This window comes from Roseburia faecis (genome assembly GCF_001406815.1).
GTDB lineage: Bacteria > Bacillota > Clostridia > Lachnospirales > Lachnospiraceae > Roseburia > Roseburia faecis.
The window spans coordinates 1-115,343 of the sequence record NZ_CVRR01000033.1; the positions used below are offsets into that span (position 1 = coordinate 1).

Genomic DNA, 115,343 nt, shown 5'->3' on the forward strand with positions numbered 1-115,343 from the left:
GAAAGCCGGGTACAAAATTTGAAGGTCGCTTTCAAAATGTGAAACTCGTTTACAAAACGGGAATCTCGGATGACTATTGAGCAAAATAAGTGGATCTAAAACTATTTAGTGCCGTTTTCTGCAATAAATAGTCCATTTTCTGCAAACTGTCTTGATTTTTTTCACATATGCTTCATACTGAATAACTAAGGAGGCATGTTTATGATAGAGAAGATGGCATTAAAGATAGTCAATCAAATGGAGAAGCAGAAAATAATAAGCAAATCAAATTGCGAATATTACGAATACGCCTTAATAGCTATGGTTGAAAATGCTATAACGGTGGGAACCATGTTGCTTTTAGGGATGCTTTTTGGAAAAATTCTGCAAACGATTTGTTTTCTGCTGTTCTTTCTTTCATTACGGAAACGTACAGGGGGATTTCATGCGGATAAGTTTTGGCAGTGTTATTTAGGTACGGTCATAACGTTTATTGTGGTTATACAGGCTACGCCTAGGTTGTGTGGAACTCCGGCTGTCATGTATGGAATGCTGTTCCTTGCAATAATTTTAATCTATATAATGGGAACAATAAACCATCCCAATATGGATATGGATAAGAGCGAGTTGCAAGAGTCTAAGAAAGCAGCAAGACTGGTGGTTTTAATGGAAGTAATGATAATTGCTGTCTTAGTTTATCTGAAAGCAGATATTTTGTATATTGGCTATATGTCAGTGGCTGTCATATTATGTGCAATCTTGATGTGTCTGGCAAGAATAATAAAACAGGAGGTAAGGGTAAAATGAATGGAAAGGAAAAAATCAGCGTTAAGGCGTTAAGGGTAGTGGAGAGAATTGCCCGTAATGAGGTTGAAAAGGTTAGGTGTGGATGGCCCCCAATTTGCTCTGGAATCGGTCATCAACCGAAAAGACCGAAGCGGAAAGAAAATTAAGATTTGATAAATTAAAAATTGCGTTGAACAAGAAAATTAAGTATAAGAAAAAGCCTTTCAGAAGTGTATGGTGTGTCTGAAAGGCTTTTTTAGTGCCATTTTCTGCAAAAACAGTCCACTTTCTGCAAGGGTAATTGACCTTTAACTATGTTTTGCTATTATGAAACTAGGAAAATTATAATTGTCAATGATATGGTGGAAATGGATTTCAAATTATTTTATCAGGAGGAATAATGTTATGCAGGTAACTAGAGATAATTATTCACAATATGCTCAAATGGTTCAGCAGATGATTGGGAAAAAAGTAAGTTCAAATGATCCGTTAGCACAATGTGATTATGGCAATTTTTCATTAAGGTTTAAGCCTGTGGATATTAACTTTACCAAACCGAACTGGGATACTATCATGACAAAGCGAGATAAACCTGCGATGTCAGAGGAAGAATTTGAAGAAGCAATAAAGGAGCTTGCAAGAAAAGAATTTGCTAATGGAAAAAGGGATGATGATGCTTACCGAAAGTTGTGTATGCAGCATGGAGAAATAGTATCCCCTGATAGAAAAGCTATATATGAAGCAAGCATGAAAAAAACTGGTGGTAAAATGAATGCTGCATGTATGTTTTGGGATTCAAAGGGTAATAAAACGCTTTCTTATAATCCAGAGTCAAGAAACTGGAAAGCTATAAGTACAGATGAAGAATTTGCGAGAGCAAGAGTATTTACGTCAATTTATAATGATGAGTTGGCTCGTTTGAAAGAAGAGTATGGAGAAAAAGCGAAAGGAAATGTTTCTTATAGTAAAATAAAGGCAGATATATCCGCAGAGTTCTCAAAAGGAATGAGTAATAATGAAGGGAATACAATAGATTATTCTATATAAAAAGCTAAAATGTTGAAGATACGAATAGGAGGATGCATATGCGTAAGTTAAAAAGAGTTTTGTCATTTATGTTAGCTGCCATAATGATGATTTCTATGAGTGGAATGAATGTTATGGCGGCAGAACAGCAGGAAACAAGAGAAGGGTATGTTGAAATTGCGCTTGATAATGCAGCAAGCACCTATGCTACAAATTATTATTCAAAAGGGCTTGTTGTATTGAATATTGCAACGGCTGGAGTATCGAACGAATGCAGGATTACTTCAGGAAGTGTTCCTGATGGTGCTACAATCACGAAAGTGGAGTTAAAAGGCACAAAAAGTACAGGCTCAGGAACTGTGTATTGGTATGTGGAACACGAAGCATCTGGCAGAGTTGCAAGTAAAAGATTCGCAAGTCCGGCAACATTTACAGAGTTTAATGGATTGACGGCAGACAGCGCATGGGTTGTGTGGCTTGAAGGTGATCCTTGGTCAACAGTAAGGAATGGCAGCATTAAAGTATACTATAATTACTAATCTGATATTGGCTTTTATATGGAAATTATATTGTATTTAAAGGGTGAGATGTTTTAACATAGCACCCTTTAAAATATATTTTATTATAAATGTCTATTAAGAGGAATTTGCACAAAAAAATTCTATCATTTTTGCGTATAATCTTTTGTATAATGCTTGCGGTGTTAGCATTAGTAGCAGAAGTGGTGTTAAAGGGAAATATTATGAATAAAGAAGAAATCAATACAATATCAAACTCAAGTCCCACTATAGCAAAGCATTGTCGATATTAAGTCGTCAAATGGTACTGCATTAAGAATCGTAACTATCACATTAGATTTCGCTACTTCGCTACTCTCTATATTGTTATGCGTATTTTTTGTATAGATTTTTTCGTTAGTTTCCTGCGGTTTTGTAACAGAGCAATTTGTATTCGATGATATATTTGCAATATGGATTTGTATTTAGTAAATAAGTGATTAAGTAAAAGAAAAAGCCTTTCAGAATGGTATGGTGTCTGAAAGGCTTTTGCCTTTTTCTGCAATACAAAGCCATTTTCTGCAAAGGAAATGATATTGATATGCTTTTCTGCTATGATTAATGTGTATGTAAATAATTTTATGTATATAGGTTTACGCATCGGTTAAATTGTTTGTATAAATTAAGTAAGGGTTAAAAACTTACATTAATGAAAAATGTGGCTTGCACACATTTCTGCATTAGACCAAGGAGAGTGAGAAATGGATAAGTATAAAGAACTGATAAGCCTTTTTTCGGATGTCCTCGAAAAATCGAAGGATTACCATATTGCATATATCTATCAGGTGGGCTATGTGTCTTTGGTTGGCTTGCTGAGCAAAGAGGAAGGACAGAACCGGTCAATGATAGTTGATGAAATATTTTCCTCCCCGGAAGAAATGGCAGAAAGTCTACTGCGTAACTGGCGTTGGCAGTGGTTTTATGAAAATAGGGAATTATTGCCACGAAAAGATTATGATGATATTTGCAGACTCGATGACGAGCTGCCGGACAGCCTGCGGGATCAATATAAGCAGGATATTCTAAGCTGGCAGGAAAAAATACAGGCGGTCTTACAAAAAGAAAGTTAGGCCTGTTTGTATATTAGGCGTCCGATGAGGGAAGTAGCAGATATAAAAACAAATACGATTGCCTGAAGGAACATATACCTTGTGTTTTGGGTAAAGATGAAAAATAAAGCAAGGAAAAAGCTGATGAGCATCGTAAAATAAGTTCTCTTAATGAATGTGCGGTTTTCCTGTGCATCAACTTTCCGATTTGGATGATCAACTGGACCGATGACCAGTATCAGTACGGCGGCAAACAGATACAGTGCAAAAGAGATCGGAATAGATATTGTTAAATATTTTACTGCCAACAGGGAAAATGTGAGTATAAAGCAGGAACCTATAAAACAGGCAAAATATGTTTTCATATGCAAGCCGCCGCCGTAGGAGCGCATAGGAATAAAGAGCAGGAAAAAGAAAAGGCATTCAGGCAGCATACCGAGAAAAAGTGCTATTATAATGCTGCATATGGTACTCACAGACAACTCTAAAAAGCATTGAAAACCGTACTGATAGATTTCAATTAATTCTTCAGTAATTATCTTTTTTTCATATATGTAATTGGTTAATTTCTTCGCTAAATATTCCATGACAGCTCCTTTTCAAAATTCAAAATCGATCTATGCTACTTGGCGTTCTCTGAATATGATCCATACATGACGATGATAACCTGAAATATATTGTCATTGTCCGTTATATCCATTTGACCGTGATAATTTTCGATGGCATGGTTTATGGATGAAAGTCCGAGACCGTGATATATGTTATCGCCCTTTGTAGTTATGTAATGACCAATAATATCTTTTTTGCGCTTTGCCTGATAGTTGTTTTTTATGCATAGCTGAAAGATGTCTTTGGCATAGGAAATATCAAGGCTTATAAATCCTTTTTCGTCTGGAATATTTCGGCAGGCTTCCAGTGCGTTTTCCAGTAAGTTTCCTAAAACTATAGCTAAATGTCCGCTTTCAAATGGAAGGGAAGCGGGTACAAGAACATTGACATTAAACTGTATATTATCCTTTTGTGCTGCAGCATATGCATGATTGATTAAGGAATCAATGACTATGTTACCGCTGTGGGAAATTTCCTCCGGACGATCTCCGGCGCCGACATCTAACATTTGCATTATGTATTTCTCTGCCTCACTGGTCTGTCCTGTCTGAACCATTCCGAGAAGACTGGAGAGATGATTTTTCAAATCATGCCGCAATCTGCGGATTTCAAGGTAGAGACTCTCACGTTCTTCCGCCTGTTGGCTGCAAAGTTCCAGTTGCTGCGCATACAGACGGTTTTGCCCACGCAGTTCAGCGTTCCGGCTGATCCAGTCGTAGACCTCAAAGATAACATAGTTTACAATCAGCAGCAGGAAACTCGCTGTGACGGAGAATATCATATATTCGTTATGGACAGCCGCAATAAGAAATATGTGGTGCATCATATAGATACTGCTGACTGGTATCAGTAAAATGCTCAAAAAGTAAAGCAGGGGAATTTCAGAATAGTGGTTATCCTTGATGCAGTGACTTATGATTACTGATAACAGCAGCATACACATCTTGGATATGAAACTTCCGGCATCCTGAAGCGTTCTGGAATCAAAACCCATAGACATTAGTATCATCATGACAATAACTTCTACTAACATCCATACTGAACATATCAATAAGGAAAATATACAACGCTGTTTGACACTCCTCTTGCGAGTAGCTGAGCTGATCATATATATCAGCAGGACATTCCCGAACAATAGCAGATGTGGCGGGAATATGGAATTGATATTGTTTATGATCAGAAAGACATAATATATGCCCCATTCTATGCAGCTTTTTAAATTTTCATTTGCCGGTCCCAAAAATACTTTCATGTATTTTCGTATAATGAGAAGGTGGAGCAGCGATAGGAGCAGTTCGGGGATTATCGTTAAATATTCCGTCATTCTTCTATGACCGCCTTTCCGCCTGCAATTTTACAAAGTTGTTGGCGCACGTCCTTCTGCCGATCCTCGCTGATTTTCAATTCTATTTCTTTCCCCATGAAACTGATAGTAATATTAGAAAAATTCATTTTCTTAACATAGTCGTAATTTACTAAAAAAGACTGGTGTATACGCAGAAAATATTGCCTGCTTGTCACCAGTTCCTTTTCCACATTATTGAGCTTTCCATAAAAATGTTCATCGGAACCGTCCTTAAGGTGGATATAAACGATTCTGTTATTGCTTTCAAAATAAACAATGTCTCTTACAGGCACTTTCCGAATTTCCTTGTTGAATGTAAATTGATAGAATACTTCTGTCTCATTGATGCGTTTGCAAGATTCCTTAAAATAACGAGCAAACTGGACATGGTCTAAAGGCTTAGAGAGAAAGCGGAATGGCTCTACTTCAAACAGTTCCTTTAAATAGTTGTCATAGCCCGATACATAAATCAGCAGTACGGTCCGGTCTATTTCACGGATGCATCGTGCAGCCGTTATTCCGTCTACCTGCTCCATTTCAATGTCAATAAATATAAGTTGATAATGCTCACCGTTCTGAATGCTATTCAGAAGGGTTTTGCCGTCAGAGAATACTTCGGTTTCCACACGGATACCCAGCTTCCGGCTTTCCTGAAACACCAGAGTTTCAATTTCTCCAGTAAATTTTAAATCATCATCACATATTGCTACTCTTAGCATTTTTCCTCTCTTCCTTTGCAGATCCTTCCCCGCTTTCCTTTTGCGCCTGCTCTAAGCGCTCAAGTATGCAGCGGAGTGTCTTTTGGTTGACTTCGGTCAGGTTCTGATAGCGGATAACAATATCATAACATCTATCCATTTCCTGGTTCATACGGTACTGTCCGTTATAATCACGTTTTACATCTGAAATCCCAAGTATGTAGTCGGTGGTAACATTAAACTGTTTCGATATTTCTATGAGTAAATCAGAAGGAATATCATTAGCGTTGTTTTCCATTCTGCTTACCGCTTGTTGTGTAGTTCCAATTTTTTCGGCAAGGGCTTCTTGGGACAAGGATAAATTCTTTCTTAATTCACGAATGCGATTATTTTCCATATGTACAACTTCCTTTCATGTACCATTCTTACATAAATATCTAAAATATACTAACAAGCTAACAGTGTAAATAAAATACACACATAGCGGTAATTCAGACGGATATGCAATTTTAATATCGGTATGGAAATAATTGGGGAAAAATTACATGCTGTGTCGGAATTTCAACATTGAAGGGGAAAAATCTGCAAAATAAGCTATACTTGCAATTAAAATGAAATGGAGGTGTGTTATATGGCAGGCAGCAAAAAGAAAAATATTGCAGCAACAATTTTGGGAAAAGTGGCACTTAATTCTGCAAAAGCAGCAGCAGACAGCAGATGTATGTATTGTCTGCATCAGCCCAAGCAGCCGGCAGGAATAAAAAAGCTTTCCAGATAAGAAGGCTGGCATACGGAAGAAAATGCTGCCATATGTGTGAGGAAACTCATATATATGGCAATATTTTTAAGAAAAGAGTTTGGTCAATTCATTTTCATTGTAATGAACTTAAAAATATACAGTAGACAATCTGTACGGTAAAACGAAAAAATACACGAATGATATTCAATATTTAAAACTCATGCGCGTGTTTTTATGCGCAAATATAGGACAGAGATATATTGTATATTTTTGTGTTAGTGGCATATGGGATAAGGAGGTATCCCAATTCAATAAAAAATCATACTGGAGAAAGAATACATATGAAAGGGTGCGACCTGACATAATGTATTCTTTTTTATGCTTGTCGAAATATACCGCTTTATGTCTGGGTTTGTATCCGTGGTCCTCCACTTAGTTCTTCATTTCAAAAATAAATTAGAATGGAGAATAGATGAATGAGGGATATAAGATATATTATTGCGGACAATGTGAGATTATGCCGGAAACAAAGGAATTTAACGCAACTCGAACTTGCAGAGAGAGCGGATCTCTCGGTTGACTCTATAAAACGGATTGAGAGTGGAATAAGCACAATGTCATTAGATGATTTTTTAAGGTTATTGGACACTCCACCATCATTCTTGCTATATGAGCAGGTGGATAAGATACCGGAGGTAGAACGGATACAGTGTATTTTAAAAGGAAGGAGCGAATGCCAATTTGTTACATATGCTGAAAGAAATGGCAGGAAGCATGGATAAGCTTTGTTTATGAGATGAAAAGGACACATGTATTATATGCCTTTTTTGATAAGGCAAATTGTGGAGTGATTTAAGAGTAAAGGGAAAATTACAAATTAACTCGTAAAAATTACATGCAGTCGTACAAGACATTAAAAAGGTGATAGAGTCTGATTAACAAAGAAAGATGTATGTTGAGAATATTACTTCTTTTTTTAAAAGGGAGATATATAGAATTAAAAGTGAGGATGTGTAGAATGAAAAGACCTAAATATTTAGAGGAAATTTCCAAGGATTTAACACCAGACAGGTTTGGAATAACATTCAGTACAAATAGTAAAAATTATTTTTATGACAGGGGTACCAATAAAGTTATTGAATGTAAAAAGTGGGAGCAAAATTTTATTTTTGATCTATTACAGGGGCATTCTTTACAAGAAATCGAAGATAAAGTATTGGCTACAGGTATTGAAGACAAGCAGTTGGAGCGTTTTTATTCAGAAATAGAATATGAAAATTTATTGAAAGCTCCAGTATATTCAAAAATTAATAGTTTATCTGTTGAGGAATTAAAGGAGGGAGTAAATGGTTTATCACAATTGATTTTAGAATTGACTGAAAAATGTAATTTGAGATGTAAATATTGTATATATAATGAAGGGTATCAGCAATTTAGAAACTTTGATTATAAAAGTATGTCATGGGATACTGCTAAAAAAAGTATTGACTATGCATGTCTGCATTCAGGAGATGAGGTTTCAATTACCTTTTATGGCGGAGAACCTTTATTGAATTATGATGTATTGAAAAAAAGTATAGAGTATAGCATTTCTAGCATGCCGGATAAAAAACTAAGTTTTTCATTTACAACTAATTTGACATTAATGACTAAAGATAAGGCAGAGTTTTTTGCATCTCAAGATAATATTTATATTTTATGTAGCTTCGATGGACCAAAAGACATACATGATAAATTCCGTATAGGGGTTGATGGACAGGGGAGTTTTGATAAAGCTATAAGTGGCTTAAAGTGTTTGATAGAAGCATTTGGTGATAGAAGTAAAGAGTGTATAGGAATCAATGCTGTAATTTGTCCACCGTTTTGCTTTGAAAAATATGAAAAGGTCATGCGCTTTTTTAGAAATTTAAATTGGTTGTCTGATGAATGCCAAATTAATTATGTATATGTTAGTGGTGGAACCTTGAATTTGACCGATGTCGAAAAAAGGGAAATTGAAAAGGAAAGTGAAAAATATACATATGAATTAATACAAGATTGGCAATTTTCATATAGAAATGATGAGGATATGAGCCAAATGGTTGATCAATATATAAAAACAGATTTACGGAGGATACATGAGAGATTAATTACATCAAAACCAATTGAGGTGTTGCCTTGTAATGGTTGTTGTATACCAGGAAGAAGAAGATTGTATATAACCGTAAGCGGAGAATTTCAAATATGCGAAAAAATGGGGAAATCCATTCCATTGGGTAACATAGAAAACGGTATTAATATTGAGCAGGTATATGAAAAATACATTAAAGAATATGAAGATAAATCACTTCCTGAATGTTCAAAATGCTGGGCATCAGCTTTATGCGGAATGTGTTATATTATGGCATATGATGAGAAGGGGATTAACATGGAAAAGAAAAGAATTTCTTGTTTAGGACAAAAAGCAGCAGCGTTGGATAATTTGAGAAAATATCATATCTTGTTAGAAGAACAACCAGAGAGAATAAGAAGATTATTTGCAAATAAGGAATGAATCAAGTATAAGTTAATCTTATATTTCTTATATTTGAAATATTTGAGAAAGGAGGAAAAAATCATGAGAGTAGTCAATCCAATAGGGAAGAATGTAGTCGATTTTAATTCTGAAGTCAACTACACAGATTTGCTGCGTGCGGGTTGCATTTGCTCCGGTTCAAGTGCAGTTTCTAATAAGGAAGCAAAGTATGACGGAGATCCGTGCAACTGCTATTGCGCTGGCGATGACAAGAACCGTCAGGCAAATGACACAAAGGCGTACGTCCATTAATAGCAAGGAATGTACATCCTAAAGTATCGAAACTGTCATAGATAACATCTGTGGCAGTTTTGACTATTTTAAGATATGCTTATTACGCAATCTGCAAATTTGAATAAGATATAATATAGTATTTGTGACAGTTAATGTTAAACATAGATTGGTTATTATATATATCAGGGCATTTTAAACAGGAGAAATAATATGCTTGCAAAAATAAAAAGGGAGTCTAAAAAAGGTAAAGAGAGTTTATCGAAGCTTATTCACATAATGGTAAAAACATATATACTTATTTGGGATGGTTCAAAAAAATACATGTTTTTATCTTTTGCGTTTACTATTTTTAGCGGAATACTTGTTCCCGTAACTAGTATTATATGGGGAAGGTTTATTAACGCTGTTACAGATGCTTTAGCCAATAATGAAATATCTAATGCAATATATTGGATGATATTATCAGTATCAATTAATATTATAATTGGAACTATTGGTTATATAAAACATTATTTATCTTATATGGAAGCACAATGTATGAATCGCTATATTTCAAAAATTTTATTTGATAAAATGAGAAGGGTAAAAGTATCAGCGTTTGATGATAGCAATTTTTATAATTATGTGCAAAAAATAAATAATGAGTCTGTCACAAGAACATCTTCTATAATGCAAACATCTTTAAAGTGCGTTGAAAGTATCGTATCTATAATTAGCACGCTTGTAATTTTTATCAAATTTGATTTCGGTATTATTATTTATTGTTTTTTATCTTGCCTTCCTGTGTTGTACATTAATATGAAAATTGCAAAGAAACAATATGATGTGTACAATCATCGTTTTGAAAAGCTGAGATACATAATTAATTTAAAAAATATTTTTACAAGATATGAGTGTGTAAAAGAATTGAAAGTATACCGATTACATGAATTTATAAGTAATAAAATATTAAACTATAATGACAAATTCATAAATGAAGATAAAAAAATAAGATCACGATTTACGATAGAGAATGCAATAGCTGATGGTGTAAAAAATGTTTTATCTGGGGCGTTGAAATTTTTGGTTTTAATTAAAACGATAGCAAATAGGCTTCAGATTGGTCAATTTGTTACTTATATTCAATTGCTTGATCAATTACAGGTTGACATATCAATTTTATTTAATGTTGTGCAATCTTTTTTTGAAGATGGATTATATATTGATGATTTATATAGATTTTTGGATGATCTTAATATTGAAGAAAAAAAAGGAGGGATAAATTTAATTGGCGGTATACAAACAATAGAGTTTATAAATGTCAGCTTTAAATATCCGGGATTAGAAAGGTGGGCTCTAAAAAATATAAGTACTAAGTTTTGCCAAGGAGATTTTTATGCTTTAGTTGGAATAAATGGAGCAGGAAAAACAACATTCATAAAGTTAATTCTAGGATTATATGAACCGACAGAGGGAAGGATTCTAGTTAATGGCATAGATTTGAATCAATTAAATAAAGAATCTTATTTTAAAATGTTTGCAACGGTGTTCCAGGACTTTATCAAGTACCCATTTAATGTGTACGAGAATATTGGAATAGGATTGATAGAAAATATTGATAACTGTGAGGAAATAGAACAGGCTGGAATATTGTCAGATATAGATTCGATAATTCAAAGATTACCTTCTAAATACAACACCAAATTACTGAGGGAATGGAACGAAGCGGTTGATTTATCGCATGGTCAATGGCAAAGAATTGCTTTAAGTAGGGCTTTTTTTAATAAAAATGCAAATGTTGTAATTTTGGATGAACCTTCCTCCGCTCTTGATCCGGAAGCAGAATATAACATATTCAGAAAATTTGAAGAAATTTCGGAACACAAGATGAGAATCGTAATTTCGCACAGGTTATCTAATATAAAAAAAGCAACATGTATTATTTTGTTAAAAGATGGAGAAATAGTAGGAAAAGGTGATCATCAGGACTTATATGATAAAAATGAAGATTACCAAAAATTGTATGACATGCAGGCGGAAGGATATGTATAATATTAGCTATTAGATTTCCTAAAACGCATGATATGAGGTTAGGTATGAAAATAGAATATATAGGTATTTCAGATGAGAGAAAAGAAGAAGCACAAATAAGGTTATGTATAAAATCGGGATCTGCAAATGATGTTGCTGGAAAAGAGGGAACGGCACATTTGTTAGAACATATAAATTTGCTGTTTGATAAATTGGGAAAGTATGGAAGTAGGAACGATCTTAAGGCAACAGGTTATACCGATTTTTTTAATACAACATACGTTTTTGATACCGTTGATGATGCAATTCATATTTATCGTGTCTTCGAGATAATAAATCGAATTATTGATGGATGGTTTATAAATCAATATGATATCAATTTAGCTAAGCAGGATATAAAAAAAGAAATTAGTGAAATTGATGTAAACCCAATTGTTAAAAAAATCATAGAAGGTTCTCAATTAGAAAGAAAAGATCCAAGAAATAAACAAGTAAATGTTGACAATATAACAATAGATGATATTTACCAATATCTACATAAAAATTACGAAAAAAATAACTGCTTAATTCTTATAGAGAGTGGTTTGCCTAGACAAGAAATTGAGGAAGGCGCTGAATTACTATTCCCTTGTAGAGAAGATGCAGTAAAAGACAATAGTATATTTTTAAATTGGAATGATTTCAATTATAAAGAAAGTAAAAATGTAAAAGGAATTATTTTTAAACTAAAAAAAACAACGGAACAATATGGGAATGGTTTTTGGGAAGTGAAATGGATTCAATGGATATTAGAACAATGTTTTATAGATATGTGTAAAGGCACGCCAGATGGAGTAGAGATATCTGAGATGTTATTTTCTCCTTATGAATTTCTATTTGGAATTTTTGATGATTCAATTTATTGGAATGAAAATATTAAAGAAAAGATAGGAGGTATGTTAAAAGGATGTTTAGACAAAAAGACAAAAGATAGTTGTTATCAAATACTAATTAGCAGAGCAAAAAGTGATAGAATTTTAAATCAAATATTAGTGCGTGAAAAAGAGTATATATATAATCGAAAATTGATATTGAATGACTGGGATGATGTATTTCAGCAGATAAATGAAATGAATATACATAAAATGATAAAATATTTTGAAGAGATATTATATAATGAAAACATACTGCTGTTAGATTGAATTTTATGTATTTTCAAAAATGTAATTTTTTAGGATATATTTTGACGAGTTTATGAAAAATGCAGGTCGTTTTAAGGAGGTTAAAAGTGACAAACATGATTTTTGCCTTTACTTATTTTGGCATGCAATATAAAGGAAAAGCATATATCGTGTCTTACAAAAAAGCTTCAATATTCTTTACAAAAAGCTTAATATTTCGATTTCTTATAAAAGGCCAGCTTTGAAAGGTAAAAATAATTTACACTAAATTTATTGAGTTTAAAGCTTTTTCCTTTGCGATAAGGTACAATAAAAGAAAAACTTTGTCGCAGAGGAAGAAAAATGAGTAGAAAACAGGAAAGAGCTAAGAAAAAATTGGAAAAGAATCCAATTGCTGAATGTAATAAGATTCAAAACAAGTATTATCCAGAGTTGTTTGCCAAATTTGCTGACGTGAATGATCCTCGAAATCAAAGTTATATTGATTATCCAGTCAGGGTCATGCTTGGAACTATGTACTACAAATGCATAGGTGGAATTTCAAGTATACAGGAAATGACACGGAAATTTAATGATGACGAAGTTGTAGAAAATCTATACTTGTTCATGGGCGAGACAAAGAAGGAGTATCTTCCTCATGGTGTTACAGAGAATGAATTTTTGGCAAGACTGAACCCGGTGGAACTGGAAAAAATGCAGAAAGATATTGCTTATTCTATGATCCGCAGAAAAACATTTGATGGTGCCAGAGTGTTGAAAAAGTGGCAGATCATTATTGATGCCACGGAACTGGATGAGGGATATCAGAAAAAGAACGAATATTACCTGAGCCGCTGTTATAATCGTGGAGAAGCAGATGAATTTACGAGGTATCACAGAAGCGTACTTGAAGTAAAACTTTATCTTGGAAATAACCTTGTATGCAGTATAGCGTCTGAACCAATCCAGAATTCCGAGGAATATATCAATCAGAGTGAAGAAAAAGTAAAACAGGACTGTGAAAGCAAAGCATTTATCAGACTTGCAGAAAAGATAAAGAAACGGTTTCCGAGACTTCCGGTCGTCATAACGGCAGATGGATTGTATGTTAGCCAGAAAGTTATACAGACCTGCACAGATAACGGCTGGGATTATATCGTCCGTTATAAAGAGGGAAGTGCATCATCCATAGCAAAAGAATATCAGTCATTGCCGGAAAAAGAAAAAATAGGTTCAGAAATAGAATATCAGAACCAGATCATATTCCAAAGCTTAGATGTAAATCTGATATATTATACAGAAAAGAAAATCAAGTCAGATGAGAAAGAACAAATAACAGAGTTTGCATGGATTACAAACATTACAATTACAAAAAGCAATGCCAGAAAAATAGTAAGTGCTGGAAGGAGCAGATGGAAAATAGAAAATCAAGGATTTAACAGGCAGAAACATTGGCAGGGAAATATAGAGCATGCATGCAGCTGGAATGAACAGGCACAAAAGAATCATTACCTGATGGAACAGATAGCAGATTTCATAAAGCAGCTGTATGAGTATTATTATTTGGAAAAAAATGAAATAAAAAAACTGCAAAAAAATATATCTCCTGAATTGTTAGCCAGCTTTGGACGGCAACTAACGAAACCAGAAGATATAAAAGCTGAGCTGCATAGCGCAGTTCTAAACTGATTTAATTTTAGCAAAGAAGGTGAGGTCTGCCAAGAGGAAAATACAAATTTATACACATTTTTTTCATAGAGGAATAAGTGTGATCATTCAATGTTGATAACTTCCTTGAATTTATAATAAATGTATAAACATGTGTATCTTCCAAATTGGCAGGCTAAAAATTAAATTTACCTTTCAAAGCTGATAAAAGGCTTAACTAGTAGAAAATTGAAGTGATATATGCTACAATGTATACTAATAGCATGTTATGGAGGATAAAAAGATGTATCGAATTTTTTTTATTTTATTGGATATCATAGTTGTGGCAATTTTTACGGTTCCAATAGGATTTTTTTTCCAACATTTTTTCACTGAGAGAACAAAAAAAAGGAAATTAATTTTTATATTATTTTCATTATATTTGATAGCAGTATTTTCTGCTGTAGGTATTCCTGATATAAGATCGCTAGTATTTGACCCTTCTCTTAACATAATACCGATAATAGATATTACTAATAGTCCTATTTCATATATTAGAAATGAACTTTTAAATATTTTACTTTTTGTACCGTTAGGTATTTTCCTTCCTGTGATTTGGAGTCAAGATTTATTTACATTAAAGCGTACGGTTGTATTTGGGCTGGGATTATCATTTTTGATAGAAGTTTCGCAATTGTTTACTTTCCGACTGACAGATATTGATGATATAATAACAAATGTATTAGGAACAGCATTAGGATATTATTTGCTATTATATTGTAAAAAACATTGTAATATAAAAACAGATATAGTTGATGGGAAAATAAGCGCAAGGGTAGAACTATTTGTTTTGTTTTTTTATACTACACTGATAATGTTCTTTGTGAAACCGTATATTAGATAAAATTATTTTAAATGGATATTTGTAAGAAAGTAGATGCCTCTTTCTATAGCGGTTCTGATTTTGTAAGTGCCATTCCATTCTTCAGTTCCACGAGTGGTTTTGGGATAAGCACGAAGATTCTTTCCCAGATAGACGTAGACCATCCGACCGCATGATGAAGAAGTACAAGGATTTTCACAATAGCAAAGTCTGTGATATTTTTCGGTGGTATCATCCCGAATCCATTTGATTTTTGGACAGACGAATTTGTATGATGCCATTTTGATTTCAGCCGTTGTAGAATTTCCGATATTTTTATTTTTGGCGGTTTACACTTATTGTAGACATCAAGTTGCATAACTATAACCTTATTCCGTGAAACTTACCATAGTGTTACATCCCGTTTTTTCAGCAATAATACCTGCTGGAAACTGATTTTCGCAATACATTTTATTTCACCCACCAGGTTAAACAAAATTTTGTTTTTTTACTGTATCATCATGCATTATCCTGTATAATGAAAGTATCAAAAGACAGGCGGAGGCAGTGCAATGAAGAAAATACACATTGAATTCAGCGATGAGCGGCTCATTACTCCCAGTGGTCTGGTATTCGTAGGGCAAATACTTGGAAAAAGCAGTTTTGTTAAAAAAATCAACCGTGCTCCAATTTCAAAAGATTATCTGCAGAAACAGATAAAAAATGGAGACGTGCTCCTCACCTATATTGGTATGCTCTGTCAGGGAAAACCCCAGTATGAGGCTGTCCGTGATAAGTATAATTTGCTTGGCAAAATGCAATTTTATATAGATAGGTAGTCATTTTGGATATGTGTATTGTGCCGCCTATTTATTTAGAAATACAAAAAATGTAGATGGTGTGAAATAGTAAATATTACCTACAATAAAAACAGCCTGAAATAATTGTAAGAATTTCAGGCTGTTTTTGAGTCTGGTTTCAAGTCAGAGGATTTATTTTCTGGAATAAGCAATGACTCTGTTTTATAAGATGCTATACGTTACTGTTCAGACCACAATGTCATTTAGTTAGTGTTGTGTATCTAAAATGGTTAGATTTCCAATTAGGGTCTAACCATTTTTTATAAAATGGTTGACAAATACACTAAAATGTGCGGCCGCTCTCGTTATTATTTGTTTTTAAGGTAACGAGAGCGGCTCTTGAATTAGTAATATATCACTTTTTCAAGGAGGCACACCATTATGATCCATCAAAAAATCAAAGATCTGTTTCAATCGTCTGTTGAACATATTTGTTCTGATATTTCAGATTATTCCGTTCATCCGGATATTGATTTCCAAAGAAACCAAAAGCTCTCAGCCCAAAAACTTATCTCTTTTCTCGTTTCACAGGGGTCTTCATCCACAAAAGTTGAAATGCTGGACTTTTGGGGACTGGACGATTCTTCCCTGCCCACTTCTTCTGCGCTTAACCAGCAACGTCAAAAGCTAAAACCAGATGCCATGGAAGCTGTGTTCAGACATTTTAATTCATCTGTCATGGCATTGGTTCCCAATACTTTAAGTGATGATAAATACCGTTTTCTCGCTGCTGATGGTTCGACCTGCACTTATTTCAGCACACCATGTTTCTCGTCCGCTGACTATTACTGCTCGCCGGGAAATTCTATCAGAGGGGTCTACAGCATGCATTTGAATGCTTTTTATGACCTTACAACACACACTTATACGGATGCCCTGATTCAACCGGTCCATTGTAAAAATGAATTCAGTGCTTTCTGCGACATGGTTGACCGCCATGAAGTCATCGAAGGAAGAAAAAACATTTATATTGGTGACCGTGGCTATTGTTCTTACAACAATATGGCACATGTGCTGGAACAAAATCAGTTCTTTCTGTTCCGTACCAAAGATATCCACTCCAAAGGTCTGGTTGGTAATTTTGACTTCCCAGAAGAAGAAGCTTTTGATATTGATGTCAAAGTTACCCTGGTCCGAAGCCATTCCAGGAAAATCCCGGTCAATCCTGGCACATACAGACGATTTGTGGATCGGGCGTCTACGTTTGATTATATCGCTTATGGCAGTTCTGACACCTATGAGCTTGCATTTCGGATTATAAGATTTCCTCTCAGCGAGTCAGCCTGTGAATGCATCATTACGAATCTGCCACGTGATGAATTTCCACCGGAACGCATCAAAAAGTTGTATCATGCCAGATGGTCAATTATGCCGATATCTGCATGTCACGCGTCAAATTATAGTTCCCACCTACGGCAAATATACCGCAGAATAAATTCGGTATCCCCTTCATACCGTCTGTCTTAACGTGCTGTTTTCTACGGCACGTTTTTATCTGCCCTTGACCATTCCTTTTCATTTCACTATAGTTTTTTCGTAAACATAAAAAAAGAGAAAGAACACCCCGATCAAAGTTCGTTCTTTCTCTCATACACCACAGGAGCTGCACTACAGGTCCGGTGCAGGATCAGGCCCTAATTAATGGTTGCCTGTATTATGAGCAGTCATCCTGATGACATTTACTATGATAAGAAAAAACTTACTTTTTTGCAAGATAACTCGTATAAAAACTTCATCAAAATCTCTTTTTGACTCTTACATGTCCCGTTTTAAGCCCGGTCAGGAAACCTGTCCCGTCTGTGGCAGCTTGGGGAACTGCCGCATCCATGCTTATTATGGCAGACACCTCATGGACTTTATATCCAGCAAACCTGTGAAATCGGATATTTGTGTCCTCCGGGTTTGCTGCGGCAGCTGCGGGCATACCCATGCCATTCTTCCGGATGTCGTTGTCCCTTACTCCGGTTACAGCCTGTTCTTTCTCCTCCGTCTTCTCGGTGAATACTTCTCGGGTCTTTTTCATGTCGAAGAACTGTGTGAAAGATTTGGGATATCACAAAACCAGCTCTATCAATGGATTTCTCTCTGGCGCATCCATAAGCAGGAATGGCTCGGGGTGCTTGCCGATATGGAAGTCTCTGACTGGCTTTTCCTTAAGGAACTTTTGTCATACAACAGGTATTCCTCTTTCTCCATGGGGTATGCCATTCAGTGTAATAACTCATTTATGCAGTCCCATGCCAATCCGCCACCTTCCGGCTCGAAAACCGCACAATACCATCAGCTTATTTATTCCCCGGATATCTCTGTATTCTGACCACACAACCATGGGATGGCTGTGGAATTCCCCCTGTTTTATGATGGATAAAACGCCATAAGGAGGACTTTTTCATGAGCAAAGAAACCGAAACAATGAAACATAACGCTGAAGTGGCACAGTTCCGCTTCGCCCTGATCGCCCCTGTCATCCAGGGGCTTTTTCCGGATGCCTCAGCTACTGCCTACTACAAACGGGTCAGTGCAGCACCGCTTATGCTTCCAGAAGGAACATCCGTCAAATACAGCTATAAAACCCTGGAAAATGGAAATCCCTGTACAGCACCGGAGGGCTTGATTCACTGATGCCTGTATCCAGGTCTGACAAGGGCACATCCCGTTCACTGAATGATGAGGCAGTTGCAGAAATCTACCGGATCAAAAAAGAGTATCCACGCATGAATGCAACGCAGATCCATGAACGTCTGGTACAGGAATCCTTCATTCCCGCAACGGTCAGTGTTGACTCCGTCCAGCGTTTCATCCGCCACAACGATCTCAAAGCAGCCAGGGATCCAAATCTCCGTGACCGCAAAGCCTACGAAGAGGACGCTTTCGGAAAGATATGGCAGGCAGACACCTGCTATCTGCCATACATCACAGAAAACGGCCATTCCCGGCGGGGCTACTGCATCATGATCATTGACGGCCATTCCCGTCTCCTTGTCGGCGGCGGGCTGTTTTACAATGACAATGCATACAACTTCCAGAAAGTACTTAAAAATGCCATTGCCGCTTATGGGATTCCTGATAAACTCTATGTTGACAATGGCTGCAGCTATTCCAACGAACAGCTTTCCATGATCTGTGTATCCCTTGGGATCCTGCTTCTGCATACCCGCGTCCGTGATGGGGCCAGCAAAGGCAAGGTAGAACGCCATTTCAGGACGCTCAAAGAGCGCTGGCTTTATACCCTTGACATGGATTCCATCACATCGCTTGCACAGTTTGACGCAATGCTGAAGGACTACATGCGTTCCTACAACACCACCTTCCACCGCGGGATCAATGGAATCCCGCCTGACCGTTACCGGGCATCAAAGGATCATCCAAGAAAACCGGCATCCAGGCAATGGCTGGACGACTGTTTTTACAACCGCCTCTCACGTAAAGTCCGCAAAGATTCCACGATCACCATTGACAAAGTCTGCTACGATGTACCGATGCAGTTCATTTCTGCAAAAGTCGATGTACACTTCCTGCCGGATGACATGGATTCTGCATTTATCCTCTTTGAAGGGCAGAAATTCCCGATCCGCCAGACAAACCGCAACGAGAACTGCCACACCAGACGTAACAACCCAGTGATCAATTACGCAAAGATGGGAGGTGCATCCTGATGTTTAATTCTTTTTACGGTCTGTCATTCAACCCTTTTGACAAACAGCAGCTGAAAGAAACGGATCATTTCATTTCCAAAGACTTTACGGAGATGACCAGCCGGCTGGACTATCTCAAGGATATCCGTGGCATCGGCGTGTTTACGGCACGCCCCGGGATGGGAAAATCCTACTGCCTCAGATGTTTTGCCAAAAGCCTGAACCCAAGCCTTTTCCACATGGAATACCTGTGTCTGTCTACAATCAGTGTTGCAGACTTCTACAAACAGCTCTGCGCCATACTTGGGGTTCCCGATAAAGGCGGTAAGACCGTCATGTTCAAAGCCATCCAGGAACAGATCACATACCTCTATAAAGAAAAGCGGCAACCCCTGCTTCTGGCAGTTGATGAAGCGCAGTATCTGAATACCGGGATCCTGAATGATATCAAGATGCTTATGAATTACGGCTATGACTCGGTGAATTATTTCACCCTGATCCTCTGCGGGGAATCCCATCTGAATGATACGCTCCGCAAGCCGGTCCATGAAGCCCTGCGCCAGAGGATCACCGTCCACTACAACTACAGCGGTCTTTCTGATGGGGAAGTATCAAAATACATCCTTCATAAAATCCAGCTTGCCGGTGCTTCCGGCACCATCATTGATCCGTCCGCACTTGCGGCTGCCCACAGTTTTACCCAGGGTAATCCACGTCTCATCGACAATCTCATGACCGATGCACTGACCATAGGTGCCCAGCAGGATAAAAAGGTCATTGATGCTGAGGTGATCCGTGCTGCCGTCGATAACCAGGGGCTTTATTAATGAAGTTTTCAATGTCCTTTTCAAGACCATGGCATGTGTCATGGTCTTATTTCAAAAGCAGAGGATTTGCCTCTGAAATAAGACTACAACAGTGTGCTGTCATTCCGCTTAGAATCTGCGGTAAGTTCCGATCCGGCACAATCGGGTAGGGCGATATACCGAAAATAAAATGCAGTTAGCACCTACCACAATATGCCGTCGGACAATCTGCATAATTGACCAGCGGAGATTGTAACAGTATTTTATATCGTCCGGTGTAAAGTCTTCTTCGGAAAGTGTAGTGATAATATTTTCAAAAACACCATCGGATACTTCAACGCGGACGATTCTTAGTTTCAGCAGATATTCATCGGAAATATCAGCTGGATTAAGATAGTCGAAAGCTATGTTTTTACAAATATAGCGGTATTGTGATTCTTTTTCGGGATGTTTATGTTTTTTTTTAAGATTGTGTTCTGGTCAGAATCAGCTCTATGGTTGTATCCAGTTTGTCAGGAAGAGTCCCGACGCCAAGAAAACGCTGTACATTCAAATCCTTAGCACGAATTAAAAAATCAACATTATTTTCGATTGCATGGGCAAAAACGTTGTAACTGGAAAATCCCCTGTCAGCAATGAAAATGGGGGACCCCCCATAGGCATACCGATCCATAAGATTGCAGATAGCTTGAAACTCATTTTTAAGACGCCCAGGCTGGACTTCTAAATCAAGGTACCGCTTAGAACATACCTCATATAAAGAGATGGTATGAACCATATTAAAACCGGATACCGATTTACCATTTGGTTCGTGGAAAGTATCTGCATCTTTAAGATTTCTGGCAATGTTAAATTCAGAACTATCACACGCAATAAGATAGTATTTTCCGCGAAATTTTTTTAAGGGGAATTTAAGGTTAAATTCCTTGAGAAGGTGACGGAATGCAGAAACGGAAAGTTTGGAACGTTGTTGATAAAAAGCAGAGCCAGTAGGAACTGAGAAATCATACTCAAAAAATTTGAGAAGTTCATGATTTAGGCTTCCGCTTTCCATAGAAATGATCAGATGCATCATTTTCTTAAAATCAAGTTTGCGTTTGCGGATAAAATCCTTATCTGGATTTTTTACAAAAGAAGAAAGTGAGCGGGACATCTCATCAATAATGTCCCAAAGTGTAGTTTTGACAATTTCAGGAAATGTCATAGGTAAACCTCCTTGAATCAGAATGAAATATAGTTCTAATTCAAGGGCCGCTCTCGTTACCTTAAAAATATATCAGCAACGAGAGCGGCCGCACATTTTGATTGATGTGTCAACTATAATTTATAAATTTTTGTTAGAGGTTTGCCTCATAGTGAACCAATAAGCTTAACTAAGTGACATTGGGTCTGAACAGTAACTTATTTCATGCCTTATTTTGTAAAAAAAGTAAATTTTTAATGATAAACAAATGAGGGTGTGATATAATAATATGAATAATCCAATATTATCCGTCAAAAACAGATACAGAAGAAGTTACATATAATCAATATATGGAGATAATATTTATGAATAATACAAAAGAAATTTTTGATTTTTTTATTTCTCATAGTAAAGAAACCAAGCAATTAATAGTCATTCCTCTAGCTCAATGCTTGAAAAGTATTGGCATTGATGTATGGATAGATCGTAAAGAAATATTAGTGGGTAACCATATTTATTCTGAAATCCAAGATGCTATCACACGTTCCAAATTTTGTATTGCAGTAATTGACCAAAGTTTCTTAAAACGCACTTGGCCAATGAAGGAACTAGAACTCTTTAATAAAAAAAATAATACGAGTATCATTCCTATCTTTGTAGATTTAGAAAAAGCAATTGTGTATAACGAAATTCCGTGGTTAGATGGAATTGCATTTGAAAAAATGCATACTGAGCCTTTTGACTTAAATGTTCATATGAGTATCTTTTGTAGAATTATAAGTCGCCTTTTTAAAGATAACAATACTAATAAGAATTCAATTGAAAAAACTTTTGAAAGTATTACGAAATACGATTTTCCTTGTAAAGAAACTTTATCATCACTAATATATTTTTCTAAATATAATTCTTCCAATCTACGATTAGCAAGTATTGATTTATGTAATATTGGTGGAATAATATATGCTATATCAAAAACATACTCTATTCCTAATAATGTTATTACTCAGATGTTTCTATTTAGCAATATTCTTAGAGATTATTGCTTTAATGTGAATTTCATACCAGATTATAATATTTATATAGGAATGTATAATGCTATAGTTGCATCATTAACACAACTAGATTTGCTTATACAAACTATTGTATAATAGCTTTTTAATATTTAGTTTGAATTATATTAACTACAGTTAAAACTGCGTCGATTACTTTATTAGGATTCGTACAATTTTGTAAAATATTCTCCTCCTCTTTTAAATATGGAAAATCGTTAATATGTAAACTTACTTCATCCCATATTTTCTTTGCCATATAACCAGTAGATCCTATAGGAATTATGTAAGCTCCAGATTCTAATGCAATTTTATATTCTTCATATACACCATCTGCCAAAATAGTTCCAGCATCTGACTCTTTGTTTCCAAACATAAAAATTGCTATGCCTGCGTATTTATAAATTCCCTTTCGATACTCCTTTTTTAATTGTATATAATCAAATCTATTTTTATCTTCATAAGGAAAAGCCTTAATCATCAAATGTTTTTCAAGTTTTCCAATATTTGATTGGCATTCCTCAATTACAGAACTAATCACGTAACTTCCGATACCTCTTGCATGACCTGTGATTATTCTGTAATCTTTTTGACATAAACTACTAACTAACTTTTTAATAAATAGTGGTGCTGTTGTTTCCCAATCTTTTCCATATTCATGAGCAGCTCCAGATATAAATATATTTTTACATTTTGATGCTGTTTTTATTTCCTTTAAAATAGCAGGAATTTGATCATAACTATCAATAAGAACTGTTTCAATACCATAACGTTTTAAATCATGTATTTGTAATTCCTGTTTATTTAAATCATAATAATAGTTTTTGGATCTTTTCTTATAATCGTCTTTTTGTATTTTTTTTAAAAATAAATAATGGGTCCTGCGATTTTTATCCAATAAGATTCTTATTCTACTTAGTATATATTTTAAATTTGGGTCTTCAAAGCTAAAACCTATAAATAAAAAAGTTTTTGACACCAAATCTCCTTGCAATGTTGTTGTGAATAATTGTCTTTTGTCATTATAGATTTCATAGTCATCTTTTAATATCACACATGATGAAGGGTCTAAATAATCACCATGCATTTTATATACAACTGCATCATTTCCTGACAAGTTAGTTGCTAAACTTTCAATGGTCATTTTAATATCAATACGTTTTCCGTATTTTTTTAATGTATCTTCAAGTAAGTGGTCATAATTGGTAGTCCAAAATACTCGAATTGGTAAATCCGCTAATATGCGTATACTTTCGCTTTCCTGCGATTCTGTTACAAACCGATTTAAAATCTTTTCATTTATTTCATTTCTACTTCTTTTTTCATTACAATAATATTGTGCTACTTCCACTAAATCTGGCTCTTTTTCTACATCCAACTGAATTTCTTGTGCCAAATCATTTAGTAGTTCTTTCCAATTTACAAATCCAGATGCTTTAGATAATCCTGCACCTGCAAATATTGCAGCATATCCTTCTTGGATTGCTTTCGAATAAGCTTTTTTAAATTCTGATATTGTAATCATTCTTTAGTTTCCTTGTAATTTTAAATGTTTTTCATATATATTTGACGGATAATATTGGATTATCTATTATTTATTAAAGTGGGCAATCCATAAGATTATTGGATTGCCCATAAAATTTATATGTGAAAATCTTTCCGGGGGTGCTTTGTAGCAAGGATGTCTCTTTGTTTAGATACTGTAACGTGTGTATATATTTCTGTAATATTAATGGAACTATGTCCTAGCATCTCCTGAATATAACGAATGTCAACATCAGCTTCTAAAAGGCTTGTTGCAAATGTGTGACGGAACATATGAGGCGTTATGTGCTGATCTATAGAGGCTAGAGAGGTATACTTGTTAATCATTCTGCGTACGGACTGATCGGACAGTGCTTTTCCAGATTGATTTATGAAAAAGTTATTGCAGGCTTGCCGTTCTGTGTCAAAGGCATCGTTATATTCTGTTAAAATATTAATTACTGCTTCATTGCCAATTTGGATGCGTCGTTCCTTGTCTCCTTTCCCATAGATAAGAATTGTTCCGTCGTACAAATTCACATCATTGATTTTTAAAGAACAAAGTTCTGATATTCTCATGCCAGTTGCAAATAATAGTTCCGCAACGGCTGCATCTCTAAGAGCATTTCTTTTCTGGTAAGAAGTCTTGGCATTTTCCCGTTGCTTGTATATTGTAGATAAAAATGTTTCAACCGTATGTAGGGGAATGGTCTTAGGCAGTATTACGGGTTCGCGGAAGTGTATCAGTATTTTGCTGAATGGATTATGGTCAATGATATCCTTGTATTCCAGGTAATGGAATAAGGCTTTTACCGATGCTATTTTGCGTTTTACGGTTTTGGGTTTATATTGTTCATGCAGCCGGGCGATATACTGTTCCAATGTTTTGGAAGTAATTTCTGCAATATTGATGATGGAAATTTGTTCAGAAAACTGCCGCAGATCGATTCGATATGCTTTCAGTGTTTTCTCATCAAGACATTTTTGCGAATTGCAGTATTCCAAATAATTGTTAATGACTGTTTCTAAAGTATCCATAGTTCAAATCTCCTTTGTTTTTATGTTATTTCAAAAATATATCGTACATTGATTTGGGCTTCTCTGCTACAGCGTGATATTTATTTCACAGAATGATAAAAAGTCTATCTTGTATTTATTCGTGGGGGTAAATACGGTTTTCAAACAATATGATTTTGGAGAAAAGGCAATGTGCCATTTTCTGTAAATGAAGGTCGTTTTCTGCAATGGGCATTGATAATTTGTACAGAATTGTTTATATTGAAAGCAAATTTTTAAGTGAGGTAATAGAGATGGATATATCAAATACTATTAGTACGGTAAAAGTATCTGGCAGTTCCAGCATTAGTGTTAAAAAAGCTTCTGAAAAGAACAAGTGGCAATTAACAGATTCGCTAAAAGAAAAAATTGTTGAATTGGCTAAGAAAGATGCGAAAAACAACATATATATGGGAAATGAGTTTATGAACTTGCGGAAAGCAGAGGTCGCTAAAGTGGCACCAAATCGGGCAGCACTGATAGGTAAGTTCAACCAATTAATGAGTTCTGGAAATATGGGCGATATGAAAGAAATACAAGAGGCAGACAAAAGATGGCTGTGTATTTTATTTGGGATACCATATGAGGCTGAATATCAGGGAGAGGGAACTGGTTCTGCGATCCATATATATAATGAGGGAGGGGAAGAAGTTCTTACATACACTCAAGGAGTAGGGTGGCATGAGAAGGAGACAAAAGCAGAAACGGGTGTACATTCAGCGTTAAAATCAGCATATTATGAGGCATACCATGACGCAAGAAAGGCGCTAAACAATGGAACAAATGTGGAAATCACAAATGAAAATGTTGTGGTGCAAAGTAATTTCGATATGAAAGCATAAAGTATGTAATTCATCAAATGTATATAAGGGGAATTTGACAGACAGGAGGAATACGATTATGGTAAAGTCAATGAAGAAAGTAAAGAGAATAATAGCGGTTGCTTTGGTATTCACAATGTTGTTTGCTTCACAGGTAACAGCGTTTGCAGCAGACACGAAAGCAACGAAATCAGCAAATAAAGATATGTCGATTGCATTGATGCCGGGAGTTACAGGGGATTCCAATACAGTTGCTTTTAATTTTAGCGGTCTGCCGGATAATGCGATTGTAAAAGAAGTTACGGTTGATTGCTCCAGTGCATCTGTAATCGGTGGAAAAGGCGCAATATTGGCACAGAGCCTTACAATTACCAGTCCTAGCGGGGAAACGCATACTGTTAGTTGGGGCAGAGGTAATGTGACTACTACCAACTTATTTATAGCGGAAAAAGCTGCCGGAACATGGTCTGTGTATATGACAGGGACAAATATTGCATCTCCGAGTCTTGGCTCTGCATTTATCGGGGGTACAAAATATTCAAGACCTAAAATGACAATAATTTACATTTTAGAAGAGTAAAATTAAATATTCCCTACATACACATTTGTATGAATAACATTAAATAAAATCAGTCTTTGAAATATTTTGTTGCCGTTTCCTGCAAAAATAGGTCATTTTCTGTAAAGGTTCTTGAATATAAGAAGATGTTTGTTAACATTAAACATTATACTTGTTAAAAGTAGATTGGTGAGCGGATTAAGGCAATCAGGCTCCATAATGGAATGACACAAAGCAGACTGGCGGAGAAACTGGACTATACCAGTGAATGTCAGCAGCAGAGGATTGAAAGCAGGGAAACTTCCTGTTCTGTGGATAAACTGATGGAACTGGCACAGATTCTCGGAGTGAGTACGGATTATTTGCTGTTTGGATATGAGAGTGCCTGTAGAGATGACATGGAAAAGTATATGTCAGGAAAATCAGACAGGGAGAAAGAGTACATATGCCGGGTACTGGATGCTGTGGTATCGAATATGGGTGTGTTGTTGAATGGGGAGAGACGAAATTAGTAGAATATGATGATTTTTTGGGGATGTGTGATATAATTTTAAAGAAAATAGTGATATCTACAAGAAGTGTTTTGAACCTATAGATGAACAAGAGAGTTGTACGGATGACAGTATAAAAGAGATAATTAGGAAATATTAGAAAGGTGTGGATATGGAGTATCTGGAAATACATTCAGAAATTTTCGATGATATAGTGGAAGACATCAAACAAAGAAATCTTTCAAGGAATAATATGCCCAAAATTATTGTGGGGACAGGACTTTCTGTGATTTATGGTGTTCCGGGGATGAAGGAATTAGCAGAGCACTTGGCAAAAGAAATTGCACAGTCAAGTGATGAACATTTGAAAGAAATTTGGAAGAATCACTGTGATGAAATAGAAGCAAATGGCTTAGAGGCAGGTTTGGCTAATCTTGCACAAAATGAAAATGAGTTAGTAGATGCGATTAAGCCGATAACAGCAAAGTTTATTTTGGAGAGTGAGGAAAAACTTCACAGAACGATTTATGAAAAAGATACTGGTTTTTGCAGGCTGCTGAACTATTTGAGTGGTACGGTTAGTGTCGATAAAAAGATAATTGATATTATGACACCAAACTATGACCGGATTATAGAGATTATATGTGACAAGTTGGGGATAGGCGTTATCACAGGATTTTACGGGAGCCTGTATGGAAAATTCAGTAGAAATCTGTTAAAACAGCCAACAGAAGTATATAATTGTAAGAATTATTCATGGATCAGGCTTTTTAAACCTCATGGCTCCATAAATTGGATTAGTGAGAATGGAAAAGAATACCTAACAAATGATTATGAAATTCTAAAAGAAAAAGCAGAATATATTGAGATTGTAACACCTGGAAGTTCAAAGTATAAGGTGGGAATGACAAACAATACGTTTCGATGTATGAGAGAAGAATTTAATGAGCTGTTGAATCCGAGGGATAATTATTCGCTTTTAATATATGGATATGGATTTAATGATGATCATTTTGATACTGCACTATTTGACAGTTTTCAGAAGAATGTCCTTATTTTATCAAGGGATGTTAAGCCAGATATAATCAATAAGGCACTGGAGAAAAAGAACATTACTGTATTTTATCATGAGGATGACAGAGAATATATGATTTATAAGTCGAAAAAATACACAATAGACTTGCCAGTGTGGGATATTAATCAATTTGCTGATTTGTTTATAGGATAAAAGGGGTGATTTTATGGCGGGAAATATTAATGATTGCTTGGCAGACACAAATTGCATAGGTATGGTGGAAAATGTAGACACCCGAAAAGTTGTGGTGGGGGTTGAAAATGAAGGAGTACTAAATACATTAAAAATCAACGATATTGTTGTTTTGGGTGGAAGTAATTCTGATGAGAAGCTGATTGGAATTTTGACTAAGGTGACAAAGAAGAAAGTTGAATTTGATGAAACAGAGCAGACCGAAGACCTATCGTATTCAAATAACTGCTGTGTCATTAATTTGGTGGGAAGTTTTTACAATAAATATGGTGCCGGAAGTGAGAATAAATTCAAAAGAGCAATTAATACATATCCAGAAATAAATAGTAAAGTATATCAGGCGAATGAAGCCGCAATGCAGATGATAATGAATGCTGTGAGCGGCAAGGCGGCAGAGAGCAAAAGTTTAGAAATCGGACATTTTGCCAGCAATAAGGATGTGCCAGCAATATTAGATGGCAACCGTTTCTTTCAACGACATGCATGTATTGTTGGCAGTACAGGAAGTGGAAAATCCTATACAGTTGCCAGTGTATTGGAAAAAGCCAATCAATTACCATATGCCAATATGGTCGTTTTCGATTTGCATGGGGAATATAATGAGTTATCTTATGCAGATCAGATTAAGATTTGTGATGAACCAGGTGGTTTACACATTCCATTATGGTTTTTCAATTATGAGGAAATTCATTCATTGTTTGTAGAATCATCAGAAGGGACATCAACTAATCAAAGGGCGGCGGTAATCAATTATATTTTGCAGAAGAAAAAGGAATATATCAAAAATAACATGAGTGCTGTTTCAGAAGAAATAGTCACTGCTGATACACCGGTTCCTTTTTCAGCAAAGGAACTAATAGAATATCTGGAGAATCAGAATATTTTAGAAGTCGATACTGGAGAAGTCTATAAATCAGGCGATAGTAAGGGACAGGCAAAGACGAAGAAAGGGCAGTACTATGACAAATTGACCAACTTGATTACCCGTCTGAGAACAAAGATGGATGATAAAAAGTATGGATTTGTATTTAATGAAGAGGATACAACGCAGGCGGATTATCTAAATCAATTTGCTGCAAGGATTATGGGGAACGATAAATATCGAATTAAGGTTATAGATTTATCAGAGGTTCCATCCGATATGTTAGCAATTATCATTGGTATTGTCACTCGTATAATATATGATATACAGTTTTGGATGACTCCGGCAAAAGATGAGGTACGTCATCCGTTGGTGCTGGTGTGTGATGAGGCTCATATTTATATGTCTAATGACATGTCAAAAATGAAAGCGGTAGAGAAGAAATCCCTTGAAATTTTTGAGAAGATTGCAAAAGAGGGAAGAAAATATGGGATCGGGCTGCTGATAGTATCTCAAAGACCAGCAGAATTAAATACAACAATCATGTCTCAGTGTAATAATATCGTCAGCCTAAAGGTAACTAATGACAGGGACAAATCGGCAGTGGCGGCAATGCTGACAGATTCATTAGTGGGAATTGTGGAAATGCTTCCCAATCTGGATGTTGGTGAATGTGTTGTCGTTGGTGATGCAATTATGTTGCCATCAAAGATTATCCTAGATAAGCCGAAAGAAAAGCCCAAGAGTGCAACTATAGATTTTTGGGATAGATGGTATGACGGAAAGCAGACAGTTTTTGATATTGATGCGGCAACGTTGAATTTAATAAAGCAGTCGAGAGGATAAGGAACTAATAAAAAGTGAAAGATAATCCGGTATTATCCAATAAATTTGACAGAAATAAGGGGCAATTCTAAATTATCTACCATAAGAAGTGATAGGAGAAGGAAATGTATGAGGCGATATTCTAGTGGGAAGTCTCCCAATTTAACATGGCAGATGGAAGCAAATTTGGGACAAAACTTTGAAGATTTTGTTGCAAAAATTATTATGGCACAATTGCGTCAGCTACATCCACAAGTACAAGTATTCCAGACACGGCGCGTAGCAGATGGTGGAAAGGATGTTATTGTTTCCACCAAAATTAACACTGTGAATATTTTAGGTCAGAGTTTTACTTCATTTAACGGTAAAGGAATCCAAATATGTTTTGAGTGCAAAAGTACAGATAATAGCATTTTAAGGTATGATAAAATTTCTTCTAGTAGTTCCAGAATGCAATTTCAAGACACCGAGAAGTATGATTATTATGTTCTGGTAACTAATAGTGAAATTTTGCCGCAAACATACTGGTATTTGACTAAGTCGCTGGAAAGAAGCAACATATCATTCCGATTAATAGATGGGTATTTATTGGGCACGTACCTTTTAAGTCTCGAAGATCCAAAGTTGCAACATGCACTCAATAATCCGTATAGTTTATCAGATCATACGGATTTTTACTATGAGTATCAGGTTGATACTGTAGTTTCACAATTAACTAATCGATATGATTTATATATGCTTTTTCGAAATTACTCCAATAATGAAAAGCATTGTGTTTTACAGCTTAGGACAGATGTGGATTGGAACACTTCCGAAGACAATATATCCTTTGTGATTGCACCCAGTGGTGCAGCCGTCAAAAAAGTAACGGTAGAACAAAAACACTTTGATGGCATCCCAGAGCTCCTATTTCACATTCAAATTAATGGCACAGAATCAGTTGTTATGATTAATGGAATAAATGGCACACAGATTTTTGAACCTCCATTTTTTGGAGAATCAAGAATCCGAATTGTTAACGACCTTGAGGAAAGGCTAAAGTCGACCATGCCACCAAGCATTGTCTGCTTTTGGGGGGATGCCGGAATTGGTAAAACGAGACTTGTGCAAGAATTGTTCTCAAGATTGCAGGGCACGCTATTTGATCTTTATGAATGTAAACTTCAACAGGGTCATACTCCCCAAAAAGAAATTGAAAGATTTCTGCTTAATCATGGATACATACAAGAGGGGCAGTATGTGGATTTTGTTTCTATGATAGAAAACTGTAGGACTCCGTTTGGGAATCAAGCGGTAATATTTTTAGATGATTTTCACAATGCAGACGATAGCTTCCTTTGCGAAATACAAAGGCTAAAGTCTAACCTATCTTCAATCACGTTGCTGATTAGTGGAAGAACCGATTTTACCATCGGGAACATCAATTACTTGTCGTTTGTTCAATGGGCAGATGAAAATTTGCCAGAGTCGTGCTTCAATGTAGAGCCGCTTACTGATGATGAAGCTAAAAATTTAATTAGGGTGTTGATTGACGGTATACCTCCATATGCATTAGACCGTTTATTTAATCTAAGTGCGAAAAACCCACTTTTTATTGTTCAATATGTAGAGTATCTGTTGGATTGTAGTTTGGTAAAGATTCAAAATAGGAATACGGTAGGCATTATAGATATTAACAAATTCCATGTAAAACGTTTTATGCCAACACAGATTGCAGATATCTACTATCAGAGGCTTTCTCATCTACAAAAAGAGAAAGATGGCGAAACCTGTTTGAATCTATTGTACAAAATTGCGTTATGCAATGGTAAAATGAACCTTGCGTTATTTAACATGTTTTTTGAGGATTCATCTGATCAATTGAATGAATTGATGCGACGGCGCCTATTAAAATATGAAGAAAATGAAACGATTGCTTTTGTTCACGAAAGTTTATTTCTATACGTGAGCGAACAGTTGAAAGGTAAAAAAGCAATAAGAACTTTTCTCGCAAAAGAGATTGTATCCATGCCAAACATTGATCATGTTTTAGGTATGTTTCAAACCGGAAGACTCTATTTATACAGCAAAGATTACAAGAAGGCAAGAGAATATCTACACACGATTGAAACATGGCTAATCGCAGTGGATAATATTTCAAATGTCAATGTAAACTTAAATTATTATAAATATTTAGATGATATGTTTGAGTTGCTTCGACATGCTCGCAAAAATTTACCTCTAGCAAAAAAGGCATTGCTGATGCGAGTATATATCACTCTTCATCATTTTGCCCCGATTAAAGCAGTAGATGAATGTGATATTGTGTTAAAAAAACTTAAACAATATAAGATGGTAGATGATAGACCATTTTGTCTTTCCATTATGGAATTAAAAGCTCATGCCTTAATGAACGCAGGCTTGTATCCAGACGGAGAAATCTTACTAAAGGAAATCCAAGCAGATTGGTTGTGCAATAAAGAAATATTATCTGATGAAACTTTGTTCGATCTATATGATAGATTGGCAGCAGTTTATCGGGCATTCAATTTAATAGACTTATCTAAGACATATAATACTCTGTCAATAACCTTAGCTGACAAATTGGATGACAATAGGTTAAGAGCCTTGGCATATAGAACAAAATTTAAAATAACTCTATATCCTAATATGGATCTTTCTAGCGAAAGCTTGCGAAAGTCCATAGAAGCAACTGCACTGATGCCATCCAAAAGGATTGAAACAGATAATTCTCTAGATGTTTGTGCATTAGAAATATTAAGTAATTCTACTGTTCATCAGGACAAGCTGATTTTAAAGCTTAATTCAATGTTACAAGATATTGAAGCAAACAATCTGCATCGCGCTCAAATTCACTGCTTTTTCTTGCTTGCAATATGCAATCTATTGAAAGGCGAAGAAAAGGCAACCCTTCTAGCGAAAGAATATGTAGATAGAGCTATTAATCTCAGCACATCTTATGGAATTGTAGGATATTTGTGGCGTTTATATAACTTGCAAGCAATTATTGGAATACGAATGGGGTTCGACTCTCAACATATTTATAAAATTTTTTTCACAGTATTTGATATACTGAAAAAGCAAGGGCTTCTATATATAGGGAATCGTGATGCATGCGAAGGGAATATTTTGGCGTTAAGCAATATCGGATACTATTTACAAGAACGTAAATTTGAATCACAGTTCTATCAAACGATGTCCCTTGTTACGTTTGCGGGGCAAGAATACTCTGCGTATCCAAACCAAAATCTATCCGATAACCCGGTTAATACCTTTCTAGTACAGCAATATGCAAAGGCGAGAAAAAGAGAGATATTATTTGCACAAAACACCCCACCCAATCTTCTATGGGATACGCAAACACGCTATCTGCTTATCCTCTAAGGCTTAGTTACTACGCAGTTTCCTATTACTAGAACGTCAATGTTAGTTTTCAAAAAAGTGTTTAACGCATCTTGCGGAGATTCGACAATAGGCTCTCCAGCAACATTGAACGACGTATTTAGTACCACGGATACCCCTATAACTTTTTTCAGTTCAAGCAATAGCTGATGTATAAAGGGGTCGCTCTTTTTTGATACCGCCTGAACGCGAGCAGTATTATCTACATGTGTCACGGCTGACAACTTTTCGCGATATTCTTCTCTAACAACTGGCGCAAGTAACATATAGTCTGAGGAAGCCCGTAATGCAAAATATTTGAACTGATCCTCCTTCGCAACCGTAGGTGCAAAAGGACGGAATTCTTCACGATGTTTAACGCGACGATTTAAGATGTCTTTCATGTGTGGATGGGTTGGATTTGCCAAGATACTTCTATGACATAGAGCTCGCGGTCCTAACTCCGTTCTTCCTCTGTGCATGCCAACAATCTTGTTTTGAGATATATATTCTGCTGTTATCTTTGCCAAATCACCATCTGCATACTTTTTGTAGGAAAGATTTTTCAATCGGATTGCATCTTCAATTTCTTGCTCGGTATAATCTAAACCGATGTAGGGTAAATTAATGTGAAAATCGGATTGTGTTCCGAACATTTCCATGTAAGCATAGTATGCACTGCCAAGAGCTTGACCATCGTCTCCAGCCGATGGAATAATAAAAACATTTTTAAAATTACATTCACAAAGTATTTTATGGTTTAATAGGCAGTTTAAAAATAATCCACCTGCAAGACACAAGTTTTCACATGCGTATCGAGTCTGATAGTTCTTCAACAGCGAAATTATTGCACATTCTGTAAACTCTTGAACTGTGGCAGATATATTCGCACGTTCTTTCAAGATAAAATCTCTATGAGACTTTCCTGACATGATATGCAATGCGTAAATTTCTTCTAACATATCCTTATACTTTAAATCAAAATCTAAATCACGAAAATCTAATTGGGAGTAATCAAAATAAGATTTTCCATACGAAGCAAGTCCCATCGTTTTACCACATTCTCCATGTGCAAAGCCAGTCAAATGCGTAATTTGCGCATATTTTCGTGCTATACTAATTTGATGGTTGCGTACATAATCCGGCATAAAAGGATATATAGTATTTACTGGATTTTCCATTTTGCGCACAACCATATCCTGTGTCCGTGCGGCGAGTGGTTGTATTTTTCCGTGACTACCGTAATACAAAGTTTCAGCTTCTTGCTTATCCCCGATATAGTCACCTCCACCATCCGCAACAAATATCAGGCTTTCGGAAAAAGTGGACGAACAAAAGGAAGAATATGCGTGTGCCCAATGATGTGACAGAAAGAAAAAAGGAATTTCGCGACATCTATAGTGAGCGAAAAAGTCATCCTTATAGAACTGTTTTACCTTTTCACTTTCTATTCCTGCGCCGGACATACCAATGCATGAAACCTGTGAAATATCAATATTGCAATGTTTCAAAACAGCATCAACAGCTGTATAGGGGATTTCAGGAGAGTCAGAGTACTTCACTCGGTCTAATCTTTCATTCGCTATATTAACAACAACCCTTCCGTCAATAATGATACATGCACTTCTGTCATGTTTCACATGAACTCCCAACACAATATTCATAGTACCCTCCATTTCCAATTTTTATGGTAGATAATACCGGATTATCTGTCAAAAAGAGACAACTCACTCGGAGTTGTCTCTTAAAAATTATATTTTAAATTTCCTCTTTGATGTTTTGCTGCAAGAATATCTTTTTACTCTGTTTTAATTCATTTATCCATGATATGCCATACATAAACTTACCAGATTACACCATCCTACTCGCCAATCTGTGTCGTAAAAAATCAGGTGTTTTGTTCTATGATTGTTACAGGCTCAAAGGAGCCTTGATCTTTGAAAAACTGAATAGGACACGCATACATCTGATTTTATTTTTGCTTTTATCCGTAAATACTTTGATTTACGGGTAGGGGTGGCAGAAACCCATTTCGTGCGATGAAGCTCCTCGATACGGATTACTGTGCTGACAAGTCTTTGAACTGTTTAGCGGTTGTGGTGGTCTTGTATTGTGCCCGTGAAGGTCCTAAGCAGAGGTTTGTGCCTACCGGACGTGGCAGCCGGAGATAATGAGATAGAACAGTACCGGAATTTCAGCGAAACGCATTTTCCGGGAGTGGCTCCCTGTAGATTCTGTCTGGTTGGGCATGATGGAGGTGCAGTGTGGGATTGCCGTCCCAATGTATGTTGCCCGGCTGGGGGGTGCTGTCAAGTGGCAGCTAGGAGAATAGCGGCTTTTGCCGCTGTTCTCTGACATGATAAAAGCTGCTAAAAAATGGATTATTATGAAGTTATCTTTTGAGATAAGGGAGCGGCAGATTCGTTTCATTATCTCAGGAGATAACAGCCGGCGTATCTTTCTGTAATAATCTAAGAAAGAGCAGGTAAAGAGAATATGTGTAAGATAGGCATTATGTTAGGTACAGCCGGGGAGAATCTTCCTTCGGCTATTTTATTTATGAACTCCAACAAATCGGAGAAGAACATCCGTAAAAAGGTTGCCAAGACCAGAGAGAAGTGTCTTTCGCATGGAATTATCTTGAGACGTGATGTGGTCATTTGCAAAGGACCGGACAGGGATGTTGATCGTGATGCAGTCAATCTTTTGATTTCCTTTTTGATGACCGGACAGTATGACATGGTGGCGTTGGACAAGCTGACAGATTTAACGGAAGATGTATCCGATATGGAGGAGCTTATGAATGATGCCGCTAAGATTGGTGTCGGGTTCCTTGAATTATCCACAATTGCAAGGATCACCGAGGCAGTGCAGGTACAGGTGGGGGTATATGATAAGTATAACGGATAAAAAGAGTAAAGCCGGGCGCAGTGTCCCGGCTTTTTACATACAGAGGTTTGTATGTCATAGGACAATCTGCGAATTGAATAGAATGAAACAAGCAGAAAATAGGAGAGCTAAAGTGTTAGATATATCAGAGGAAAAACTTGATGCAATGGCGGCTGTGGATATTCGGACTGTGGATATAAACACGCTGACAGATATTCGGGATGTCAAAATTGACACAAAACTGCCCGTAGAAGAAAAACTGGCTTCTTTTGCAAGACAGACAAATAATATCTATGTCCATCGTATGGGAGACTATGTGATTAAGGTCAGATTTCAAAAGGAGGGAGCGAGTATTGACGACAAGATGGAGGAATATCTGCGGCATTTAGCAGAAATTCACATATAGCGTATTTTTGATAAAAATCGAAAAAGCCTTGAAAGAATCGAAAAGTTATGTTAACCTAAAATCAGGATAAATCAAGGAAACTCTTGAATTTTAGGTTTATTACGGCTTAATAACTTAAAAGTCAGGAGTGATCAAATGAATAAAAAACATTTTCTAGCAGCCATGTACCTCCGTCTTTCAAGGGATGACAGCGATGTCGGAGATGTGACAGACAAGGATGGTAGACTGAAATCCGAGAGTAACAGTATCGGAAATCAGAGAGAGCTGATCAGAGCCTTTATCCATGAACAGCAGGATATCGAATTGTATGATATTTATGTTGATGATGGGTTTTCGGGCAGTAATTTCGACAGACCAGAATTTAAAAGAATGATAAGCGACATCGAAGCAGGAAAGGTGAACTGTGTCATTGTAAAAGACCTTTCTCGTTTTGGGCGTGACTATATTGAATCCGGGAGATATATACAAAAAATCTTCCCGGCTCTTTCTGTGCGTTTTATTGCGCTGACAGACCATTATGACAGTTTTCATGCGGATGCAGGGGAGAGCGGCATTGTTCTTCCGGTCAAAAACTTCATTAACGATTCCTATTGCAGAGATATTTCCACAAAAGTGAAAAGCCAGTTTGAAGTAAAGAGAAAGAATGGGGAGTGTATTGCTCCGTTTGCCCTTTATGGATACAGAAAGGCAGATAACAACAAAAATCAGCTTGTGGTGGATGATTATGCAGCGGAAATTGTGCGTAAGATTTTTAACTGGAAAATGGAGGGTGTGGCGGTTTCAGCCATAGCGGATAAATTGAATGAACTTGGTATCCTTTCACCCAAAGAGTATAAAAAATCCACAGGCGAAAATTACAGAGGAGGATTTTCCGGTGCAGTAAAATCCATGTGGAGCAGTGCTACGGTAAAGCGAATACTGACAAATGAAATGTATCTCGGTCACATGGTGCAGGGAAAAACAAAAAAGATAAATTATAAGCTGAAGAAAAGTGTGGAAAAACCTGAAAAAGATTGGGTTAAGGTGGAAAATACCCATGAGCCGATCATATCGGAAGATGTTTTTCTGGTTGTCCAAAACTTGTTGAAGGTTGATGGACGGGTGAGTCCTGTATCAGAGAAAAACAGTTTTTTCACAGGAATATTGTTTTGTGGGGATTGTGGAGAGCAGATGATAAGGCGCGTAAACCGCTATAAGAACACACAGAGGGTTTACTATATCTGTTCCACCAAAAACCGGGGTGAGGGCTGTACAAGACACAGCATACCGGAAGATGCATTAAAGCAGCTTGTATTGGAAATGGTAACGAAATTTGCAAACTGTTTTTTGCAGGAAAAGCAGATGTTTGAAAAAGCTCTGGATATGGAAACAAATTTTGAGTCCATAGTCTATTATGATACCGAAATTGCAAGATTAAAGAAAGAACAGGATAAATATTATTCTCTCTGTTCGGGCTTATATGAGGACTTGAAAGAAGGGATTATCACAAAGAGCGAATTTGAACGTTTGCACAGCGAGTTTAAAAGGAAAGCTGGAGAATTTGAGGAAGCACAGAAAAAACAGGAGCTTATGATTAAGGAACTGTTTAAGAATGGTGTCATCTCTGCAGCAAGGCTAAAGACCATGCAGGACTGTTCGGAATTGAGGGAGATAGACCGTTATACTCTTTGCAGTATGGTAAAGAAGATTTCAGTATATGAAAACCACAGAATTGAAATTGAGTTTTATTATACAGATCAGTATCGCATAATGCGGGAAGTCAACAAGAGAATAAAAGACGAACAGAAGAAAAACTGTGTGGCAGAAAGGAGTGCATAAGAATGGGCAGAGTATCCAAAAGAAAAACAGCAGGCATTCATTCAGAACAGAATGTGAAAGTCAGACGATACAGAGCAGGTATCTATGCAAGACTTTCAGCGGATCACGATGAAAGAAAAAATGAATCAGTGGAGGTTCAGATTGAGATTGCAAGGAAATATGTAGAAGAATTTAATCTGAAGAATACGGAAGAAATCATTGATATTATTGATTGTTATACCGATTTAGGAAAGACCGGCAGCAATTTTGAAAGAGAGGGATTTCTTAGGTTATTGCAGGATATAAGGCTTGGCGAGATAAATTGTGTCATAGTAAAAGATTTGTCAAGGTTTGGCAGAAATTACCTGGAGGCGGGCAATTACATTGAGAAGATATTTCCGTTTTTAGGAGTACGCTTCATTGCAGTTGCCGATGGGTTTGATACCGGAAAGGAAGGCAATGAGAATAAGCAGATGGCTTCCGAAATCAAGAACCTTGTAAACGACATGTATGCAAAGGATTTTTCTAAAAAGGCGAAGCTGCACTTAAAACAGAGGAGAGAAGAAGGCTCTTATGTTGGCGGTCCTCCACCTTATGGATATATGGCAGAATGGAGTGGAAAACGGCGCAGATTGATACCGGATGAAAATACGGTGGATATTGTTCGCTTTATATTTGAAAAATTCGCTGAAACGGAAATCTATACTGCGATTGCGGATGAGCTGAACCACAGGCAGATCAATCCACCTTCTCTGTATAAGAAAACAAAAGAAGTTTACTATACACCCGATGCAGGAGCGTATAAAGGTTGGGATAAGAGTTCGGTGGAGCGAATACTGAAAAGTGAAACCTATACAGGAACTTTGGTGCAGGGAAAAACCAGTATAACGGCAAGGGATGAGAAGAACCGTATTCATAAGCCGGAAGATGACTGGGTGATTACAAAGGATGCACATGAGCCATTGATTGACAGGGAGTTATATCAGAAATCGGTAGAAATTAGGAAAAAAATGAAGGAGCGCAAAGCTTCGTATAATCATCCAACGAAGGGTTATCCGCTTGGGGAAAACATTTTTGATGGTGTACTGTATTGTGGAGTATGCGGCAGAAAAATGACAAGAAGCAGCTATGTACAGCACTATGCAGATGGGGAAAAAGCAAGGCTTGACGGATATTTCTGTTTAAACAGCGGACAGACGAAAATTAAAGTATGCCCGGACTCTAACCGTATTTCAAAGAATGAGCTGGTGGATATATTGTTACCTTTTATCCGTATGGAATTTGCAGTTTTCTTAAACAAGCCAAAGCATTACATGGAGTATGGCAAAGAAAGAATTGCAGAGGCGGTTAAGAAGGCTAAAGCAAGACTAAGGGAAACAGAGGCAAAGCTGAGACGTTCTCAGGAGGAAGAAAGCTGTGTATATATGGATTACCGTGCTGGGAAAATTCCACAAAAAGAATATGTGGCTTTCAAGATGAAGCAGGCGGACATACTGGAAGATCTGAGAAAACAGCAGGAAAGTCAGCAGCAGGAAATAAGAGCATTGGATAAACTCTCCGGAAAATATATGGCAGCTATTAAAGCCCTGTTAAAACTGAAAAGTGGCAAAGAGCTTACAAAGGATATGATAGAAGCGTTTATTTCAAAAATATATGTTTATCCGGGCAAACGTATAGAGGTTATATTTACCTTTACAGCAGACTGTATGGAAGGGGTGAAGTAGAATGGAGCGTTTGGCATTATATTTACGTTTATCCTTAGAGGACGAGGGAGAAAAAGACGAGAGCAATAGTATAAGCAATCAGAGAAAGTTAATATATGAGTACATACATCACGATTCCGAATTAAGCGGGTATGAGGCTGTGGAGTTTAGTGATGATGGCTTCTCCGGCACCAATATGAATAGACCGGGGATGCAAAAGTTGTTAAAGGAGGTAAAGGCAAATAATATCAGATGTATCATTGTAAAGGATATGTCCCGTTTTTCAAGAGATTATATTGAGATGGGTACTTATCTGAACCAGATATTCCCTTTTATGGGCATTCGTTTTATCGCTATCAATGACCATTATGACAGCAGGGAACATCACGGAAGTACCATAGAGATTGATACCGCATTTCAGACACTTTTATATGATCTTTACAGCAAGGATGTATCAGTTAAGGTAAAGGCTTCGATTGAAAATAAGTGTGCAAAGGGAGAATATGTTTTCGGACAGGTTCCCTTTGGATATGAAAAAAGCAAAGAAGAAAAAAATGCAGTTATTGTGAATGAACGAGAGGCAGAAATTGTGCGCTATATCTTTTCTCTTGCGGTGCAGGGGAAAACCAGTGTACAGATAGCAAGACAGCTTTTTGAGGAAAATGTACCCACTATCACGCAGATAAGAAAGCCGGAAAAGAAATATACAGATGGTAAAGTACGTTCGTGGAGTGCAACAAGTATCAGAAGGATATTGAATAATCGTTTTTATCTGGGAGAAATGGCATACGGAAAATCTGTCTGCAAGTCCGTAGGAAGTCAAAAGACGAGAGCTTTGCCAAAAGAAGATTGGAAAATAATTCGGAACAATCATGAGGCTCTCATTTCAGAGGAGATATATGATCAGGTATCATCTTTCAGAGCGGATTGTTCCACAAAGAGAAACAGAGAGAAGCATCCGCTTACAGGGAAATTGTATTGCGGTGGATGCGGTTATTCCATGGTTTATAAGCCACTACGCGAAAAGAACCGTTACAGGCGGTTTGAGTGCCGAAAACATGCTCTGTTGCAAATTCCGGATTGTTGCACTTACATGAATGCTGATCTACTCGAAGAAACCGTATTGATGATGCTGAATAAAGAGTTAATGCTTCGTGGAAATGCCATGAAACAGAAGGAAAGCCTGTCTTCATTTCAACGGGCAGGCATCCAGTCATTGAAAAAGAAACTGGAGGAATGCAGACAGAAACAAAAGCAGATTCGGGCAGAAAAGGATAATTTGTATGAACAGTATGCTTTGAAAGCAATCAGTAGTGAGGAGTATCAGAAACGTTCAAACGAGCTGACAGAGCGCTTATCTTCATTATCCGTAAAGGAATCCGATACAGCGGGAAAGCTTTCTGGATTGGAAAGCGAATACCAGAAAGCAGAGGCTGATATGAAGCAGATTATCCGGTATTCGCATATTGAAGAATTGACGCAGGAAGTGGTTGATGCTTTTATTAGAAGAGTTTATGCTTATAAAGACAAAAGGATAGAGATTGCGTGGAATTTCAGTATGGATTGCGGAGTAAGTCAGGCAAATGGAACTTAGCAATAACTATTCATCAATTTTTACAGGACTTAGCAACTATTTCACATTAACCCAACGAAGTTATGCAGGATTGCGAAATTTTTATTTGAAAAAATAAAAAAAGTTCGTAGCAATAACTTGACATCAACGGGCTATGGAAAAATGAATGTTTACGATGCACTGATGAAATTTTATGGGGTATAAAATTTATATACAAAGCGTAAAAAGATATAAAAAATTTATGAAGTGCTTTTTTTTGAGAACCAAGTACGATATAATGAAAGCAATACAGATTGGAGAGTGAAGCATGGAGAAAAAAGATTTATTAGCAAATTACGCAGCATCAAAACAGAATATGTGTATTACGAATGATACGATCTCGGACGGATTGTTTCAGGAGTATGGGGTAAACAGAGGACTTCGCGATGTCAACGGAAAAGGTGTATTGACAGGTCTGACCCGTATTTCAAAGATTGTGTCCTTCAAAGATGAAAATGGAAAACAGGTGCCATGTGACGGTGAGTTATGGTATCGCGGATATAATGTAAAAACACTGATCAAATCCATTGGACCGAACGAATTCGGCTTCGAGAAAGCAGCATATCTGCTGCTGTTTGGAGAACTTCCGGATCAGGCGCAGCTGGATGAATTCTGTGAGGTGCTCGGCAACAGCCGGACACTTCCGACCAATTTTACCAGAGACGTTATTATGAAGGCGCCTTCTAAGGATATCATGAATTCCATGACACGAAGTATTCTGACACTTGCGGCCTATGATCCGTATACGACAGATTCTTCCATTGAGAACAATATCCGTCAGTGTATGCAGTTGATTGCCAATTTCCCGATGATCGCGGTATATGGATATCACGCATATAATCATTATGAAAATGATTCGAGTATGTATATTCACCGACCGGACCCAAAGCTTTCCACGGCAGAGAATTTCCTTCGTATGTTGCGGCCGAATAAGCAGTATACACAGCTGGAGGCACAGGTGCTTGATGTGGCACTGATGCTTCATATGGAGCATGGCGGCGGTAATAACAGTACGTTTACCACCCGTGTGGTTACTTCTGCCGGTACGGATACATATTCTGCCATCGCTGCAGCAATGTCTTCCCTGAAAGGACCAAAGCATGGCGGTGCCAACATCAAAGTTATGCAGATGATGAATGATATCCGGGAAAATGTGCATGACTGGAGCGATCGTGACGAGGTGAAGTCCTATCTTGGAAAGATGCTGGATGGACAGGTCTTTGATAAGAAGGGATTGATCTATGGTATGGGACATGCCGTGTATTCCCTGTCTGATCCGAGAGAGCGTGTGTTCCGCAGCTATGTGGAGCATCTCGCGGAGGCAAAAGGACGCCAGAAAGACATGAACCTTTACAATATGATAGAAGAAGTGGCTCCGGAACTGATCGCAGAAAAGCGTCATATTTTCAAGGGTGTCAGCCCGAATGTGGATTTTTACAGTGGTTTCGTATATGAAATGCTTGGCATTCCGTCGGAATTGTATACACCATTGTTTGCCATTGCAAGAATTGCAGGATGGAGTGCACACCGGCTGGAGGAGCTGGTGGGATGCAACAAAATTATTCGTCCAGCATATAAGAGTGTCATGGAAGAACTGGAATAAGATTATTACAGCGGACAGAATTGCATTTTATTTTGCTCTGTGCTAGTATGGAAACAGAAACTTTCGTGTGTTATAACTATAAAAGGGGAGAGGACTGATTATGAAAATAAAAGAAAAATATTATCGCTTTGCGGAAAAAGGGCAGCAGATACAGAGAGTAAACCGTTTTTTTGTAACAGAATATCTGATTTTTTATGCATTTATTCTGTTTATGCTCTGGGCATCAAGAGCAAAAGGAGTACGTTCTTTGGGCTTTGCGGCATTTGTCAGTGTGATTGCAGTAGTCTCCGGAGGTGCATTGCTCATTGGATGGAAGCGGCGTCCGGAATCGGAGCGGCTGAGATATCTGGCACTGATCGGGTTATATCTCGTATCATTTTTCATGACTTTTGCATATACGGAGAGCTTTATCCGTTTTCTGGGACTGGCTCCTTTTATCGGCTGTATTTTGTTTTTTGATCCGAAATATTCCAGAATCGGCGGCATCGGTTATCTTGTATTGAATGCGCTGACTGTCTTTGGTCAGATCCGTCAGCAGCCGGAAGGCGTAGCCGGGACAACCAATCTTGTACTGGATCTGCTGGCACTGGGGGTACTGGTATTTGCTGTGATCTTTACAACAAATGTGGCACAGAAATTCAACCATGATACCCGGCACAGTGAACAGCAGGAGCAGCGGAAGCAGCAGGTAATTTTAGACGATGTGATCGGTGTGGCGGAAGAAGTGCGTAAGGGTACGGAATCCGTGATGAAGATTGTCAATGATCTGAATGGATCGACAGAGGTGGTCAATGGTGCGATGAAAGATATTTCTTCCAGCACGCATAGCACGGCGGAAAATATCCAGACACAGACAACCATGACACAGGATATCCAGCATTCAATTGAGCAGACACTGGAAAGTTCCGAGAATATGGTAAAAGTGGCAAAGCAGTCCGGGGAACTGAATCAGAAGAGTATGGAGATCATGGAACATCTGAAGAAACAGTCCGCGGTAATCGCAGAGACAAACTCCGGAGTGGCAGATTCCATGAAAGCGTTACAGGAGCGTACCGAGGCAGTAAAGAGTATTGCAGATACCATCTTTTCCATTTCCAGTCAGACCAATCTGCTGGCGCTCAATGCTTCTATTGAGAGTGCCCGTGCAGGGGAAGCCGGAAAAGGGTTTGCTGTAGTGGCTGATGAAATCCGTCAGCTGGCAGAGAAAACCAGAAGTGAGACAGAAAGCATTGCACAGATTCTGGATGAATTGTTTAAAAATGCAGAGGATGCAGCAACGGCGGTGAGCCGTTCGATTGAGGCTACCAATGCGCAGGATTCCATGATTGCGAAAGCGTCTGAGAGTTTTTCGGGAATGAATGAGAATGTCAATACACTGGTTCAGGAGATCGAAGGCATTGACGGCATGTTAAACCGTCTGTCGGATGCAAACAATCAGATTGTAGACAATATCAGTAATCTTTCTGCAACAACGGAAGAAGTGACGGCCTCTTCCGTACAGGTAGCGGATCTGTCAGTTGAGAATTTAAACTATGCCGAGCAGGCAAAACAGAAACTTGACAACGTGCTTGCGGTATCTCATGAACTGGATAAGTACATAAAGTAAACAGATGGAATGAGATAAAGGTGCCTCAGCAGGAGAAATTCTGCTGAGGATTTTTACTACTATAACTTAGAAGGAGATAAAAATTATGAATGTAACAATGAAACAAGTCGAGGGCGGTGTATGTGCGGCTGCAGGATTTTCCGCAAACGGATTAAACTGTGGGTTAAATCCGGATCGGAACAAAAATGATCTGGCATTGATCTGGTCAGAGAAAGAGTGTACGGCAGCGGCTGTCTATACAACGAATAAAGTAAAGGGTGCACCAATCCTTGTGACAAAGAAACATCTGGCAGCAACCGGAAATAAGGCGAGGGCTGTTATTGTCAACAGTAAGAATGCCAATACCTGTAATGCAGACGGAGAAGAAAAGGCACAGATGATGTGTGATCTGGCTGCAGCAGAGCTGGGCATAAAGGCAGACGAGGTGATCGTGGCATCAACCGGTGTCATTGGACAGAAGCTTCCGATTGAACCGATCCGTGATCATGTGCAGGAGCTGGCACGCGGACTTTCTCCACAGAATCATGGAAAAGCAGCAAATGCCATCATGACAACCGATACCTATGCCAAGGAGACCGCGGTTTCTTTTACGCTTGACGGGAAGACCTGTACGGTTGGCGGTATGGCAAAGGGAAGTGGCATGATCCATCCGAATATGGCTACCACGTTAAATTTTGTTACAACCGATGTTGCGATTTCCTCAGAAATGATCCAGAAAGCACTTTCTGAGATTGTAAAGGTGACATACAATTGTCTGAGCATTGATGGAGATACTTCTACCAATGATATGGTCAGTATTCTGGCAAACGGCATGGCAGAAAATACGCCAGTCACAGCAGAGGGAGAGGATTATGATACGTTCCGTCAGGCGCTGTATCAGGTACTCATGACGCTGACCAAGATGCTTGCCAAGGACGGTGAGGGAGCATCGAAGATGCTGGAGTGTACCTGTAGCGGTGCGCCGGATCAGGATACCGCAATCATTATTGCAAAGAGTGTGATCCGTTCCCCACTGTTTAAGTGTGCAATGTTTGGGGAAGATGCCAACTGGGGACGTATTTTATGTGCAATCGGTTATGCGGATGCGGAGTTTGATATCAACAAAGTGGATGTGGATCTGGCATCGTCCAAGGGAACCATTGCCGTATGCAGAAATGCTGCCGGTGTAGATTTCTCTGAGGAGAAAGCAAAAGAAATCTTAGAGGAAGATGAAATTTATATCAATATTGATCTGCATCAGGGAGAGGCATCTGCCAAAGCCTGGGGATGTGATCTGACGTATGATTATGTAAAAATTAATGGAGATTATAGGAGCTAGATAGAACATGGAAAAGAAAATCGGTTTTATCGGCTGTGGAAATATGGGAACAGCCATGATACAGGGAATTTTGGAATCCGGAAAATGCCCTCCGCAGGAGATGATGATTTCCTGTCGTACGAAGAAAACGCTGGAAGAAAAGAAAGCACAGTTCGGAGTGCAGATCAGTACGGACAACCGGGATGTGGCAGCATTTGCAGACATTTTGTTTGTGGCAGTAAAGCCACAGTTTTATGCCGAAGTGTTAGAGGAAATCAAGGATCTTCTTACAGAAGAGCAGATTCTGGTATCCATCGCGCCGGGAAAGACACTGGTATGGTTTGATGAAGTGCTCGGACGAAATTTAAAAGTGATTCGTACGATGCCGAATACCCCATCTATGGTCAAAGAAGGCATGATGGGTATGTGTGCGGGAGCACGTGTGACGGATGAGGATATGGCTCTGGTGCGGGATCTCTGCAGTGGATTTTCACAGACGGAAGTCATTTCGGAGCATCTGATGGATGTGGTTACTGCCGTCAGCGGAAGCTCTCCGGCCTATGTATTTATGTTTATTGAAGCCATGGCAGATGCAGCAGTGGCTGGTGGAATGCCGAGACAGCAGGCGTACAAATTTGCCGCACAGGCGGTACTTGGAAGTGCAAAGATGGTTCTTGAGACGGGAAAACATCCGGGAGAACTTAAAGATATGGTATGCTCTCCGGCAGGAACCACCATTCAGGCAGTGCGTGTGCTGGAGGAAAAAGGCATGCGCAGCAGCGTGATCGAGGCAATGATGAAGTGCCTGGATATCTCCCGCAATATGTAAAACCGTTTACTTGCTTTTTCTGTTGAAAATGTGTAGAATAGAACCATCAACAGATTTAGGAGAGAAGGAAATATGAGTCAGGCAAAGGTAGATAAATATAAGAAAGAAAAAGCCAATCGTAAAAAAGAGATGGCAAAGCAGAAAACGGAAAAAATCATTGGTATCATCTGTGGATGTGCAATTTTAGTTGCCATCGTTGGATGGGCCGGTTATACCGGATACAATTATTATGAGGATAATAAGCCGGCACAGACGTATTATACCAATACTTCTGCAGTGTCCAGCTACGTGAGTGGATTAAACACAGAGGCACAATAAGATCTGCTTATCAGATATTTGCATGTGGGGCATCACCGATCGGGTGATGCCTTTTCCAATGCCTCGGATACTGCACCGATGAGCAGACGACAGGTATACTGGTTGTTTTTGGAATATGTAAGATCCGTAAGGGACTGGCTGGAAATAATCTGTTTTGCCAGTTCATCGAGCGTAGGACGGACCAATGGGTACATGGTTTCTACAGTTTCATCCAGATGAACCATGGTGATTTCGTTGATATGGTCTTCGTCGACAGATACCTGCACATCGAACGGATTTCCGTCAATCATGACAGAAGAGGTATAGACACCCGGAACGTACATGGTTTCTACCGCTTCTTTGTCTGCGGACTGTTTGCGGGAACTGCCGAGCAGGATTCCAAGAAAGATCACAAGCAGGATACCAAGTCCTGTGACAATACCTGCAAACACAAGTTTTTTCATATGAAGAACGACAATTCTGGTTTTTGCACTCATTTGTTACCTCCATTTCCAGCTTTGGTATATTCTATGCAGGGAATATCTATTCATGCGTTTAATTTTAAACTTCCCATTGGTATAAATTTTTCAAAATGTATAAAAAATTCAAAAAGTGGTTGACAGAAGAGCATGTATCTGTTATTATCTTATCTGTGCTCACGAGAGAGCTTACATATGCGATAGTGGCGTAGTTGGTAACGCGCGACCTTGCCAAGGTCGAGACCGCGGGTTCGAGCCCCGTCTATCGCTCTCAAAAGTAAATATTTGCATATGCGATAGTGGCGTAGTTGGTAACGCGCGACCTTGCCAAGGTCGAGACCGCGGGTTCGAGCCCCGTCTATCGCTCTTGAAAAAGCAGCTGGAAACATAGAGGATATGGGTTCGGCTGTTTTTCTTTTATCATTCCGCAGGTTTTGTCTATTGTAAAAAGGACGCGTTTTATTTATAATAAAGGCAGGGGTAAAAGAGGGGCAAAAACAAATGAAAACGAGGTTTGGGAGGTGCATCAGATGAAGAGTGCAAGATCGTTTAAAGAGTTCGAAGCACTGAATGGAATCAGCATGGAGGAGGTACTGACAGTGTTTGAGGCAGTGTCAGAAGCATTTCCGATGATTGTGGCAGCAAATCTTACAAAAAATACATATACCATGATCAAGGATGACGGATTTCTGGCAAATGACATGCCGAGCAGTGGAAAATATGATGATCTGATTGATGTCGGGGTGGAAAACATACACCCGAATTACCAGCGTGCGTTTCTGGACAATTTCTCCAGGGAACGTCTGTTACAGATGCTGGGGCAGGGACGGAAAGAAGTCTGCGTCAAGCTGTATCAGAAGGGACGGGGAGATCGCTATCAGTGGGTATCTACACATGTGATCCGTGTGAGGGACAAAGATGGGGATGTGTGTCACGTCTGCATTAATAAATTTCTGGACGAATGCAGCAGTTGTGGAGAACAGCAGAGAGTCTGCCGTGCTCCGTACTGAATTTATTCCTTGTCGTTCTCGGAACCGCTGCCTGTTTTATTGCGGGAGCGGTAAAAGAAAAATCCGCAGATGGACAGGGCGATCATGACGGCAAACATCAGAATGACAAATGTGTAATCCGCTTTGTTTAATGCGTTGCCGCTTAAGACAGAAAGAAAGATTGCCGGCATACGGCCAACTGCACAGATAATGATCCAGTGGGAAAGCTTTATGTCGGTCAGTCCGACGAGATAAGATAACAGGTCTTTGGGAGTTCCGGGTATGAGGAAGAGCAGAAAAATGATGCTCTCCGAACGCCTGGAACTTTTTAATATTTTTACAGATTCTATTTTTTCACGGCTTACAAACAATTCCACAAACTTCATGCCGAAACGGCGCACAAACAGAAAGATGATGACGCTTGCAGTTGTCATGGCAAAATCACAGATCAGTGTACCACGGATTACCCCGAAAGCGTATCCGGCACCAATTTCAAAAGGACCACCGGGAATTACCGCAAGGAGTACCTGCAGGATGTTCATTCCAATAAAACCAAGGACTCCCCATATTCCTTTGTCATTGACCCAGACACGGAATTGTTTGGGATCCGATACAAAATGAACCAGGGGACGCCCGATAAAATATCCGATCAGGATTACAAAAACAATGGTAATGATAGCCAGTATCCGTTTGATTTGTTTTGTCTTTTTCTCGTTGTGATTATCCAAGTCGAACACCTCCTATTTTAAGTTCGTTCTAACCGTAACTATAGGCTTTGGGTGAAAACTTGTCAATTCTTATCGGAAAATCATTTGCTTTTACCGGTAAAATTCTTATAATAGAAAAATGGAGGGAAAATTATGTTATTTTATCTTGCTCCGATGGAGGGAATTACGGGATATATTGTGCGCAATGCTTATGCACATTATTTTCCATATATAGATAAATATTTTACACCGTTTATCCCGGCAGCAAAAAAAATGAGCAAAAAAATAAAGCGGGATCTGGCAGCGGAAAATAATGAGCAGATCCGGCTGGTGCCGCAGCTGATCGGAAACCGTGCCGATGAATTTCTGATGATGATTCGGCAGCTGGAAGATCTGGGATTTACCAGTGTCAATCTTAATTTTGGCTGTCCGTCCGGAACCGTTGTCTCGAAAAGAAAAGGGGCCGGATTTCTGGCAGATCCGAAAGAACTGGAAATGTTGCTGGAAGAAGTGCTGGAGAAAAGTCCGCTTGCGGTATCGGTAAAGACCAGAGTCGGAATCAAAGACCCGGATGAGTGGGAAGCTCTCTGCGGTGTCTATGTAAAGTTTCCGCTGGAAGAACTGATTATTCATCCGCGCCTGCAGAACGATTATTACAGCGGAACACCGCGGATGGAAACATTTGCCCGTGCTCTGGAGCAGATCCATGTGCCGCTCTGTTACAATGGAGATATATGCAGTGTGGAAGATTATAAGAAAGTGACAGCTGCTTTCCCAGCTATTGATCGCATCATGATCGGCAGGGGATTACTGGAAAATCCCGGACTGGTCGGAGAAATCAAAGGAAACCCACCGGCAGATAAAGCCAGGCTGCGGGCGTTCCATGATGAAATTTTAGAGGGATGTCTGGATACTTTCCGTGCGGAAAAAGATGTCGTTTTTCATTTGAAAGAAATCTGGTTTTATCTGACAAAGTCATTTCCGGACAGAGAGAAATATTTAAAGCTGATCCGGAAATGCCAGTCTCTGCAGGAGTATAAACTGATAGTACAGCAGATTTTCTCATAGACATTTTGATAGAATAAGGTATAATGAAAAGTAAAAGTCCAGGACAAGAGATAGGGGATTAACAATGAGTTTAGCAGATAAAATATTTGTAACTATGTGTCAGGATATTCTGGAGAACGGGACAAGTACCGAGGGCGAAAAGGTACGACCGCACTGGGAGGATGGTACAAGTGCCTATACGATCAAAAAATTCGGTGTGGTGAACCGTTATGATCTGTCGAAAGAGTTTCCGGCAATCACACTGCGCAAGACGGCAATCAAGACATGTACGGAGGAAATGCTGTGGATCTGGCAGCGCAAATCCAACAATATCCATGATTTGAACAGTACCGTCTGGGATGAATGGGCAGATGAAAACGGTTCCATCGGAAAAGCGTACGGCTATCAGCTGGCACAGAAACATCAGTATCGTGAGGGAATGATGGATCAGGTGGACCGGGTAATTTATGATCTGAAGAATAATCCGTTCAGCCGCCGGATTCTGACCAATATTTATGTGCATCAGGATCTGCATGAGATGAATCTGTATCCGTGTGCATACAGTATGACCTTTAATGTGACACAGAAACAGGGAGATGACAAACTGACTTTAAATGCAATTTTGAATCAGCGTTCGCAGGATGTGCTTACTGCAAATAACTGGAATGTATGCCAGTATGCGGTGCTGATGCATATGCTGGCACAGGTGTGTGACATGAAAGTGGGAGAACTGGTACATGTCATTGCGGACGCACATATCTATGACCGGCATGTGGAACTGGTAAAAGAGCTGATCACGCGCCAGCAGCATCCGGCACCGAAATTCTGGCTGAATCCGGAGATTAAAGATTTTTATCAGTTTACACCGGATGATATCAAAGTGACCGATTATGTGACCGGTCCGCAGATCAAAAACATTCCGGTGGCAATATAGCAGTCAGGAGGGAGAAAACCATGAATATCATTGCAGCAGTAGATAAAAATTGGGCAATTGGGAAAAATAATGAGCTTCTGGTACGGATTCCGATGGATCAGAAATTTTTCCGGGAGACAACAACCGGGAAAGTTGTCGTGATGGGACGAAAGACGCTGGAGAGTTTTCCGAATGGTATTCCGTTGAAAAACCGCACCAATATTGTGTTGACACATAATCCGGCGTATCAGGTTAAAGATGCGATTGTCGTGCATTCCATGGAAGAGCTGCACAGGGAACTGGAAAAGTATGATACCAATGACGTCTATGTGATTGGCGGACAGAAAATATATGAGCAGCTTTTGGATGAGTGTGATGTTGCACATATTACAAAAATCGACTATGCATATGACGCGGATGCGTATTTCCCGAACCTTGATGAAAAACCGGAGTGGAAAATTACAGCAGACAGTGAAGAACAGACATATTTTGATCTGGAATTTTATTTCTATAAATATGAAAGAGTGCAGAAGTAATGAGTGATTTTATCTTTAGCGTCAATGTCACATTTCCTATTTTTCTGGTGATGGTTATAGGCTGGGTACTGCATCAGATCGGTATGCTGGATGAGCATTTTGTCACCGTGGCAAACCGTTTCAATTTTAAGGTGACACTGCCGTTTATGCTGTTTCGGGATATTGCTTCCGTAGAAATATCAAAAGTATTTGATCTGAAATTTGTATTGTACTGTGCAATTGTCAGCAGTATCTGTTTCTGGGGCATCTGGGGGATCAGTAAATTTGCGGTCAAAGATGACAGTATCCGTGGTGCGTTTGTACAGTCTTCGTTCCGAAGCAGTGCAGCCGTCATGGGAATGGCATTTATCAACAATATTTACGGATCTTCTGCCATGGGTCCGCTGATGATCGTGGGAGCGGTTCCGCTGTACAATGTGTATTCCGTTATTGTACTGACATTTGAGGCGCAGGACGAGGAAGGAAAACGGGATAAGGGAAAAATTAAGCAGGCATTGGTCAATATTGTGAAAAATCCGATTATTGATTCGATTTTTCTGGGACTTATCGTTTCCCTTCTTGGGATTCATTTTCCGACCATTGTCAATAAGACGATTAACTCTGTCGCACAGCTTGCAACACCGCTGGCACTGATTGTGATCGGTGCGGGATTTGAGGGGCGCAAAGCTATCGCAAAGATCAAACCGACGTGCTGGGCAGCTGCCATCAAACTGGTGATCCAGCCACTGGTCTTTTTACCGGTAGCAGCTTATATGGGATTTTCCGGGGAAAAGATTATTGCAATTTTAATTATGCTGGCATCCCCGACAACGCCAAGCTGTTACATCATGGCAAAGAGTATGAAAAATGATGGGGTTCTGACGGCGAGTGTTATTGTTGCAACGACGTTGTTTGCGGCATTTACGCTGACGTTCTGGATCTTTTTACTTCGCACATTTGGACTGATATAGGAGGATATCATTTTTATGGATATTACAGGAAGAAAATTATTCGTAAAGGCTCTGGAGGAAGAAGGGGTAGACACTATCTTTGGGTACCCGGGTGGAACCGTTACGGATTTATTTGATGAATTATATAAGACTGACAGTATCAACCTGATCCTGCCGAGGCATGAGCAGGGACTGATTCATGAGGCAGAAGGATATGCCAAGTCTACCGGACGGGTGGGCGTATGTCTGGTAACGAGCGGACCGGGAGCGACCAATATCATTACCGGACTGGCAGATGCCCATTATGACAGCATTCCGCTGGTATGTTTTACCGGACAGGTGCCGCTTGGACTGATCGGAAACGATGCATTTCAGGAAGTGGACATTGTTGGTATGACGAGAAGCATTACCAAGTATGGTGTGACGGTGCGAAGACGGGAAGACCTCGGAAAGATTATTAAGATGGCATTTTATATCGCCCAGACCGGGAAACCGGGACCGGTACTGATTGATATTCCAAAGGATATCCAGACGGCATCCGGATCGGCAGAGTACCCTTCCCATGTGGATATCCGTGGATATAAGCCGATTCACGGGGTACATATCGGACAGTTGAAGAAAGCTTATAAAATGCTTAAGTCCGCAAAGAAACCTCTGATTCTTGCCGGCGGAGGTGTCAACATCAGCCATGCGGGAGAGAAGCTGAAGAAATTTATGGAAAAAGAAAATGTTCCGGTTGTCACAACAATCATGGGCAAAGGCGCAGTGCCGACCACACATCCGCTGTATATCGGAAACTGTGGAATGCATGGAAAGTACGCAGCCAATATGGCAGTTATGGAATGTGATCTGCTCTTTTCCATCGGTACCCGTTTCAATGACCGGATTACCGGAGATTTAAATGAATTTGCACCGCATGCACAGATTGTACATATTGATGTGGATACGGCTTCCATCTCGCGTAATGTGGTTGTGGATGTGCCGGTGGTTGCAGATGCAGGTGTGGCGCTTGAAAAGCTGTTAGAGTGGGCAGAGAAAAAGGATACGGCAAAGTGGCAGGAACAGATTCACAGGTGGGAGAAAGAGAATCCGCTTGCAATGCGCAGAGACCATGGGATCAGTCCACAGATGATCATGGAGCACATTAATGCACAGTTTCCACACAGTATTTATGTGACGGATGTCGGGCAGCATCAGATGTGGGCAACCCAGTATCTGGAACTGGACGAGCAGAGTCAGCTCATCACATCCGGCGGACTGGGAACGATGGGATTCGGATTTCCGGCCGCAATCGGAGCAAAAATTGCAAATCCAAAGAAACCGGTCGTGTGTATCACGGGAGATGGCGGATTTCAGATGAATATTCAGGAGATGGCAACGGCGGTAACACAGGGTACCGGAATTACGATCTGTCTGCTGAACAATAATTATCTTGGCATGGTCCGCCAGATGCAGGAATTGTTTTATGGAAAGCGTTACAGTGCGACCTGTCTGCGTCGGCGTCCATCCTGTCCGGGTGGATGCAAGGGACCAAATGATCAGTGTCCGGAATATGTTCCGGATTTCGTGAAACTGGCAGAAAGCTATGGAGCATACGGAATCCGTGTAGAGAAGGAAGAAGACATTGATGCAGCGTTTGCGGAGGCAAAGAAGCATACGGATGCACCGACGATCATTGAATTTATGATTGCCACCGATGAACTGGTACTTCCGATGGTAAAGAGCGGAAATCCGATGAGTGAAATGATTTTAAAATAGGAGGAAAGCAATGTCTGAAATGAAAAAGCGCTGGATTGCATTGTATGTAGAAAATGATGTAGGTGTACTTGCGAAGGTTTCCGGACTGTTTTCCGGAAAATCCTACAATTTACAGTCACTGACGGTTGGTACGACGGAAGATGAGACGGTTTCCCGTATGACGATCAGTGTGGAGAGTGATGATATCACGTTTGAGCAGATCAAAAAGCAGTTAAATCGTATGGTTGAGGTAATCAAGGTGATCGACCTGACAAATGTTCCGCTTCGGTTAAAAGAGCTGATGTTTGTCAAGATTATGGAACTGAATGAGACACAGATGACGGAAGTGTTTCAGATTGCCCAGGCCATGCGTGTGGATGTGGTGGATATCGGAATCGGCAGTGTTATGCTTGAGTGCAGAAGAACAGAGCAGAAACATGACGATCTGATTGCCATCTTAAAGAAAAAGTTTAAGCATATTTCCGTTGTGCGCGGAGGTTCGGTTGCTATCGAATCAATCAGCACAGAGTGCAGATAAAAATGCTGCCCGTGGTGGTCTTTGGCCACTGCGGACAGCGTTTTTAAATGAAAGGACCGTTAAGATTAACGGGCAGTTACTTCGACAATCTCTCCGACATACATCATATGCATATCGTGATCGCTGTACCATTTATCCATCAGTGTGGAATCGGTAAAACTGTCTTCGCTGACCGGTACGGCAGCCATCTTTCTGCATAAAAATACCAGATTGGCTTCATCCGGATAAGGAATGTCATGCCGGAATGCCTTTGTCAGTCCGGCAGCGGCGAATTTGTCTTCTTCTCCGCGGCCACTGTGACTGCCGCAGTAATTTAACGCATCGCGGTAGTCTTCATTCAGGAAAGACAAAGAGAACAGATCTCCGTTGTCTAAAAATTCTTTGGTATAGCGGGAATCACGGATAAAAATAAATACAACGTTTTTTCCCCAGAGGACGCCTACACCTCCCCAGCTGACGGTCATAGTGTTGCATCTGGTTTTGTCTCCGGCGGAAACTAAAGCCCATTCTTTTCCTATTTTGGTAAATGGATTGAATTCCATCTTATCGATTGGATATGGTTGAAATGTGTGCATAACAAGCCTCCTTTTTTATTGTTTTGTATTTAGGCGATTGCGAAACGCTCTTCTGCGCCTGCCGCCGCTTACACGGTCGGACGCGCTTTTTAGACAGAATTGCTGAATTTACAGAAATCCGCTTCTGCCTTAATTTTTGTGTCCGGGCATCGCTTCGACTGTTTCTGCGGTCTGTCGGTCTGCCGGGGACACCGTTCGCGAATTTCTGGTCTGCCTAAGAGGAAACCTTCGAAACGTTTATTACGCCCACTCCCCATTTGTCTTGATATATATTTTGTTTTAAACATTTTACCCTGTGACTGCGCAAATAGAACCGTGGGCGCGCTTATTCGAAGCTTCCCTCTAAGGCAGACACGAACCCGCTCAGACGGTGTCCCCGGCAGACCGACAGACCGCAGAAACTGTTGAACGTTGGACGGACAGCAAATCATCGAAAAAGGCAGAAGCAGATTCCTGTAAATTCGTAATTCTGGATAATTGCGCGTCCGACCGTGTAAGCGGCGGCAGGCGCAGAAGAGCGTTTCGCAATCGCCTGATTTATTTTATGTATCAACAGTATAACAGTGTAACCTTTTTTTTACAAGATGCATACTATGAATCAAATGCAGCTGTCTGGAACTGTTTGATGCCACTGCGAAGAAACGTGGCAGGTTTTCTGGCAGGAAGAGAGGGAGATCATGTATGGATCAGAATAGAGTGGAAAATCAGGTGGATGAGGGAACGCTTCAGATTCACCTGACAAATGCTTCGACGGGAATTCCGGTGAAAGGAGCAAGGATTACCATATCTTATACGGGAGGTCCGCAGCAGGTGCTGGAGGAGGTGGATACCGACGATTCTGGAAACACTGAGAAGATTACGCTTGATGCTCCTCCACTGGAGTACTCCATGGAGCCGGGTGAAAACCAGCCATATGCGGAATATACGATCAAGGTGCAGGCCACAGGCTATCGGGACATTACGGTTTCGGCGATCAATATCCTGTCCGGGGAAGATGCGACGCAGGAAGTGGTAATGGAGGCACAGGATGCGCCGGGCGATCCGATTGATACGATCGTGATTGATGCACATACCCTGTATGGAGAATATCCACCGAAAATTCCGGAGAGTGAGATTAAGACGGTGGAAGAAACCGGAGAAATTGTCTTAAGCCGTGTAGTAATTCCGGAATATGTTGTGGTACATGACGGAGCACCGGGAGATTCCACAGCTCCGAATTATTATGTGCGCTATCGTGATTATATTAAAAATGTAGCTTCCAGTGAAATCTATGCGACCTGGCCGGATGCCACAATCCGTGCCAATGTGCTGGCTATTATGTCATTTACTTTAAACCGGGTTTATACGGAATGGTACCGGGGCAAAGGGTATGTGTTTACCATCACATCTTCCACGGCATACGATCACAAATTTATTTACGGAAGAAATTTCTTCCAGAGTATTTCACAGGTAGTGGATGAAATGTTTGAAAATTATCTGTCCCGGCCAAATGTCCGTCAGCCAATTCTGACACAGTACTGTGACGGACAGAGAGTGACCTGTCCGGACTGGATGTCGCAGTGGGGAAGCAAATATCTGGGTGATCAGGGATATTCTGCCATTGATATTCTGCGCAGTTATTACGGAAATGATATGTATATTAATTCCGCGGAGGGAATTTCCGGGATTCCGGCATCCTGGCCGGGATATGATCTGGGCGTGGGAGCAAGCGGACCAAAGGTACGTCAGCTGCAGGAACAGCTGGCAAGAATTTCGCGTGCTTATCCGGCGATACCGACGATTACGGCGGACGGAGTTTACGGATCAAGGACGAGGGAAGCGGTGGAAAAGTTTCAGTCGGTTTTCGGACTTCCGGTAACCGGTATTGTGGACTATCCGACCTGGTATAAAATTTCAGATATTTATGTTGCGGTTTCCCGTATCGCAGAACTTGTATAAAAGAGAGGAAAAATACGGATGAAAAATTATAAAATTACCGTGTCATATGATGGCACCAGATATAAAGGATGGCAGGTATTAAAAAGCACCGATGCAACCATACAGGGAAAGCTGCAGATGGTGCTTTCGGCGCTTGCCGGGCATCCGGTGGAAGTGATCGGTTCCGGAAGAACCGATGCCGGAGTTCATGCAATCGGGCAGGTGGCTAATTTCCATCTGGACGAACATTTTTCGGCAGAGGAAATTTTTGAAGATCTGAACCGGCACCTTCCGGAAGATATCGCAGTGACAAAAATAAAGGAGGTCGATGACCGGTTTCACAGCAGATATCAGGCTGTGGAAAAGACCTACCGTTACCGGATACGGACAAGTCCGGTGCCGAATGTATTTGAACGAAAATTTTTGTATCAGTATGGACAAACGCTTGATGTGGATAAAATGAAAAAAGCGGCACAGGCACTTGTGGGAACGCATGATTTTGCTTCTTTTTGCGGAAACCGTCATATGAAAAAATCAACGGTCCGTACCATTTTTTCCATTGATCTGGTGGAAAGAGACGGTGAGATTGAGATCCTGTATTGTGGCAATGGATTTTTACAGAACATGGTAAGGATTCTCACGGGAACATTGATTGAAGTGGGAAGAGGCGAACGGGCTCCGGAAAGTATGCCGGCACTTCTTAAGGCAAAGGAACGGAAGCAGGCGGGCTATACGGCACCGCCGCAGGGATTACGATTGGAGAAAGTGACATATGAGACAATGGATGGTCGCTGCTAAAAAAGCGGATTTTTATGCGATTGCAGAGAAATTTCATGTGGATCCGGTTGTGGCAAGGATTATCAGAAACCGCGAGGTAATCGGAGAAAAAAATATCCGGATTTATCTGGGTGGGAACCTTTCGGACCTGTCAGATCCGCATCAGATGAAAGATATGGACCGGCTGGTGGAGATTCTTGCACAAAAGATCCGGAAACAGGCGCATATCCGGATTATCGGCGATTATGATGTGGATGGTGTGACTTCCTCCCATCTGTTTCTGACGGCTTTGCGGCGTGTGGGAGCAAAAGTGGACGTGGTTATTCCACACCGGATACAGGACGGATATGGGCTGAGCCTGCATTTATTACAACAGGCGAAAGAAGATGGTGTGGATACAATTCTGACCTGTGATAACGGTATTGCCGCTATCGATGAGATTGCGTGGGCAAAAGCACAGAAAATGACAGTACTTGTGACCGACCACCATGCAGTCCCGTTTGAAGAACATGAGGGCAGAAGAACAGAGAAAAAGAGTCTGGCAGATGCCGTGGTAAATCCGCATCAGCAGGACTGCAGGTATCCGTATAAAGAGCTGTGCGGCGCCGGTGTGGCATGGAATGTCATCCGTGTATTGTATGAAAATTATGATATGGACAAAAGAGAAGCGGAAGATCTGCTGGATTTTGTTGCTATGGCAACTGTCTGTGATGTCATGTCGCTCACCGGGGAAAACCGTATCCTGGTAAAAGAGGGATTAAAGAGAATCCGTCATACGAAAAACATCGGATTGCAGGCACTTATGCAGGCATGCAATGTACAGCCGGAGAATATCAGTGCATACCATTTTGGTTATGTCTTAGGACCATGTGTCAATGCAACCGGCAGACTTGACACGGCAAGGCATGCCCTTCGGCTGTTTGAGACCGGGCAGGAAACGGAGGCAGAAGAGATTGCCCGGGATCTGGTTGATCTGAATCAGGAACGCAAGGAGTTGACACTGCAGGGCGTGGAAATGGCAAAGAAACTCTGTGAGGAAGGTGGATATGAGAATGATCCGGTACTTGTTCTGTTTCTGCCGGATGTCCACGAAAGCATTGCAGGACTGATTGCCGGAAGAATCCGGGAAATGTATAACCGGCCGGTATTTGTGCTGACGCGGGGAGAAGAGGGAGTCAAAGGCAGCGGAAGATCGACTGAAAATTATTCCATGTATGAAAATATGTGTGGATGTGCGGAACTGTTTACAAAATTTGGCGGACATCCGATGGCGGCAGGGTTATCCCTTCCAGAAGAAAATGTGGAAAAATTCCGCAGAAAAATTAATGAAAACTGTCCGCTTACGGTGGAGGAAGTCTGCCCGGATATTCACATTGACATGGCCATGCCGGTGGGATATGCGAGTACGGAACTGGTCCATCAGTTTGCACTTTTGGAGCCGTTTGGAAAAGACAATCCATCTCCACTGTTTGCAGACCGGAATCTGTCCATCAGCCGCATGTGGGTGATAGGAAAGAACCGGAATGTTCTTCGGATGAGTGTTCTTTCGGAATACGGACAGCCGGTTCCGGTTATTTTCTTTGGGGATGTGGAGACGTTGTTTGCATATTTTACCGAAAAGTTTGGTCAAAAAGAGGTGGAGAATGCGCTGCATGGCAGAAAAAACCGGATTTTATTTTCTATGGTGTATACAGCAAAGATTGATTTTTATCAGGGAAATGAAAATCTGCAGCTTGAGATGAAATATTATCGCTGATTCCATTGAAAAAACGGGAAAGAAATTGTAAAATAAATGCAATGGAGGGCAAGTAATGTTCGGAAAAAAGAAACAAAAACAGGAAACACTGGTACGGATGAGAAACCTGGCACAGCTGGATGAAGGCTTTTTTGCCCATATGAAGGACGGAAAAGATATGTTTGATGCAACCGCAAGGGAAATCAGAGAAACATATCAGCAGCTGGGAGCCGGAATCACCCAGATACAGGAAAATATAAAAGAAGCATCACAAATGGCAGCAGACAACGGAGAAAAGGAGCAGGAGCTGACCGGACAGCTGGCGTCATATCAGGAGCAGGAAGTACAGTCATCGGAAAAAAGAGAGCAGATGCTGCAGAATTTTGCACAGATCGAACAGGAGATGGCACAGCTGGTGGAGGAAAACAAACATTTCACCACGCCATCCAAATTCCTGAACGAATTTCCGGTTGCACTCAAGGCGGAAAATGAAAAGACCCGAGAGGAACTGGAAAAGATGCAGGATTGCGGAAAGCAGATGGGAGTGCTTGCCCTCAATGCGGCGATTGAAGCCGGGCGTATGGGAGAGGGAGGAAAACAGTTTGTTACGGCGGCAGAAACGATCCGTGTATCTGCGGGAACGTATGATGAGCTGATTGATCAGGCACATAAGAGGCTGGCAGATTCGGATGAAAGAATTGCAGAGCTGGAAGAGCAGGTACACCGGATGGTTACATTGCTGAAAGAAAACAATGTGGCAATGACCAAACTGATGAAATCCTGTCAGGAGGCTGCGCGTCAGGCACAGGAATGGAATCGTTTAAAACCATGTCCAAATTTCAAAGAGATGGAAAACCAGATTGTTGTGCTTCGCAATGCAGATGAGGAAATTGCCAAATCCGAGGAACGCAACCGGATGCAGATGGAGGATTTTACAGAAGAAATGGAGAGTCAGAAGAAAAATTTTGATGAACTTCTTCAATCCATGGAAACCGTGTACCGGCATGCGGCAGAACGCAAAAAATAAAAGGAAAAAGAAAAAAGAAAAGGAGCTGACCAGAGAGGCCAGCTCTTTTATTATTCCACAGAAAAATTGTTATCGGTTTTGGATGAGGTGGCGGCAGCTTTAGCACGCGCCCAGTTGTGGCGGTAAACCACATGGTACATGACTGCGGCAAGAACAAATGCACAACATACATCAAAGAAAGAATGCTGTTTGATAAACATCGTTGCCAGAATGATGCTGACCGTCAGAATCAGTGTCAGGAGACAGACCAGCTTGTTTTTGCGCAGCTTTTTATTGTGTGTCACCGCAAGATAAATGCCGAGCGAATTATATACATGGATACTCGGAAACAGATTCGTCGGAGTATCACCGGCATATAGGCGTTCACAGAGCATGGTGCACAGATTGTGGTGTGTGAAATAGGTCGGACGCAGATACTGACCGTTCGGGTATACCGTGGAGATGATTAAAAAGATTGTCATTCCGGTAAACAAAAACGCACACAATTTATAGTAATCTGTTTTATTATGTAATGCCATATAGGCGATGCCCCATCCGACAAAAGGAAACCAGAGCAGATAAGGGATGACAAAGTATTCACAAAACGGAATATAATCATCAATCGGTACATGGATGACATGAAAATGTGTCGTGACGGTTTTTTCTACATAGTTAAACCATGCCATGTACACGAAAAAATATAACAAAATCCATAAATGTTTATATTTTTCATAATATTTTCGGAACACAAACGTCCGCTTACTTTTGGTTTCCGGCAACATAAATACTCCTTTTATATTTGTGTGCAGATCTTTTTTCTTTTGTTCTGAAACTGATTATAGCACGGGGAAAAAAACACGACAATATAAAACCCGCAATGTTCATAAAACTTTAAAAATTTGGCACATTGACAACCTCTTGTGCTTTTGTATAATACAATAGTGACGGAGGATAAGAATTTTGAAAAAAGCACGAATGAAAAGAAAACAGAGAAGAAAACTGATATGGATGGTGGCAGGACTGGCCGTTCTTTTGTATCTGGGACTGGCCGTTTATTTCCACAATCACTTTTTCCCGAAAACGACATTAAATGGAAGAAAAGCGGGAGGGTATACCGCGCAGAAAGTGATGGATGAGATTACGGAAGAAATCCATTCCTACCAGTTAAAGATAGCAACAAGAGACAAGCATACAGAAAAAATTTCCGGACAGGATATTTCGCTGGAACCACAGTGGGGAGACGAAATAACAGAGCTGGTACACGCACAGAATATGTTTGCATGGCCGGTAAAAATTTTCCAGAAACAGACATTGAAAAATACAACACTTGTCGACTATGACAAAGATAAGCTGCAGACACAGATCGATGCATTGGACTGTATGGATGCAGACAAACAGACGGCACCGGAGAATGCTTCGGTTTCTTCTTATGATAAGACGGAAGGATTTACCGTGGTTGGGTGCGTCATGGGAACGACCATTGATGCAGAGAAAATGTATCAGGCAGTGCAGGAGGCGGTGGAAGGATTAAAAGAGAACCTCTCTCTGGAAAAAGCCGGCGTTTATGAAGATCCGACGGTTTTAGATGATGATGAGAATCTGGTAAAAGCCGTAAAGAAAATGAACGGGTATGCAAAGACAAAGATTACATTTACCGTGGGAGATTCCAAAGAGGTACTCGATGCTTCCGTATTTGGTGACTGGTTCCGGTTAAATAAAAAGTTAAAACCGGTACTGGACCAGGAGTGTGTAAAAGCATACGTCAGTGATCTTGCAAAAAAATATAATACCTGTTACAGTGCCAAAACGTTAAAGACTTCTTACGGAAAGACGGTTACGATTCCGGAGAGCCATTATGGATGGAAGATTGATACGGAAAAGGAAATCGCCCAGATTACGAGTGAGATCAAAGCCGGGAAAACAGTGGAAAGAGAACTGAATTATTCCATGACAGCCAATTCCCATGGGAAAAATGATTATGGCGATTCTTACGTTGAGATCAATCTGACGGCACAGCATATGTTCTTATATAAAGATGGAAAACTGGTGATTGATTCGGATTTTGTATCAGGAAATGTATCGAAAAATAATGCGACACCGACCGGTGCATATGGCGTGACATATACCGAGAAAAATGCAACTTTGCGCGGAGAAAACTATGAGACGCCGGTTACATACTGGATGCCTTTTGCGGGAAATGTCGGTATGCATGATGCCTATTGGCGCAGCAAGTTCGGAGGAAGTATTTATAAATATGCAGGATCACATGGCTGCATCAATCTTCCGCCGGAAGTCGCAAAGGTAGTATTTGAAAATGTTAAGAAGAATTATCCGGTGCTGGTGTATGAACTTCCTGGAACGGAAAGTACCGATGCAACAGATAAGGGAGAAGCAAAAAAGGTCGTAAAACTGATTGACGCACTCGGAACCATTACAAAGGATTCCAAAGAAGCGGTGCAAAAGGCAAGGAATGCGTATGATAAACTGACTGCCAATGATAAGGTGTATGTCACAAATTATGATAAATTAAAGAAAGCAGAAGAAAAATTACAAAAATTGCAGAAAAATTCAAAGGAATAGGGGATACTTGACAAAATTGATAAAAAACTGCAAAATGTAACTGCGCAACCGTTTAACATGCAATGGATGCATAGGTGTGCAGTTAGGAGAAGAATATGAAAAAGGGAAATGTAATCACCATTTCGGATGTTGCGGAAGCACTTGGCGTTTCCAAAACGACAGTCAGCCGGGCAATATCCGGAAAGGGAAGAATCGGTGAGGCAACAAGGCAAAAAGTCTTGGCTTATATAGAGGAGCATGATTATAAACCGAATGTAATTGCAAGAGGACTTGCACAGTCAAAAACATTCAATCTCTGCGTGGTTATGCCGGAGGATTATGCACTGGTAGATCTTCCGTTTTTTCAGGAAGTCATTACAGGAATTCAGGAAATTGCAGGAATGAATGAGTACGACATTCTGTTGTGTATCTGTCAGGAAAATGATATTACAGGTCTTGAACGCGTCGTGAGAAACCGCAAGGTGGACGGGATTGTGCTGCTGCGGACATTTTTAAAAGACCCGCAGATTGAACTGCTTCTGGAGAAAAAAATTCCGTTTGTTACAACCGGTAGTACCGCATACCGTAAAGTTAAACAGGTGGACAATGACCAGCAGAGCGCCTGCCGCGAACTGACATCTATTTTACTGATGCGCCAGATGAAGCATATCGCTCTGCTCGGAGGAAGTGAATCTTTCGTAGTCAACCAGAACCGGTATAAAGGATACCAGCAGGCATATCAGGAAGCGGGAAGAGAAGTGGAAGAAACGCTTGTTTACCGGAATTTGGAGAGCTGTGCCTTTATGGATCGTGCAGTGGAAGAAGTGCTGGAAAAAGGGGCGGATTGTATTGTCTGCATGGATGATGCCATCTGCATACAGGTACTTCGCAAGCTGCGGCAGGAACACATAAAAGTGCCGCAGGATATCCGTGTGGCATCGTTTTACAACAGTTCCGTGCTCGAGAACAATATACCATCGATCACTTCGTTGTCTTTCAATGCGAGAGAACTCGGAATGGAAGCCTGTAAGAATCTGCTGGCGCAGATTGAAGGGGAGACGGTACCGGATCGGACACTGTTGTCGTATGAAGTAGTACTTAAAGAATCCACAAAATAAAAATTCAAAGATTGGATGGCGCAAGTGCCAGAACGGTGTATGCAAATGTTAAAGCAGATCATAACGGAAATTGAAAACAGACAGAATATAACCCGTGATCAGCTGGCTCTGCTGCTGGAGACAACGGATACCGGGGACATTGCATTTCTTCACGAGCGGGCACGTAAGACAGCAGATGCCATTTACGGAAAGCAGGTGTTTATCCGTGGATTGATTGAATTCACCAATTACTGTAAGAATGACTGTATTTACTGTGGCATTCGAAAGAGCAATCGCAAGGCAGAACGCTATCGCCTGACGGAGGAAGAAATTCTTTCCTGTTGTGCAAATGGGTATGAACTGGGATTTCGGACCTTTGTGCTGCAGGGAGGGGAAGATCCGTATTTTACGGACGATAAAATCTGTGCCCTGATACGGCAGATCAAGGCACAGTATCCCGATTGTGCGGTGACGCTTTCCATCGGGGAGAAAGAGCACGACAGCTATCAGGCATTTTTTGATGCCGGTGCGGACCGGTATCTGCTGCGTCATGAGACCGCGGACGAGGCGCATTATGGAAAACTGCATCCGGCAGAAATGTTCTGGAAACATCGCATGGACTGTCTGTGGGATTTAAAAGAAATCGGTTATCAGGTGGGATGTGGATTTATGGTCGGTTCGCCGGAGCAGACGGTGGATACGCTGTATGAAGATCTGCAGTTTATCCGGAAATTGCAGCCGCATATGGTAGGCATCGGTCCGTTTATTCCCCAGAAGGATACCCCGTTTGGCGAAAAAAAGGCAGGAACAATGGAAGATACGCTTCGGCTTTTATCCATTATCCGACTGTTGCAGCCGCATGTGCTGCTGCCATCAACAACTGCACTGGGAACCATTCATCCGCTGGGCAGGGAAAAAGGAATTCAGGCAGGGGCAAATGTTGTGATGCCGAATCTTTCCCCGGTAGCAGTGCGGGAAAAATATAAATTATATGATAATAAAATCTGTACGGGAGATGAGGCGGCAGAGTGCCGGCACTGTATGGCGCGCCGCATGGAAAGTGTCGGATACAAAGTGGTCGTAAACCGTGGAGATTATCACTGATTCAGCAAAACGCACAAGAAGGAGAACGCATATGGGTGCAACATGGAATGAAACACCGTCTGCAAATCGTCTGCATATCGGTGTATTTGGAAAAACAAACAGCGGAAAATCTTCATTTATCAATGCTTTTACCGGGCAGGAGGTTTCCATCGTTGCAGATGTGGCGGGAACGACAACCGATCCGGTATACAAAGCGATGGAAATTTATCCGATGGGACCGTGCACGATTATGGACACGGCAGGATTTGATGATGAAAGCACGCTGGGAGAACAGCGCGTGGAACGGACGCGGCTTGCAGCCCAAAAAGCAGATCTGGCAATTATTGTATTTTCTGCACAGCCGGTTTCCGGCGAATCCTATGAGGAAGAACTGAAATGGTACACCTGGTTTAAGGAGCGTAAAATTCCGGTTCTTCTGATCATTAACAAGGCGGACGTGGCGGATGCAGCACCTCTGAAAAACTATCTGAAAGAAAAAACAAAGGAAGATGCACTGGCAGTCAGTGCATTGACCGGAGCCGGTATGGAAAATGTCCGGGAGGCAATGAGCCGCAGAGTGCCGGAGAATTTTGGAAACCGTTTGATTACGGGGGATCTGGTCACGGAGGAAGATCTTGTGCTTCTTGTTATGCCACAGGATATTCAGGCACCGAAAGGACGTCTGATTCTGCCGCAGGTGCAGACGCTGCGGGAATTACTGGATAAAAAGTGTATGGTTATGAGTGTGACCACGGACAAACTGCTTCCGGCACTCAACATGCTGCAGCAGGCACCAAAGCTGATTATTACCGATTCCCAGGTGTTTGATTATGTATACCGGAATAAACCGGCGGAAAGTATGCTGACATCTTTTTCTGTGCTGTTTGCTGCATACAAAGGGGATCTGCCGTACTATATGGAAGGTGCCAGACAGATCGATGCAATGAACGAAAACTCTCATGTGCTGATAGCGGAATGCTGTACGCATGCCCCTTTGAGCGAGGATATCGGCAGGGTAAAAATTCCGCGTATGCTGCGGAAACGATTTGGAGAACGGCTAAGGATTGATCATGTGAGCGGCACGGATTTTCCACAGGATCTGGAAGGGTATGACCTGATCATTCAGTGTGGCGCGTGTATGTTTAACCGCAGATATGTAGTATCAAGAATCGACCGCGCAAAGGCACAGAACATTCCAATGACAAATTATGGGATTACAATTGCACATTTGACTGGAATTCTGGATAAAATTGTGCTAACATTGCGGTAACAGGAAAGAAGGGGATTACGGCATGAAGATTACAATTGCAAGAGAGTGCGGCTGTTATGGAGATGAAGTCGGACAGGTTCTGGCAGACAGACTGAATGTTCCACTTTACAATAAAAAGACATTAACAGAACTCGCAAAGAAAAAGGGAATTCTGGAGCATTATCCGGATTATTTCGGTGAGAATCCGGCGGGAACGCTTCTGGCAGTCATTGCGGAAGACGATGGGGAAGACAGTGTTGTGCACCGGACACCGAGGAAAGTTCTGGATGAACTGATTGGGGAGACATCGTGTATTCTGATTGGCAGAGCCGGAAATTATGCTTACCGGAAGGAAAACGATGTGGTACGTGTGTTTTTAAGTGGTGACAGGGAATCCCGGATTCATCATCTGATGGAGAAGCATAAGGTGAAAAGGCATGAGGCGGAGGCCATCATTGAGAAGACGGAAGGCCGGCGTAAGCAGTATCATATGTATTATACCGGGGAGGACTGGGGGTACGCTGCAAATTATGATCTTTGCATTAATGATACGCGTTTTGGAATTGAAGGTACGGCAGATATCATTATGCAGTATGTAAAAGATTGCACCGCACAGGAAAAATAGGGAGAAGGATTTAAGAATGGGGATTGTATTTTATTAATACAATCCTTATTTTTGCCCCAAAAATCCTGAAAGGTGCTAAAATGGGAAAAGCGAAAGAAGGAGTTAAAAAATGAAGTATTTAAGACAACTATTGATGATTCTTATTTTCTCGTTTATCGGGGAAGTCCTGCACGCGGTGATTCCGATTCAGATGCCGGCAAGTATTTATGGTCTGGTGCTTTTATTTATTGCACTGATGACAGGACTGGTCAAATTGCCGCAGGTGCATGAAGCCGCGCGGTTTCTGATTGAGATTATGCCGCTGATGTTCATTCCGGCGGGTGTCGGGCTGATTGACAGCTGGGGAGAACTGCGGCCGATTCTGCTTCCGGTCATTGTTCTGCTGCTCGTTTCTACCGTACTGGTTATGGGCGTGTCAGGACAGGTTACACAGCAGATGATGCATCATGGAAAGAAAGAGGACAAGAATGAATAACTTTTTACAGAACTCTGTATTTTTCGGAGTATTTATCAGTATTATTACCTATGAGATCGGGGTATTGATCAAGAAAAAATTAAAGATCGCCATTTTTAATCCACTGTTGATTTCTATGGCACTGATCATTATTATTCTGCTGATTTTTCATGTGGATTATGACACATACGAAAGTGGGGCGAAATACCTTTCGTATTTCCTGACACCGGCAACGGTTGCGCTGGCGGTACCTTTGTATGAGCAGATTGAGCCTCTTAAGAAAAACTGGAAGGCGATTCTTGCAGGAATTTTTGCGGGTGCCATGACCTCTGCGCTGTGTGTGTTGGTATTGTCACTGATTTTTAAATTATCACACAAACAGTATGTCACACTGCTTCCAAAGTCCATCACAACGGCGATCGGTATGGGATTGTCCGAAGAACTGGGCGGAATTGTAACCATTACGGTTGCAGTTATCATTGTCACAGGGGTGATTGGAAATATGTTTGCCGAGAATATCTGTAAACTGTTTCACATTAGCGATCCGGTGGCAAAAGGCGTTGGAATCGGATCTGCTTCGCATGCCATGGGAACATCAAAGGCAATGGAGATGGGAGAGATTGAAGGGGCAATGAGCAGTCTGTCAATTGCAGTCTCCGGTCTGATGACGGTTGTGGTATCGCTGATCTTTTCACATATTTATTAAGGGGGAAAAAGAGGGGGTTATGGCTTTACAATTTGTACTGGGAAGTTCGGGGAGCGGGAAAACAGAATACATCTATGAGCGTCTGGTGCGGCAGGCAGGGGAACATCCGAAGAAAAATTATCTGGTGATTGTACCGGAGCAGTTTACGATGCAGACCCAGCAGAAACTGGTGGAACTTGCACCGAATCATGCAATTATGAACATTGATGTGTTAAGTTTTAAGCGTCTGGCATACCGTGTGTTTGATGATATGGGGATGCAGGACATACAGGTTCTGGAAGAAACCGGAAAAAACCTGGTGCTGCGCAGGCTTGCACAGGAACAGGAGGAGACGCTTACCGTTCTTCGGGCAAATATGAACCGGATGGGATATATCGGGGAAGTAAAATCAATGATCTCAGAGCTGGTGCAGTACCGGATTTCACCGGAACAGCTGGTGGATCTGACGGAGGACAAAACAATCTCACCGGTACTTTCTGCAAAACTGCGCGACGTGGCAACCATGTATCGCGCTTTTTGTGATTTTATGAAAGATAGTTTTGTGACGGCGGAAGAGATATTAAATGTTCTGAAAAATCTTGTGCCGCAGTCGGAAACTTTGCGGGATGCGGTGCTGGTATTTGATGAGTTTACCGGTTTTACACCGATACAGAATGATCTCATGCGGGAATTGCTGCAGGTGACAGAGCATATTTACATTACGCTTACAATCGATGCTGCAGAAGATTTTTATCATTGCAGTGGAAATGAAGAATTATTTGCACTGTCCAAAAAAACGATTCTGTCTTTGATGAAGATGGCAGAAGAACTTCATGTGCAGGTGATGGAACCGGTGGTAATGACAGACAGTGCACACAAGCGTTTTAAGCTGGCTCCGGCACTGGCATTTATGGAACAGAATCTGTTTCGTCCCCGTCCGGCAAAATATACCAAGCCGGTAGAAGAAATCCATCTTGCCGCAGTAAAAAATCCACAGGAAGAACTGATTCTTGTGGCCAGGCAGATCAATGCGCTAATCAGACAGGGATACCGCTATCGGGAAATTGCTGTGGTGACGGGCGCAGTGGAAGCTTATCAGAGTTATATGGATCCGGTTTTTACGAAATATGAGATTCCATATTTTATGGATACGACCAAAGAAGTGTTATTTCATCCGTTCATTGAATGTATTCGTGCCGCGCTTGAAATTGTGGATACGAATTTTAGTTATGAGGCAGTCATGCGCTTTTTGCGGTGTGGATTCTGTGATATTGCGGAGGACGATCTGGACCGGCTGGACAGTTATCTGGTTGCAACCGGTATCCGCGGCAAAGCGGCGTGGAGCAGACGATGGGGGCATATGCCACGGCAGAAAACGCTTTACGATCTGGAACAGCTCGAAAAACTCCGGGAAAAAATATATGGGTATCTTGAGCCGTTTGCAGCAGTATTTGCCCGAAAAGATGCCCGTGTTTCGGATGGCATCCGGGCATTGTATGAGCTGCTGACACAGCTGGACACCCAGCATCAGTTATGGAACAGGGAACAGCAGCTTCTGGCGCAGGGAGAGGAAACCAGATCCCGGGAATATGCACAGATTTATACAATCGTGATGCAACTTCTGGAAAAATATAATCTATTACTGGGGGAGGAGCCATTGCAGATCCGGGATTTTACCGAAGTGCTGGAGGCAGGACTTTCCGCTGCAGACGTGGCTGTGATTCCACCGGGCTATGACAGTGTTACGATAGGAGATATCGAACGTACACGATTAAATCATATCAGGATTTTATTTTTTATCGGTGTGAACGACGGTATTATTCCGAAAGCGGCAAATGCCGGAGGAATTATTTCCGAATACGAAAGAGAACTTCTGGCAGAAAAAATGGAGTTAGCACCGGGGGCAAGGGAGCAGGCATTTATTCAGCGCTTTTATCTGTACCGCAATCTTACCAAACCTTCAGAAAAATTATATGTCAGTTATGCAAAGGTTGACAGTGAGGGAAAAGCCATCCGTCCTTCTTATCTGACCGGAGTTTTGAGGAAACTGTTTCCGACACTGAAATTGCAGGAACCGGAGCATATGGAGGCGCATACAGATTTTTATACCAAAGAGGCTGCCGAAGATTATCTCGTCTTCGGACCGCACGAAGAAGCCTGGTATGCGCTTGCCCGCTGGTTCCTGCAGGAGAATGATATGCAAAAGCAGGAGAAGATCCGTAAACTTCTGCATGCGCCGTATACACGGTATGAGGGAGAGCCAATCAGCCGGGCGGTTGCACTTGCACTGTACGGAAGACATCCGTACGGAAGTATTACGCGGCTGGAACGGTTTGCTGCCTGTGCATATGCACATTTTCTGCAATACGGGTTAAAACTTACGGAGCGTGAGACCAGTGCATTTGAGAGTGTGGATATGGGAAATATCTATCATACGGCCTTAGAACGCTACAGCCGGAAGCTGGAACAATCGGAATATGACTGGTTTGTGGTGCCGGATGCCGTGCGCCGGCAGATGGCAGAGAATGCCATGCAGGAGGCAATTGCCGGGTATCCGGGTATGGCGGTCTGCGATACGGCAGAAAATGCCTATCAGAGAAAACGGATGCTTGCTATTTTTGACCAGACGGTCTGGGCATTGACCAGACAGGTGCGTGCGGGGCAGTTTGTACCGGAAAAATTTGAGGTGACATTTGACGAACTGGAGGGAAAGGAAAGTCTCGAGTACCGGTTATCGCATGATGTGACCATGCGGTTGGAAGGAAGGATTGACCGTCTGGATACCTTTGAAGATGAAAATAAAATTTCGATTAAAGTAATAGACTATAAATCCGGAAATACAAAGTTCGATCTGATCCGCGTGTACCGCGGACTGCAGCTGCAGCTGGTGGTTTATATGGATGCGGCGATGGAAATGCTGCGGGGACAGCATCCGAAAAAAGAAATCCTTCCCGGGGGAATTCTCTATTATCACATTGATGATCCGGTACTCGAATCGGATACTCCATTGTCAGACGAAGAGGCCGAGCAGGCGCTGCTTTTCGCACTGCGTCCGGATGGACTGGTGAATTCCGGAGAGGAAATCTATCGTGCCATGGATCAGAATTTTGAGGGAAAATCGCAGATGATCCCCGTGGAAATCAAGAAAAACGGTGAAATTTCCGCAGCGCGTTCAAAAGTGGCATCGACGGAAGAGTTTGCGGTGATTACCCGCTATGTAGAGCACGAGATCCGGCAGTGTGGGGAAGCCATCTATGCGGGAAATATTGCGGTGAATCCTTACCGGAGTGATATAGAAACCAGCTGTACCTATTGTCCTTATGGTTCGGTGTGCGGGATGGATGCAAAAATTCCGGGATATGAATACCGGCAGTTTGCATCCATGAAAAAAGAAGAAGTGCTTGACCAGATGCAGACAGAGCTTGCCAGAAACAGGGGAAAGGAGGAGCGATCAGATGGAATGGACGAAGGAACAGCAGAACGTCATTGATTTCAGAAACCGGGATATTCTCGTCTCGGCGGCAGCGGGATCGGGAAAAACAGCGGTGCTTGTGGCACGTATTATCCAAAGGATTCTCGACCCACAGAATCCGGTTGATATCGACCGGCTTTTGGTTGTGACATTTACGAAGGCAGCGGCGGCGGAGATGCGGGAGCGTATCGGGGCTGCCATTGAGGCAGAATGTGAAAAAGATCCCCAAAACACGCATTTGCGCAGACAGTCGGCACTGATTCACAATGCCATGATCACAACGATTGACAGTTTCTGCCTTTTTGTGGTACGGAATCATTTTGAAGAGATCAGTCTGGACCCGAATTTCAGGATTGCAGATGAAGGAGAGATCCGGCTGCTGGAGCAGGACGTGCTGGAGCAGGTGTTTGAAGATAACTATGCGCGGCAGGAAAAGACGTTTCTTTCACTGATCGATGCCTATGCCGGAAAAAGAAACGACCACGGGGTGCGGGAGATGGTGGCAAAGATTTACCGGATGTCTTTGAGCAGTCCGTGGCCGCAGGCGTGGATGAAAAAACTCACCGAACCGTATCAGGTGGAACGTGCACAGGAACTGGTGCAGACAGAGATGCTTGAGGACATTGCGGAACATGCCAGGCTTTTGTTGTGTGACATGTGCACACAGATGACACAGGCATTGCAGTTGTGTAATGAGCCGGATGGACCGCAGGCATATGCAAAGACACTGGAAGCGGATCTGACGCAGCTGCAGCAGGCAGAAAATCTGCAGGGATATCTGCAGGTACAGACATTTTTAAATGGTCTGGTCTTTGGAAAATTGTCACCGATCCGCAAATTCTCCGGGGATGTCAAAAAAAAGGAAACGGTCATGGAGATCCGGTCGGATGTGAAAAAAGAAGTGGAAACGCTGCAGAAAAAATATTTTGCGATGGATCTGGAGACACTGCTTTTGCAGCAGAAACGCTTGTGTCCATTTCTCGAAGAGCTGGTAAGGCTGGCACTTGAATATACACAGGCAATGGAAACGGCAAAACGAAAGAAGAGAATTGTTGACTTTGCCGATATTGAGCATTTTGCTCTGCGGATTCTCGTGGACGAAAAAACAAAGCAGCCACGGCATACCGCAGAAGAATTCCGCAGACATTTTGCAGAAATCATGATTGATGAGTATCAGGACAGCAACCAGGTACAGGAAGAGATCATGCGTGCGATTTCCATGGAGCCGGAAGGCGGGCATAATCTGTTTATGGTGGGAGATGTCAAGCAGAGCATCTATCGGTTCCGGCTTGCACGCCCCGAACTTTTTATGGATAAATATGCATCTTTTTCGACGGAAGAGAGTCTGCAGCAGAGAATTGATCTGCATATGAATTTTCGAAGCCGTGCACAGGTGCTTGATTTCTGTAATGATATCTTCTACAAAATTATGAGTCCGGATCTGGGACGGGTTGCGTATGACCGGGATGCGGCATTGTATTACGGGGCAAAAAATTATGATGAGAATGCTAAAGGATTTAAACCGGAGCTTTTGCTTTTTGATGAAAAAGACGAATTGCTTTCAGAGACAAAGAATCTGACAAAAGGACAGATGGAAGCGCATATGATTGCCACGCGTATTGCGGATATGAAGCAGCACATGCAGGTGACGGATAAGGAGAGTGGACAGCTTCGGCCGCTGCGTTATTCCGATATTGTCATCCTGCTTCGAAGTTTAAAAGACTACGGAACAGATTTTGTGCAGGTTCTGCAGGGAGCGGGGATACCGGCATATGTGGAATCTTCGACCGGATATTTTTCGGCATCGGAGGTTCAGACGGTGCTGGCAATGCTGCGGATTCTGGATAATCCCTATCAGGATATTCCGATGGCGGCGGTTCTTCGGTCTCCCCTGGTGGGACTGGATGAGGAAGAAATGGCACAGATTCGTGTGGACAATCCGGAGTGTTCGTTTGCGGAAGCTGCAATGCATGCCATGCAGGATGCCACGGAGGGCGCACTTTATGACTTTTACCGGATGTATCGTAAACTGCGGGGAAAACAGGATCTGCCGATCCATGAACTGATCCAGAAGATTCTGCAGCTTAGCGGATATGGAAATTATGCGGCGGCATTGCCAGCGGGGGAGCGCCGTGCGGCAAATCTTGCAATGCTGGTGGAAAAAGCGGTTGATTACGAGAAAACAAGCTACCGGGGATTGTTTCATTTTCTGCGTTATATCGATAAGCTTCAGAAATATGAAGTGGATTTCGGGGAGGCAGATACCACAGGAGAAAATGCCAATGTTGTCCGCGTGATGACCATTCATAAGAGTAAGGGACTGGAGTTTCCGGTCGTTTTTGTGTCCGGTCTGGGAAGAAAAATGAATCAGATGGATGCCAGCGACCGGCTGGTGGTACATCCGGATTTAGGCCTTGGAATCTGTGAGATTTCCGGGCAGCCCAGAGTGAAAAAAAACAGTGTGTTCCGGTCGGAGATTGCAGACCGGATCCGCAGGGAAAATCTCGGAGAGGAACTGCGCATATTGTATGTAGCACTGACGAGGGCAAAAGAAAAACTGGTTTTGACCGGAATGATCAAAGATGCCAAAAAAACGTTTTCCGAATATACCGGAAATGTACTTCCGGGGAAGCCGGTCAGTTACCGGCAGAGGGTCCGGGCAGCCAGTTACCTGGACTGGATTCTTCCGGCCATGCTTTCTTATCCGCAGAAATATACGCTCGATGTGGTTCCACCGGAAAAAATTGTATGGGAAGAGGTGGAACAGGCGGCAGACAGCAGGGAAAATTATGAGGAACTTCTGCAGCATATCGATCATGCGAAACCGGAACTGCTTCAGCAGTATGACCAGTGGTTTTCCTATCGTTACCCATATCAGAGTGAGGCCGGCAAAAAAAGTAAATATTCGGTTTCGGAACTGAAGCATGCATCGCTTGTCTTACAGTATGACAGGTCCGAGGGAGAAGCCGTGGTGCCGGATTTTCTGCAGGAAGACCGTGAAGTGTATGTTCCGGACTTTGCAAGAGAAGAGGACAGAGAGTATCCGGCAGCTGAAAACGTAAATCAGGGTGCTATGCGGGGAACCGCGGTGCACCGGGTGATGGAATGTCTGGATTTTGCTGCGATTGCAGATATAGATACCTCTGATGCGGGAGCAGTTTCTGCATTTGTGAAACAGGAACTGGACCGGATGCTTGCAAACGGACAACTGCCGGGGGAATGGTATGCGCTTGTTATTCCGGAAATGATCGAAGCGTTTGTGGAAAGTCCGATTGCTCCCCGGATGGCAGCAGCAGCTGTGCGTGGGGATCTGTACCGGGAGAGACCGTTTGTGATGCAGCATCAGATGGAGGCATCCGGCGGGACGGTGCTGGTACAGGGAATCATAGATGTTTTCTGGATGGAAAATGATAAAATTATTTTGCTGGATTACAAAACGGACCGGGTAAAACAGGCGCAGGAACTTTTGATGCGCTATCAGACACAGCTTCAGCTGTATGCAGATGCATTAAGCCGTGTATTTTCTACGGATACAAAAAAAATGGTGGCGGAAGAAAAACTCATCTATTCGTTTCACCTGAAGGAGGTTGTCACATTATGAGTCGAATTGTACTTGCCTCTGCGTCACCGCGGAGAAAAGAGCTGCTCGAACAGATCGGACTGGAATTTGAAATTTGTCCGGCGAAGGGAGAAGAAGTCATTACTGCTGGTTCTGTGGATGGGGCAGTGTTAGAACTTTCCCGTCAGAAAGCGGAAGAAGTGGCCGCAGGAATTCTTTCCTACAATGAAATCCATCCGGAGCTGGTTACGCCGCAGGACATTCTGGTGATCGGGGCCGATACGGTGGTTGCCTGTGATGGAAATATTCTCGGGAAACCGCGGGATGAAGCGGATGCAGCCCATATGCTTTCGATGCTGTCCGGACATACCCACAGCGTATACACGGGAGTAACGCTTGTTTTTATTGATAAAAACGGCAGAACCGGGGAAACTTCATTTTATGAGAAAACAGATGTCTGCATGTATCCTTTGGATGACGCGGAAATCCGGCGCTATATTGCCGGCGGAGAGCCGATGGATAAGGCGGGAAGCTATGGAATTCAGGGACAGGCAGCTGCTTTTGTGAAGGAAATCCATGGTGATTATAACAATGTGGTGGGACTTCCGGTGGGGCGGTTATATCAGGAACTGAAAAAACTGGGAGTCATGGAGTGGAATTAAGGGATTGTCACAGAGAAATTCCTTCGTTATAATAATAGAAAGTGATTCACAGGGAGGAAAAAGGTATGAACGAATACGATGAGGAGATTTTACATTATTTTCTGGAACACCAGACACAACTTTTCCCGGAGGCGGTAGCGGAAAGCCCGGAGGAAGCAGAAGAGTTTCTGGAGGACTGCATGGCGGTTGTCTGTAAAAATATAAAAGAAGTGCGGGATTATTTTGATGACGCGGGGATGGATGTCGCCGGAATGAGTGAGGAAGAACTGTTAGAGGCGAGTGAGGTTTTTGCAATTCCCGATGGTCGTTTTCTTGTCGTAGAAGGATAAAACGGTATGAAAAAAAAGAGATGGAAACTGGCGGGGATTTTTCTTATAGCAGCGCTTACGGTACCGTCACTCGGAGGCTGTAAGGTTGGAAATACACAGATTCGCCTGTCGTCAGGACAGCTGAGAAACCATAATGCCATTGTGCGGATCAATGATCATAAATATGATATTAGATATGCAAAACTGTATTTGTGCAATTACCGCAACCTGTATGGCAAAGCGTACGGAACGGATCTCTGGGAATCCTATGATGCGGATTTAGAACAGTATGTCAAGGATGTGACGATTCAGGAACTGACACATATTGCATGTATGGATATTCTGGCAGAAAATCAGGACATGCATCTGAGTGAGCAGGAAAAGAAACAGGCAGCACGTGCGGCAAAAGAATATTACCAGTCACTTACGGAGGAAGAAAAAACGTTCATCGGTCTGTATGAGAGAGAGATCCGTACAGCATATGAAGAGTATGCACTGGCAGAAAAGCTGTATCATGCGCTGACACAGGGAACCGATGAGGAGATCAGTGATGATGAAGCCAGAGTGGTCCGGGTACAACAGATCTATGTAAAAGAAAAAGAAGCACTGCGTGCGGTGCAGGAAAATCTTGCAGCGGGAGATGATTTTGCCTCGGTTGCGAGTGCTTACAATCAGTCGAGGGAGTTTGAGCGCACCATTGCACGTGGAACTTATCCGGATGCGATGGAGGAGATCGTGTTTAATCTCGATGACGGAGCGTGTTCCGATGTGATTGCGGCAGATGACGGGTATTATATCATCCGCTGTCTGAACAAATTCGAAAAAGATCTGACGGAGGAAAACAAGGAAAAAATCCGTGTAAAGAAAAAAAAAGAACGATTTGAAAACGAGTACCAGACGTTTGTGAAGAATTCCACGTTTTGCTTAAATGATAATCTGTGGGACGATGTGACGTTAAAAGATGTGTCCGGCATCGGGACGGATTCTTTTTTCAGCACATATGAGAAATATTTTACAACAGGAGAAAATACAGAGACAACATGAAATGGGAATTTGATATTTTATATGCACTGCAGAAGATTCATCAGCCGGTTCTTGACCATATCATGACAGGACTCTCCACGATAGGAAATGCCGGTATTTTCTGGATTGTACTTGGCCTTGCGCTTTGTATTCCGAAGAAATACCGCAAAATTGGAATCCAGATGGTGATATCCATGGCAATTACGTTTATCATTGGAAATCTGATCCTGAAAAATCTGATCGCAAGAGAAAGACCCTGCTGGCTGGATACACAGATTGCCCTGCTCATAAAAAGCCCAAAGGATTATTCTTTTCCGTCCGGGCATTCCATGAACGGATTTGCTGCATCCATCGCACTTTTATGTAATGATAAAAAGCTTGGAATTCCGGCAGTGATTTTAGCATCCCTGATTGCGTTTTCCAGACTGTATCACTTTGTTCATTTTCCGACCGATGTAATGGTGGGAATTTTAATCGGTACGACCGTGGCAATTCTGGTGCATGCGGGTTATCTGAGAGGGAGCCGCAGACATTTTTCGTAATTTTTAATATCATAGAAGTAAAAAACTCCGAAGCATACAGCTTCGGAGTTTTTCGTACCATTTTTTATTTAGTTAACAGTAACATGATATCGTTGCTTCGCTTTACGAACTTTGTCATAGCCTCTGCGGACAATGGCTGGTTGGAAAGCATGGCCAGATCATAGAGCTGTTCTGCAAACATGCCGGAATGTTCGGAATCTTTGTGTTCGAACAGATATTTTACCAGAGCGTTGTTTGCATTTAAAGTCAGAGTCTGGTCTGCTGCAAACATATTCGGGTCCATACCGCCCATACCGCCGGCTGCGTACATCTTCATCATATCCTGCATACGTCTGCCCTGTTCGGAGAGTGTGAGGATAGAGGCAACATCCGCATCCTTTAAGCTTTCTACTTTTACCGTAAGCTTATCGTTGTTCAGTGTCTTTTTGAACAGATCGGAAAGGGTATTGGTTTCCTCGGTCAGATCTGCTGCATCATCGGATTTTAAGGCATCTGTGACATCTGCATCAATACGCTTGAACTGATAGTGCTCGTTGCGCTGCTCTAACTGTGTGATGAAGGAAGTATCGATGTTGTGATCGAGGATTACGGCATTCATGCCCTGTTCCTTGAACATCTTGATGTATTGTCCCTGCTGAGCCTTGTCTGTTACATAGTAGATCGTGCTGCGTTCCGGCTCTTTTTCTTCCTCTTTTGCATCGTCTGACTTGGATTCTTCCGTCTTTGCATCTTCGGTCGTCTTTTCGTCGTCTTTCTTTTCGTCCTCAACAGGAACGAGAAGTTCCGGAAGTGTCTGATACTTGTCATTGATATCCTTAAAGAGGATATAATCATTCATCTTGTCACAGAACTTGGTATCTTTTAAGCAGCCGTATTTGATAAACGGGCTGATATCATCCCAGTATTTTTCGTAGTTTTCTTTCTCTGTCTTGCACATGCCGATGAGCTTGTCAGCCACTTTCTTGGTAATGTACTCGGAAATTTTCTTGACAAAACCGTCATTCTGCAGCGCAGAACGTGATACGTTCAGAGGCAGATCCGGACAGTCGATAACGCCTTTTAAGAGCATTAAGAATTCCGGAATGACTTCTTTGATATTATCTGCGATAAATACCTGATTGTTGTAAAGTTTGATGGTTCCTTCAATGGAATCATACTCGGTATTGATCTTCGGGAAATAGAGGATACCTTTTAAATTGAACGGATAATCCATATTCAGATGGATCCAGAACAGAGGCTCTTTGTAATCCATAAATACCTTGCGGTAAAATTCCTTGTAATCCTCATCGGTACATTCACTTGGATTTTTGGCCCAGAGAGGATTGGTATCGTTGAGTGGTACCGGACGTTTTACAATCTTTACCTTGTCCTTGGCCGGAGAAACTTCTACGATTTCTTTTTCGCCCTTGTCGTTTTCTTTTTCCTCAGTCTTGGCCTCTTCGTGGATTTCTTCAATTACTTTATCGGTATCTTTTACATCTTCCTTGTCGATCGTTTCATATTCTTCCGGGGCATTGGCCTTGGAAAGATAGATCTCGGTTGGCATGAAAGAACAGTATTTTTCAATGACTTCTCTTGCACGGTATTCGTTGGCAAATTCCAGACAATCCTCATTTAAGAAAAGTGTGATTTCTGTACCAACGGTTGTTTTGTCGCCATCTTTCATATCAAATTCGGTACCGCCATCGCAGGACCAGTGAACAGCGGTTGCACCTTCTTTATAAGAAAGGGTATCAATCGTTACTTCATCTGCAACCATAAATGCGGAGTAAAAACCAAGTCCGAAATGACCGATAATCTGATCGTCATTGGATTTATCTTTGTATTTCTCGATGAAATCCGTTGCACCGGAAAATGCAATCTGGTTGATATATTCTTCTACTTCATCGGCAGTCATTCCAAGACCGTTATCGATAAATGTTAAGGTTTTTTCTTCCGGGTTTACGATGACCTGAATCTTTGCTTTATAATCAGCAGGAAGGGAATATTCTCCCATCATGTCCAGTTTCTTTAATTTGGTAATCGCATCGCAACCGTTGGAAATCAGCTCACGATAGAAGATATCATGATCTGAATATAACCATTTCTTGATAATCGGAAACAGGTTGTCGCTGTCGATGGATAATGATCCGTGTTTATTTGCCATATGTTATACATCTCCTTTGTTTTCATTCACAAATGTTCGCTAATGAAAATGATAAAACCAGTTTTGTAAAAAGTCAATAGAAAATCAGCACTCTTTTTGAATGAGTGCTAACAATGAACGCGAAAATGCCGGAAAATAGCGTGTTGGTGCATTTCTAAAAACTTTCTAAACTGTAGACACTTCTTTTAAATCATGTTACTATTTATGCAGAACAGGTGATCGCGAAACTCTTTCCCGATCGCTTATTTAATGCAAAATAAGAAAAGGAGTATTACATATGTTAAAAGAAGGCGTAAAAGGAACACAGGAAATTATGGTAACAGAGGAAAACACCGCAAAAGTTATGGGAAGCGGTGCCCTGGATGTATTTGCAACCCCTGCAATGATCGCATTGATGGAAAAGACTGCATGGGAGAGTGTACAGCCGTATTTAGAGGAGGGAAGCGGAACGGTAGGAACGTTAATGAATGTAAAACATGTGGCAGCTTCCCCGGTGGGCATGAAAATTACCTGTGAAACCGAACTGACGAAAGTAGATGGCAGAGCACTGACGTTTTCTGTAAAAGCTTTTGATGAGGCAGGACTGATCGGAGAGGGCGAGCATGAGCGTTTTATTGTATATAATGAAAAATTCCAGGCAAAAGCCGATGCAAAGCTGGAAAAATAATGTTATACGATAAAGATATCCGTGAACCTCTGGCATTTTATCTGGAAGAAATTTACGGGAAAAACAGAATCCTTGAGGAACAGGTGATGGGGCAGTCACGGGCGGATATGGTCATGGTGGTACACGATGCCCTCTACGGAATTGAGATCAAGAGTGATGCGGACAGTTATGCACGGCTGGATCGCCAGGTGAAAGATTACAACTTATATTATGACTATGATCTGGTCGTGGTCGGAACCCGGCATGCGGCACATATTAAGGAACATGTCCCGGAATGGTGGGGGATCATTACGGTGGAACAGGTAGGGGATCAGGTTGATTTTTATATGCTGCGGGAGCCGCAGAGTAACCCACAGATGGACTGGAACTGTAAAATAGAGATTTTGTGGCGGCCGGAACTGGCGCATATCCAGGAACTGAACGCGATGCATGCATATAAGCAGAAAAGCAAGCGGTTTGTGGCCGATAAAATTGTCGAGACAGTTCCGAAAGAAACGCTGGCAGTCCAGCTCTCGGAAGAACTGTTCGAGCGGGATTATACAAAAATCTGGGAGACGATCCAGAACTTTCGAAAGGAAAACGGACAAAAACTGCGTCGGAGACGAAGAAGACGGAAAACAAAAAAACAGGCGTAAAGCGGGCAGAAACAGGAAAAGAATATGTCGGCAAATGTCGAAAAACGGATGACGCTCTCTGAAATTGGTGGTATAATAGTACCAGATATGGGGAAGGAAAAAGAACAGGGGTGCGACTATGAAGATAGCAGTATTTGCGACAGGATGGAACGGTGAGTACCTGCGTGATATGTATCACGGTCTGGAAAATTCACAGAAAGAATTCCATGACTCCATACATCTGTATGCAAGTTTTGGAAGACTGGGATCAGGAGACAGTTTTAATAAGTCAGAGTTTGATTTTTTTGAACTGGCAGATATGGAGGCGTACGATGGATTTTTGTATCCGAGTACCACGGTCAAAGAAGGAGATGTCAAGCAGCGGTTACTCGAACGGATCATAGAAAGTAAAAAGCCCTGTGTATCTCTGGAAGAGGAGATTCCCGGGCTTTCTTTTGTCGGAATCAATCAGAGCAAAGCCATGCGGCAGATCGTGCGGCATCTTGCCGGGGTTCATGGAATCCGGACATTTGGTTTTATTAACGGGATGAAAGATACCTATGAGGCGCAGATGCGTCAACAGGGGGTAGAGTCCAAAATTCGGGAACTGGGGCTTTGTCTTATGCCGGAATGGGTGGATTATGGAAATTATGAGTACCGCTCCGGGGAAACATATGCCAGAAAAATGATTGCAGCATATGAGGCAGGGGAGGAACTCCCACAGGCGGTTATCAGCGCAAATGATCTGATGGCGGCAGCTTTTTTGCAGACCATAAAAGGAACTGCGCTCGAGGGAAAGATACCAATCACAGGGTTTGACCGGTATTTTGACGGGGAATGTTTCAGCCCGACGATGACAACCATTGAACGGCCGAGAGACCAGGTGGCATATGAAGCTGTCAGGCTTCTGCACGAACTGCATGAAAAGGCAGATGGAAAGCTGGTACACAGGGAACTTTCCTACCGGTTTTTTATCGGGAATACCTGTGGCTGCACAAAGCATGTCCCATTTGATACGGAATCGTTCCGTAACCGGATTTTCTGGAAAAATCTGCAGGAATATGACGCAAAATCCAAACTCGATTCCATGCAGGAATGGGTAACCAGCCGGATCTCTTTAGAAGAGATCATGGATGCGACGGGGAGATTCTTAGATCTGGTCGGGGCAGGAAGAGGGCAGATCTTTTTGACGGATGATCTGTTTTCCCAGGAAGCCAAAAGTTATCGAAGCTGTAAGAGAGAAGTACTTAACTGGTGCAATGAAAAGAACCGGACAGAAGAAGGCGGGGTACAGGTGTTTATGCCATTGCATTATCAGCTGCACCGGATGGGATACTGTATGGTGGCTGGTGTGGATGAGATGTTTAGGACAGGAATTCTGGAAACCTTTTTCCGCAATATCTGTTATGCACTGGAAAATTATATCCAGCGGAAGCAGTATCAGGAAGTAAATCTGAAACTGCAGAAGTTGTACCGGATCGATCAGCTGACGGGAATTTATAACCGTTTTGGAATGGAAGATCTGGGACAGAAGTTTTATGAGAGAAATTGTGAGTATCATATCAATACGAAGTTTATATTCTGTGATATCAATCGTTTAAAATACATCAACGATACATATGGGCATAAAGCCGGTGACTGGGTCATCCGAAAGACGGGGGAAGCGCTTGGAAGGCTTGCCGCGGAAGACAGTCTGCCATTTCGGTTTGGCGGTGATGAATTTTTACTGCTGACGAGAGAAGAGTCCGGGATCACTGCGGAATCCATCCGTCAGAGTATTGCGGCGGTATGCAAGGAAGAACCATCCCCGATCCGGGAGCCTTTAGAGGCCAGCATCGGTGTGATTCTTGCTCCGTGGGACAGCGAGTATAATATGGATGTATATCTGAATCAGGCAGATGAGGCAATGTATGAAGAAAAGAAAATGTATCATGAAAAATATGGAGACCGGCGCAGAAGATAAAAATCAACAGACCGCCATCTATGTGATGACGCATAAGGCATTTACGCCGCCACCGGATCCGTTGTATATTCCGCTTCATGTGGGAAGAGCGGCGGCTTCGTCATACAGCAGGGATGAGAAATCGTCCCCGCTGTCTTTTTGTGTGGGAGATAATACCGGAGATCACATTTCCGAAAAAAACTGTTATTACAGTGAACTGACGGGAATGTACTGGGTATGGAAAAACTCCCATGCAAAGGTAGTTGGTACCTGCCATTACCGCCGGTATCTTTTAAATGAGCAGGGAAAATTGTTTACAGAGGCACAGATTCTTTCTCTGCTGCAGCAGTATGATGTGATCACAACGAAAGAACTGCAGCTGAATTTTTCTTATTATGAGGGATTTGCTTCTCACCACAAGATTTTATATCTGGACGAAACAGCCCGTGTGATACAGGAGATTTATCCGGATTATGCGGCGGATTTTCAGCAGCTGGTGCAGCAAAAGCACACCTATTTCGGAAATATGCTGATTGCAAAAAAAGAAGTTTATGATGCTTATATGGAATGGCTGTTTTCTATTTTATTTGAAGTGGAGCGGCGCGTGAAAGTGGAAGAAGAGGATTCTTATCACCGGAGAATTTTCGGATTCATTTCGGAGTTTTTACAGTATGTCTGGATCAGGCACAACAGGCTGCGGGTGTATGCGTGTATGGTAGGCATGCTGGGAGAAAAAGCAGAGATTGCAGAAGTCCGGTGCCGGCTGGCGGAATATTTTGACCGGGCAGATGTGGATGGAGCAAAGGCATATTTTTTGCAGGCAAAAAAAGAACGGCCGGATCTTCTGATGGAAGCATCGGATATCACCGGAGAACTTCATCTGTGTATGGAAGTGATCGCCATAGCAGGCTTAGAGCAGCAGGCATACGGTAAAAATCTTCTGACCCGTGTGCGTGGATTCCGGAATCTGATGCAGTACTGCAATAACCTGAACCGGTATGTACTGCAGAAAAAACAGGAGATCCCGGATGCCGGTCTGCAGGAGTGGGAAGAAGAAAATGAGGTAACTCCGGTTGCCAGACAGGTCGCAGAACAGGTGATGCATGCGTCTGAGGCGGAGGCATCTGTGGTACACCGGCTGCAAAATCAATTGACAAAATAAAAAACATCAATAAAATTGCTTAAATTTAATCATTTCCAAATGAGAGATTATGTGTTAAAATTACTCATTGAAATTGATAATATTTAATGTTGGAAAAGAGGAAACATCATGAAAAATTTTGACAAGTATGAAAGACAGTATTTTCTTCCTCCAGTCTGCGAATACGACTGGGCCAAAAAAGATTACATAGAGAAAGCACCAATCTGGTGTTCCGTGGACCTGCGTGACGGTAACCAGGCACTGATCGAGCCGATGAGCCTTGACGAGAAGCTGGAGTTTTTCCAGATGCTCGTGGATATCGGATTTAAGGAAATTGAAGTTGGATTCCCGGCAGCATCAGAAACAGAGTTTATTTTTATGCGTACGCTGATTGAGCGGGATATGATTCCGGATGATGTGACCGTTCAGGTACTGACACAGGCGCGTGAGCATATCATTAAAAAAACATTTGAGGCAGTCAAAGGGGCTCCGCATGCAGTTATTCATCTGTACAATTCCACTTCTGTGGCACAGCGGGAGCAGGTGTTTAAAAAAGACAAAGAGCATATCATGCAGCTGGCTGTGGATGGTGCAAAGCTGTTAAAGAGACTTGCCAGTGAGACAGAGGGAGATTTCTCTTTTGAGTACAGTCCGGAAAGTTTCCACGGAACCGAAGTGGATTACGCAGTCGATGTCTGCAATGCCGTTCTGGATGTATGGGAGCCGGATGCCGCACACAAGGCAATTATCAATATCCCGGCAACTGTTGAGACTGCAATGCCGCATATTTTTGCAACACAGATCGAATATGTAAGCAAGCATCTGCACCACAGAGAAAATGTGGTACTCAGTCTTCATCCGCACAACGACAGAGGCTGCGGTGTCAGTGATGCTGAACTGGGACTTCTGGCAGGAGCAGACCGTATCGAAGGCACGCTGTTTGGAAACGGAGAGCGTACCGGAAATGTCGATATCATTACGCTTGCCATGAACATGTTTTCTTATGGCATTGACCCGAAACTGGACTTTGCAGATATGCCACGCATCCGTGAGACGTATGAGCGTCTGACGAGAATGCATGTCCATGAGCGTTCTCCGTATGCCGGAGATCTTGTCTTTTCTGCGTTCTCCGGTTCCCATCAGGATGCGATTGCAAAGGGAATGGCCTGGAGAGAAGAAAAGAAATTAAAGACATGGACGGTTCCGTATCTGCCGATCGATCCGATGGATGTGGGAAGAACTTACGATGCCGATGTTATCCGTATCAACAGCCAGTCCGGAAAGGGAGGAATCAGTTATATCTTAAAGCAGAATTTCTCCATTTCTCTGCCGCAGGCAATGAAAGAAGAAGTCGGATATGCAGTGAAACAGGTATCGGATGAAGAACACAAGGAACTTTCTCCACAGTGGGTATACGAGATCTTTGAAGAAAACTATATGAACAAAATGCCGTACTTTACAATCGATTCTTGCCATTTCAAGCAGAATGATGGTATTATGGCAGAGACAGAAATTAACTTTGGCGGAAAGAAGACCATCGTCGATGCAAACGGAAACGGTCGTCTGGACGCCGTGAGCAACACAATCAAGCAGTTCTTCGGTATCAGCTACGAACTTTCTACCTATGAAGAACATGCATTGTCCCATGGATCTTCTTCTAAGGCAATCGCCTATGTGGGCATTACCTGTGAAGGAAAGAGTTACTGGGGTGTCGGTATGGATGAGGATATCATCAAAGCGTCCATCCATGCGCTGACGGTTGCTGTAAATAAATTACCGCAGATTGCACAAAATGATGGGGCACAGGATGAACGCCTGACCGCCATGCTTAATTTTATCCAGAACAATTATCAGGATGTAACACTTGAGAGCATGGCAGCGCAGTTCCATCTGTCAGAGCCTTATATCTCCAAATATATCAAGGATAAATCAGGTAAGACATTTGGAGAGCACGTAGCCCATATTCGTATGAAACGTGCCAAGACTCTGCTGAAAAACGGTAATATGACGGTTGAAAATATTGCGGATGTTGTCGGATATCCGAGTGTTGAGCATTTTAACCGTACCTTTAAAAAATGCTTTGATATGACTCCGTTGCAGTACCGCAATGAGAGCCGCGAGAAAAAATAAAAAGCCGGAGGTGGCGTCGAATGTATGATGTAATTATTATTGGAGCAGGACCGGGGGGGATTTTTTCTGCCTATGAGCTCATGAAGCAGGATGAAAATTTAAAGATTGCAGTGTTTGATGCAGGACGTTCTTTGGAACAGAGACATTGTCCGATTGATGGAGAAAAGGTAAAGAGCTGTATCGGCTGCAAGACCTGTGCAATCATGAACGGATTTGGCGGAGCCGGAGCCTTTTCGGATGGTAAATACAACATTACCAATGATTTCGGCGGTACTTTATATGAATATATCGGCAGACAGAAAGCACTTGAACTGATGAAATATGTGGATACCATCAATATGTCTCACGGTGGAGAGGGAACCAAAATGTACTCCACCGCAGGCACAGATTTAAAAAAAGTGTGTCTGCAGAATAAACTGAAGCTTCTGGATGCATCGGTCCGCCATCTGGGCACTGATGTCAATTATGTTGTGCTGAAAAATCTTTATGACGAGATGAAAGACCACATGGACTTTTTCTTTGACACCCCGGTGGAGAAGATTCAGGTCAAAGAAGATGGATATCTTGTTTCGACAAAAGATGCGGAATATGCGTGCAAAAAATGTATCGTGTCAGTCGGACGGAGCGGAAGCAAGTGGATGGAAACCGTCTGTGAGGATCTGGAAATTCCTACCAAATCCAACCGTGTGGATATCGGTGTGCGTGTAGAACTTCCGGCAGTGATCTTTTCCCATCTGACCGATGAACTTTATGAGAGCAAGATTGTTTACCGTACGGAAAAGTTTGAGGATAATGTCCGTACGTTCTGCATGAATCCATATGGCATAGTGGTAAATGAAAATACCAATGGTATTGTGACGGTAAACGGACACAGCTATGACAGCCCGGATCTTCGCACAGAGAATACGAACTTTGCACTTTTAGTTGCCAAACATTTTTCCGAGCCGTTTAAAGACAGCAATGGATACGGAGAGAGCATTGCGCGGTTATCGAACATGTTAGGCGGTGGTGTGATCGTACAGCGTTTTGGTGATCTGGTGCGCGGACGACGCAGTAATCAGAAACGTATCGAGGAGGGGCTTGTGACACCGACACTTTCCGCAACACCGGGAGATTTAAGTCTGGTTCTTCCGAAGCGAATCTTAGATGGTATCATTGAGATGATCTATGCGCTCGATAAGATTGCACCGGGTACCGCAAACGACGATACCCTGCTGTATGGTGTGGAAGTAAAATTCTATAATATGGAAGTAGAGCTGGATGAGAATCTGCAGAGCCGGTATCCGGGACTTTATATCATCGGAGATGGCAGTGGTGTGACCCATTCACTGTCTCATGCATCTGCCAGTGGTGTTTATGTGGCAAGACACATTTTAGAAAGTGAAGGAAAAGCTATTTGATCACAATATTTACAGCTCTTTATCCGGAGGCAAAGGAACTGATCCGGGCGCTTTCTTTGAAAAAAGATATGACACAGAATCATTTTCAGGTATTTTCGGATGAAAACAATCAAATACAGATTGTCATTACCGGGGCATCCGCCATTGCGGCGGCCACGGCGGTGGCAGAGTGTTCGACCAGAAGAGAACCGGATAGCGGGGATTTCCTGATCAATTATGGGAGCTGTGCCGGCAGGAAAAATATTCCTGTCGGCACTGTTTCGCTTTGTAACAAACTGACGCAAACGGTAGACGGACGTACATTTTATCCCGATATTTTATACCGGCATCCGTTTGAGGAAGCAGAACTATACAGTTTTCCCGCGGTACAGGACCGGGAATCTTTCCAACAGTTTTTGGATAAAGATGCCGGGGCGGGGGACAGAAGAAAAGAGATCCTGGTGGATATGGAGGCTGCTGCAATATATCAGGCAGGAAACTATTACTATGCACCGCACCAGATGCTGTTTCTCAAGGTAGTAACCGATCATGGAACAACACAGGAGCCGCAGAGTGCCGGGAGTGGAGAACATTTTTCACAGATCATGGACCGGGCAGCAGAAGAGGTTTTAACATTTATCCGGCAGCTTTTGACAATGCAGGAAAAAAACAGCAGGCAGGAGAGTATGCAGGAAGCATTTAGAAGCCAGGTAGAAGAACAGGCAAAGCTGTGGCAGGAGGCATTGCATGGTTCTGAAACCATGAAAGCGCAGATCCGGCAGATGATTTTGTATCATTCACTCTGCGAAGCAAAAGAAGCATCCGGGAAGCAAACCATGTCCGGATGGTACCGGGAATATGAACAGGCAGGCCGGCTGCCGGCAAAAGACAAACGGGAAGGAAAGAGGATTCTTGAAGAACTTAGAGCACGTGTGTTATAATACACGGTTTTCCCATATTTATGTGGAACGCCGCATCCGCAATCATCCGCGTACGGAACAGATCCTTTTGCGGTTTCCACAGGCACAGATTGTGGAGATTGAACATTACAAGGATGTATTTAACCGGCATGGACAGGACTGTGTCCGGCAGCATCAGGCACAGGCTCTCATTCTGGCAGAAAAAACCGATCATTTTTTTTATGAAGGAGCACCGGTCTGTCAGGATTTTGGCAATACTAATTTTTATTACTGTTCCACAATGATGAACTGCATCTATGATTGCAGCTACTGTTATCTGAAAGGCATGTATCCGTCCGGTCACATGGTGCTTTTTGTGAATATCGAAGATTACCTGGAAGAACTTGACCATATTCTGAAGACACAGAATATGTATGTGTGCATTTCTTATGATGCGGATCTGCTTGCCATGGAGGCTGTGACAGGATATGTCAGACTCTGGAGTGCATATGCTGCAAAACATGAAAACTTAAAGCTGGAAATCAGGACAAAATGCGCCGGCCATGCGATGTGGGATCTGCCCTGTCTGTCCAATGTGATCTATGCGTTTACCCTGTCTCCGCAGAAGATGATAGATGCGTTTGAGAAAGAAACACCTTCGGCGTTTGCACGCATAGTCTGTGCCGCGGAGGGACTTAAAAAAGGATTTCCGGTGCGCCTGTGCTTTGATCCGATGCTGTATCTGCCGTCCTGGAAGACCGATTATCTGCAATTGCTAAGTCAGATTGACCGTATTTTTGGTGACCGTATGTTGCATGACGTCTGGGAGAAACTGGTTGATGTAAGTGTGGGAACGTTCCGGATTTCACAGGAATATATGAAAAAACTCCGGCGGGTAGAACCTTTTGCACCAGCGGTACAGTATCCTTATGTCAATTGCAACGGGGTATATCAGTATCCACCGGAATTATTAAAGAAAATGGAAAGTTTTATGATCACGGAATTAACACAGAGAATGGACAAGGAGAACATATATCATGAGTAAGGCAGCGATTGTAACCGGTGCCAGTTCCGGAATCGGACTGGCAATCAGCCGGGTACTCTGTGAGAAAGGGTATGAAGTCTACGGATTTGGACGGGATTTTGCAAAAGAACAGACAAGGGAATTTGTAGAGCAGACCGCGGCATTTCATCCGGTAGAAGGCGATTTATTAGAAGAACAGAAATTATGCGATGCGGTGAAAGAGATCACAAAAACGGCAGACATTGAGGTACTTGTCAATGCGGCCGGGGTTGGTCATTATGGTCTGCATGAGGAACTGACTCCCAAAAAGATACAGGCCCTGGTCCGTACAAACCTAGAGATTCCCCTGCTTCTGACGAACCGGCTGCTTCGGGTGCTGAAGAAAAATCATGGATATATCATCAATATCTCGTCCGTGACGGCCAAGCAGAGCAGTCCGCATGGCTGTGCCTATGCGGCAACCAAGGCGGGACTGTCCAGCTTCGGAAAGAGTCTGTTTGAGGAAGCACGCAAGTACGGTGTCAAGGTGACAACGATTCATCCGGACATGACAGATACCAATCTGTACCGGGATGCGGATTTTACCTGTGGGGAGGAGCCGGAAAGTTATCTGCTGCCGGATGAAGTGGCAAAGGCGGTTGCCTATGTGCTTGACCAGCGGGAGGGCATGGTCGTGCCAGAGATTACGCTGCGACCGCAGCTGCACCGCATTGCAAGAAAGTAGGGGAAATATGAGAGTAACAATTGCACAGACACTGCAGCATTATGAGAAGAAAAACCTGCCGAAAGATATTTGTGCCGGAATTATCATTATGGCCGTTTCCATCCCGATTTCCATGGGATATGCGCAGATTGCCGGTCTTCCGGCGGTATACGGTCTGTATGGATCGGTGTTTCCGATCCTGTTGTTTGCACTGTTTTCGACTTCACCACAGTTCATTTTTGGTGTGGATGCAGCTCCGGCGGCACTGATCGGAGGAGCGCTGATTGATCTGCACATAGAAAGCGGTTCAGAAGCAGCACTTAAAGTTGTGCCGGTCCTGACTCTGTTTGTGGCCATGTGGCTTCTGGCATTTTATCTGATGAAAGCGGGAAAACTCGTGAATTACATATCTGCACCGGTGATGGGCGGTTTTATTACCGGAATCTGCACGACGATTATTCTCATGCAGGTACCGAAACTGTTTGGCGGGACTGCGGGCACTGGAGAACTTTTGGAGCTGGCCGGACATATCGGAAATACACTTGGACAGATCCATGTTCCGTCCCTTATAATGGGTGTGATTGCACTGGTAATTCTGCTGGCGGCAAAGAAACTGATACCAAAATTTCCGATGGCGGTCGTACTGATGGCGGTTGGAGCCCTTATGACAAAGTTTCTTCCGGTCAGGGAGTGGGGCATACAGACATTAAGTGCTGTGCAGACGGGACTTCCGCGGTGGAAGGCGGTGGATCTGTCTGCAGTGCCGCTTAAAGATGCCATAACGATCAGTCTGTCGGTGGCAGTAGTGATTATGGCAGAGACTCTTCTGGCAGAAAATAATTTTGCCCAGAAAAACCGCTACCGGATCAACGACAATCAGGAATTGCTGGCATTTTCCCTTGGAAATTTTGCAGCAGCTCTGACCGGATGCTGTCCGATCAACGGGTCCGTATCAAGGACCGCAATGGGAGAACAGTATCAGGGGAAAACCCAGCTGACAGGAATTGTGGCGGGAATTTCCATGATGATTCTGCTTTTGTGCGGAACAGGATTTATCGGATTTCTTCCGGTTCCGGTGCTTACCGCGATTGTGATCTCCGCATTGCTTGGAGCCACGGAATTTGAACTTGCAGTCCGTTTGTGGAAAGTCAGCCGCACGGAATGTCTGATCTTTTTTGGTGCATTTTTTGGAGTGCTGCTGCTTGGAACCATCAATGGTGTTTTGATCGGCATCATGCTTTCCTTTACCGAGATGATTATCCGTACGGCAAAACCGGCGCGGTGTTTTCTTGGCATACAGACCGGACACAGTCATTTCCGGGATCTGAAAGAGAGCAGTTCCATCCATGCCGTGGAGCATGTGGTCATTTACCGGTTCAGCAGTAATCTGTGTTTTGCCAATGTTTCGGTATTGCAGAAAGATATTGAGGATGCCATCCGCGAGGATACCCGTGCGGTGATTTTAGATGCGGGAGGCATCGGGAGTATTGATATTACGGCGGCAGACTGTCTGGAGCGGCTTTATGGCTCCCTGAAAGAAAAAGGTATCCGGTTTTATATGACGGAACATATTGCGGAGGTGAACGAACAGCTGCGCAGACTCGGACTCGGGTATATGGTGGAGGAAGGCTGCGTGCGCAGAACCATCCATATTGCACTTAAGGATATGGGGATACGTCGTCCGTACCCGCTGGAGGGCGGTGTGGACAATGTTGAAAAAAGCGCCTCACGGAAGCGGGCAGATAACCGGGTGCAGGAATTTGTCTGGGCATTTGGTTCGGAGGCAGAACAGGAAATGGAAAAACAGATTGCCCGCCAGATTGCGCATCTGATATCGGATAAGGATGTGGAGGAGCTGATTCACGGACGCTGGTCCCATATGGAGGCGCTGGATGAGGATGAATGGCTGGAGCATCTGGAAGAACATTTAAAGGAAATTGTCAATATTTCCGGGAAAGATGAGGAGACACTGGCAAAAAGGCTGGAAGAACACCGGCAGGAAGTACATGACCGGATTGCACAGGAACATCCGGAACTGGCAGAACGTTTCCGGGAACGCAGACATCTGCTGGATGAGCATCTGCGGGAGCGCAGGCCGGAGGTATACGAACTGGTAATCAGACTTCGCGAAAAAAAGGATCAGGCATAATGATATTTTTTGCGGCTTCTGACAAAGAAGGTTACCGTGAGCCCTAACGTGAGAAGTTCTGCTACTGCCACGGCACTCCAGATTCCGTTGATGCCGAGAAGCAGTGGCAGAAGGAGTACAGCAGCCAGCTGGAACACCAGTGTCCGCAGAAAAGAGATTGCAGCAGATATCAGTCCGTTGTTTAATGCCGTAAAAAACGAAGAACCGTAAATATTAAATCCATTGATCAGATAGGCAATGCAGTAAATACGGAAACCGTTTTGGGTCATGGAAAACAGATCCGCATCATATCCGACAAAGATGGCGGCCAGAGGTCTGGCGATCAGCTGCGCCAGAATAAACAGCATGAGTCCCCAGATTCCGATGAGCCGCAGACTTTTTTGGAACAGATTTTTTAATTCGTCATGGTTGCTCGCTCCGTAGTGATAGCTGACAAGCGGCGCACTTCCGATGGAATATCCCAGAAAAATTGCAATAAAAATAAAGTTTACATACATGATCGTTCCAAACGCAGCCACACCGTTTTCTCCGGCAAGATTCATAAGCTGAATATTGTACAGAGAGTTTACAATGGAACTGGAAAGGTTGGTCATCAGTTCGGACGAACCGTTTCCGCAGGCGCGCAGAAAAATTTTCCCGTTAAAGTGTGTGCGCCCAAGTTTAAGAAGGCTGGAATTTTTGCGTGCAAAATAAAGGATCGGAAACAGACCGCCGATACATTCGCTGGTGACCGTTGCAAATGCCGCACCGGCCAGACCGATCTGGAAAACGCCTACCAGTAAAAAGTCCAGAACCATATTGGTGACACCCGCGATGACGATGACACCAAGACCAAGTTTTGGTTTTTCTGCGGTGACAAAGAAACTCTGGAATACGTTCTGGAGCATAAAGGCCGGCATGGAGAGCAGCGTAATGCGGGCATAAAGCACACAGTTTGTCAACAGCGCACCGTCGGCACCAAGCCCGCGTGCAATCAGCGGGGAAAAGAGGATGCCGAGCGCGGAGAGGACAATGCCTCCGATCAGCGTGAGGTATACCAGCATGGAAAAATATTCGTTTGCCTGTTTCTTTTTGCCTTCGCCTAATGTCTTTGCAACGATCGCACTGCCTCCGGTACCGATCATGAAGCCTAGAGCGGAGATTGCCATGAGAAACGGCATGATCAGATTGACAGCGGCAAAAGCAGTCTTTCCGACATAATTGGAAACAAAGAGCCCGTCCACTACACCGTAGATGGAAGTAAAGATCATCATGACGATGGAAGGAAGGACGAACCGCAATAATTTTTTGTAAGTGAAATGTTCAGATAATTGTATCTGCATATAAAATCCCCCTGTTGTGTGTAGATAGATAAACATATAGTATAGCCGTATCCCGGATTTTCGTCAAGAAAATTTGATATTTAAGAGGCTTTAAGAGGCTTTATGCGATAATTGATGCGGTTGATCTGACCTTACCGGAGTCAGATGCGGACAAAACAATGATAAACAGGAAAAGAGAGAAGCAATCATGATACAGGACATTTATCCAATGAAATTAGACAATGCATTTCAAATGAAAGAACCGGATGCAGACAGCAGGATACTGGCATTTCGTGATCGGACGGTTTATCTGAAAAACGAGGGGGAGATCACATTTCTTAAGTATCACGTGTGGGTGGAATACTGTAAGACACATCACAAAAAAGTGCCCGGACTGGTATATCTGTTTTCCGTGGATGACATATCTTTTTATCTGACAGAGCTTTATGAAGATGTGGAAATTCCGGGATTTATGTATCATAAACTGTTTGCGGTCCGGTCCATGAAACCGAAGGAGCGTGTATTTGCCGCAACAACGGCATGGCATCTGTATGTGTGGTACCGGGATAATCAATTCTGCGGCAGATGCGCACATCCGCTTGTACACAGCCGCACGGAGCGCATGTTGCAGTGTCCGGTCTGTAACAATATGGTTTTTCCGAAGATTGCGCCGGCAGTCATCATCGGACTGACAAATAACGATCAGATCATGATGACAAAGTATGCAGGCAGGGAATACAAACGGTATGCGCTCATTGCCGGGTTTACGGAAATCGGGGAAACCGCGGAAGAAACTGTCCACCGGGAGGTGATGGAAGAAGTCGGGCTGAAAGTGAAAAATATCCGTTATTATAAAAGCCAGCCATGGGGCTTTGACAGTAACCTTCTGATGGGATTTTTCTGCGATCTGGCAGAAGAAGGTGAGATCCGGCTCGAAGAAGAGGAACTGTCACTTGCCGAATGGGTAGATTACCGGGATGTGCCGGATGATCCGGAAGGATTAAGTCTTACTAGGGAGATGATGACCTATTTCCGGAAGCAGCGCGAACAGGGGGTAAATCCCTGACCGGATTTTCTGGGCTTTTTCCAGAAACGATTCCTGTTGTTTTCATAGTATCTATCCTTTACAAATTGTGATATTATTATTTTCGACAAAAATATGTTTATTTTATGAAAAAAGAGAAATTTTTTTACGAGGTAATAAAATGAAAGATCTTACAAAAGGAAAACCTTCCCGATTAATACTCGCTTTTGCGCTTCCGATTTTTCTGGCCAATCTGCTGCAGCTTACATACAGCCTGGTGGATACCCGGATTGTCGGATCGTTTCTGGGGGAAGATGCACTTGCAGCTGTCGGTGCTACAAGTTCACTGAGCAATCTGATCATCGGCTTTCTGATGGGGCTTTCCAACGGGTTTGCCATCATCACTGCACAGCGGTTCGGAGCAAAGGATCTGCGCGGGGTGAAAAAATCGTTTGCCATGTCACTGACACTCGGAATTGCCGTTGCTGCGGGACTGACGGTTCTCGGTCTGCTTTTTCTGCAGCCGATTTTACGCTTTTTAAATGTACCGGAAAATTTAAGGACAGTGGCGGGTTCTTATATTGTAATCATTATTGCGGGATTGATTGCAACATTTCTTTATGATGCCTGCGCTGCTGCATTGCGTGCACTCGGAGATACCATTACGCCTTTGGTGATTCTTGCAATCTCTGTCATATTGAACATTGCGGGGGATCTCTTTTTTGTGGTCGTTTTAAAAACGGGGGTAAGGGGAGCCGCGGTTGCCACGGTTTCGGCACAGGCGTTGGCGTTTGTGATCTGCTGGATCTATATGATAAAACGGTATGAACTGCTCCGGTTGTCCGGGGACGATTTCAAAGAGCCACAGCCACAGATGATCCAAAGCATGCTAAGCGCGGGTCTGTCCATGGGGTTTATGAGTTCCCTGATCAATATCGGTTCCCTGACGCTGCAGACGGCAATCAATAAACTGGGACAGAACATTATCGTTGCACATACCGCAGCCCGCAAAATATCGGAAATGTTTATGATTATGTTTACGGTATTCGGACAGACGATGGCAACATACTGCGGACAGAATCTTGGAGCAGGACGGATTGACCGGATAAAAAAGGGAATCGGGCTTGCAATTTTATATACCTGTATCTGGTGCAGCTTTACCATTGTTGCAAGTTATACAATCGGAGACTGGCTGGTTTACATGGTAACTGGAAGCAAAAATGCCGAAGTACTGAAGAATGCAACCAATTATCTGAAGTTTGATACGCTGTTTTATTTTGTCACGGCAGTGATATGTGTTGTCCGTAATGCCATGCAGGGGCTGGGAGACCATATTACACCGCTGGTATCAAGTTCACTGGAAATGATCGGCAAAATCGTGATTGCAGCAACACTCGTTCCGTGGTTTGGCTACACAGGTGTAATCGTGGCGGAACCACTCGTATGGTTTATTATGGTCATTCCTCTGCTGATACAGATTTTCCGCATGCCGGTTTTAAAAAATAATATTTTAACCAAATCTTAGGAAGAATTTGCTGGTTTTTCCTTCTAGTGCATGATAATATGGCATACATATATAAATTGTATGAAAATATGCAGGAAGAAGGAGGGATTGTTTGGAAAAGAGAAAAGAAAAAACAAAAGAATCCATACAGGCAGTATTGCCGATTCTGTTCATTGTATTGTTACTGAGTTTTACAGTGGCACCGGTGTCCGCCAGTATTCTGCTGGAATTTATGATCGGTGCGGTGTTTGTAATTATAGGCATGCTGTTTTTTTCCATGGGTGCCGAAATGTCAATGTCTCCTATGGGGGAACGTGTAGGAGGCAGCATGCTTAAAACCAAAAAACTATGGGTGATCCTCCTTCTGGGCTTTTTTCTCGGGGTCATCATTACCATTTCAGAACCGGATCTGCAGGTGCTTGCCGCTCAGGTGCCGTCGGTGCCGAATATGGTGCTGATTCTTTCGGTGGCAGCCGGGGTTGGCGCATTTCTTGTTGTAGCACTGCTTCGTATTTTATTTGGAATAGCGTTAGCCCCGTTATTAGTTGTGTTCTATGGTGTGATATTTGTGATCGCAAGGTTTGTTCCGGATAATTTTCTGGCGGTGGCGTTTGATTCCGGAGGTGTGACGACCGGACCGATGACGGTTCCGTTTATTATGGCACTTGGTGTTGGTATTTCTGCAATCCGAAATGATAAGCATGCGGAAAACGACAGTTTCGGACTGGTTGCACTGTGTTCGATCGGTCCTGTTCTTGCGGTATTGCTCCTGGGACTGGTATATCCTGCCCAGGGAAGTTATGTGGCAGCGGACGTGCCGGAAGCTTTCAATTCTGTGGAACTTGGCCGGCTGTTTTTATCCGAAATTCCCTATTATCTCAAAGAAATTGCAGGTTCCCTGCTTCCAATCGTTTTCTTTTTTGGAATTTTCCAGCTTGTTTCCATTCAACTACATAAAAAGACATTGATTAAAATCTGTGTGGGACTGCTTTACACGTATGTCGGACTGGTACTTTTCCTGACCGGTGCCAATGTCGGATTTATTCCCGCAGGAAACTATCTTGGAACCGTTATGGCATCACTGCCGTGTCCGTGGATTTTAGTCCCGGTCGGAATGGTGATCGGATATTTCATTGTCAAGGCAGAGCCGGCCGTCTATGTCCTGATGAAACAGGTAGAAGAACTGACCGATGGGGAGATTTCCGGAAAAGCGATGCAGATCAGCCTTTCGGTTGGTGTGGCTGCTTCAGTCGGGCTTTCCATGCTGCGGGTGCTTACCGGAATTCCGATTATGTATTTTTTAATTCCGGGCTATGCCATTGCACTGTTTCTGACGTTATTTGTTCCGAAAATCTTTACCGCGATTGCGTTTGACTCCGGAGGCGTGGCATCCGGTCCAATGACGGCAACTTTTCTGCTGCCACTGGCACAGGGTGCTTGTACGGCAGTAGGCGGCGATGTGGTAAAGGATGCCTTCGGCGTGGTAGCGATGGTTGCCATGACTCCGCTGATTACGCTGCAGGTCCTCGGGCTGATCTATAAGATTAAGAGTAATAAAAAGGAAGAAATGGAAGAACAGCCATTACTGCAGGCAGAGGATGTGTTTGCCGGGTATGCGGATGATGCAATTATAGAATTATAGAAAAACAGGAAAGAGGAGCGGACAAATGAGTGAGATCTATATGATGGTTACGATCTGCAATCGAAAACAGATGCAGAAATTTGTGAAGTTTTATAAGCAAAATCACGTGGATACTGGAAATATTTCTCTTGCCATGGGAACAGCGGCCAGCGATGTACTGGATTACTTCGGACTCGAGGAGGATGAGAAAGGCATTCATTTTTGTCTGGTCACATGTCCCACCTGGAAAATCGTGAAAAAGGGATTGCAGACGGAACTGAAAATTGATGTGCCCGGGACGGGAATTGTCTTTCTGATACCGCTTAGCAGTATTGGCGGAAAACATCAGCTGAAATTTATGCTGGGAGAACAGGAATTCGAGAAAGGGGAGGAGACAACGTTGAAGGAGACAAAACATGAGTTGATCATTGCAATTGCCAATTACGGATACAATACGCAGGTGATGCGTGCGGCAGAAGAAGGCGGAGCCACCGGGGGAACGGTTTTTCACGGGAAAGGTGTCGGAATGAAACGGGCAGAACAGTTTCTCGGCGTATCGCTGGTTTCCGAAAAAGAAATTATATTAATTGTTACGAAAACGGAACAGAAAAATGCAATTATGAAATCCATCATGGAAAAAGCCGGAATCGGGACAAAAGCGGGAACCATTGCGTTTTCTCTTCCGGTTACCAGCACAGCCGGACTTCGGATTATCGAGGATTCCGGGGAATGTGAAGAGATTTAGATCACATTCCACAAATTTATCCGACTAAAATTAGCTAAAAATATAATTGATATAAACATAAAATTATATTAAAATAATTTTATTAAGAATAGAAAATGAGCTAACTTTAATTGAAATGAGCTAAGGGGCGGATAGATATGACAAAAACAAGGAAAACCATAGGCGTGATGGTCGGAGGCATCACAGACGATTTTACACGTTTTTTGTGTAAAGGTCTGAGGGAGGCAGCAAAAGAGCAGGATGTCAACATGGTAGTGCTTCCGGGAAAATTTTTAGACCGTGATTACGCGCAGAACACGGATATTATGTATGAATATCAGTATGATACCCTGTTTTCGAGTGTACAAAAAGGCCGTCTGGACGGGATTATCGTAGCGGCAAACTGTATTGGCTGTTACACGACGAAAGAACGTATGGTTGAATTTATGCATCACTATGATGGAATTCCATGCGTTCTGGTTTCCTCTGATCTGGAAGGATATGTAAATGTCAGTTATGACAATGACCGTGGAATCCGGCAGGGAATCGATTATCTCGTGCAGGATCTGCATTACACAAAAATCGGAATGGTAGGCGGGCCGAAGGAAAATTCTGATGCAATGGAGCGCAAAGCTACGTTTGAGAGTGCACTCTGGAAGAACGGTATCTTACCGCAGGAAAAACGGTATGTGGAAGGGGATCTGACGGGAAATGCGCATAGCGCCTATGCCAGACTTCTGGATGACAATCCGGATCTGGAAGCCGTTTTTTGCGTCAATGATGAAACTGCAGCCGGATTTTATGAAGAACTGAAGGCGCGGGGGCTTATGCCGGGAAGGGATATCTCGGTTTTCGGGTATGATGATACGGAGTGGTGTTCCCAGATTTATCCGACACTTTCTTCGGTACGTGCGGATGTGTCAAAACTTGGCAGCAAAGCATGTGAACTGTTATGCCGGATGATGCAGGGAGAAAAAGTCTCTTCTGTGCGCCTTCCGACCGATCTGGTGATCCGGAATTCGTTTTGCCGGGGAAATCAGGAAGAAGTGGATGCGCGCAATGATGTGCTGGAAAAGTACGAGTCCATGAATCACTGGGCCGATGAACTGTTCGGAAAGCAGAAACGGGTAAATTTCGAAATGAAAAACTTTATTTTGAAACTGCTTTGTTTTGAAAAAGGAACCGATCAGAGTTTTGGGGAAATTCTTGCAACAATGGAATGGTTAAAGATACATAATGCATTTTTGTACATCTATGAGGAGCCGGTCATTCATCTGAATCATGAATTATTTCAGATGCCGGAGCAGCTGCTGCTGAAAGCCAGTGAACTTCATGGAAATGTAGAAAATATACCCGCCATTCATCAGAAAAAAAAGGCAAAAAATATTTTCCGGTTTTCCAGGCTGGGAATGTCTGACCGGGCATGGATGGTAACGCTTCCTCTGTATGCCAATGAAATGCTGTATGGAATTTTAGTGTGTGATCTGACCGATGAAGTGCTGGAATATGGAGAATTTTTAAGTAATCAGATTTCGGCAGCAGTCAAGATGCTGAATCTTCTGAAAAACAATGAGAATATTCAGAAACAGTTAGAGGAATCTCTGTATGTCTTAAAGGAAAACAATCTGGAACTGGAAACACTTTCAAAGAAAGATCCACTGACCGGGATCTGTAACCGGAGAGGATTTTTCGAATATGCGGAGCCTATGCTGAAAAAAGCAAGAGCAGCGGAAAAAACATTTCTGGTGCTTTATGCGGATATGAACAATCTTAAAATCATCAATGACCGGTACGGACATGAGGAAGGGGATTATTCCCTGCACACCATCGCGGAAATTCTTGCAGAGATTGTCCAAAAGGAGCAGACAGGGGATGGGGTTGTTGCGAGAATCGGCGGGGATGAGTATGCATGTGCACTGATGACGGAAAAGAAAAAAGAACTGTTATTACAGGAGTTATACGATGCATTCACCGTTCGGAATGAACAGAGTGACAAACCGTATAACGTAACGGTTTCCATCGGTGCCTGTGCGTTAGAGCCGGGCGATGAGCACAGTCTTGCGGATGCACTTTCGCTTGCGGACGAGCAGTTGTATGAGGTAAAGAAACTCCGTAAAAAAGATGTCGCAAAAATACCGCTGCAGGCAGAGCCTCAGCGGTAAGAAAACGTTTTTAACTGTTTTTTGTTTTCGTACATATTCTGATCTGCCCGCTTTTGAAGGGCATCCAGATCCGCATCTGTCCGTGAATCAAAGACAGCATATCCACAGGCAATCTGCAGATGGATGTTTCGGGAGGAGGCGTTGTAAACGGCCTCCTCTTTTCGCAGACAGGAGATCAGATGGCTGATGTCGCAGGTGTTATGGTCGTCAATCAAAACACAGAATTCATCTCCGCCGATGCGGTACAGTTTTCCGTAACGTGAGAAAACTTTCTGGAGAATATGTACGGCATCCGTAATATACTGATCCCCACAGTCATGTCCGAATTTATCATTGTAGTATTTCAGGTTGTTCAGGTCAAATACAAACAACAGAAGATTTGTCAGTTTTTTGCACCGGCTGGTATCTTCGTGGTAAGCATTCCGGTTGTAGCAGCCGGTCAGGAGATCCTTTTCCGCAAGTTCACGGTAGAGAGCCGCGCGACGGCCGGTATCGATTTCCTTTAGGGATACGAATGCGGTGTCGCAGGCAAGGGTTACGATAAAAAGCAGCATGGCGATGCGGCCGACAATTTCGATGTCCTGCGACCCCTGATAATAATTGTACATGTCGGAAAAAAGAGTACCGATCAGAATAATGATCCCTATGGTACAGATCCACAGGGCATGTGTCGTCGTGTGGTGATAAAATTTGTTGCAGATGGTATAGATAAAATATAAAACTGCAAGGCCGATCATGACATGGGTCATCCAGAGTGTCTGCGTCAGGTCACGGATATCCATAAGCTGCAGGAATAAAACAACTGCAATCTCTGCCACATCCAGCCAGACAAAAATCCGGCAAAGATACCGGTCCCTTGCTTTTAAATAATGCCGGACGAACATCATAAAAGGAATGGGCAGCAGCAGAAGAAGCATGCGGGTCACATAGGAATGGAACACCGGGTTCTGTGACAGAAGAATGGAAGAGCTTGTTTCCAGGCAGAACCATGCACCAAGATCCGTTGTAAGAATTCCCAGATACAGCATGGATTTGCTCACATATGCCCAATGATGCACAAACAGCCAGTAGATGAGCATCAGAATGCCAAGTACAACGTTCATAATGCCGAGGAGCATGGGAATCCCTGCTTTTAAAAGTTCATGGCGAAACATATGGACACCATCGCCCTGATAGAAAACCGGATCAGACACCTGTTTGTCCAGGTTGCAGTTGGTGAGTGTGACGAGGATGCTGCGTGTATTTTCCGGGACAGAGACCATTTCACAATTACGTCCGGTTGTATGCAGAATACTGTCCGTTTTGAGGCTGCGCGTATAAAGCAGCTTTCCGTCTACTTCCACAACCACGGTCTGATGCTGGCTGTAAAACATCAGGGTAGAAGCCTTTTTGGTCCATCGGACATCGGAAATCCGGTAAACAGTAGTTGCTTTGGATACCTTAACACGCCGGGACGGGAGCATCTGGATGTGCAGATCCGCGCTGTGGTTGCTGAGACTGTATGAGGTACACTGCCAGCCGAAAACCAGTGCAACAGCTGCAATGATAAGAATAAGCAGATAAAGCGTGCTTGTAGTTTTGTATTTGGTTAAATCAGGTTTTTTCATAACATGTATTCTCCGTAATAAGAGGTTCCTGTAAATTTGCCTAATAATTTCATCATAGCGTAAAACACAGAAAATGACAATCTACTTCCTGGCAAATTTATGTATTTTTATCGGAACTTACAGGGAAAATCTTGACAGCATCCATGGATTGTATAATAATGAACTATATTTAAAATAAGAAAAAGGGAGCTTTCAAAAAGAAGGCTGAGAGTAAGCTGTATTGCTTTGACCTGTAACCTGATTTGGATAATGCCAACGTAGGGAAAATGAAAGTTACCACACACGTGTAAGCATTATACGTGTGTTTTTTTATTTTATACAAGGAAGGGAGAAACCAATGAGAGAATACAAAACGCAGATGGAAGCTGCAAGAAAAGGAATCGTAACAGAAGAATTAAAGAAAGTTGCACAGAAGGAACACTTGCGTGTGGAAGAGTTGATGCCTCTGGTGGCAGCCGGAAAGGTTGCCATTTGCGCAAATAAAAACCATAAATGTCTGGACCCGCAGGGTGTGGGCTCCATGCTCCGGACCAAAATCAATGTCAATCTTGGAGTATCCAGAGACTGGAAAGATTATGATATTGAAATGCAGAAAGTTATGGCAGCGGTGGATATGGGAGCGGACGCAATCATGGATCTGTCTTCCCATGGAGATACTACAGGATTCCGGAGAAAACTGACTTCGGAATGTCCGGCGATGATTGGAACTGTACCGGTATACGATTCTGTGATACACTATCAGAGAGACCTGGCAACACTCACGGCAAAAGATTTTATTGATGTTGTACGTCTGCATGCAGAGGATGGTGTGGATTTTGTTACTCTGCACTGTGGCATTACCAGAAAAACCATCGATCAGATCAAAAACCACAAGCGGAAGATGAACATTGTATCCCGTGGCGGTTCTTTAGTATTTGCGTGGATGACAATGACCGGGGAAGAAAATCCGTTTTATGAATATTATGATGAAATTCTTGACATCTGCCGGGAATATGATGTGACAATCTCACTGGGAGATGCCTGTCGTCCGGGATGTCTTGCAGATGCTTCGGATGTCTGTCAGATTGAAGAACTTGTCCGTCTGGGAGAACTGACAAAACGTGCCTGGGAAAAGGATGTCCAGGTTATGGTGGAAGGGCCGGGACATATGCCGATGGATCAGATTGCTGCAAATATGAAGATCCAGCAGACCATCTGCATGGGTGCACCGTTTTATGTACTGGGACCTCTGGTGACCGATATTGCGCCGGGATATGATCATATCACTTCTGCCATCGGTGGTGCGATCGCTGCTGCCAACGGTGCGGCATTCCTCTGCTATGTGACACCAGCTGAGCATCTGGCACTTCCGAATGTGGATGATGTAAAGCAGGGAATTATGGCATCAAAGATTGCAGCGCACGCAGCAGATATCGCAAAGCATGTACCGGGAGCCATGGAGATGGACAATAAAATGGCAGATGCAAGAAGAGTACTGGACTGGGAAGCACAGTGGGCATGTGCCATGGACCCGGAGACCGCCAAAGCCATTCGTGCGGACCGGGCACCGGAACAGGAGGATACCTGTTCCATGTGCGGTAAATTCTGTGCTGTCCGCAGCATGAATAAAGCATTAAACGGAGAGTATATCGACATCTTATAGGAGGATGTTTTATGACCTTACAGCAGTTGAAATATGTTACGACCGTTGCTCAGACCGGGACAATCAGTGACGCGGCAAAAAAATTATTTATTTCACAGCCGAGTCTGACCAAAGCAGTCAGGGAACTGGAAAAAGAGATGGAGATTACCATCTTTGAACGGACAAACCGCGGAATTGTCATATCCAAAGAGGGTGAGACATTTTTAGGATATGCCAGACAGGTTCTGGAGCAGGCGGCACTGCTGGAGGAAACTTATAAGAAAAAAGCCGGGCGGAAACAGGAGTTTTGTGTTTCCACCCAGCATTATTCGTTTGCAGTCAATGCATTTGTGGAACTGATCGAGCAGTATGGAAGCGAAAAGTATGATTTCTGTCTGCGGGAAACCCAGACGTATGAAATCATAGAGGACGTCGCGCAGATGAAAAGCGAGATCGGAATTCTTTATCTGAACGATTTTAACCGTACCGTACTTGAGAAACTGATCAAGGAACATGACCTTGTGTTTACCGAGCTTTTTGTGGCAAAACCGCATATTTTTGTGAGCACGAAAAATCCGCTTGCGGGCAAAAAGTCTGTGACAATCGAAGAACTGGAGCCGTATCCGTATCTTTCTTTTGAACAGGGGGAACACAATTCTTTTTATTTCTCCGAGGAGATATTCAGTACCGTGGACCGGCCGAAGAATATCCGTGTCAGAGACCGGGCAACCCTGTTTAATCTGCTGATTGGTCTGAATGGTTATACGGTCTGCAGCGGGGTGATTGACGAGGAATTAAACGGAGAGAATATTGTTGCCGTTCCGTTGGAAGCACAGGGGGATATGCATATCGGTACCGTGACGCACAAAAAGGTTCTTCCGAGCCGGCTGGGCGCTATTTACCGGGATGCTCTGGTGCGGTATACACAAAATAAAATATAATTGATAAAAAATATCAATGCAGGCTCTTGACGGGAGCCTGTTTTTTCGTGTATTCTTTCTATTAGTTAGAGATAACTAACTTTGGGAAGGGGCGACGGACTTGAGCAGAGAAATATGGGAGATCATGCGTAAACTGCGTGGCGATGAGATCGAACTTCAGATAGCATTTCAGTGTGCACCGCTGATCACCGGACTGAAAGAATCGAATCTGCTGAATATCAAAAAACAGGATTACCAGCGGATGAAAGATATTTTTAAAGAAAGTGAACTGACGATTTATCCGCTGGGAATTCATGCGGGGAAGATTACCGTGTTCCTGTATCACAGGGAGCGCCTGGAAAAATTTTTTTCCGGGGAAAGTGTGCTTGCGTTGTTACATGAGATCGGTTATATCGACACAGACTTAAAACAGGTGCTGCTGGTGTTTCGCACACATTATCAGCAGTATTTGAAAGAAAAGAAAGTTTTTCCGCATGAGATGGGACTTTTGCTTGGATATCCGCCGGAGGATGTAAAAGGATTCATCCACAATCAGGGGAAAAACTATTTGTATTCGGGTTACTGGAAAGTATATGACAGACCGCATGAAAAAATCCGGCTGTTTCAGAAATATGAACATTCCAGGGAAAAACTGATCCAGCTTTTGTCATATGGAATGCGCATTGAAGAGATTATTGCGATTTGCAGCAATACGGAAATCTGGCAGCTGGTTGATTGTGACTGTCAATATGCATCATAACATTATAAAAAGAAAAGGAGAATTTAAAATGAGTAAGATTTCAGTTGTATTTTGGACACAGGGTGGAAACACAGAGAGCATGGCAAATGCCATCGTGGAAGGAATCAAAGAGGCAGGCAAAGAGGCGGAAGCTGTATTTGTCAGCGATATGAACATTGACGAGTTAAAGGGAGAGGGTGTATTTGCATTAGGATGTCCTGCCATGGGAGCAGAAGTACTCGAAGAGAGTGAGATGGAGCCGTTTGTTGCAGACGTGGAAGGATTTGCTTCCGGAAAGAAGATTGGACTGTTTGGTTCTTACGGATGGGGTGACGGCCAGTGGATGCGTGACTGGGAAGCACGTATGAGTGGAGCCGGCGCAACGATCGTAGGAGGAGAAGGTGTCATCTGTCAGGAGGCTCCGGATGCAGATGCAATGGAACAGTGCAAGGCACTTGGGAAAGCACTTGCAAACGCTTAATAACGGAGAAATTTTGTGTGCTGGTACCTGATTATTTAAGAAAAAAATGTCGGATAAGCTGAAAAAATATTATTTTGTTATTGACAACTTATGGCCGTTAGCATATACTAACTGACGTAAGAGATGGAAATGATTCTCAATAAAGTCGCTTGCACGCGGCGGAAAGCAGGAGGATGTTTTTATGATGCCTTTAACAATGTGCAAAGCAGGAGAAGAGAATGAGATCAAAAAGATCGGTGGAAAAGAAGAAACAAGACGCCATCTTGAGAATCTTGGTTTTGTTGTCGGGGGAAAAGTGGCTGTGATATCTGAAACGGATGGAAACATGATTGTGAATGTGAAAGAAGCGCGTGTTGCTATCGGTAAGGATATGGCAAATAAAATAATGATTTAGAAAGGGAACAGCGATGAAGACATTAAAAGATGCAAAAGTTGGCGAGACTGTCAAAGCTACAAAACTGACAGGCGAAGGACCTGTAAAACGTCGTATCATGGACATGGGAATTACCAAGGGCGTAGAGATTTATGTCCGTAAAGTAGCCCCACTCGGAGATCCGGTGGAAGTTACGGTCAGAGGGTATGAACTGTCCCTGCGTAAAGCAGATGCTGAAATGATCCAGGTAGAGTAATTTTTTTACCATAAGGTTAGTAGCGACTTACAAAAACTAGCAGGTGCTTACAAAAACTAGCGATTTCAAATTTTAGCAAGGCTGATAAAACAAAAGTGCGCCAGCACAGAAAAGAGGAGAATTATGGCAGTGAAAATTGCATTGGCAGGAAATCCAAACTGCGGAAAAACGACATTGTTCAATGCATTGACCGGTTCCAATCAGTTTGTTGGTAACTGGCCGGGTGTAACAGTAGAAAAAAAGGAAGGACGTCTGAAGGGGCATAAAGATGTTACCATCATGGATCTTCCGGGTATTTATTCTCTTTCCCCATACACTCTGGAGGAAGTGGTAGCAAGAAATTATCTTGTTGCAGACAGACCGGATGCAATCATCAATATTGTGGACGGTACAAATATTGAGCGTAACTTATATCTTTCTACACAGATCATGGAACTTGGTATCCCGGTAATCATGGCAGTAAACATGATGGATATCGTTGCCAAGAATGGTGATGTGATACATATCGATAAGCTGAGCCAGAAACTGGGCTGCGAAGTTGTTGAGATTTCCGCTCTGAAAGGAACAGGAATTACAAAGGCAGCAGAAAAGGCCGTTGCTCTCGCACATCAGAAGAAGAAAGTCACACCTGCACATGCGTTCGCATCAGAGGTTGAGGATATCATTGCAAAGGTAGAGGATAAGATCAGCTCGGATATTCCACAGGAACAGAAGCGGTTTTTCGCAATCAAACTTCTGGAAAAAGACGATAAGATTTCTGAACTCTTAAGTCTGATGCCAGATGTATCTGCAGAGATCAGGGAACTTGAGGATCATTTTGATGATGATACCGAGTCAATCATTACCAATGAGCGTTATGTATACATTTCTTCCATCATTGGAGAGTGTCTTACAAAAGCAAAGAAGGGTGAGAAACTTTCCACTTCGGATAAGATTGACCGTTTTGTTACGAACCGTTTTTTTGCACTTCCGATTTTTGCATTGGTTATGTTTATCGTATATTATGTATCTATCACAACAGTTGGTGGATTCCTTACCGACTGGACAAATGATACATTGTTTGGCGAGTGGATTGTTCCGGGAGCAAGAACCTTACTTGAGAATATTCACTGTGCCGGCTGGCTGACAGGACTTGTCGTAGATGGTATCATCTCCGGTGTGGGTGCTGTACTTGGATTCGTACCGCAGATGCTGGTACTGTTCATTTTCCTGGCATTCCTTGAGTCCTGTGGATATATGTCACGTATCGCATTTATCATGGACCGTATTTTCCGTAAATTCGGATTATCCGGAAAATCATTCATCCCAATGCTGATTGGTAGTGGATGCGGTGTTCCTGGTGTTATGGCTTCCCGTACGATCGAGAACGACCGTGACCGCAAGATGACAATCATGACAACAACATTCGTACCTTGTGGAGCAAAGCTTCCAATCATTGCTTTGATCGCAGGTGCATTCTTCCATAATTCCGGATGGGTTGCATGGAGTGCTTACTTTGTAGGTGTTGCAGCAATTATCTGTTCCGGTATTATCTTAAAGAAAACAAAGATGTTCGCAGGAGATCCTGCACCATTCGTTATGGAGCTTCCTGCATATCACTGGCCAACCGTTGGAAACGTACTCCGCAGCATGTGGGAGCGTGGATGGTCTTTCATCAAGAAAGCAGGTACAATTATCCTGTTATCAACAATTGTTTTATGGTTCTTAATGAACTTCGGATGGAGCAACGGAACCTTTGGAATGCTTGATTTCGACGGATTAGAGGGTGCTGCTCTTGAGGCTGCCCAGGCAGAATGTGTTCTTGCAAAAGTTGGTTCTGCAATCGCATGGATCTTCGCACCACTTGGCTGGACCAAGGCTGGTAACGGCTGGAAGATGGCAGTTGCTGCTGTATCCGGTCTGATCGCAAAAGAGAACGTTGTAGCTACGTTCGGACAGTTATTCGGTTTTGCAGAAGTTGCAGAAGATGGTTCCGAAATCTGGAAGTCACTGTCTTTGGTTATGACTCCGGTTGCCGCTTATGGTTTCCTGGTGTTCAACCTGTTATGTGCACCATGTTTCGCAGCTATGGGTGCGATCAAGCGTGAGATGAACAACGTGAAGTGGTTCTGGTTTGCGATCGGATATCAGTGTATCTTAGCTTACATTGTTTCCCTGTGTATCTACCAGATCGGTACACTGATCACAGTTGGTACATTCGGTGTTGGTACCGTTGTAGCATTCTTACTGATCATCGGATTTATTTATCTGCTGTTCCGTCCTTATAAGGAGAGTAACACATTAAACTTTGACGCAAAGAAAACTGTGTCAGCAAAATAGAAAAAGAAGAGATGCCAAATGATGCAGAGAGAAATGATTATTCAAAAACTGAAGGAATCAGGCTGTAGGATTACCAAGCAGCGGCTGATGCTGCTGGATATTATCCTTGAGGAAGATTGTTCCTGCTGTAAGGAAATCTATTTCAAGGCATCAAAGGTAGATCCAAAAATCGGCGTTGCAACCGTTTACCGCATGGTAAACGCAATGGAAGATATTGGGGCCATTAAGTGTATGCGCGGATTTCAATTGGCGGGTTCTGAATAGTTGAAAAAGAGAAAGCGGTTTGCTGGAAGGCAGACCGCTTTTCTTCTAGTGTGCCGAGCATGGCACTAATCTTACTGGTGAAAGTCCAGTCACGGGTATTTACCGCCAAGTGTAGTGAACCACAAGTCGGTACCAGTAATGGTATGGATGAAGGAAGTGGTGTAACAAAGTTCTTGAGCCTACGTACAGAAACTTGATAAGGCGATTAGGTGGGTAAGGTTGCTAGACAAACCAAAGCCCAAAAGGTAAACGTAAACCGAAGTTGTAAATCAAGAGGTTGTGGAACGAAAGATTAGCGTCTTACCTCGGGAGACCCTACTCACATACTGAAAGGTATGGTCGAAAAAAGGTTTAGAGAGGGAGTCAGATGATGTCATAGTAGGCGAAAGCCGAAGGACTGAAACGATTTATAGTACGAATCGTTATGTTTAAAATAATACATGAGCCAGAAATCGAGTGGACAGGAAAAGTAGGAACGTAACCGAGGAATACTGTTTATACTTAGAGGGGTGTTATGTATGAATTTTAGGATAAGTCAGAGGAGTAACAACAATGGAATTGATTGAAGTGATCTTGTCAAAAGAAAATCTGAACAGAGCCTATAAAAAGGTAGTTGCCAATAAAGGTGCGAGTGGTGTTGATGGAGTTACTGTAGAAGAACTGGGAGATTATATAAGGAAGAACAGAGAGAAAATCGTTACATCTCTTAGAAACAGAACATATATACCGAAACCAGTCCGAAGAGTATACATTCCGAAAGACAATGGTAAGAAAAGACCATTGGGAATACCCACAGCACTTGACAGAACTATCCAGCAGGCAATAGCACAGCCTATATCTGATATTTATGAAGAGATATTCAGTGACTATAGTTATGGATTCAGAGCCGGAAGAAGTTGTCATGATGCCATTCGACAGGCATTGGAATACTTGAATGATGGGTATGAATGGGTAGTGGATATAGATATAGAACAGTTTTTTGACAAGGTAAATCACGACAAATTAATTCAGATACTAAGAGAACAAGTAAATGACAGTACCACATTAAATCTGATTCGGAAATATCTGAAAGCAGGTGTAATGGAAAACGGCTTGGAAAAAGCAACTATTACCGGCGTGCCGCAAGGAGGTCCTCTTTCAGTCGTATGTTCAAATGTCTACTTGGACAAGCTGGACAAAGAACTGGAACATAGAGGACTCCGCTTTACAAGGTATGCAGATGATGTATTAATTTTCACTAAAAGTGAAATGGCGGCTAACCGGGTGATGAACTCCATAAGTGATTGGCTGGAACGGAAACTATTTCTAAAAGTAAATGCAACAAAAACGAAAGTAGTCAGACCGATGCGAAGCAAATACCTAGGATTCACATTTCTGAAAAACGGTGGAGAGTGGAAAGTAAAACCTACCAATGAAAAGAAAAAGAAGCTTAAAAAGAAGCTGTGTGAATATCTGAAGAGAGGGAAAGCAATAGCAAGACCTCTTGTGGTTACAATCAAGCGAGTAAATGAGATTGTGCGAGGATGGATTAATTACTTTAGAATCGGGTTGATGAAGCAATTTGTGGAAGAGCTTGGACAGTGGCTAAGACACAAAATAAGAATGATAGTCATGAAGCAATGGAAGAAGCCGAAAACCATCTACAGAAACCTAAGTTATCTAAACTGGAAGAACCGAAACGGATACAGTCAGGAAGATATTCATAAAGTTGCGAATTCAAGACTTGGGTGGTATAGAAGAAGTGGAATGAACGTGGTGAATTTCATTATCAGTAAAGATTTACTTGAAAATAGGATAAAAGATGGAGCTGGTCTGCTCAATCCCTTATCCTATTACTTAGCAAAAGTTGGAATATAAGTTGTAGAGCCGTATACGAGATCCGTACGTACGGTTCAATGGGAGGGGCGAGATAATTATTCTCCCTCTACCCTATTATATAAATAGAAAGAGAGGCTTGCAGTTTGGAATCTGCCATAATATAATGTATTGCGATAGGGAAAATAGGATAAAAGGAGTTCATATATGTTAACACAGTTTTCTAGAACGGAATTACTGCTCGGAAAAGAGGCGATGGACCGGCTGAAAAATGTCCGTGTGGCAGTGTTTGGAATCGGTGGTGTGGGCGGATACGTCTGTGAAGCACTGGTCCGGACAGGTGTAGGATATTTTGATCTGATCGATGATGACAAGGTATGTCTGACGAATCTGAATCGTCAGATCATCGCAACAAGAAAGACGGTTGGTAAATATAAAACAGAAGTTATGAAAGAGCGCATGCTCGAAATCAATCCAGATGTGAAGGTGGAAATCCATGACTGTTTTTTCCTGCCGGAAAACGCAAAGGACTTTCCTTTTGAAGAATATGATTATATTGTGGACGCGGTAGATACGGTCACTGCAAAAATTGCGCTGGTGATGAAAGCAAAAGAGATGAACATTCCGATTATCAGCAGTATGGGGGCTGGAAACAAGTTAGATGCCAGTAAATTTGAAGTGGCAGATATTTACAAGACCAGTGTATGTCCGTTAGCAAAAGTTATGCGCAGAGAGTTAAAGAAACGGGGCGTAAAGAAATTAAAGGTTGTGTATTCCAGGGAAGAACCGATCAAACCGGTAGAGGATATGGCGATCAGCTGCCGCTCAAACTGTATCTGTCCGCCGGGAGCAAAGCACAAGTGTACGGAGCGCCGGGCGATTCCGGGAAGTGTGGCATTTGTGCCGTCGGTGGTCGGACTGATCATTGCCGGGGAAGTGGTTAAAGATCTCGTCAAAGACTGTTAAAATAGGAAGAAAGAACGACTTGCGGTTTCCTTTTTGATATGTGATACTATAAAGGTAGAACAACATACAGATAGAAAGGGAAAAATTATGAAAACAAATGGAACCAGAAGAATTGTAACTTTTATGCTGGCACTGGTGCTGGTGTTCACAACGGTATGTGTTGGCACAACAGAAGTTGAGGCAGCAGAGAAGTTTACTACAATTATTGCACCTACACAGACAGAACAGGCGACAGCAGGAACAGAAGTAAAGACACCGTTTTCTCTGACCAAAAGTTATGGATTTGTTGCACAGATCGTGACAGAAGCACCTGTCGATATGACAATTACGGTATACGACAGTGTGGGAAATAAAGTACAGCGGGCAGATAACCCTTATCAGATATCATCATCTTCTACCAGCTGGGAGTATGAAGAAGGTGTGTATTATTTTGTAGATCCTGTTCCAAATGTGGATGCCGGGGATTACTATTACGGAATTACATTTTCACAGAGTACAAAATATCTTTTATACATGTATCAGTACAATGGTGGTGCAAAGATCAGCAATGCCAATGCGGTTGTTACCAAAGGATACACCAAGAAGCTTTCTGTTACCGGAGCAAAGGTAAAAGCATGGAAGTCTAAAGATTCCAAAATTGCCAAAGTAGATAAGAATGGTAAAGTAACCGGCGTCAAAGCTGGAAAAACAACGGTTTATGCTGTGACAGAAGATGGAGAGAATCTGACCTGTAAGGTAACCGTAAAGGAAAATAAATTTTCATCCGTAAAGTTAAGCAGTAGCGATGTGGATTACAATAAATGTGTGATGGAAGTTTATAAAGCTTCTTTTGATAAGTCTGGAAATCTTGTTATGACAGCTAGAATTGTCAATAATACGACAGACTATATTACCGCATTGAAGGATGTCAACATTGTTGTGAAAGATGCTAGTGGAAAAACGATTGGTACGTATAAAACGAGCAGATACAATGTTACCGTTTCTTCTTATTCGACAAAAGATGTTAAGTTCACATTGAAAAAGTCTTCTTTGAAGAAAAAGAAATTTGATTTGCGTAATGCTACGATCACCAGAAAGGGCGGCGCGTATTACTATCGTTAATCATTGAAAAAGAAAAGGCGTCCGGAAAAAAAGGACGCCTTTCTCATAGAAAAAGCAGATGACGGGAATCGAACCCGCCTCCCCAGCTTGGGAAGCTGGTATTCTACCGATGAACTACATCTGCGTTTCGTATTTTATTATAGCACATTTTTGAAAAAAGTCATCAGGGGAAAAGGAAAAAATCAAAAAAATCAAAAATAGGTAAAATTGGTTTGCTTTTGTAATTAAATAGTGTTAAACTGAAAGCATAAAAGCCAAAGACGGCGTACCTCAGTGAGGTGCGTCGTTTTTTATTTCATAGGAAATGTCGTTTGGTGTTAAATTCCTATGAAATAAAAAATTATAGGAGAAACACAAATGAAAACATTAGAAACCAACGATTGGATTATTTTAAACACAATCATTTATAAAGTCTATACGATGGAAGATTTTGATGAAATGCGAAAAGAACTGTTAGAACAGTTAAAACTGCTGGTGGATTTTGACAGTGCTGATTTTTATCTGGCATCCGTGGAGGATGAAAAGAAACTGGACCGGCCGGTGATGTATAATTGCGACAGTAATCTATCGGAAGAATATGAGGAACTGGATTACAGCAGAGGGATTATGCTCAGCGGGAAATCGCTGATTTATCGGGAGACGGATATTATCAGTGATGAGTCGCGTGTGGAAATGGAATATTATAAGAAGGTATATAAGCCCAATAACTGGCATTATTCGCTGCAGGTTGTGATCGCAAAAGATCATCATTTCCTCGGTACAATTACGTTTTATCGTACCATTGGAAAGGAAAATTTTAAATACGATGACATTTTTGTTCTCGATATGCTCAAAGACCATCTGGCCTATCGGATGGAAAAGCATCAAAGACGGGCAGGGGAGGAAGGAGAAAAGCTTACGGTAACGCAGGCCGTGGAACAATATGGACTGACGCGGCGGGAGGATACGATCCTTCG

Annotated in this window: 101 protein-coding genes, 3 tRNA genes and 2 pseudogenes (1 of these 106 running past the window's edge); 90 read left to right on the forward strand and 16 right to left on the reverse strand. The window is 42.0% G+C overall.

Features of this window, described 5'->3' with window-relative positions; genetic code table 11:
- The first annotated feature begins 201 nt into the window (after positions 1–201).
- From M72_RS10155 to M72_RS10175, 5 genes are all read left to right on the forward strand, one after another.
- Positions 202–786, forward strand: coding sequence for an accessory gene regulator B family protein (locus M72_RS10155; protein WP_055068142.1), 585 nt, complete (start codon positions 202–204; stop codon positions 784–786).
- Positions 783–932 (forward strand): hypothetical protein, encoded by a 150-nt coding sequence (locus M72_RS10160; RefSeq protein WP_055068143.1) that lies wholly within the window; start codon positions 783–785, stop codon positions 930–932. Before M72_RS10155 ends, M72_RS10160 begins: the two co-directional genes overlap by 4 nt.
- A 238-nt stretch (positions 933–1,170) precedes the next feature.
- Positions 1,171–1,812: a hypothetical protein gene (locus M72_RS10165; RefSeq protein WP_261291816.1), complete on the forward strand. Its 642-nt coding sequence runs from the start codon at positions 1,171–1,173 to the stop codon at positions 1,810–1,812.
- A 38-nt stretch (positions 1,813–1,850) separates the two neighbouring features.
- The gene (locus M72_RS10170) at positions 1,851–2,330 is read left to right on the forward strand and encodes a hypothetical protein (protein WP_055068145.1); all 480 of its coding nucleotides are present in this window, start codon (positions 1,851–1,853) and stop codon (positions 2,328–2,330) included.
- A gap of 719 nt (positions 2,331–3,049) precedes the next feature.
- Positions 3,050–3,418 (forward strand): hypothetical protein, encoded by a 369-nt coding sequence (locus M72_RS10175; RefSeq protein ID WP_055068146.1) that lies wholly within the window; start codon positions 3,050–3,052, stop codon positions 3,416–3,418.
- Here the strand turns inward: M72_RS10175 and M72_RS10180 are convergent.
- The 4 genes from M72_RS10180 to M72_RS10195 form a co-directional block, all read right to left on the reverse strand.
- Complete coding sequence (locus M72_RS10180) at positions 3,415–3,984, reverse strand: accessory gene regulator ArgB-like protein (protein WP_055068147.1); 570 nt, start codon at positions 3,982–3,984, stop codon at positions 3,415–3,417. The genes M72_RS10175 and M72_RS10180 overlap by 4 nt on opposite strands.
- 35 nt (positions 3,985–4,019) lie before the next feature.
- Positions 4,020–5,018 carry a sensor histidine kinase gene (locus M72_RS10185; protein ID WP_261291817.1) on the reverse strand — a complete coding sequence of 333 codons (999 nt, stop codon included), beginning with the start codon at positions 5,016–5,018 and terminating at the stop codon, positions 4,020–4,022.
- A gap of 308 nt (positions 5,019–5,326) precedes the next feature.
- A complete protein-coding gene (locus M72_RS10190) occupies positions 5,327–6,070 on the reverse strand; it encodes a LytR/AlgR family response regulator transcription factor (protein WP_055068149.1) in 744 nt (247 codons plus the stop codon).
- Positions 6,048–6,446, reverse strand: a complete 399-nt coding sequence (locus tag M72_RS10195) for a helix-turn-helix domain-containing protein (protein WP_055068150.1) — start codon at positions 6,444–6,446, stop codon at positions 6,048–6,050. Before M72_RS10195 ends, M72_RS10190 begins: the two co-directional genes overlap by 23 nt.
- Before the next feature lie 234 nt (positions 6,447–6,680).
- On the opposite strand from M72_RS10195, the gene M72_RS10200 reads away from it, so the two are divergent.
- The 15 genes and pseudogenes from M72_RS10200 (at position 6,681) to M72_RS10265 (ending at position 20,556) form a co-directional block, all read left to right on the forward strand.
- The gene (locus M72_RS10200; RefSeq protein WP_055068151.1) at positions 6,681–6,827 is read left to right on the forward strand and encodes a cyclic lactone autoinducer peptide; all 147 of its coding nucleotides are present in this window, start codon (positions 6,681–6,683) and stop codon (positions 6,825–6,827) included.
- Positions 6,828–7,264: 437 nt separating this feature from the next.
- Entirely contained in the window at positions 7,265–7,570 is a 306-nt protein-coding gene (locus tag M72_RS10205) for a helix-turn-helix domain-containing protein (RefSeq protein ID WP_138347343.1), read from the forward strand.
- A gap of 236 nt (positions 7,571–7,806) precedes the next feature.
- Positions 7,807–9,321 (forward strand): radical SAM protein, encoded by a 1,515-nt coding sequence (locus tag M72_RS10210; protein ID WP_055068152.1) that lies wholly within the window; start codon positions 7,807–7,809, stop codon positions 9,319–9,321.
- Positions 9,322–9,384: 63 nt separating this feature from the next.
- Complete coding sequence (locus tag M72_RS10215) at positions 9,385–9,594, forward strand: hypothetical protein (protein WP_055068153.1); 210 nt, start codon at positions 9,385–9,387, stop codon at positions 9,592–9,594.
- A gap of 192 nt (positions 9,595–9,786) precedes the next feature.
- Positions 9,787–11,607 (forward strand): ABC transporter ATP-binding protein, encoded by a 1,821-nt coding sequence (locus tag M72_RS10220; protein ID WP_055068154.1) that lies wholly within the window; start codon positions 9,787–9,789, stop codon positions 11,605–11,607.
- A 44-nt stretch (positions 11,608–11,651) separates the two neighbouring features.
- A complete protein-coding gene (locus M72_RS10225; protein ID WP_055068155.1) occupies positions 11,652–12,767 on the forward strand; it encodes an insulinase family protein in 1,116 nt (371 codons plus the stop codon).
- Positions 12,768–13,088: 321 nt separating this feature from the next.
- Positions 13,089–14,414 (forward strand): transposase, encoded by a 1,326-nt coding sequence (locus tag M72_RS10230; protein ID WP_055068156.1) that lies wholly within the window; start codon positions 13,089–13,091, stop codon positions 14,412–14,414.
- A 262-nt stretch (positions 14,415–14,676) separates the two neighbouring features.
- A complete protein-coding gene (locus tag M72_RS10235; protein WP_055068157.1) occupies positions 14,677–15,276 on the forward strand; it encodes a VanZ family protein in 600 nt (199 codons plus the stop codon).
- Positions 15,277–15,287: 11 nt separating this feature from the next.
- Positions 15,288–15,431, forward strand: coding sequence for a hypothetical protein (locus M72_RS17375; RefSeq protein ID WP_206541827.1), 144 nt, complete (start codon positions 15,288–15,290; stop codon positions 15,429–15,431).
- A 375-nt stretch (positions 15,432–15,806) separates the two neighbouring features.
- Positions 15,807–16,028 (forward strand): annotated as a pseudogene (locus M72_RS10245) (IS1380 family transposase); the annotation flags it as partial.
- Between the two features lie 447 nt (positions 16,029–16,475).
- Positions 16,476–17,561, forward strand: coding sequence for a transposase (locus M72_RS10250; RefSeq protein WP_082413878.1), 1,086 nt, complete (start codon positions 16,476–16,478; stop codon positions 17,559–17,561).
- Positions 17,562–17,943: 382 nt separating this feature from the next.
- Positions 17,944–18,411, forward strand: a complete 468-nt coding sequence (locus tag M72_RS18255; RefSeq protein ID WP_206541828.1) for a DUF6431 domain-containing protein — start codon at positions 17,944–17,946, stop codon at positions 18,409–18,411.
- A gap of 74 nt (positions 18,412–18,485) precedes the next feature.
- Positions 18,486–18,716 (forward strand): hypothetical protein, encoded by a 231-nt coding sequence (locus M72_RS17690; RefSeq protein WP_243130534.1) that lies wholly within the window; start codon positions 18,486–18,488, stop codon positions 18,714–18,716.
- Entirely contained in the window at positions 18,716–19,750 is a 1,035-nt protein-coding gene (locus M72_RS10260; RefSeq protein WP_243130533.1) for a DDE-type integrase/transposase/recombinase, read from the forward strand. Before M72_RS17690 ends, M72_RS10260 begins: the two co-directional genes overlap by 1 nt.
- Positions 19,750–20,556 (forward strand): ExeA family protein, encoded by an 807-nt coding sequence (locus tag M72_RS10265; RefSeq protein WP_055068161.1) that lies wholly within the window; start codon positions 19,750–19,752, stop codon positions 20,554–20,556. The genes M72_RS10260 and M72_RS10265 overlap by 1 nt, the downstream gene beginning before the upstream one ends.
- A 442-nt stretch (positions 20,557–20,998) precedes the next feature.
- Here the strand turns inward: M72_RS10265 and M72_RS10270 are convergent, their stop codons facing one another.
- The gene (locus M72_RS10270) at positions 20,999–21,739 is read right to left on the reverse strand and encodes a transposase (protein ID WP_055068162.1); all 741 of its coding nucleotides are present in this window, start codon (positions 21,737–21,739) and stop codon (positions 20,999–21,001) included.
- Positions 21,740–22,083: 344 nt separating this feature from the next.
- On the opposite strand from M72_RS10270, the gene M72_RS10275 reads away from it, so the two are divergent.
- Positions 22,084–22,866, forward strand: a complete 783-nt coding sequence (locus M72_RS10275; protein WP_055068163.1) for a toll/interleukin-1 receptor domain-containing protein — start codon at positions 22,084–22,086, stop codon at positions 22,864–22,866.
- Between the two features lie 7 nt (positions 22,867–22,873).
- Here the strand turns inward: M72_RS10275 and M72_RS10280 are convergent, their stop codons facing one another.
- Both M72_RS10280 and M72_RS10285 read right to left on the reverse strand, forming a co-directional pair.
- Positions 22,874–24,292, reverse strand: coding sequence for an SIR2 family protein (locus M72_RS10280; protein WP_055068164.1), 1,419 nt, complete (start codon positions 24,290–24,292; stop codon positions 22,874–22,876).
- A 116-nt stretch (positions 24,293–24,408) separates the two neighbouring features.
- Positions 24,409–25,329, reverse strand: coding sequence for a tyrosine-type recombinase/integrase (locus tag M72_RS10285; RefSeq protein WP_055068165.1), 921 nt, complete (start codon positions 25,327–25,329; stop codon positions 24,409–24,411).
- A 206-nt stretch (positions 25,330–25,535) separates the two neighbouring features.
- On the opposite strand from M72_RS10285, the gene M72_RS10290 reads away from it, so the two are divergent.
- From M72_RS10290 to M72_RS10315, 6 genes are all read left to right on the forward strand, one after another.
- Positions 25,536–26,189, forward strand: coding sequence for a hypothetical protein (locus M72_RS10290; protein WP_261291818.1), 654 nt, complete (start codon positions 25,536–25,538; stop codon positions 26,187–26,189).
- A 58-nt stretch (positions 26,190–26,247) separates the two neighbouring features.
- Positions 26,248–26,748 (forward strand): hypothetical protein, encoded by a 501-nt coding sequence (locus M72_RS10295; RefSeq protein ID WP_055068166.1) that lies wholly within the window; start codon positions 26,248–26,250, stop codon positions 26,746–26,748.
- Between the two features lie 185 nt (positions 26,749–26,933).
- Positions 26,934–27,239, forward strand: coding sequence for a helix-turn-helix domain-containing protein (locus M72_RS10300; protein WP_261291825.1), 306 nt, complete (start codon positions 26,934–26,936; stop codon positions 27,237–27,239).
- A gap of 151 nt (positions 27,240–27,390) precedes the next feature.
- Entirely contained in the window at positions 27,391–28,446 is a 1,056-nt protein-coding gene (locus M72_RS10305; RefSeq protein ID WP_055068168.1) for an SIR2 family protein, read from the forward strand.
- A gap of 13 nt (positions 28,447–28,459) precedes the next feature.
- Positions 28,460–30,193: an ATP-binding protein gene (locus M72_RS10310; protein ID WP_055068169.1), complete on the forward strand. Its 1,734-nt coding sequence runs from the start codon at positions 28,460–28,462 to the stop codon at positions 30,191–30,193.
- Positions 30,194–30,301: 108 nt separating this feature from the next.
- Positions 30,302–33,556, forward strand: coding sequence for a restriction endonuclease (locus tag M72_RS10315; protein WP_055068170.1), 3,255 nt, complete (start codon positions 30,302–30,304; stop codon positions 33,554–33,556).
- Here M72_RS10315 and M72_RS10320 read toward each other — a convergent pair.
- The gene (locus M72_RS10320; protein ID WP_055068171.1) at positions 33,553–35,217 is read right to left on the reverse strand and encodes a carbamoyltransferase family protein; all 1,665 of its coding nucleotides are present in this window, start codon (positions 35,215–35,217) and stop codon (positions 33,553–33,555) included. The genes M72_RS10315 and M72_RS10320 overlap by 4 nt on opposite strands.
- A gap of 832 nt (positions 35,218–36,049) precedes the next feature.
- On the opposite strand from M72_RS10320, the gene M72_RS10325 reads away from it, so the two are divergent.
- From M72_RS10325 to M72_RS10370, 10 genes are all read left to right on the forward strand, one after another.
- Positions 36,050–36,463 (forward strand): hypothetical protein, encoded by a 414-nt coding sequence (locus tag M72_RS10325; protein ID WP_055068172.1) that lies wholly within the window; start codon positions 36,050–36,052, stop codon positions 36,461–36,463.
- A 112-nt stretch (positions 36,464–36,575) separates the two neighbouring features.
- Positions 36,576–36,848, forward strand: a complete 273-nt coding sequence (locus M72_RS10330) for a DUF6870 family protein (protein ID WP_261291819.1) — start codon at positions 36,576–36,578, stop codon at positions 36,846–36,848.
- Between the two features lie 135 nt (positions 36,849–36,983).
- Positions 36,984–38,666 (forward strand): recombinase family protein, encoded by a 1,683-nt coding sequence (locus tag M72_RS10335; RefSeq protein WP_055068173.1) that lies wholly within the window; start codon positions 36,984–36,986, stop codon positions 38,664–38,666.
- A 2-nt stretch (positions 38,667–38,668) separates the two neighbouring features.
- On the forward strand, positions 38,669–40,369 hold the full coding sequence (locus M72_RS10340; RefSeq protein ID WP_176694786.1) for a recombinase family protein: 1,701 nt from the start codon (positions 38,669–38,671) through the stop codon (positions 40,367–40,369).
- Position 40,370: 1 nt separating this feature from the next.
- Complete coding sequence (locus M72_RS10345) at positions 40,371–41,942, forward strand: recombinase family protein (protein WP_055068175.1); 1,572 nt, start codon at positions 40,371–40,373, stop codon at positions 41,940–41,942.
- 286 nt (positions 41,943–42,228) lie between these two features.
- Positions 42,229–43,563: a citrate/2-methylcitrate synthase gene (locus tag M72_RS10350; protein ID WP_055068176.1), complete on the forward strand. Its 1,335-nt coding sequence runs from the start codon at positions 42,229–42,231 to the stop codon at positions 43,561–43,563.
- Between the two features lie 100 nt (positions 43,564–43,663).
- The gene (locus tag M72_RS10355; protein WP_055068177.1) at positions 43,664–45,169 is read left to right on the forward strand and encodes a methyl-accepting chemotaxis protein; all 1,506 of its coding nucleotides are present in this window, start codon (positions 43,664–43,666) and stop codon (positions 45,167–45,169) included.
- A gap of 85 nt (positions 45,170–45,254) precedes the next feature.
- Entirely contained in the window at positions 45,255–46,487 is a 1,233-nt protein-coding gene (gene argJ, locus M72_RS10360; protein WP_022047111.1) for a bifunctional glutamate N-acetyltransferase/amino-acid acetyltransferase ArgJ, read from the forward strand.
- Positions 46,488–46,494: 7 nt separating this feature from the next.
- Positions 46,495–47,295, forward strand: coding sequence for a pyrroline-5-carboxylate reductase (proC, locus tag M72_RS10365; protein ID WP_055068178.1), 801 nt, complete (start codon positions 46,495–46,497; stop codon positions 47,293–47,295).
- Between the two features lie 72 nt (positions 47,296–47,367).
- Positions 47,368–47,613 (forward strand): hypothetical protein, encoded by a 246-nt coding sequence (locus M72_RS10370; RefSeq protein WP_022047109.1) that lies wholly within the window; start codon positions 47,368–47,370, stop codon positions 47,611–47,613.
- A 32-nt stretch (positions 47,614–47,645) separates the two neighbouring features.
- On the opposite strand, the gene M72_RS10375 is transcribed toward M72_RS10370, so the two are convergent.
- Entirely contained in the window at positions 47,646–48,089 is a 444-nt protein-coding gene (locus M72_RS10375) for an FMN-binding protein (protein ID WP_055068179.1), read from the reverse strand.
- A gap of 179 nt (positions 48,090–48,268) precedes the next feature.
- On the opposite strand from M72_RS10375, the gene M72_RS10380 reads away from it, so the two are divergent.
- From M72_RS10380 to M72_RS10390, 3 genes are all read left to right on the forward strand, one after another.
- Positions 48,269–48,341 (forward strand) — tRNA-Gly (locus tag M72_RS10380).
- A 23-nt stretch (positions 48,342–48,364) separates the two neighbouring features.
- Positions 48,365–48,437 (forward strand) — tRNA-Gly (locus M72_RS10385).
- Positions 48,438–48,601: 164 nt separating this feature from the next.
- On the forward strand, positions 48,602–49,081 hold the full coding sequence (locus M72_RS10390) for a hypothetical protein (protein WP_022047107.1): 480 nt from the start codon (positions 48,602–48,604) through the stop codon (positions 49,079–49,081).
- A gap of 2 nt (positions 49,082–49,083) precedes the next feature.
- On the opposite strand, the gene M72_RS10395 is transcribed toward M72_RS10390, so the two are convergent.
- Positions 49,084–49,788: a TVP38/TMEM64 family protein gene (locus M72_RS10395; protein ID WP_022047106.1), complete on the reverse strand. Its 705-nt coding sequence runs from the start codon at positions 49,786–49,788 to the stop codon at positions 49,084–49,086.
- A 132-nt stretch (positions 49,789–49,920) separates the two neighbouring features.
- On the opposite strand from M72_RS10395, the gene M72_RS10400 reads away from it, so the two are divergent.
- The 6 genes from M72_RS10400 (at position 49,921) to ilvN (ending at position 55,467) form a co-directional block, all read left to right on the forward strand.
- Positions 49,921–50,835, forward strand: a complete 915-nt coding sequence (locus M72_RS10400) for a tRNA dihydrouridine synthase (protein ID WP_055068180.1) — start codon at positions 49,921–49,923, stop codon at positions 50,833–50,835.
- 64 nt (positions 50,836–50,899) lie between these two features.
- Positions 50,900–51,748 (forward strand): thymidylate synthase, encoded by an 849-nt coding sequence (thyA, locus tag M72_RS10405; RefSeq protein ID WP_022047104.1) that lies wholly within the window; start codon positions 50,900–50,902, stop codon positions 51,746–51,748.
- 20 nt (positions 51,749–51,768) lie between these two features.
- Complete coding sequence (locus tag M72_RS10410; RefSeq protein WP_055068181.1) at positions 51,769–52,263, forward strand: dihydrofolate reductase; 495 nt, start codon at positions 51,769–51,771, stop codon at positions 52,261–52,263.
- Positions 52,263–53,213 carry an AEC family transporter gene (locus M72_RS10415; protein WP_022047102.1) on the forward strand — a complete coding sequence of 317 codons (951 nt, stop codon included), beginning with the start codon at positions 52,263–52,265 and terminating at the stop codon, positions 53,211–53,213. The genes M72_RS10410 and M72_RS10415 overlap by 1 nt, the downstream gene beginning before the upstream one ends.
- Before the next feature lie 15 nt (positions 53,214–53,228).
- Positions 53,229–54,950: a biosynthetic-type acetolactate synthase large subunit gene (ilvB, locus tag M72_RS10420; RefSeq protein ID WP_055068182.1), complete on the forward strand. Its 1,722-nt coding sequence runs from the start codon at positions 53,229–53,231 to the stop codon at positions 54,948–54,950.
- A 19-nt stretch (positions 54,951–54,969) separates the two neighbouring features.
- The gene (gene ilvN, locus M72_RS10425) at positions 54,970–55,467 is read left to right on the forward strand and encodes an acetolactate synthase small subunit (protein WP_055068270.1); all 498 of its coding nucleotides are present in this window, start codon (positions 54,970–54,972) and stop codon (positions 55,465–55,467) included.
- Positions 55,468–55,532: 65 nt separating this feature from the next.
- Here ilvN and M72_RS10430 read toward each other — a convergent pair whose 3' ends face one another.
- Positions 55,533–56,042: a flavin reductase family protein gene (locus M72_RS10430; RefSeq protein ID WP_055068183.1), complete on the reverse strand. Its 510-nt coding sequence runs from the start codon at positions 56,040–56,042 to the stop codon at positions 55,533–55,535.
- A 681-nt stretch (positions 56,043–56,723) separates the two neighbouring features.
- Here M72_RS10430 and M72_RS10435 point away from each other — a divergent pair.
- The 4 genes from M72_RS10435 to M72_RS10450 are packed head-to-tail and all read left to right on the forward strand — an operon-like array spanning position 56,724 to position 61,498.
- Positions 56,724–57,980, forward strand: coding sequence for a peptidoglycan-binding protein (locus M72_RS10435; protein WP_055068184.1), 1,257 nt, complete (start codon positions 56,724–56,726; stop codon positions 57,978–57,980).
- Positions 57,981–57,998: 18 nt separating this feature from the next.
- Positions 57,999–58,757, forward strand: coding sequence for a tRNA pseudouridine(38-40) synthase TruA (gene truA, locus M72_RS10440; RefSeq protein WP_022046990.1), 759 nt, complete (start codon positions 57,999–58,001; stop codon positions 58,755–58,757).
- Positions 58,732–60,492: a single-stranded-DNA-specific exonuclease RecJ gene (gene recJ, locus M72_RS10445; RefSeq protein ID WP_055068185.1), complete on the forward strand. Its 1,761-nt coding sequence runs from the start codon at positions 58,732–58,734 to the stop codon at positions 60,490–60,492. The genes truA and recJ overlap by 26 nt, the downstream gene beginning before the upstream one ends.
- A gap of 55 nt (positions 60,493–60,547) precedes the next feature.
- Positions 60,548–61,498, forward strand: a complete 951-nt coding sequence (locus tag M72_RS10450) for a methyl-accepting chemotaxis domain-containing protein (RefSeq protein ID WP_055068186.1) — start codon at positions 60,548–60,550, stop codon at positions 61,496–61,498.
- 50 nt (positions 61,499–61,548) lie between these two features.
- On the opposite strand, the gene M72_RS10455 is transcribed toward M72_RS10450, so the two are convergent.
- Complete coding sequence (locus M72_RS10455) at positions 61,549–62,163, reverse strand: phosphatase PAP2 family protein (protein WP_243275871.1); 615 nt, start codon at positions 62,161–62,163, stop codon at positions 61,549–61,551.
- A gap of 289 nt (positions 62,164–62,452) precedes the next feature.
- Between M72_RS10455 and M72_RS10460 the strand changes: the two genes are divergently transcribed.
- The 13 genes from M72_RS10460 to M72_RS10520 all read left to right on the forward strand — a co-directional run bounded on the left by M72_RS10460 (position 62,453) and on the right by M72_RS10520 (position 78,795).
- The gene (locus tag M72_RS10460) at positions 62,453–64,057 is read left to right on the forward strand and encodes a L,D-transpeptidase family protein (RefSeq protein ID WP_055068271.1); all 1,605 of its coding nucleotides are present in this window, start codon (positions 62,453–62,455) and stop codon (positions 64,055–64,057) included.
- Between the two features lie 95 nt (positions 64,058–64,152).
- Positions 64,153–65,154, forward strand: coding sequence for a LacI family DNA-binding transcriptional regulator (locus tag M72_RS10465; protein ID WP_055068188.1), 1,002 nt, complete (start codon positions 64,153–64,155; stop codon positions 65,152–65,154).
- A gap of 39 nt (positions 65,155–65,193) precedes the next feature.
- A complete protein-coding gene (gene hydE / locus M72_RS10470) occupies positions 65,194–66,237 on the forward strand; it encodes a [FeFe] hydrogenase H-cluster radical SAM maturase HydE (protein WP_022046984.1) in 1,044 nt (347 codons plus the stop codon).
- Between the two features lie 31 nt (positions 66,238–66,268).
- Positions 66,269–67,486: a [FeFe] hydrogenase H-cluster maturation GTPase HydF gene (gene hydF, locus M72_RS10475; protein ID WP_055068189.1), complete on the forward strand. Its 1,218-nt coding sequence runs from the start codon at positions 66,269–66,271 to the stop codon at positions 67,484–67,486.
- A gap of 22 nt (positions 67,487–67,508) precedes the next feature.
- Positions 67,509–68,090 carry a cytidylate kinase-like family protein gene (locus M72_RS10480; RefSeq protein ID WP_055068190.1) on the forward strand — a complete coding sequence of 194 codons (582 nt, stop codon included), beginning with the start codon at positions 67,509–67,511 and terminating at the stop codon, positions 68,088–68,090.
- A 109-nt stretch (positions 68,091–68,199) separates the two neighbouring features.
- Positions 68,200–68,565 (forward strand): CidA/LrgA family protein, encoded by a 366-nt coding sequence (locus M72_RS10485; RefSeq protein ID WP_022046981.1) that lies wholly within the window; start codon positions 68,200–68,202, stop codon positions 68,563–68,565.
- Entirely contained in the window at positions 68,558–69,250 is a 693-nt protein-coding gene (locus M72_RS10490; RefSeq protein WP_055068191.1) for an LrgB family protein, read from the forward strand. The genes M72_RS10485 and M72_RS10490 overlap by 8 nt, the downstream gene beginning before the upstream one ends.
- 19 nt (positions 69,251–69,269) lie before the next feature.
- Positions 69,270–72,719: a PD-(D/E)XK nuclease family protein gene (locus M72_RS10495; RefSeq protein ID WP_082413882.1), complete on the forward strand. Its 3,450-nt coding sequence runs from the start codon at positions 69,270–69,272 to the stop codon at positions 72,717–72,719.
- Entirely contained in the window at positions 72,685–76,302 is a 3,618-nt protein-coding gene (gene addA / locus M72_RS10500; RefSeq protein WP_055068192.1) for a helicase-exonuclease AddAB subunit AddA, read from the forward strand. The genes M72_RS10495 and addA overlap by 35 nt, the downstream gene beginning before the upstream one ends.
- Positions 76,299–76,922 (forward strand): Maf family protein, encoded by a 624-nt coding sequence (locus M72_RS10505; protein WP_022046977.1) that lies wholly within the window; start codon positions 76,299–76,301, stop codon positions 76,920–76,922. The genes addA and M72_RS10505 overlap by 4 nt, the downstream gene beginning before the upstream one ends.
- Before the next feature lie 65 nt (positions 76,923–76,987).
- Positions 76,988–77,251 (forward strand): hypothetical protein, encoded by a 264-nt coding sequence (locus M72_RS10510; protein ID WP_022046976.1) that lies wholly within the window; start codon positions 76,988–76,990, stop codon positions 77,249–77,251.
- Positions 77,252–77,257: 6 nt separating this feature from the next.
- Positions 77,258–78,274, forward strand: a complete 1,017-nt coding sequence (locus tag M72_RS10515; protein ID WP_055068193.1) for a peptidylprolyl isomerase — start codon at positions 77,258–77,260, stop codon at positions 78,272–78,274.
- Positions 78,271–78,795, forward strand: coding sequence for a phosphatase PAP2 family protein (locus M72_RS10520; protein ID WP_055068194.1), 525 nt, complete (start codon positions 78,271–78,273; stop codon positions 78,793–78,795). Before M72_RS10515 ends, M72_RS10520 begins: the two co-directional genes overlap by 4 nt.
- A gap of 64 nt (positions 78,796–78,859) precedes the next feature.
- Here M72_RS10520 and htpG read toward each other — a convergent pair whose 3' ends face one another.
- Positions 78,860–80,941 (reverse strand): molecular chaperone HtpG, encoded by a 2,082-nt coding sequence (gene htpG / locus M72_RS10525; protein WP_022046973.1) that lies wholly within the window; start codon positions 80,939–80,941, stop codon positions 78,860–78,862.
- Positions 80,942–81,218: 277 nt separating this feature from the next.
- Between htpG and M72_RS10530 the strand changes: the two genes are divergently transcribed.
- The 10 genes from M72_RS10530 (at position 81,219) to M72_RS10575 (ending at position 93,589) form a co-directional block, all read left to right on the forward strand.
- On the forward strand, positions 81,219–81,608 hold the full coding sequence (locus tag M72_RS10530; RefSeq protein WP_022046972.1) for a thioesterase family protein: 390 nt from the start codon (positions 81,219–81,221) through the stop codon (positions 81,606–81,608).
- Entirely contained in the window at positions 81,608–82,243 is a 636-nt protein-coding gene (locus M72_RS10535; protein WP_022046971.1) for a sce7726 family protein, read from the forward strand. The genes M72_RS10530 and M72_RS10535 overlap by 1 nt, the downstream gene beginning before the upstream one ends.
- A 118-nt stretch (positions 82,244–82,361) precedes the next feature.
- Positions 82,362–84,185, forward strand: coding sequence for a substrate-binding and GGDEF domain-containing protein (locus tag M72_RS10540; RefSeq protein ID WP_055068195.1), 1,824 nt, complete (start codon positions 82,362–82,364; stop codon positions 84,183–84,185).
- Positions 84,133–85,326, forward strand: a complete 1,194-nt coding sequence (locus tag M72_RS10545) for a DUF4422 domain-containing protein (protein WP_243000936.1) — start codon at positions 84,133–84,135, stop codon at positions 85,324–85,326. Before M72_RS10540 ends, M72_RS10545 begins: the two co-directional genes overlap by 53 nt.
- A 108-nt stretch (positions 85,327–85,434) precedes the next feature.
- Entirely contained in the window at positions 85,435–87,435 is a 2,001-nt protein-coding gene (locus M72_RS10550) for a 2-isopropylmalate synthase (RefSeq protein WP_055068196.1), read from the forward strand.
- A 20-nt stretch (positions 87,436–87,455) separates the two neighbouring features.
- Positions 87,456–88,835, forward strand: coding sequence for an NAD(P)/FAD-dependent oxidoreductase (locus M72_RS10555; RefSeq protein WP_055068197.1), 1,380 nt, complete (start codon positions 87,456–87,458; stop codon positions 88,833–88,835).
- On the forward strand, positions 88,832–89,755 hold the full coding sequence (locus M72_RS10560; RefSeq protein ID WP_055068198.1) for a nucleoside phosphorylase-I family protein: 924 nt from the start codon (positions 88,832–88,834) through the stop codon (positions 89,753–89,755). The genes M72_RS10555 and M72_RS10560 overlap by 4 nt, the downstream gene beginning before the upstream one ends.
- Positions 89,727–90,758, forward strand: a complete 1,032-nt coding sequence (locus M72_RS10565) for an SPL family radical SAM protein (protein WP_055068199.1) — start codon at positions 89,727–89,729, stop codon at positions 90,756–90,758. Before M72_RS10560 ends, M72_RS10565 begins: the two co-directional genes overlap by 29 nt.
- Positions 90,751–91,461, forward strand: coding sequence for an SDR family NAD(P)-dependent oxidoreductase (locus tag M72_RS10570; RefSeq protein WP_022046963.1), 711 nt, complete (start codon positions 90,751–90,753; stop codon positions 91,459–91,461). The genes M72_RS10565 and M72_RS10570 overlap by 8 nt, the downstream gene beginning before the upstream one ends.
- A 7-nt stretch (positions 91,462–91,468) precedes the next feature.
- Positions 91,469–93,589 carry a SulP family inorganic anion transporter gene (locus M72_RS10575; RefSeq protein WP_055068200.1) on the forward strand — a complete coding sequence of 707 codons (2,121 nt, stop codon included), beginning with the start codon at positions 91,469–91,471 and terminating at the stop codon, positions 93,587–93,589.
- Here M72_RS10575 and M72_RS10580 read toward each other — a convergent pair.
- Positions 93,580–94,911, reverse strand: coding sequence for an MATE family efflux transporter (locus tag M72_RS10580; protein ID WP_055068201.1), 1,332 nt, complete (start codon positions 94,909–94,911; stop codon positions 93,580–93,582). The two genes, M72_RS10575 and M72_RS10580, sit on opposite strands and share 10 nt — an antisense overlap.
- A 208-nt stretch (positions 94,912–95,119) precedes the next feature.
- On the opposite strand from M72_RS10580, the gene nudC reads away from it, so the two are divergent.
- The 5 genes from nudC to M72_RS10605 all read left to right on the forward strand — a co-directional run bounded on the left by nudC (position 95,120) and on the right by M72_RS10605 (position 101,925).
- Positions 95,120–95,956, forward strand: coding sequence for an NAD(+) diphosphatase (gene nudC, locus M72_RS10585; protein WP_261291820.1), 837 nt, complete (start codon positions 95,120–95,122; stop codon positions 95,954–95,956).
- Between the two features lie 139 nt (positions 95,957–96,095).
- Positions 96,096–97,439, forward strand: a complete 1,344-nt coding sequence (locus tag M72_RS10590) for an MATE family efflux transporter (protein ID WP_055068203.1) — start codon at positions 96,096–96,098, stop codon at positions 97,437–97,439.
- Positions 97,440–97,530: 91 nt separating this feature from the next.
- On the forward strand, positions 97,531–99,060 hold the full coding sequence (locus tag M72_RS10595) for a DUF1538 domain-containing protein (RefSeq protein WP_055068204.1): 1,530 nt from the start codon (positions 97,531–97,533) through the stop codon (positions 99,058–99,060).
- Between the two features lie 25 nt (positions 99,061–99,085).
- Positions 99,086–99,784, forward strand: coding sequence for a P-II family nitrogen regulator (locus tag M72_RS10600; protein ID WP_055068205.1), 699 nt, complete (start codon positions 99,086–99,088; stop codon positions 99,782–99,784).
- A gap of 137 nt (positions 99,785–99,921) precedes the next feature.
- Positions 99,922–101,925 (forward strand): diguanylate cyclase domain-containing protein, encoded by a 2,004-nt coding sequence (locus M72_RS10605; RefSeq protein ID WP_055068206.1) that lies wholly within the window; start codon positions 99,922–99,924, stop codon positions 101,923–101,925.
- Here M72_RS10605 and M72_RS10610 read toward each other — a convergent pair.
- A complete protein-coding gene (locus tag M72_RS10610; protein ID WP_055068207.1) occupies positions 101,916–103,532 on the reverse strand; it encodes a sensor domain-containing diguanylate cyclase in 1,617 nt (538 codons plus the stop codon). The genes M72_RS10605 and M72_RS10610 overlap by 10 nt on opposite strands.
- A 337-nt stretch (positions 103,533–103,869) precedes the next feature.
- Between M72_RS10610 and thiC the strand changes: the two genes are divergently transcribed.
- The 11 genes and pseudogenes from thiC (at position 103,870) to M72_RS10665 (ending at position 114,387) form a co-directional block, all read left to right on the forward strand.
- A complete protein-coding gene (thiC, locus tag M72_RS10615) occupies positions 103,870–105,174 on the forward strand; it encodes a phosphomethylpyrimidine synthase ThiC (protein ID WP_022046954.1) in 1,305 nt (434 codons plus the stop codon).
- A gap of 11 nt (positions 105,175–105,185) precedes the next feature.
- Complete coding sequence (locus tag M72_RS10620) at positions 105,186–106,094, forward strand: LysR family transcriptional regulator (protein WP_022046953.1); 909 nt, start codon at positions 105,186–105,188, stop codon at positions 106,092–106,094.
- Positions 106,095–106,194: 100 nt separating this feature from the next.
- Positions 106,195–106,833 (forward strand): DUF3793 family protein, encoded by a 639-nt coding sequence (locus M72_RS10625; RefSeq protein ID WP_082413883.1) that lies wholly within the window; start codon positions 106,195–106,197, stop codon positions 106,831–106,833.
- A gap of 28 nt (positions 106,834–106,861) precedes the next feature.
- Positions 106,862–107,293, forward strand: a complete 432-nt coding sequence (locus tag M72_RS10630) for a flavodoxin (RefSeq protein WP_055068209.1) — start codon at positions 106,862–106,864, stop codon at positions 107,291–107,293.
- A 181-nt stretch (positions 107,294–107,474) separates the two neighbouring features.
- On the forward strand, positions 107,475–107,687 hold the full coding sequence (locus M72_RS10635) for a FeoA family protein (RefSeq protein WP_022046950.1): 213 nt from the start codon (positions 107,475–107,477) through the stop codon (positions 107,685–107,687).
- Positions 107,688–107,700: 13 nt separating this feature from the next.
- On the forward strand, positions 107,701–107,922 hold the full coding sequence (locus M72_RS10640) for a FeoA family protein (protein ID WP_022046949.1): 222 nt from the start codon (positions 107,701–107,703) through the stop codon (positions 107,920–107,922).
- Between the two features lie 123 nt (positions 107,923–108,045).
- A complete protein-coding gene (gene feoB, locus M72_RS10645; protein WP_055068210.1) occupies positions 108,046–110,241 on the forward strand; it encodes a ferrous iron transport protein B in 2,196 nt (731 codons plus the stop codon).
- 21 nt (positions 110,242–110,262) lie between these two features.
- A pseudogene (locus M72_RS10650) lies at positions 110,263–110,466 on the forward strand (transcriptional repressor); the annotation flags it as partial.
- 591 nt (positions 110,467–111,057) lie between these two features.
- A complete protein-coding gene (gene ltrA / locus M72_RS10655; RefSeq protein WP_022045343.1) occupies positions 111,058–112,362 on the forward strand; it encodes a group II intron reverse transcriptase/maturase in 1,305 nt (434 codons plus the stop codon).
- A 165-nt stretch (positions 112,363–112,527) separates the two neighbouring features.
- Positions 112,528–113,286: a tRNA threonylcarbamoyladenosine dehydratase gene (locus tag M72_RS10660; protein ID WP_055068212.1), complete on the forward strand. Its 759-nt coding sequence runs from the start codon at positions 112,528–112,530 to the stop codon at positions 113,284–113,286.
- Positions 113,287–113,373: 87 nt separating this feature from the next.
- A complete protein-coding gene (locus M72_RS10665; protein WP_055068213.1) occupies positions 113,374–114,387 on the forward strand; it encodes an Ig-like domain-containing protein in 1,014 nt (337 codons plus the stop codon).
- Between the two features lie 53 nt (positions 114,388–114,440).
- On the opposite strand, the gene M72_RS10670 is transcribed toward M72_RS10665, so the two are convergent.
- Positions 114,441–114,511, reverse strand: a tRNA-Gly gene (locus tag M72_RS10670).
- A 233-nt stretch (positions 114,512–114,744) separates the two neighbouring features.
- Between M72_RS10670 and M72_RS10675 the strand changes: the two genes are divergently transcribed.
- Positions 114,745–115,343, forward strand: the 5' portion of a protein-coding gene (locus M72_RS10675) for a response regulator transcription factor (protein WP_055068214.1). The gene runs 160 nt beyond the window's last position; 599 of the gene's 759 nt are visible here — the first part of the coding sequence; its start codon is at positions 114,745–114,747; its stop codon lies off the right edge, out of view.

Excerpts from the sequence above, each read along its gene's own strand:
- ltrA (WP_022045343.1), top strand. The coding sequence starts at position 111,058 with ATGGAATTGATTGAAGTGATCTTGTCAAAAGAAAATCTGAACAGAGCC.
- M72_RS10345 (WP_055068175.1), top strand. The coding sequence starts at position 40,371 with ATGGAGCGTTTGGCATTATATTTACGTTTATCCTTAGAGGACGAGGGA.
- M72_RS10550 (WP_055068196.1), top strand. The coding sequence starts at position 85,435 with ATGAAAAATTTTGACAAGTATGAAAGACAGTATTTTCTTCCTCCAGTC.
- M72_RS10480 (WP_055068190.1), top strand. The coding sequence starts at position 67,509 with ATGAAGATTACAATTGCAAGAGAGTGCGGCTGTTATGGAGATGAAGTC.
- M72_RS10520 (WP_055068194.1), top strand. The coding sequence starts at position 78,271 with ATGAAATGGGAATTTGATATTTTATATGCACTGCAGAAGATTCATCAG.
- M72_RS10340 (WP_176694786.1), top strand. The coding sequence starts at position 38,669 with ATGGGCAGAGTATCCAAAAGAAAAACAGCAGGCATTCATTCAGAACAG.
- addA (WP_055068192.1), top strand. The coding sequence starts at position 72,685 with ATGGAATGGACGAAGGAACAGCAGAACGTCATTGATTTCAGAAACCGG.
- M72_RS10165 (WP_261291816.1), top strand. The coding sequence starts at position 1,171 with ATGCAGGTAACTAGAGATAATTATTCACAATATGCTCAAATGGTTCAG.
- M72_RS18255 (WP_206541828.1), top strand. The coding sequence starts at position 17,944 with ATGGACTTTATATCCAGCAAACCTGTGAAATCGGATATTTGTGTCCTC.
- M72_RS10350 (WP_055068176.1), top strand. The coding sequence starts at position 42,229 with ATGGAGAAAAAAGATTTATTAGCAAATTACGCAGCATCAAAACAGAAT.
- M72_RS10540 (WP_055068195.1), top strand. The coding sequence starts at position 82,362 with ATGAAGATAGCAGTATTTGCGACAGGATGGAACGGTGAGTACCTGCGT.
- M72_RS10180 (WP_055068147.1), bottom strand. The coding sequence starts at position 3,984 with ATGGAATATTTAGCGAAGAAATTAACCAATTACATATATGAAAAAAAG.
- feoB (WP_055068210.1), top strand. The coding sequence starts at position 108,046 with ATGGCAGTGAAAATTGCATTGGCAGGAAATCCAAACTGCGGAAAAACG.
- M72_RS10270 (WP_055068162.1), bottom strand. The coding sequence starts at position 21,739 with ATGACATTTCCTGAAATTGTCAAAACTACACTTTGGGACATTATTGAT.
- M72_RS10325 (WP_055068172.1), top strand. The coding sequence starts at position 36,050 with ATGTGTAAGATAGGCATTATGTTAGGTACAGCCGGGGAGAATCTTCCT.
- M72_RS10530 (WP_022046972.1), top strand. The coding sequence starts at position 81,219 with ATGTTAAAAGAAGGCGTAAAAGGAACACAGGAAATTATGGTAACAGAG.
- M72_RS10275 (WP_055068163.1), top strand. The coding sequence starts at position 22,084 with ATGAATAATACAAAAGAAATTTTTGATTTTTTTATTTCTCATAGTAAA.
- M72_RS10430 (WP_055068183.1), bottom strand. The coding sequence starts at position 56,042 with ATGCACACATTTCAACCATATCCAATCGATAAGATGGAATTCAATCCA.
- M72_RS10555 (WP_055068197.1), top strand. The coding sequence starts at position 87,456 with ATGTATGATGTAATTATTATTGGAGCAGGACCGGGGGGGATTTTTTCT.
- M72_RS10465 (WP_055068188.1), top strand. The coding sequence starts at position 64,153 with ATGAAAAAGGGAAATGTAATCACCATTTCGGATGTTGCGGAAGCACTT.
- M72_RS10490 (WP_055068191.1), top strand. The coding sequence starts at position 68,558 with ATGAATAACTTTTTACAGAACTCTGTATTTTTCGGAGTATTTATCAGT.
- thiC (WP_022046954.1), top strand. The coding sequence starts at position 103,870 with ATGAGAGAATACAAAACGCAGATGGAAGCTGCAAGAAAAGGAATCGTA.
- M72_RS10485 (WP_022046981.1), top strand. The coding sequence starts at position 68,200 with ATGAAGTATTTAAGACAACTATTGATGATTCTTATTTTCTCGTTTATC.
- M72_RS10600 (WP_055068205.1), top strand. The coding sequence starts at position 99,086 with ATGAGTGAGATCTATATGATGGTTACGATCTGCAATCGAAAACAGATG.
- M72_RS17690 (WP_243130534.1), top strand. The coding sequence starts at position 18,486 with ATGAGCAAAGAAACCGAAACAATGAAACATAACGCTGAAGTGGCACAG.
- M72_RS10335 (WP_055068173.1), top strand. The coding sequence starts at position 36,984 with ATGAATAAAAAACATTTTCTAGCAGCCATGTACCTCCGTCTTTCAAGG.
- M72_RS10260 (WP_243130533.1), top strand. The coding sequence starts at position 18,716 with ATGCCTGTATCCAGGTCTGACAAGGGCACATCCCGTTCACTGAATGAT.
- M72_RS10610 (WP_055068207.1), bottom strand. The coding sequence starts at position 103,532 with ATGAAAAAACCTGATTTAACCAAATACAAAACTACAAGCACGCTTTAT.
- htpG (WP_022046973.1), bottom strand. The coding sequence starts at position 80,941 with ATGGCAAATAAACACGGATCATTATCCATCGACAGCGACAACCTGTTT.
- M72_RS10305 (WP_055068168.1), top strand. The coding sequence starts at position 27,391 with ATGGAGTATCTGGAAATACATTCAGAAATTTTCGATGATATAGTGGAA.
- hydF (WP_055068189.1), top strand. The coding sequence starts at position 66,269 with ATGGGTGCAACATGGAATGAAACACCGTCTGCAAATCGTCTGCATATC.
- M72_RS10375 (WP_055068179.1), bottom strand. The coding sequence starts at position 48,089 with ATGAGTGCAAAAACCAGAATTGTCGTTCTTCATATGAAAAAACTTGTG.
- truA (WP_022046990.1), top strand. The coding sequence starts at position 57,999 with ATGAAAAATTATAAAATTACCGTGTCATATGATGGCACCAGATATAAA.
- M72_RS10515 (WP_055068193.1), top strand. The coding sequence starts at position 77,258 with ATGAAAAAAAAGAGATGGAAACTGGCGGGGATTTTTCTTATAGCAGCG.
- M72_RS10280 (WP_055068164.1), bottom strand. The coding sequence starts at position 24,292 with ATGATTACAATATCAGAATTTAAAAAAGCTTATTCGAAAGCAATCCAA.
- M72_RS10250 (WP_082413878.1), top strand. The coding sequence starts at position 16,476 with ATGATCCATCAAAAAATCAAAGATCTGTTTCAATCGTCTGTTGAACAT.
- M72_RS10170 (WP_055068145.1), top strand. The coding sequence starts at position 1,851 with ATGCGTAAGTTAAAAAGAGTTTTGTCATTTATGTTAGCTGCCATAATG.
- M72_RS10310 (WP_055068169.1), top strand. The coding sequence starts at position 28,460 with ATGGCGGGAAATATTAATGATTGCTTGGCAGACACAAATTGCATAGGT.
- argJ (WP_022047111.1), top strand. The coding sequence starts at position 45,255 with ATGAATGTAACAATGAAACAAGTCGAGGGCGGTGTATGTGCGGCTGCA.
- ilvB (WP_055068182.1), top strand. The coding sequence starts at position 53,229 with ATGGATATTACAGGAAGAAAATTATTCGTAAAGGCTCTGGAGGAAGAA.
- M72_RS10590 (WP_055068203.1), top strand. The coding sequence starts at position 96,096 with ATGAAAGATCTTACAAAAGGAAAACCTTCCCGATTAATACTCGCTTTT.
- M72_RS10320 (WP_055068171.1), bottom strand. The coding sequence starts at position 35,217 with ATGAATATTGTGTTGGGAGTTCATGTGAAACATGACAGAAGTGCATGT.
- M72_RS10450 (WP_055068186.1), top strand. The coding sequence starts at position 60,548 with ATGTTCGGAAAAAAGAAACAAAAACAGGAAACACTGGTACGGATGAGA.
- M72_RS17375 (WP_206541827.1), top strand. The coding sequence starts at position 15,288 with ATGGATATTTGTAAGAAAGTAGATGCCTCTTTCTATAGCGGTTCTGAT.
- proC (WP_055068178.1), top strand. The coding sequence starts at position 46,495 with ATGGAAAAGAAAATCGGTTTTATCGGCTGTGGAAATATGGGAACAGCC.
- ilvN (WP_055068270.1), top strand. The coding sequence starts at position 54,970 with ATGAAAAAGCGCTGGATTGCATTGTATGTAGAAAATGATGTAGGTGTA.
- M72_RS10195 (WP_055068150.1), bottom strand. The coding sequence starts at position 6,446 with ATGGAAAATAATCGCATTCGTGAATTAAGAAAGAATTTATCCTTGTCC.
- M72_RS10285 (WP_055068165.1), bottom strand. The coding sequence starts at position 25,329 with ATGGATACTTTAGAAACAGTCATTAACAATTATTTGGAATACTGCAAT.
- M72_RS10390 (WP_022047107.1), top strand. The coding sequence starts at position 48,602 with ATGAAGAGTGCAAGATCGTTTAAAGAGTTCGAAGCACTGAATGGAATC.
- hydE (WP_022046984.1), top strand. The coding sequence starts at position 65,194 with ATGCAAATGTTAAAGCAGATCATAACGGAAATTGAAAACAGACAGAAT.
- M72_RS10665 (WP_055068213.1), top strand. The coding sequence starts at position 113,374 with ATGAAAACAAATGGAACCAGAAGAATTGTAACTTTTATGCTGGCACTG.
- M72_RS10415 (WP_022047102.1), top strand. The coding sequence starts at position 52,263 with ATGAGTGATTTTATCTTTAGCGTCAATGTCACATTTCCTATTTTTCTG.
- M72_RS10160 (WP_055068143.1), top strand. The coding sequence starts at position 783 with ATGAATGGAAAGGAAAAAATCAGCGTTAAGGCGTTAAGGGTAGTGGAG.
- M72_RS10495 (WP_082413882.1), top strand. The coding sequence starts at position 69,270 with ATGGCTTTACAATTTGTACTGGGAAGTTCGGGGAGCGGGAAAACAGAA.
- M72_RS10355 (WP_055068177.1), top strand. The coding sequence starts at position 43,664 with ATGAAAATAAAAGAAAAATATTATCGCTTTGCGGAAAAAGGGCAGCAG.
- M72_RS10510 (WP_022046976.1), top strand. The coding sequence starts at position 76,988 with ATGAACGAATACGATGAGGAGATTTTACATTATTTTCTGGAACACCAG.
- M72_RS10455 (WP_243275871.1), bottom strand. The coding sequence starts at position 62,163 with ATGGCATGGTTTAACTATGTAGAAAAAACCGTCACGACACATTTTCAT.
- M72_RS10580 (WP_055068201.1), bottom strand. The coding sequence starts at position 94,911 with ATGCAGATACAATTATCTGAACATTTCACTTACAAAAAATTATTGCGG.
- M72_RS10225 (WP_055068155.1), top strand. The coding sequence starts at position 11,652 with ATGAAAATAGAATATATAGGTATTTCAGATGAGAGAAAAGAAGAAGCA.
- M72_RS10155 (WP_055068142.1), top strand. The coding sequence starts at position 202 with ATGATAGAGAAGATGGCATTAAAGATAGTCAATCAAATGGAGAAGCAG.
- M72_RS10315 (WP_055068170.1), top strand. The coding sequence starts at position 30,302 with ATGAGGCGATATTCTAGTGGGAAGTCTCCCAATTTAACATGGCAGATG.
- M72_RS10640 (WP_022046949.1), top strand. The coding sequence starts at position 107,701 with ATGAAGACATTAAAAGATGCAAAAGTTGGCGAGACTGTCAAAGCTACA.
- M72_RS10185 (WP_261291817.1), bottom strand. The coding sequence starts at position 5,018 with ATGATGATACTAATGTCTATGGGTTTTGATTCCAGAACGCTTCAGGAT.
- M72_RS10630 (WP_055068209.1), top strand. The coding sequence starts at position 106,862 with ATGAGTAAGATTTCAGTTGTATTTTGGACACAGGGTGGAAACACAGAG.
- M72_RS10535 (WP_022046971.1), top strand. The coding sequence starts at position 81,608 with ATGTTATACGATAAAGATATCCGTGAACCTCTGGCATTTTATCTGGAA.
- M72_RS10505 (WP_022046977.1), top strand. The coding sequence starts at position 76,299 with ATGAGTCGAATTGTACTTGCCTCTGCGTCACCGCGGAGAAAAGAGCTG.
- M72_RS10210 (WP_055068152.1), top strand. The coding sequence starts at position 7,807 with ATGAAAAGACCTAAATATTTAGAGGAAATTTCCAAGGATTTAACACCA.
- thyA (WP_022047104.1), top strand. The coding sequence starts at position 50,900 with ATGAGTTTAGCAGATAAAATATTTGTAACTATGTGTCAGGATATTCTG.
- M72_RS10370 (WP_022047109.1), top strand. The coding sequence starts at position 47,368 with ATGAGTCAGGCAAAGGTAGATAAATATAAGAAAGAAAAAGCCAATCGT.
- M72_RS10235 (WP_055068157.1), top strand. The coding sequence starts at position 14,677 with ATGTATCGAATTTTTTTTATTTTATTGGATATCATAGTTGTGGCAATT.
- M72_RS10295 (WP_055068166.1), top strand. The coding sequence starts at position 26,248 with ATGGTAAAGTCAATGAAGAAAGTAAAGAGAATAATAGCGGTTGCTTTG.
- M72_RS10200 (WP_055068151.1), top strand. The coding sequence starts at position 6,681 with ATGGCAGGCAGCAAAAAGAAAAATATTGCAGCAACAATTTTGGGAAAA.
- M72_RS10205 (WP_138347343.1), top strand. The coding sequence starts at position 7,265 with ATGAGGGATATAAGATATATTATTGCGGACAATGTGAGATTATGCCGG.
- M72_RS10215 (WP_055068153.1), top strand. The coding sequence starts at position 9,385 with ATGAGAGTAGTCAATCCAATAGGGAAGAATGTAGTCGATTTTAATTCT.
- M72_RS10220 (WP_055068154.1), top strand. The coding sequence starts at position 9,787 with ATGCTTGCAAAAATAAAAAGGGAGTCTAAAAAAGGTAAAGAGAGTTTA.
- M72_RS10605 (WP_055068206.1), top strand. The coding sequence starts at position 99,922 with ATGACAAAAACAAGGAAAACCATAGGCGTGATGGTCGGAGGCATCACA.
- M72_RS10435 (WP_055068184.1), top strand. The coding sequence starts at position 56,724 with ATGGATCAGAATAGAGTGGAAAATCAGGTGGATGAGGGAACGCTTCAG.
- M72_RS10460 (WP_055068271.1), top strand. The coding sequence starts at position 62,453 with ATGAAAAGAAAACAGAGAAGAAAACTGATATGGATGGTGGCAGGACTG.
- M72_RS10290 (WP_261291818.1), top strand. The coding sequence starts at position 25,536 with ATGGGCATTGATAATTTGTACAGAATTGTTTATATTGAAAGCAAATTT.
- recJ (WP_055068185.1), top strand. The coding sequence starts at position 58,732 with ATGAGACAATGGATGGTCGCTGCTAAAAAAGCGGATTTTTATGCGATT.
- nudC (WP_261291820.1), top strand. The coding sequence starts at position 95,120 with ATGAAATTAGACAATGCATTTCAAATGAAAGAACCGGATGCAGACAGC.
- M72_RS10575 (WP_055068200.1), top strand. The coding sequence starts at position 91,469 with ATGAGAGTAACAATTGCACAGACACTGCAGCATTATGAGAAGAAAAAC.
- M72_RS10660 (WP_055068212.1), top strand. The coding sequence starts at position 112,528 with ATGTTAACACAGTTTTCTAGAACGGAATTACTGCTCGGAAAAGAGGCG.
- M72_RS10265 (WP_055068161.1), top strand. The coding sequence starts at position 19,750 with ATGTTTAATTCTTTTTACGGTCTGTCATTCAACCCTTTTGACAAACAG.
- M72_RS10570 (WP_022046963.1), top strand. The coding sequence starts at position 90,751 with ATGAGTAAGGCAGCGATTGTAACCGGTGCCAGTTCCGGAATCGGACTG.
- M72_RS10635 (WP_022046950.1), top strand. The coding sequence starts at position 107,475 with ATGATGCCTTTAACAATGTGCAAAGCAGGAGAAGAGAATGAGATCAAA.
- M72_RS10230 (WP_055068156.1), top strand. The coding sequence starts at position 13,089 with ATGAGTAGAAAACAGGAAAGAGCTAAGAAAAAATTGGAAAAGAATCCA.
- M72_RS10545 (WP_243000936.1), top strand. The coding sequence starts at position 84,133 with ATGAAGAAAAGAAAATGTATCATGAAAAATATGGAGACCGGCGCAGAA.
- M72_RS10400 (WP_055068180.1), top strand. The coding sequence starts at position 49,921 with ATGTTATTTTATCTTGCTCCGATGGAGGGAATTACGGGATATATTGTG.
- M72_RS10410 (WP_055068181.1), top strand. The coding sequence starts at position 51,769 with ATGAATATCATTGCAGCAGTAGATAAAAATTGGGCAATTGGGAAAAAT.
- M72_RS10190 (WP_055068149.1), bottom strand. The coding sequence starts at position 6,070 with ATGCTAAGAGTAGCAATATGTGATGATGATTTAAAATTTACTGGAGAA.
- M72_RS10175 (WP_055068146.1), top strand. The coding sequence starts at position 3,050 with ATGGATAAGTATAAAGAACTGATAAGCCTTTTTTCGGATGTCCTCGAA.
- M72_RS10620 (WP_022046953.1), top strand. The coding sequence starts at position 105,186 with ATGACCTTACAGCAGTTGAAATATGTTACGACCGTTGCTCAGACCGGG.